Origin of the sequence: Nitratireductor aestuarii (assembly GCF_014641695.1) — a bacterium.
Classification (GTDB): domain Bacteria; phylum Pseudomonadota; class Alphaproteobacteria; order Rhizobiales; family Rhizobiaceae; genus Chelativorans; species Chelativorans aestuarii.
The window spans coordinates 1-115,343 of the sequence record NZ_BMIF01000005.1 but is presented as its reverse complement, the minus strand read 5'-3'; the positions used below and the strand labels follow the sequence as shown (position 1 = coordinate 115,343).

Below are 115,343 nucleotides of genomic sequence, written 5' to 3'. Positions count from 1 at the left end.
CATTAACGCGCGCGAAGACGAGAACGGCCTGGTGCTCTGGACGGCCCGCGTCGGCGGTCCGATCGCCATGGAGGCACGGGCATCGTGGTAGCGATTGAAACCCTGCGCACCCTTCTGTTCGTTCCGGCCAACCGTCCGGAGCGTTTTGCCAAGGCTGCCGCTTCCGGAGCTGATGCGGTGATCCTTGATCTCGAGGATGCCGTTCCTGTCGAGGCCAAGAATGATGCGCGCGAGGCTCTGGCGACGGACTTTACCGATCGCCTGGTGCTCCTGCGCGTCAATGCCGACAAGACGCCCTGGCACGACGCGGATATCGAATATGCGCGGTCGCTGCCCTTCGCCGCAATCATTCTGCCCAAGGCAGAGGATGCGCTGGCGGTCGAGCGTTTCGCCGGCGAAGTGCAGAAGCCGGTCATCGCGCTCATCGAAAGCGCCCGGGGGCTCGCCAATGCGCGCCAGATTGCCGACGCGGAAGGCGTGGTGCAACTTGCCTTTGGCTCGGTCGATTTCTGTGCGGATCTCGGCTGCGCCCACAAGCGTGACATCCTCCTGCCGGCGCGCTTTGAACTGGTGGTGGCGTCGCGCCTCGCCGGCATCGCAGCACCCATTGATGGGGTGACGGTGGAGGTCAAATCCCCGGAGAAGGCTCGCGACGATGCGCTTCACGCCCGAGATCTTGGCATGGGTGGGAAGCTCTGCATCCATCCGACCCAGATCGAGCCGGTTGTGACAGCCTTCCGTCCGTCGGAAGACGAGCTTGTCTGGGCGAGGAAGGTCCTTGCCTCAGGTGACGGCGCTGTCAGCGTCGATGGCGCGATGGTGGACGAACCGGTGCGCATCCGCGCCCGAGCCATTCTCGAACAGGCGGGTTGAGCGGACGATAACAACCTCGAAGGGCGCACGGGAGGGAACAATTTCCCATTACATCCGGGCTTGATACGCGTAAATAATTCGCTCCATGAGTCGTAGCGCCCTTCGCATCCTGATCATCGACGAGAACCGTATTCGCGCTGCGGTGATCGAGGAGGGCTTGCGCGAAGCTGGTCACGGCGAGGTCGCCACCATCCACGACATGACGGGGATTGCCCGGCCCATCGCCGAAATTGAACCAGACGTCATCGTCATTGACCTAGAAAATCCCAACCGCGACATGCTGGAAAGCATGTTCCAGCTCACTCGCGCCGTCAAAAGGCCGATCGCCATGTTCGTCGACCGCACGGATAGTGCGTCCACCGAGGCTGCTATCGAGGCGGGGGTGTCGGCATACGTGGTCGACGGACTGCGCAAGGAGCGCATCAAGCCTATCCTCGACATGGCTATCAGCCGCTTCAACGCCTTCTCGCGCATGGCGCGCGAGCTTGAGGAAGCGCGCAGCGAGCTCGAAAATCGCAAGCTGATCGACCGCGCCAAGGGGCTGCTCATGAAGTCGCGCGGCCTTTCCGAGCAGGAGGCCTATGCGCTCCTGCGCCGTACCGCGATGAACCAGAACCGTAAGATTGCCGAGATCGCGCAGAGCCTGATCACCGCCGCCGATCTGCTCGGGCCCGGAGGTGACACATGAGTGCCGAGGTGAGCGTCGTACCCGTAGGCTTCCTGCCGCTCCTCGACAGCGCGCTCCTTGTCGCCGCCCGCGAAGTGGGCTTCGCGGCGGAGGAGGGGATCGAGCTGGTGCTCGTGCGCGAAAACTCCTGGGCGAGCATCCGCGACCGTCTGGCCGTTGGTCACTTTGCTGCCGCCCATATGCTCGCGCCGATGCCGATTGCCTTCAACCTTGGCCTCGCCCCGCTCGCCGTGCGCACCATTGCGCCGATGGCGCTGGGGCTCGGCGGCAATGCGGTAACTGTCTCGAAGTCGCTTTGGGCAGAGATGAGCGAGGAGGGGGCCAGGCCCGACCTCGACCCGGCTTCGGCGGGGACGGCGCTGCGCAAAGTGCTGGATCGCAGGAACGACGAGACGAAGCTGCGCTTCGCCGTGGTTCACCCCCATTCCAGCCATAACTACGAGCTGCGCTACTGGCTCACCGCCTGCGGCATCGATCCGGACCGGGAAGTGGAGCTGGTCGTGATCCCGCCGCCCTTGATGCGCGATGCGCTCGCAGCGGGGAGGATCGACGGCTATTGCGTCGGCGAGCCATGGAATTCGAGCGCGGCGATCCTTGGCATCGGCCACATCGTGACGACCAAATCGCGGATCTGGCAGTCGAGCCCGGAAAAGGTGCTGGGCGTGTCTGAAGCCTGGGCCATGGCCAATCCCGACACGCTCGACCGGCTGCTGCGCGCGCTCTACCGCGCGGCGAAATGGTGCGGCGATGCCGCCAATCACGCTGAACTCGCGGCCCTGCTTGCACGGGCCGAATATGTCAACTGCCCGTCGGAATGGCTGATGCCGGCGCTCACCGGGCAGATCCAGCAGGGGGACGGCTCTATCATTGCGGTCGCAGACTTCTTCGTGCCGCACGACAAGGGCGCAACCTTCCCATGGCAGAGCCACGCCCTCTGGTTCTACAGCCAGATGGTGCGGTGGGGACAGGTTGGAGCAAGCCCCAAACACGAGCTGATCGCCCGCGACAGCTACCGCCCGGATCTCTACCGCCGCGGTCTGCGATCTCTGGGCGTTGCACTGCCGGGCGCCAATGCGAAGGTGGAAGGTGCATTGACGACCGCCATGCCTGTTGGTGCCGCTGGAGCAAGCCTTGTCCTTGGCCCGGATGGCTTCTTCGATGGCAAGGTGTTCGATCCCGATCACATTGTTGATTATCTGGCATCCTGAAGCCTCCCAGCATCTGCTACTTTTTGATGCGCTGCACAAAATCTGATCAGCACTCTGCGCAGCCTCTGTTCAGGCGGGCAGGAGACAAAAATCGCGCGACGCTGTTAAGCGCCTGAATCACCGTCAGAAAAATCTCTGACCAAAAACTGGCACGTTTCGTGCATGTGATATCGGTAGGCCCGACGCAGGGCCCACCCATTCAGCGTCCAATGACGGGCGCTCCCAGGCAAAGCCGCCGATCAGTCTCATGCATGGTCCAGTTCCGGATCGCGCAAGGGCTGGCCGGCGACTTTTTTGTTTTTCACTCCAGGCTGATGATGGAGTCAGAAATGACCGAAACTGCCCTTAACCCTCAGGCAAACGACGGCTCGGCCAGCCGGGCGCTCTCCATGTCCACCATCGCATTTACCGTCTGCTTTGCGGTCTGGACGATCTTCTCGATCATCGGCGTGCGCATCAAGCAAGAGCTTGGCCTTACTGAAACGCAGTTCGGACTTCTGGTGGGCATGCCGATCCTGACGGGTTCGCTCGTCCGCATGCTGCTAGGCATCTGGACCGACAGGCTGGGCGGACGGCTGGTCTATACGCTGACCATGCTGGCAGCCTCGCTTGCAACCTTCCTGCTCGCTTTCGCTGAAACCTACACGCAGATGCTGGTGGCAGCGCTCGGGCTCGGGCTTGCGGGCGGTTCCTTCGCCGTCGGCGTCGCCTATGTCTCGCGCTTCTACGCGGCCTCCAGGCAGGGCATGGCGCTCGGCATCTTCGGCGTCGGCAATGTGGGTGCCGCTATCACCAAGTTCGCCGCCCCCTTTGTGCTGATGGCATGGGGCTGGGAAGCCGTCGCGCTTGTCTGGGCGGCCGCCCTTGCACTGACGGCCATTGTGTTCTGGCTGACAACGGAAGATGACCCGGTCATCGTTGAGCGCAGGCGCACCGGTGCTGGCCAACCCCGCAGCTTCCTCGCCGAATTCGCGCCGCTGCGTGACCTGCGCGTCTGGCGCTTCGCGCTCTACTACTTCTTCGCCTTCGGCGCCTTCGTGGCGCTTGCGCTCTGGCTGCCACGCTACCTGATCGGCGTCTACGGCTTCGACATTGCCACGGCAGGCATGATCGGTGCGGCCTATTCCATCCCGGCATCGATCTTCCGCGCCTATGGCGGTGTGCTCTCGGACCGGGTCGGCGCCCGCACGATCCTCTACTGGACCTTCATCGTCACCGCCATCTGCTGCGCCGTCCTGTCGATCCCGCCGACCGACTATTCCGTGCGCGGGATTGACGGAACGATCGGCTTCCACATGGAAATCGGGCCTGTCGCCTTCATCGCCGTCGCATTCGTGCTCGGGTTCTTCATGAGCCTCGGCAAGGCCGCCGTCTTCAAGCACATCCCTGTCTACTATCCGGGCAGCGTCGGCGCGGTCGGCGGTCTGGTCGGCATGATCGGCGGGCTTGGCGGCTTCATCCTCCCCATCGTGTTCGGCGCGCTGAACGACCTCACCGGCATCTGGTCGAGCTGCTTCATGATCCTCTTCGCGCTGGTGGCGATCTGCCTCGCGTGGATGCACCTCGCAATCCGCCGCATGGAGCGCACCGGCACCCGCGCGTCACGGCTGGCTGCCGCAGAATGAATTCCCAGGAGACTTTGGAAATGACCGAGAGACTCGTCATCATCGGCAATGGCATGGCCCCCGGCAGGATGCTTGAGCATCTGCTGGAGATCGCCCCAAACCGCTATCAGATCAGTATCTTCAACGCAGAACCTCGCGTGAACTACGACCGCATCATGCTGTCGCCGGTCCTGTCGGGCGAGAAGAGCTACGAGGAAATCGTGATCCACGGCGACGGTTGGTACGTCGCCAATGGCATCACGCTCTACAAGGGCCACAAGGTTGTCGAGATCGACCGCGAGGCGAAGACCGTCACGTCCGAGCATGGCGCTGTTGAGCCCTATGACAAGCTGGTGATCGCCACCGGTTCCGTGCCCTTCATCATTCCCGTGCCCGGCAAGGATCTGCCCGGCGTACTGAGCTATCGCGACCTCGACGACGTCAACGCGATGCTGATCGCCGCACAGTCGCGCCAGAAGGCCATCGTCATTGGCGGCGGTCTGCTCGGCCTCGAAGCCGCCGCCGGCCTCAAGGAGCGCGGCATGGACGTGACCGTGCTCCACGTCATGCCGACGCTGATGGAACGTCAGCTTGACCCGGCTGCGGGCTATCTCCTGCAGAAGGCGATCGAGGCCCGGGGCATCAAGGTTGTGACCAGGGCGAATACGAAGCGCATCGTCGGCGAGACGCGTGTTGAGGGCGTAGAGCTCGATGACGGCACCTTCATTCCGGCAACGCTGGTGGTGATGGCCGTGGGCATCCGCCCGAACGCTGGATTGGCGCAGCAGGCTGGGCTCGCCGTCAACCGCGGCATCGTCACCGACGACCAGATGCGCACGTCCGATCCGGACATTCTGTCTCTGGGCGAATGCGCCGAAGTGGGTGGTCGCGTCTACGGCCTTGTCGCGCCGCTCTACCAGATGGCGAAGGTTGCGGCCGCCACGCTTGCTGGCTCGGACGGGGAGCAATTCGTCCATGTCGAGACGCCGACCAAGCTCAAGGTCACCGGCATTGATCTCTATTCTGTCGGCGACTTTGCCGATGGCGATGACCGCGAAGAGATCGTGCTGCGCGACGCAAGTGCCGGCGTCTACAAGCGCGTCATCCTGAAGGAGGATCGCGTCATCGGCACCGTGCTCTTTGGCGAGACGGCCGATGGCCCGTGGTTTGCCGATCTGCAGAAGAAGCAGACCGATATTTCCGAGATGCGCGACACGCTCATCTTCGGCCAGTCGTTCCAGGGGGGCGCCTCCGCGGACCCTTTGGCAGCCGTTGCAGCCTTGGCGGATGATGCGGAAATCTGCGGCTGCAACGGCGTCTGCAAGGGCAAGATCGTCTCCACCATCACGTCCAAGGGCCTGACCTCGCTTGATGACGTGCGGGCCCATACCAAGGCTTCCGCCTCCTGCGGCACCTGCACCGGCCTCGTCGAGAAGCTGATGACGCTGACCCTCGGCGACAGCTACAACCCCGCCGCCGTTCAGCCTATCTGCGGCTGCACGGATCTCGGACACGACGACGTGCGCCGCCTCATCAAGGCGAAGCGGCTGAAGACTATTCCCGCCGTCATGCAGGAACTGGAGTGGAAGACCTCCTGCGGCTGCGCCAAGTGCCGCCCGGCGCTCAATTACTATCTCGTTTGCGACTGGCCGGATGAATATGCCGACGACTACCAGTCCCGCTTCATCAACGAGCGTGTGCACGCCAATATCCAGAAGGACGGGACCTATTCCGTCGTGCCGCGCATGTGGGGCGGCATGACCTCGTCGCAAGAACTTCGGGCGATCGCTGACGTGGTCGACAAGTTCCAGATCCCGGCGGTCAAGGTCACCGGCGGCCAGCGCATAGACATGCTGGGCATCCGCAAGGAAGATCTGCCGGCCGTCTGGGCCGACCTCGGCAAGGCGGGCTTCGTCTCCGGCCAGGCCTATGCCAAGGGCCTGCGCACGGTGAAGACCTGCGTCGGCTCCGACTGGTGCCGCTTCGGGACGCAGGATTCGACCGGCCTCGGTATTCGCATCGAAAAGTTCATGTGGGGCTCGTGGACGCCTGCCAAGCTCAAGCTGGCCGTATCGGGCTGTCCGCGCAATTGCGCCGAGGCCACCTGCAAGGACATTGGGGTCATCTGCGTCGACTCCGGCTTTGAGATCCATTTTGCGGGAGCCGCCGGCCTCGACATCAAGGGCACCGATGTTCTGGGTCTCGTGAAGACCGAGGATGAGGCGCTGGAGGTGATCGTCGCGCTCACGCAGATGTACCGCGAACAGGCCCGCTATCTCGAGCGTATCTACAAGTGGGCGAAGCGCATCGGCCATGACGAGATCCGCCGCCAGGTGCTCGATGATGTGGAGCGCCGCAAGGCCTACTTCGACCGCTTCGTCTTCAGCCAGAAATTCGCCCAGGTCGATCCATGGTCGGAGCGCGTGTCCGGCAAGGACAAGCACGAGTTCCGGCCCATGGCCAACCTGTCCTTCCAGCCTGCTGCGGAGTGAAATGATGAACTGGTTTGAAATCGGCACCGTAGAAGACATTCCCGCACGCGGCGCGCGCTGTGTATCAACTCCGCAAGGCAAGATCGGCGTGTTCCGCACGGCAGATAACCGGATCTTCGCCATCGACGATCACTGCCCGCACAAGGGCGGGCCCTTGAGCCAGGGCATCGTGCACGGCGCTTCCGTGACATGCCCGCTGCACAACTGGGTGTTCTCGCTCGAGACCGGCGAGGCGCAGGGCGCGGACGAGGGTTCGGTCAGGACCATTCCGGTGAGGGTGGTCGACGGGCGCATCTCCATCGGCCTCGAACCTGCACTGATGGCGGCGGAGTAGGGCTCATGCAGGCTGGGCCCAGAAGTGAGGTGAAGACGACCTGTCCCTATTGCGGCGTTGGCTGCGGCGTGCTCGCAAGCGTGGCGCCCTCCGGCGAGGTGACCGTGCGCGGCGACGCGGACCATCCGGCGAACTTCGGCAAGCTCTGCTCCAAGGGCTCGGCGCTGGGTCTCACCACCGGGCTTGAAGGCCGGGTGCTGACGCCGGAAATGGGTGGCAAGCCAGCCTCGTGGGATGCCGCACTCGATCTCGTGGCCGAGCGCTTCTCCGAGACGATCGCCAGACACGGTCCGGATTCCGTCGCCTTCTATGTCTCCGGCCAGCTGCTGACGGAGGACTATTACGTCGCCAACAAGCTGATGAAGGGGTTCATCGGCTCCGGCAACATTGACACCAATTCGCGGCTCTGCATGGCCTCCTCGGTGGCAGGGCACCGGAGGGCGTTCGGTGAGGACATCGTGCCGGGCCTCTACGAGGATTTCGAGGATGCCGACCTTGTGGTGCTGACCGGCTCCAACCTGGCCTGGTGCCATCCGATCCTCTATCAGCGCCTGCTTGCCGCGCGGGAGAAGCGGGGCACGAAGATCGTCGTGATCGATCCGCGCCGGACGGCAACTGCAGACGAGTGCGACCTTCATCTCGCCATCGATCCCGGTATGGACGTGCTGCTCTTCAATGGTCTGCTGGCGCATCTGGAAAGGGCGGGAATTGTCGACCGAAGCTTTGTTGACGCGTCCACCACCGGGTTTGCCGAAGCGCTTGCTATTGCTTCCGCAGATGGTTCCTCGATAGCAGATGTAGCGCAGCGCTGCGGACTCGCTGAAGCGGACGTTCGCCTGTTCTACGAACTCTTCGCCGCGACGGATCACACGGTCACGGTCTACAGCCAGGGCGTCAACCAGTCCGCCCACGGCACCGACAAGGTGAACGCCATCATCAACTGCCATCTGGCGACAGGACGGATCGGCAGGCCCGGCATGGGTCCGTTCTCCGTCACCGGCCAGCCGAACGCCATGGGCGGACGCGAGGTGGGCGGGCTTGCGAACCAGCTCGCCGCTCACATGGGCTTCGAAAATCCCGTCGAGATCGACCGTGTCGCCCGCTTCTGGAATGCGCCGGACATCGCCCGCAAGCCAGGCCTCAAGGCAGTCGACATGTTCCGCGCAGTTGGCGAAGGGCGGATCAAGGCGCTCTGGATCATGGGCACCAACCCCGCCGTCTCCATGCCGGATGCCCGCCGGGTGCGCGCTGCACTGGAAGCATGCGATTTCGTCGCTGTCTCAGACGTTACCCGCAACGACACCACGCGCTACGCCGATGTATTCCTGCCTGCGGCCACCTGGGGCGAAAAGAGCGGCACGGTCACGAATTCAGAACGGCGCATGTCGCGCCAGCGCTCCTTCCTGCCGCTGCCGGGCGAAGCGCGACCCGACTGGCGCATCATCTGCGATGTGGCAAGGCGCATGGGCTTTGACGCAGCTTTCGATTTCGAGGGTCCAGCCGCCATCTTCCGCGAGCATGCGGCACTCTCGGCCTACGAGAACCATGGCGAACGGCTGTTCGATATCGGCGCTTTGGAAGCGATCAGCGACGCGGACTATGAGACTTTCGCGCCCCGGCTCTGGCCGCAGCCACGTGCGGGCGAGCCTTCCAGGCGGCTGCTCGGGTCCCGTTTCCCGACGCAGGACGGCCGCGCCCGCTTCGTGCCCGTGCGGCAGGAGGGCGTTGCGCTCAATGTCGATGCGAGCCGCCCGATCGCTCTCAACACGGGTCGTCTGCGCGACCAGTGGCACACGATGACCCGCACCGGCCGCGTACCGCGCCTCATGTCAAATGCGCCGGAACCGGCCCTTGAAATCGCGCCGGAAGATGCCCGCAGTCTGGGACTGAAGGACGGCGACCTTGCTCGTGTTTCAAGCCAATATGGCTTTGCCCGCGCGCGGGTCAGCGTCTCGGAGGCGCAGAAGCCGGGTAATGCCTTCCTGCCCATGCACTGGAACGGCCAGTTTTCCGCCAATGGCGGGGTAGGACCGCTCGCGACGCCGATCACCGATCCGTTCTCCGGGCAGCCCGAACTGAAGCACGTGCCGGTCGAAATCAGCCGCGAGGCTGTCGCCTGGGCTGGCATCCTGATCACACGCCGGGAGCTTCGGCCTACCGGCTTTGTTCACTGGACGCGCAGACCGGCCGACGGCGGCTGGGTCTATACGCTGAGCGGCACGGAGACGCCGGACGAGGGCATCCTTCTCTGCCGCCTGCTCTTCGATGCCTCGCCGCGCTCGCAGCTCGTCGAATACACGGACCGGCGCGGGCTGACTTACCGTGCCGCTGCACTCGACGCCGATGGGGCATTGGCCGAAGCGCTGCTTGTCGCCCAGCCCGGGCAACTGCCGCCGGGCGACTGGCTGGAAACGTTGCTCGCTAGCGGGGAACCGCTTTCGTCCACTGAGCGCATGGCGCTGCTTTCGGGCCGCTCGCCTGTGCCGGTCGCTTCGGTCGGACGCATCGTCTGCTCCTGCTTCAACGTGGACGTCAACCGTATCGCCGCCTCCGTTGCGGGCGGCTGCCGCACCATTGCGGCCATCGGGCAGGCCACGAGTGCGGGTACCAACTGCGGCTCCTGCCGCTCAGAAATCAGGAAGATCATCGATGAGATCCCTCTCCATGCTGCAGAATGAAACCGCCACCCCGCGCATAGGTGCGCTCAGCATTCTTCCGCTGTTCTTCCGGCTGACGGACAAGCGCGCGGTGGTCGCAGGCGCCACTGCGGCGGCAACCTGGAAGGCTGAACTTCTCTGCGCTGCGGGCGCAAAGGTGGAGGTGTTTGCAGAGCCGGAGGACGTGAGCACTGAAATGGCCGCGCTTGCGGAAAGCACGCCGTCGCTCAAGCTCACGCCGCGCCGCTGGCAGCCTGCCGATCTCAAGGACGCTGCAATCGCCATTGCTGACGCCGAGGAGGAGGAAGAGGCGGCTGCCTTCACCGCGGCTGCGGCAGCAGTTGGGGCGCCCTGCAACGTCATCGACAAGCCGGACTATTGTCAGTTCCAGTTCGGGACCATCGTCAACCGCTCGCCGGTTGTGGTGGGTGTCTCCACCTCTGGCGCGTCACCGGTTCTGGGGCAGGCGATCCGTCGCAAGATCGAAACGCTTCTGCCCGCCCAGATAGCCGAGTGGGCTGATCTCGCCCATAGCTGGCGGAAGTCGCTTGCCGAGAAGGTCCCCTTTGCCTCCGGTCAGCGCACCTTCTGGGAGCAATTCGTCAATCGCGCCTTCATCTCTCGCCCCGGCAAGGATGCGCTGGAAGAGCTTCATGCTGCCGCATCGGCGGTTGAGAACAAGGGGCATGTTACTTTCGTCGGCGCAGGCCCGGGCGATGCCGAGCTGCTGACCCTGAAGGCAGTGCGCGCGCTGCAGGCCGCCGAAGTGATCCTCTTTGACGACCTCGTTTCTGACGAAGTGCTGGAACTCGCCCGCCGGGAGGCAAAGCGGATTCTTGTTGGCAAGCGCGCGGGGAGACCCAGCTGCAAGCAGCATGAGATCAACGAGATGATGGTGAAGCTCGCCAAGGCTGGCCTCCGCGTGGTGCGGCTGAAGTCCGGTGATCCGATGATCTTCGGTCGCGCGGGCGAGGAAATTGAGGCGCTGGAAGAGGCCGGCATCGGCTACGACGTTGTGCCGGGCGTGACGGCGGGGCTGGCAATGGCCTCAAGGCTTGGCGTGTCGCTGACGCATCGGGACTGCGCAAAGTCGGTGCGCTTTGTCACCGGCCACTCGCGCCACGGCGGCCTGCCGAAGGACGTGGACTGGAAGGCGATCGCCGACCGTTCCGCGACCACGGTCTTTTACATGGGCGGCCGTACCGCCGGGGCGATCTCCGCGACCCTGATCGAGCATGGAATGTCTGCCGACACTCCTGTTGCCGTTGGCGCAGACATCGGCCGTTCCACCGAGATCATCCGCCGCACGAACCTTGCGGGCCTGGAAGCCTGCTGCAACGAGATCGGCCAGGGACAGCCGGTGCTGATCGCGGTTGGCGAGGTGTTCCGGCAGCGGGCCGTCGTTGGACAATTCAACCTTGAACGACAGCAGGCGAGAGCAACTGCGTAGTTCCCCAGCCCTCATGGTATCCCCCCTGACCCAGCCATGAGGGTATCTGGATCGTTTCCGGTTTTCCGAAGATCGGAAACGATCCAGTTTTTCTTGCCAGTACGGCAGCACGTTCGTAGCGGCGCTTGATGGCTCTGACCCGGCTATGAGGTTGCTCTTCGTTTACCTCGCCCCGCGCGCGATAAGTGACTCCAGCGCCTGGACGGCGATTGGATAGCCCTGCGCACCGAGTCCCGCCATGACGGTGGTGGCCGTCATGGAGACGTAGGAGCGATGGTAGATCTGTTCACGGCGGTGGATGTTGCTGATGTGGAACTCGATGATAGGGCCCGGGAACATCTTCAGCGCATCCAGCAGCGCCAGTGACGTGAAGGTGAAGGCCGCAGGGTTGATGATGATGCCGTCACCCTCGTCAATCGCTTCGTGCACCCATTCGATCAGCTGCTGCTCGCTGTTGGTCTGGCGGAACTCGACCGGCCGCTCGCCCGCAGCTTCCCGGCACCACGCTTCCACTTCGGCCAGCGTCGTGGTGCCGTAGATCTCCGGTTCGCGCTTGCCAAGACGGTTCAGGTTCGGGCCATTGAGGATGTAGATCGGTTTCATGGGGAAATTCCTTACCCTTGGTACCCGAGCAGACGCGGCAGCCACAGCACGGTTTCAGGAATGAAGGTGATGATGAGGAGGCTGACCACCATCCAGAAGATGAAGGGCAGGGCGTCGCGAATGATATCGCGGACAGGAGCGCCCGAGATGTTGGTCATGATGAAGAGCAACAGGCCGTAAGGCGGCGTCACCAGTCCCAGCATGATGTTGACCACCACGACAACGCCGAAGTGGACGAGGTCGATGCCGAGCGCCTGCGCGGTGGGGATGAAGACCGGCACGATGATGAGCAGGATCGCGGTGCCTTCGAGCACGCAGCCAAGCAGCAGCAGGATCACGTTGACGAGGATCAGGAAACCGGTTGGCGTCAGGTCCATGCCCGTCAGCAGCACGCGGATTTCGTCCGGAATATTCTCGATCGTCACCACATAGTTGAAGACCAGCGCACCTGCGATCAGCATGCCGATGGACGTCGATGACTTCGCGCTTGTGTAGAGCGACTGGTAGAAAGCCTTGAGGCTGATGCTGCGGTAGAGCACCACCGAGATGACGAGTGCATAGGCTGCGGCGAGGGCGGCTGCCTCGGTCGGCGTCGTGATACCCGTATAGATGCAGCCGAGCAGCACCACCGGCATCATCAGGGCAGGGAAGGCGCGGATGGTGATGCCCGGGATCTCGCGCAGCGGGACAGGATCCTCGACCGGAAAATTCTTGCGGCGCGCCGTGATCGCCACCTGCATCATCTGGAGGCCGGACATCAGCAGGCCCGGAACCATTCCGGCGATGAAGAGGTAACCGATCGATGCGTCCGAGACGAGCGCGTAGAGGATCATCGGGATCGACGGCGGGATGATTGGGCCGACAACGGCGGTGACGGCTGTTAACGCAGCCGCATAGCTGGGCGTATAGCGCCCGCCTGCCGTCATCATGTTCTGCATCATGCGGCCACTGCCAGCGGCATCCGCAATCGCGGAGCCGGACATGCCAGCGAAGATGATGCTCTGCAGGATGTTGATCTGGGCAAGACCACCACGGAAGCGTCCGACCAGCACGTTGCAGAAGTTGAGCAACCGCTCGGTCATCGAGCCGACGTTCATGAACTCCGCCGCCAGTATGAAGAGCGGCACGGCCAGCATAACGTAGTTGGAGTACATGCCGTTCAGGAACTGCTCGGCAACGATGCCCATGTCAGCGCCCGTGAGGAACAGGTAGAGCGTCGAACCCACGAGCATGGCAAGGCCGATCGGCAGGCCCAGGAAAGCGAGGATCGTGATGATGACGATCGAAAGGGAAAAGGGGCTTGCGAAGTTCATACGCCAGAACCAGCCTTGGTAGGATCGAATGCTTCAGGCGTCTTGCCGCGGATGGCCTGGATGCCGAGCCAGATGTAGCGGATGATCATGGCCACCACGAACACCACATAGATCGAATAGAGATAGTCGAAGCGGATCTTCAGATAGGCCGTCTTCTCGACCCTCATGAAGGTCACGTAGTCGTAGATCGCGGGGAGCGAGATACCAAACAGGAAGATGAGCGCGGCGGCGCAGAGGATCTGCATCACGCGGCGGGTATTGTTGCCGGCACTGCCCCAGATGAGGTCGAAACGGATCTCGTCCTGCTCGCGGATCACGAAGGCCGAGCCAAAGAGCACGATCCAGATCCACAGGGCGACGCTGATCTCGTGCGTCCAGCCGATGGACAGATTGAGGAGGTAGCGGAAGACGATCTGCAGGATGAAGACGACGAACATCGCAAAGAGCATCAGGCAGAGAATATTCTCCGCTCGTCGCCTCAGCCATTCGCCGGCCGCAGTCAGTTTCTGGATCATCACCTGTACCTCCCCCAGGAAGGCGCGCCTTTCAGTCAGCGCGCCTCGATAGTCTTTTGTTGTTCGTCAAAAGGCGGGAATTACATGCCTGCGACTTTATTGAGGATACCTTCAGGCCAGGACTTGGCGAGTTCCGAGTTCAGGTACTTTTCCTGGGCGAACTTGCGGAAAGCCTCCTGATCCGGCTCGTAGATCTCGAGACCGGCCTTCTTGAACTCGTCGAGCAGGGTCTGCTCCTGGGCAATGTGCTGGTCTTCGCTCCACTTCATCGCTTCGTCGGCGGCTGCCTGGAAGGACTGCTGCTGCTCCGGGGTCATCTTGTCCCAGACATCCTTGGAGACGACGAGCAGGTCATAGCCGATGAGGTGCGAGGTGAGCACGATCTGCGACATCACTTCGTAGAACTTCATGTTCTGGACGTTCGGCAGCGGGTTGTCCTGGCCGTCGATGGCGCCGGTCTGGAGCGCGGTGTAGACTTCGGCGTAAGCAACCGGGACCGGGTTCGCGCCAATGGCCTCGCCCAGGAACTGCCAAGCGTCGCCGCCCGGCATGCGCAGCTTGATGCCGGCCATGTCGGCAGGCGTGTTGATCTTCTTGTTCGGCTTCAGGCCGACCTGGCGGGCGCCGAAGTAGGTCGGGCCCAGGATCTTGATGCCGAGCTGGTCCTCGGCCATCTTCTTGAACTCTTCGCCCGTCTCGCTCTTGAAGAAGTTGGTCACGTGCGCGGCGTCACGGAAGAGATAGGCGGAGGTCAGCACCGACCATTCCGGGATCTGCTTCGAGATATCCTGCGGAGCGATGTTGCCCATCTGCAGGTTGCCGCGCTGGATCGCGACGAGCTCGGTGCCCTGCTTGAACAGGTTGCCGCCGTAGTAGGGCTCCAGCTTGAAGTCGCCGCTGATGGCTTCGCCCAGCTTCTTCGTCATTTCGGCGCGGATGTCCTGCTCCGAGAATACGGCCGAGAATTTCAGGACGGGCTTGTCCTGAGCGAGCGCCGGCACGGCGAAGGCTGCTGCTGCAACCATCGCTGCGCCGAGCATATACCGGCGAGTGATCTTCATCATGATGTGTCTCCTCCTTGGACTGTAGTTCACACGACTTGCTGTTGGCTCCTCCGGACGATCGCCCCTGCCTGTCGAGCTGCAGTTACGATGTACGGAACAGTTCGTTTGGTCAACGACTGCGCGCGCGTTGACGCGAATTCTGTCAGTTCACTTCTCATACGGTCGGCATCCCCTCAGGCCTGATCTGTTTCTTAAGCGCCGAGATCCGGAAGATCGCGTTGGCCGCGCCATACCCCCTGTAGCCCTTGCGCTGCACGATTTCGAAGAAGAATCCTTCGGCGAAGGTCCCGCTGTAGAGCTGGAAGTATTCGCCGTCCTCATCCCGGTCGTAAAGGATGTTTTCTGAGCGCAGCCGCTCGGTCAGCTCGGGATCAAGGCCGAAACGGGCTTCCACGTCGCCATAGTAGTTGGGCGAAATCGGCAGCGCCTTGAAGCCGTTTGCCCGCAGTGCCGCTGCTGTGGCGAAGATGTCGTCCGTGTTGAATGCGATATGCTGGATGCCGGAGCCAAACTTTTCGGCAATGAAATGGCCCGCCAGGGTCCGCCGGTTTTCCGCGCCGTTCATCGTGATGCGCAGGCTTCCTGCAGCATTCTCGATGACCTGGCTGCGCACGACGCCTGCCGGATCGATGATGTCGACCATCGGCGACTTTCGCGTGTCGAAGATCGAGGTGTAGAAGAGAAGCCATGTGAGCATCTCCTCGTAAGCCACTGTCTGTGCAACGTGATCGATGGTTGTCAGATGTGCGGGTTCAGGGTCTTCTCCGGCTTCGACCGGCTGGAAGTCCACTTCCCACAGCCGCCCGAGCTGCGTTTTCGTATCGATGAGATAGACGAGCCCGCCGCCGACGCCGCGGATCGCCGGGATCTCCAGTTCACCGGGATTGACCGGCTGGCTGAAGGGTTCGGCGCCGAGAGCCAGTGCCCGCCGGTATGCTTCATCCGCGTCTTCTACTTCAAGCGCCATTGCGTAGGCCGACGGGCCATGAACTGCATAGGCGGAGCTTGCGAAGCCGACAGATTCTGTGTTGACCAGAATGCGGATCTCGCCCTGTTGGTAGACGTCGACCTTCTTGGTCCTATGGGCCTGGGTGCGGCGGAAGCCCAGCGTCTTCAGCATGGCGGTTAGCTGATCCGCATCGGCCTCATCGACGGCGAATTCGACGAAGGCCACGTTCTTGACCGCGGCACGCTCGGGCATCGCAGGTACGGAAAGGCTGGTAACACCCGGCCGGCGGCGCACCTGGTCACCCAGGTAGATCAGCGAGCGGTGACCGTCGGCAGCGATCGCCTTTGGCGAGCCGCCACGGAACTGGTCATTGAAGATTTCAAGCGAGAAGTAGCCATCATAGCCGGTCTCGGCAATTGCCGCGACGAAGTCGGTGACGGGCAGATCGCCTTCGCCCGGCATGTTGCGGAAGTGCCTGCTCCAGTAGAGCAGATCCATGTCGATCAGCGGCGCGTCGGCCAGCTGGACGATGAAGATCTTTTCCTTCGGGATCGACCGAATGGAGCCGATGTCGATCTTGCGCGCCAGCGAGTGAAAGCTGTCGAGGATCAGCCCGACGTTGGGATGATCGGCGCGGCGCACAATTTTCCAGGCATCACGGTGGTCGGAGATGTGGCGGCCCCAGGCGAGCGCCTCGTAGCCGACGCGAAGGCCGCGCTTGGCTGCCCGTTCACCCAGTTCATGGAAGTCAGCGGCCGCGCGGTCGATCCCGCCAAGCGAGATGGGCGAGACGTTGGAGCAGACGAGAACAAGATCGGTGCCGAGCTCCTGCATGACATCGAACTTGCGTTCGGCGCGGTCGAAGGTGCGCGTGCGGTGCGGCTCCGGCATGCCTTCAAAATCGCGGAAGGGCTGGAACAAGGTGATTTCCAGGCCAAAATCGCGGACCATCCGGCCGACGTCGCGCGGGCTTTCGTCATAGGCGAGGAAGTCGTTTTCGAAGATCTCTACGCCGTCGAAGCCCGCCTTGGCGATGGCTTGCAGCTTCTCGGGAAACTCGCCGCTGATCGAAACGGTGGCGATGGAGGTCTTCATGATGCGATCCCTCCTGCGGCAGCAGGCTGCTGCGCTCCTTGCGTCAGTTCAGCAAAGTGACGCTGCACGCGTCCGGCATCCGGCACGATGCCGGTGAAGAGCTCGAAGGCTTTCACCGCCTGGAAGACGGCCATGCCGCCTCCATCAAGCGTGCGGCAGCCGCGATGGCGCGCCGTTACCAGCAATTCCGTGTTGAGCGGAAAATAGACGATCTCCGCCACCCAGAGGTGAGGGTGGAGGAACTCGGCCGGCAGCGGCAGGCCGGGATATTTTTCCATGCCCGTGGGTGTAGCGTGGATGAGGCCGGTTGCGCCGGCGATCGTCTGCTCCAGATTTTCGCCAGCTTCCACAGTCGCATCGGGAAAATGCCTGCCCATGGTTTCCGCGAGATTTGCCGCGCGGTTCTGGTCCGGGTCGAAAATGGTCAGGCTGCGGGCGCCGGAACGTAAAATTGCAAAGGCCGTAGCGGCGCCCGCGCCTCCCGCCCCCAACTGAACAACTGACGTGAGATCGGCATCCGGCAGGCCACGGCGGAAGCTTTCGGCAAAGCCCCACCAGTCCGTGTTGTTGCCATGCCGCTTGCCGTCCTGCAGGACGACCGTGTTCACCGCACCGAGCGCTTCCGCTTCGGGCGAAAGCGAATCCAGATGCTGGATCACTTCCTGTTTGCAGGGGTGCGTGATGTTGAGGCCGCCGAAACCACGCGCTTCCGCATCGGCAATGAGGTCTGCCAACGGAACGCCCTTGTGATGATCGAGGTCAAGGAGGTCATAGGTGTAGGCAAGGCCGTTGGCGCGGCCTTCGGCGACATGCATCGCCGGTGTCAGCGAAGCCTGAATTCCCCTGCCAATCAAGCCAGCGCGAAAAGTCTGCATCCTCACCACACGCCGGCTGGAATGGTGTTGACCTCCGCCGGCAGCGCTCCTCCAAAACGCATTATTGACTTCAGCGATAATGTACGAACTAGTTCGTGTCAATCGAGCTTGGCATTGAAAGCTTGGGCAAACCCCAATATGACCTGTGTGCGAGCGGCGATCATTCGCCGAGGGAGGTTGTAAGATCGTGGGAATGGCAAGCGAACGAGAGACCCGGAGGAATGACCCGGAGCGCACGAAGGAGGACATTCTGCGCGTTGCGACGGAAGAGTTTTCCGCATTCGGGCTTTCCGGCGGACGGGTAGACGCGATCGCGGAGAAAACGCGCACGTCCAAGCGGATGATCTACTACTACTTCGGCAGCAAGGAAGGGCTCTACCTTGCCGTGCTGGAAAAGGCCTATCGCAAGATTCGCACGCTGGAAGCTGACCTTGAGCTCGCTGGCATGGAGCCGGTGGAGGCGCTGCGAACGCTCGTTGCCAATACCTTCGACCATGACGAGAGCAACCCGGAGTTTGTCCGCCTCGTCAGCATCGAGAATATCCACTACGCCGAACACATGAAGCGCTCAACCGCGATCGGCAACCTCAACATTTCCATCGTGCGCACCATCGCAGACATTCTCGAGCGCGGCCGCAGGGAAGGGGTGTTCCGCCGGGACGTGGACGCGATCGACCTGCACATGCTGATCAGCGCCTTCTGCTTCTTTCGGGTATCCAACCGCTACACGTTCGGAACGATCTTCCATCGCGATCTTTCGGAACCCGAAACTTACGGCCGCCACAAGCAGATGATCGCCGACGCCGTCATCGCCTATGTGACGAACGGTTAGCTCCTTGGGGGGCCGAGAATTCTGACCTGGTTGAGAGACTATGATCCGCACGCGCATAACGGAACTACTTGAGATCGAGCGCCCGATTGTCCAGGGCGGCATGCAGAACGTGGGCGTTGCGGAACTTGCTTCCGCCGTGTCCAACGCCGGTGGGCTCGGCATCCTGACGGCGCTGACCCAGCCTTCGCCCGAGGCGCTACGAGCCGAAATCGAGCGCTGCCGGTCGATGACAGACAAGCCGTTTGGCGTAAACCTCACCGTTTTCCCGACTATCAACTCGCCCGATTACCGCGCCTATGCTGAGGCGATTGTCGACAGCGGCATGAAGATCGTCGAGACTGCTGGCACATCGGCTGTTGCGGAAATCTGGGAGATCTTCAAGGCAGCGGGTATCCGGATCATCCACAAGTGCACGTCGGTGCGCCACGCTCTTTCGGCGGAGCGCAAGGGCGTCGACGCCATTTCGATCGATGGTTTTGAATGCGCGGGTCATCCGGGTGAGGACGACATTGGTGGCCTCGTGCTCATTCCGGCGGCTGCCAACAAGGTGAAGATCCCGATCATCGCCTCGGGTGGCATCGCCGATGGCCGTGGGCTCGTGGCGGCCCTTGCACTCGGCGCTCATGGCATCAACATGGGAACGCGTTTCTGCGCGACTGTCGAAGCGCCGATCCATGAGAATGTGAAGCGGGCCTACCTTGCTAACGACGAGCGCGGCACGCACCTCATCTTCCGGCAGTTCAGGAACACCGCTCGCGTCGGCAAGAGTGCTGTCTCCGACGAGGTCGCCATCCGCCTGAAGAGCCCGGACGTGCAATTCGGCGATGTGGCGGACCTTGTGAAGGGCGCCAAGGGACGCGAGTTGCTGAGGTCCGGCGATCTCAGCCAGGGCATCTTCTGGGCTAGCCAGGCACAGGGCCTGATCGATGATATCCCGACCGTGAGAGAACTTCTCGACCGCATCGAGAGCGAGGCGGTCGAGCTCATGCGTAACACCCTGCCTGGGCTAGTGGTCTAGGTTTTCAGGGTTGTCGTTTCCACGCCGCCCTTGAACCAGGCCTCGAACTTGCGGTGCTTGTAGCGCCACTTGCCGTCGTCATCGCGCACGCAATGGTCAGAGGCGAGTGCGATCAGGATCGGCGGCGCAGAAGGCAGCACCGGTTCGCCGTCATGGGCGTAGAGCAACAGGTACCAGGTGGTCTTTGCTTCGGTCGCGGAGATCACCTCTGCGCGGAAATTGGAGAACGTGTGCGCGGCGATGCGCGGGCCACGGCCGATGCGGTAGGCATAGAACTCACGGATCTTCTCGCGGCCGCGATAGGTCGCGCCGCTCGCCTCGAACACCCCATCCTCCGTGTAGAAATCGGCGGCGGTACGCCCCCAGTTCGTGTCCACGTCGTGCCAGAAGTCGGCCAGCTGAAGCTCCAGCTCGCGGGCAATGTTCAGGCGGTCGTCTTGATCTGTCTTGGTCAACAATTGCCACTCCTGGAATGGTTGGATGTGAGATCGTCTGTCACGTTCTTTCCTTGCGTCTTAGGGCAGCCCGCGCTGATGCGCCTGCGCCACGGAGAGGAATTTCTCACGGCGAAAAGCCCTTTGCGGTGTCTGAAGGAAGCGAGAATTCGGTTGCCGCGATATGGCGAACGCCGCCATTCGCCTGCACCGGATCGTCCGCGCGGTTCATGTAGTAGACGGCCAGAAGCCGGTTGGGCTCGAGCTCGAGAACGCGCGGATAGCCGAGGTCCCAGCTGCCGCCATCGTCGCGCAGGATGAACTCGTCGTCCCACGTGCGGCCTCCGTCGCTGCTCACGCGACCGCGGATACCATAGGGCTTCAGGCGATAGCCGTAGACGCAGACGATCCTGCCGTCGGCAAGCTCAAGAAGGTCCCCGGGCGCGCCCCAGTCATTGACGCGGGAGAGAAAATGAAAGGTGCGTCCGTGATCCTGGCTCTCAAAGATTTCCGTCCACAATGCCCCGGTCGGGTCGCGCTGGGAGCGCACACTGACCAGGATGCGGCCGTCGCGCAGACAGATGGGGCGCGGGTAGAAGTAGCGGTGCGCCCAGAAGCGCGGCGTGCCCGTGTGCGGCGCGTCCATCTCATCATCGAAGACAGGCGGCGTGATCCACGAGAGAAAATTCCAGTCCGCTCCGTCCCGGCTCCCGTAGAGCAGGGCCCGGCGACGCCAACCGTCGCTTGACGCCGCACTGAGTGCGGCAAGCCACATGCCGTCCTGCCGTCTGACGAAGGAGCCATGGCCGGAGAGCGAGGCAAAGTGGTTCATCGGGAGCTTGAAAGGCCTGCGCCAGGAGCGCCCGCCATCGGTCGAAATGCGCATCCACGGTTTGGCGTCTGCCACCAGCAGGGCAGGGGAGGAACCCATGGCGACGATCGTGTCGGCGCTATCCATGTCGAAGGGCTCTTCCGGATCGAGGGGAGCTTCTGCAGCGATAGCAGGCTCCGGCGTCTCGAAGATCGGGACCAGGTTTTCGCTATCCCACGTCGCGCCATTGTCACCCGAGCGGATCGCGCACATCTGCCGGCGTGACATGGTGATCTTGTCGTGGTTGACGTCGCCGCCGGAGACATAGGTGCAGTCCGCCTTCATGAAGGCGAGCACCAGATCGCCATTCACAACGCGCCACAGGCCGCCAAGGAAAGGATGGCTGCTGAAGGCTTCTTCGTTGCGGTAGACGACGCGGTGCACCGCATCCTTCACCTGGTCCTGCTTTCCCGTCATGGGCACCTCGCCATTCAAACTTCACCCGGTTCTAGGGTTGTGGCGGGCGGCTGCGTAGCTGGATCAGATGCAATTTCGCGACCCGAAATGGCGCGGGAAAATGGTCACGGCGGCACCCCTTCTGGTGCAATCACAGGAGCATGCGACGCATGGGGCGGACAGAGGCTTTCATGGAATTCGACTACATCATCGTCGGTGCCGGCACGGCTGGATCGGTGCTTGCCGCCCGTCTCACGGAAGATCCGAACACGAGCGTTCTGGTGCTGGAGGCAGGTAAGGCTGACCGCAGCATCCTCATTCATGTGCCGCTCGGTTTCGGTCGCATAAACCAGAAGCGCTATTTCGACTGGGGCTACAACTCCGAGCCTGAGCCAAATCTCGGTGGCCGTGTGGTCGCGCTGCCGCGCGGCAAGGTGCTGGGGGGCACATCCTCCATAAACGGCATGGTCTTCGTGCGCGGGCACCGCGAGGATTTCGACCGTTGGGCCCGTAATGGCGCGACCGGTTGGAGCTATGAGGACGTGCTTCCCTATTTCCGCAAGCTCGAAAACTGGGCAGGTGAGCGCGCGGAATGCCGGGGGGCGGATGGGCCACTAGACGTGCGCGAGAACGCCTATCAGGATCCGCTCAACGCTGCCTTCGCCGAGGCGCTGCCTGCCTACGGCCTGCCGCGCAATCCGGACTACAATCGCGGGGATATGAGAGGCTTCGCGCCGCTCCAGCAGACGTTGCGCGGCGGACGCCGTGCAAGTGCGGCTGTCGCCTATCTGAAACCCTCGCTCAAGCGTCCGAACCTGAAGCTCGAATCCGGCGCGCTGGTTGAAAGGCTGACGATCGAGGAAGGCCGGGCGACGGGACTGATCTACCGCAGGGGCGGAAATCTGCACACCGTCCGCGCGCGCCGCGAGGTGATCCTTGCCGGCGGAGCTTACAATTCTCCGCAGCTCCTGATGCTTAACGGCATCGGCCCGGCGGTTGAACTTGCGGCACACGGGATCGCGCCGCTGCTTGATCTGCCCGCTGTTGGCCGCAACCTGCAGGACCATCCGGTGGTGCTGCTCGAATATGACCGGCTGGACGAGGGCCCCTTCATGCGCGCCTCCCGCTGGGATCGGGCGATCCTCAATGGCCTTGCCGCCTATCTCGCGGGAAAGGGCTCGGCGACCAACGTGCCTTCAAGCGGGCTCGGCTTCGTGCATCTCGATCCGGAAAGCCCCGTGCCGGAAGTGCAGTATCTCTTCCGGCCGATCTCGCGGCTGGCGCGCCCGTGGTTCCCGCTGATTGCGGCCCAGGGCCCCAACCGCTTCGGCTGCAGCATCATTCTCCTGCATCCGCAAAGCCGTGGGTCGGTGACGCTCAAGTCGCCCGATCCGGCGGCTTCCGTGCGGATCGTGCCAAACTTTCTAGGCAGTGAGAACGACCGCCGCCTGCTGCGTGGCGCCATCCGTCTCGGCCGCAGGATCCTGGCGGACAAGGCCTTCGAAAAATCACGCGGTGCGGAGATCCTGCCGGGTGACAGCGCCGTTACAGACGAGGCGCTTGACCGCTACCTGGAGCAATATGTCAGCACCGCGCATCATCCCGTCGGCACGTGCAGGATGGGCAGTGACGCAGATTCGGTGGTCGATGCCAGCTTGCGTGTGCGCGGTGTCGATCGGCTACGCGTCGTTGATGCGTCCGTCATGCCGGACCTTACCAGCGGCAACACGAATGCGCCGACGCTGATGATCGCGGAAAAGGCTGCGGACATGATCCGGTCCGGGAAATAACTTTTGCAGCCGCTTGAAATGAAAAGCTTTTAGGGCGGCGCTGACCGCCCTTTTCTACAGTCCCATGATAACTGACTTGTGCTCGGTGAAGAGCTCGATCCCCTCACGCCCACTTTCGCGTCCCCAGCCGGATTGCTTGTAGCCGCCGAACGGCATCACGTTGAAATGCGAACCGCCGTTCACCCGGACAAAGCCTGCCTTGAGCCTGCTCGCGGTGGTGTGGGCGAAGCGAAGGTTCGTCGTCCACACATAGGCGCCAAGCCCGTAGGTGCTGTTGTTGGCGTCGGCGATAACGGCGTCGAGCTCGTCTTCCTGAAAACTGCGCGCGCAGAGTACCGGTCCGAAGATCTCCTCGCGCCAGACAGCCATGTCGGGCGAAGTCCCCGTCAGCACGGTCGGTTCAACGAAATAGCCTTCGCTGTCGATCTGCCGACCGCCTGTCTGCACACGGGCACCGGCGGATGAGGCGCCGTCGATATAGCCCATGACGCGCTGCAGCTGCCTTTGCGAGATGATGGGGCCGAGGTCCGTTCTCGCGTCGAGGCCAGAGCCAACCACCAGCTTCTCCGCAATCGCGCAGACACCGGCCAGCACCTGGTCATAGACGCGGTGGTCGACATAGAGCCGGGTTCCGGCCCCGCAGTTCTGGCCTGTATTGCCGAAGACAAACTGGGCGATGCCTGTGATCGCCTGCTTCAGGTCCGCATCGGCAAAGACGATGACCGGCGACTTACCGCCGAGCTCCAGCGAAACGCGCTTGAGGTTGCCGGTCGAGGCCTGCACGATCGCCTTGCCGACAACGGTCGACCCGGTGAAGGAGAGCTTGTCGACATCCGGGTGATTGGCAAGAGCGGCGCCTGCCTCCGCACCATAACCGGTGACGATGTTGACGACACCGGCAGGAACGCCCGCTTCCAGCAGCAGTTCGCCAAGCCGAAGGGCGGTGAGCGGCGTCTGTTCCGCAGGCTTCAGCACCATCGTGCAGCCTGCGGCGAGTGCCGGCGCCACCTTGTTCACCGCCATCGAGATCGGGAAGTTCCACGGCACGATGAGGCCGGCCACGCCCACCGGCTCGCGCACGGAATAACCGTGCCAGCCCGCCGGCAGAACCGCGTCGAAGCTCTTGCCTTCAAGCTTGGTGATCCAGCCCGCGCAATAGCGGAATTTCTCTGCACAGCGCAGGACGTCGTCCTTGGCGGCCTTCAACGGCTTGCCGTTGTCGAGCGTCTCGATCACGGCAAGCTCGTCGGCATTGGTTTCAAGAAGGACGGCCACCCGGTCCATGATTGCAGCCCGCTTCGTGGGCGCAATGCTCATCCAGCGGTTCTCGTCGAAAGCGGTGCGGGCAGCAGCGACCGCGCGGTCGATGTCCTCGGAACTTCCTTCCGCCACTTCCGCGATCGTCCGGCCGGTGGCGGGGTCATGCGTGGGGAAGGTCTTCCCCGACGTTGCCCCGACCCACTCGCCTCCGATCAGGAGGCGGTGCCGGCGCGTGAGGAATTCATCCGCGATCTTCCTGGCGCTTTGCAGTTGGTTATCCACGAAGTCTGCTCCAACTCTTGATCCGCGCGACGGATCAGTCCGAATAGTCGCTGAAAGCGGCTGCCGCCGCAGAGCGCATGAAGCCGTGGTCGCTGGAAACCAGCATGGCGGTCGCGCCCAGCTCCTTCGAGAAGGCTAGGTCTGCCTTGCTGGTCGGCAGCATGAGGAGCGGCACGTTGGCCTCCCGCGCAGCGTCGGCGATCCGGCGGCTGATCTTCTCGACCTGTTCTTTCGCATTCGGATCATCGCCGAAGGATGCGGTGAGGTCCCCTCGGCCAATGAAGAGCGCATCGATGCCTTCGACACGTGCGATGTTGCCTGCGAGCTCCACCGCGTCCTGATCCTCGATCATCGCGATGCAGGTGACCTGTTCATCCTGGCGGGCCATATGTTGAGATGCGCCCAGCGCACCCCAGCCCGAGGCACGGCTGAAGCCAGCAAAACCCCGGCTGCCGTTGCGATAGCGGCAGGCACGCGCAATCGCTTCGGCTTTTTCGACCGAGGTCACATGCGGAACCATGACGCCCATCGCGCCACTGTCGAGCGCAGAAAGAATGGTCGCATCCGTGAACTCGTTCACGCGGACGATTGGTGCGATGTTCACCGCACGGGCGGCAAGAATCATCAGGTCGGTGATGCCACGGTCGAGGGCTGCATGCTCCTGGTCGATGACGACGAAGTCATAGCCGATGGTGCCGAGTATCTCGATCACCTGCGTCGTCGGGAATTTCAGGAACGTGCCGAGCATCCGCTCACGGGCGTTGAGACGCTCCTTGAACGATGCAAAGCTCGGGCGGACTTCGTTGGTCATGGGCTGCCTCGCTGGGCCTGAACTGCGGGAAAAAACAAAGGTTCAACCCTGTTTATCGGAACAGGCGTGAGGCCGCTAAGTGCTTCGGCGCGCTATTTCTCAGAACGAAACGGGGCAAGGGCGGGGCTATTTCTTAGCGCGAAACGGTCGGCCAAAGCGTTTGCGGCAGCGGGGGCTGTGCGCCCAGATAGGCTCATTCAAGAGGGGCACAGGAGCCATCATTGCCGAATCCGACCATCATCACCTGCGCGGTGACAGGCAACATCACGACGCCCGAGCAGACGCCGTATCTGCCGATCACGCCGGAGGAGATAACCAACGCCTGCCTTGAAGCGGTGCGTGCCGGAGCGGCGATCGTGCATATCCACGTCCGTCATTCGGATGGCCGTCCGAGCATGGAGCTCAAGCACTATCGTGAGGTGGTTGAGCGCCTGCGTGCCGCCGACGAAGATGTCATCATCAACCTCACCACCGGTCCCGGCCAGCGCTTCATACCCAGCGAGGATGAGCCGAGCGTGGCCGCCCCCGGCACGACGCTCATGCGACCGGAACTTCGGGTCGAGCATATCCGCGAGTTGCGACCGGAGATCTGCAGCCTCGACTTCAACACCATGTATTCGGGCTCGTCGGTCGTCATTAACACGCCGCGCAACCTTGCCATCATGGCCGAGATCATCCGCGATTCCGGCGTGCTGCCGGAGCTGGAGGTTTTTGACTCAGGCGACATCCAGCTCGCCAACCATTTCATCCAGGACGGGCGGATCGACATGCCGGCCCTGTTCCAGATCGTGCTTGGCGTGCGCTATGGCGCGATCGCGACGCCCGAGACCCTGCTCTACATGAAATCGCTGCTGCCGGCCGAGGCCAACTGGGCGGCCTTCGGCGTCGGGCGCTTCAACTTTCCCATGCTGGCGCAGGCATGGCTGCTCGGCGGCCACGTTCGCGTCGGACTTGAGGACAACATCTACCTGGAGAAGGGCGTGCTCGCCCAGAGCAACGCCGTCCTGGTCGAAAAGGCCGTACGCATTGTCCGCGAACTCGGCGGCAAGATCGCCACGGCCGGCGAGGCCAGGGAAATCTTGGGTCTGAAGAAGCAGCCGCCTCGGGCGGGCTGAAAGTATCAATCAGGAGGAATAGCTCACATGTATGACAAGAGCGACCCGCGCTCCAGCCTTCAGGGACAGCCGAAGGAAGCGCCGACCTGGGTTCACAAGTCATTTTTCCCTGCCCAGCTCGGGCTCTTCTACAAGGACGAGCCGCAGATCTCGGATGCTTCCGGCAAGACCTGGATCACCCGCGGGGCGAATTTCGTCGTCGTCTATACGGAAGGCGAGAGCGGCGGCACCTTCGCCCGTGACGCCCAGATCGATGAATATGCCATCATCATTCCGGATGCGGAGACGTCGCTGGAGATCACCACAGAAGAGGGCAGCACGGTCGTGCCCGGCTATTCGGTGGCCTTCGTGCCGCCCGGTAAGAGCTCGATCCGCATGCTGACGCCCGGCCGCATGATCCGCTTCTTCACGCCGAAGTCCGAGGATCTCGCAAGCAAGGCTTCCAACGCTGCCGAATATAGCGGGCCGCACCCAAATGTGCCGCCCTTTGAGCCATGGCCGGAGCCGGAAGGCGGACTGAAGCTCAAGTGGTACACGCTCGACGTGCCGCAGGAGCCGGGCCGCTTCGGGCGCATCTATCGCTGCACGACCTTCATGATCAACTATCTCGACGAACGTGTGGGACCGCGCGAGCGCGACAAGCTCTCGCCGCACCACCATGACGACTTCGAGCAATGTTCGCTGGCCTTGAGCGGCACCTTCACGCACCACCTGCGCTGGCCGTGGACGACGAACATGGACATGTGGCGTGAGGACGAGCACATCTTCTGCGAGTCCCCGTCCGTCTGCATCATCCCGCCGCCGGCGATCCATACGACAAGGGCGGAAGGCGAGGGCGTCAATCAGCTGGTCGACATTTTCTCGCCGCCGCGTCTGGACTTTTCCCAGAAACAGGGATGGATTCTCAACGCAGACGACTATCCCATGCCATCAAAGTAAGGATTCTTTCATGGACATGACCACGCTCGGCAGAACCGGCCTCAACGTCAGCGTCGCGGTGCTCGGCGCAGGGGGTAACAGCCGGCTCGGCATGAAGAATGGCGCCAGCCAGTCTCAGGCCGCCGAGCTGGTGCGCATGGCGATCGATCATGGCATCAACATGATCGATACGGCCTCCGTCTACGGCACTGAAGGTGCCGTGGGCGAAGGCGTCGAAGGCCGGCGCGACCAGGTGGTGATTTCCACCAAGGCGCGCTGCACCAGGGAGGGGGCTCCCTTTGACAGTCTCGAATTCGCGAGCGCGGAAGAATTGCGCAGGAGCGTCGAGCAGAGCCTGAAAAACCTCAGGACTGACTATGTCGACATCCTTCACATGCACGGGGTGCGGCCGAACCAGTATGACCATTGCCTGAATGAGCTGGTGCCTGAGCTGCAGCGGCTACAGCAGCAGGGCAAGATCCGCTATCTCGGCATCACCGAAGGTTTTGGCGTCGACCTCGAACACGAGACGATGAAGCGCGCCATCGCCGATGGCGTGTGGGACGTGCTGATGCTGGGCTTCAACTTCGTCAATCAGTCGAACGCCCGTGAGGTGCTGCCGGCCGCGCAGGAAAAGAACCTAGGCGTGATGGCGATGTATGCCGTGCGCGGCGCGCTTGCGCGAAAGGAAACACTGAACAACCTGGTGCAAGAACTCATTGAAAAGGGCGAGATCCCGGCTGAGGCTGCCGCCGAAGTGGGGGACCTGTCCTCACTGCTCATCCGTGGCGGCGTTGCGGGAAGCCTGACGGAAGCCGCCTATCGCTTCTGCCGCCATACGCCCGGCATCAGCGTGGTGATGACGGGCACCGGCAAGTTCCAGCATCTGGAACAGAACATCGCCGCCATCAAGGGCAGCCCGCTCCCGCCCGACGTGATCGAGAAACTGCAGACGATGTTCGGGAACGTGATTACGGCGACGGGTGATCTGTAGAGCCTTTCGCTATCCGTACGCTCTGGAACCCTCGTGCTTCGACAAGCTCTGCATGAGGGGCTTGGCGCGGAACCTCATCTCCCCGCCACTGCCTTTCCGACCTTGGATGTCCGCTTCAACACTGCCTCTTCATTGATATCCGTTCCCCAGCCGGGGCGGTTGGGTACGATCATGCAGCCGTTCTCGAACTCGGGCGCGTGGGTATAGAATTCGTGGCGCCAGGCGGCGCTGTCGATGTCCGTTTCCATTACCCGCAGGTTGGGCACGACGGCAGCGAGATTAGCGCTGATGAAATCCGAAAGATAACCGTAGTAGTTGTGTGGCGCGACGTTGAGCTCATAGACGTCAGCGAAGTTAGCGATGCGGACGGACTCCGAGAACCCGTTCCAGATCGGGTCGATGATGGCGACGTCTACGGCCTTCCTGTCGAGAAAGGGCTTGTACTCGCGCCGTCCGTAGAGGTGCTCCAGCGAAGCGATCGGAACCCGTGTCGACTCGCGGATGAAGGCAAGTGCTTCGGGATCGTGGTTGTCGATCTCCAGCCAGAAGAGCCCGATCGGCTCCAGCGCATAGGCGAGCTGGCGGAATCCTTCCGGCTTGAAGAAGAGGTTGCAGTCGAGCGCCACGCCCACGTCGGGCCCCGCGCCGTCCTTCAGCGCCTGCATGACCTGAACGATGCTGCGCACGTGGCGCGGCTCGAGGTTAAGGGCGGGGAAGCCGCTGCTTTCGCCGGTCGTCGGCCGGTAGTTGGTAAACCCGCCGTCCGTTGGCAGCAGCGCCGTGGTCTTGACCGCGACGAAGCCTCGGGCAGCGGCTTCTTCGGCGAGCCTCGAAAGATCATCGAGCGTCTTCGGTGCTTCCTCGCCCACGAACTGCGGATAGCGCACCCGGTAGCTCGCAAAATGCGACCAGTAGCAGGGGATGCGGTCGCGAATGGCGCCGCCAAAGAGCGCATGGACCGGCAGATCCATCGACTTCGCCTTGATGTCGAGCAGGGCATTGTTGATCGCTCCGATCGCCTGCTGGTTGATGCCGCCCGGCGCCTGCAGCGTCTTGCTCTGGAGCCTGATCAGGATAATCTCGACCTGCGTCGGGTCAGAGCCGACGAGCGCTTCCATATGGGCGGCGACAAGCGCATTGAGCCCGATGTTGCCGGCACCCTCATAGTACTCGGTCCAGCCGACCAGGCCCTCGTCAGTCTCCACCTTGAGGAACGAGACCGTCCGCCAGCCAAAATCCGCGTGCAGCTGTTTGAAACCGGTGATCTTCACGGCAATATTCCTCGCGCTGTAAGCCCCTCAGCCACACTGGTAGCACCGCCGGCAGGGCGCCTTCTTGTGTGACGCGGGTGCGTTTCAGCATCCGAAATGAGCATGCTCGACGGTGAATTGCCGCCCCCAATGTTTTCGCCCAGTGAAACAGATGAGACGCGGCATTGCCCCCAAAGCTCTCCAGCGCGCATCCTCGGGGCGCGTCAAGACTTTGCAAAGGTTGATGCTGTGGACGGTGGAGGACCGTCCGGACGGGTGTCTTGGGAAGAGAGACTGTCGCGACCTGGCGGGTTTGCACAAGCACCGCACGGAGGCCGCGCGGGAGGATCGTCATGGATATGAATTCGTATGGAACGGACACTGTTGCCGACGAAGATGCGTACGCGGGCGAAACCAACCAGACCAGCCATCGCTATTCGCCCGGTCAGGATGAAGGAGGGAGCTGTAGAGCCAATTCGCGCCGCGGCATGACAGACTCCATCAAGGCTTCCTATCCGCCGGTGGAATCGGTGCGCCGGGCGCTGGAAATCCTGCGAACCCTGAACCGCCTGCGCATCGGCACTGTCGGCGACCTCCATGCAGTCACCGGACTGCCGAAACCGACGATCGTGCGCATGCTCGATACGCTGATCGCCGATGGCTACGTGGCGCGCGACAACATGTGCGGCGGCTATCGGGTCACCCATCGCGTGAAGGATCTTCACGCGGGCTATGAAGGCATTGCCGAGGTGATCGAGGCCTCGCGTCCCTTCGCCATCGAACTGACCAACAGCATCAAGTGGCCGGTGGGCATCGGCATGCTCGACGGCGATGCCATCGCCGTGCATTTCTGGACGGGCACGATCAGCCCCTGGGTGCACGCCAACACGTTGCTGCACAACCGGCCGAACCTGATCACCTCCGCCATGGGGCGGGCCTACATGGCGTTTTGCCCCGAGGAAGAGCGCGAGCTTCTGTTCCAGCGCATCCGCGAGAAGAACAGTGCCTTTGGTTCCGACCAGGAAGCGCAGCACCGTGCACTGCTCGCCAATGTTCGCAAGAAGGGCTACGCGTTGCGCTCGCCGCGTACGGAGCCGAAGCGCAACATTACCGTGGCCGTGCCTATCCGCCATGGCGACATGGTGCTCGCCTCGATGACTGTAAGCTTTTTCATCACCGCCGTCGCGCCGGCCGATGTCGACGAGCGCGTGATCCAACCGCTCAAGGAAACCGTGGCGAAGATCGAGTCCGTCATCCGCTTCATGCGCGACGGTGGATCGGGAATGCTTCCGACGAGCCGCGATGTCTCACGCATGGCGCTCGCCGTCTGAGACAAGGCTGCTGAACATGGGTGGCGGGCTTGCGCTTGCCCCATTCCTTGTGGTGAGCTTGCCACGGGGAGGTGGGGGCCTGCGCATGCGGAGCCGCGTGCTTCGATAAGCTCAGGGCCGCCAGGAGATGCGACATCAATTTCAAGGGGGAGAGACCTGGATGACATCAGTCGACCGTTGCTACAACATTGAAGACCTTCGGCTGGAGGCAAAGCGCCGGCTCCCCAAATGGATCTTCGAATTTGTCGACCGGGGAGCGGAGGATGAGGTGGGGCTTGCCCACAACATCGAGGCCTTCCGCCGCATCAAGCTTCGGCAAAAGGCACTGGTGGATGTCTCGGGCCGCGATCTCGGCGCGGATCTCCTGGGAAGCCGGGCGACGCTGCCAATGGCCATTGCGCCGACCGGTGCGGCCGGTCTCTGCTGGTACGAAGGCGAGCTGGAGCTGGCGAAGGCTGCAGCAAAGTTCGGCATTCCGTTCACACTGGCCATCAGCTCCACCACGGGGCTGGAAAAGATCGCTGATGAAGCGGGCGGGCGACTCTGGTTCCAGATCTACGTCTGGGAAGATCGCCAGCTCACCTATGATCTCGTCGAACGTGCCGCTCAGGCTGGCTCCGAGGCGCTGGTGGTCACGGTGGACGTGAACCTTGGCGTCAACCGCGAGTTCAACCTGCGCAACGGCTACGGCAACCCCTTCAAGCCGAGCTATCCGACCGTGCGTGACATCCTGCTGAAGCCGGGCTGGTTCATGAACGTTCTCATGCGCTACTACACAAGCTCCGGCATGCCGCGGCAGGCCAACATGCCGCCGATCGCGCGAAATGTGCATGGCGCAGTGCTGCGCGGCACGGACAGCAAGATCACCTGGGATGATATCGCGAAACTGCGCGACCGCTGGAAGGGCAAGCTCATCGTCAAGGGCCTCATGCGGCCGGACGATGCACGCCGCGCCGCCTCCGTCGGCGCGGACGCGGTGGTGATCTCGAACCACGGCGCGCGCAATGTCGACATGGCTCCGGCTCCGATCGACGTTCTGCCCTCCGTCGTCAGCGAAGTCGGCGGCAAGGTCGCCGTCGTCCTCGATAGCGGCATCCGCCGTGGCAGTGACATAATCAAGGCTTACGCGCTGGGCGCGGATGCCGTGCTGGTCGGCCGTGCCGCGCTGTTTGGCTGTGCCGCCGGCGGACAGGCTGGTGCGGAACGGGCGCTCAACCTCCTGAAGCGCGAATATGAGCTTACGCTCGCGCATCTGGGCTGCCGCAACCACCAGGAACTTTCACCTGATGTGCTGGCAAACGACCTGCCGTTCATGGGCCAGTCGATCGACACGCTGCCCCGCCGCCGCAACTCGCCCGTGCAGGAAGTGCTCACTGCCTGAAGCAGAACTTCAACTAAAATATAAACCCCGGCCATCCTGCGATGACCGGGTTTTTTTGTATCCAATGAACTGGTTAGCCTCTTTGGCTAATCCTCGGAATCCGCGAAAGCGACTTCTCGCGTCTTGCGCACGGAAGGCATCGCCACCAACAGGATCACCAGTGCGGCGACCGCCAGAATACCCGCGCTGATCGGGTGCGTGATGAAGGTGTCGAGGTTGCCGCTGGAGAAGGAGAGGGCGCGGCGGAAGTGCGTCTCCAGCAATCCGCTCAGCACGAAGCCGATCAGGAAGGGCGCGACCTCGCAGTCGAACCGGCGGAAGAGGTAGCCTGCCAAGCCGAAGAACAGCAGCGTATAGAGGTCGAAGCCGCTGTTGTTGACGGTGTAGACGCCAAGTGTGGAGAACACCACAATGGCGGGCAGCATGATGCTGTAGGGGATCTTCAGGAGGCTCACCCAGAGGCCCACAAGCGGCAGGTTGAGGATCACCAGCATGGCATTGCCGATCCACATGGAGGCGATGAGGCCCCAGAAGAGCTCCGGCTGCTGGTAGACGACATTGGGTCCGGGCGTGATCCCCTGGATCATCAGCGCGCCGGCCATCAGCGCCATCAGCGCGTTTGGCGGGATGCCGAGCGTCAGCATCGGGATGAACGAGGTCTGTGCTCCCGCATTGTTGGCCGATTCCGGTGCTGCCACACCCTCGATCGCGCCATGGCCGAATTGCTCCGGATGGCGCGACAGTTTTTTCTCCAGCGCATAGGAGGAGAAGGCGGAGAGGATCGAGCCGCCGCCCGGCAGCACGCCCATGACGGCACCCAGCACGGAGCCGCGCATGATCGGTCCTGCCGATTTCTTCAGGTCCTCGCGGCTGGGCATGAGGCTGGTGATCTTGGCGGTGGTGATCGCGCCGGTGCTTGCGTTCTGCTCGAGGTTTCGCAGGATCTCCGAAAGTCCGAAGATGCCCAACGCCACGGCGACGGTCTCGACGCCATCCGAAAGCTCGATCATGCCGAAGGTGAAGCGGAACATGCCCGTTTCAGGATCGGTGCCGACCAGGCCGAAGAGCATGCCGGTGAGGATCATCGCCATGCCGCGCACCATCGAGCCATGCGCGAGCGTGGTGGAAATGACGATGCCGAGCAGGATCAGCGAGAAATATTCGGCCGATCCGAAGCTTAGTGCGATGTCGGAGAGCGGCATTGCGGCGAGCGCGATGACGAAGGTGGCAAAGGTTCCGGCGATGAATGAGCCGATCGCTGCGATGGCCAGGGCGGTGCCGGCCTTGCCCTTGCGGGCGAGCTGGTAGCCGTCAATGGCCGTCACCGAGGACGACACCTCGCCCGGCAGGTTCATCAGGATCGCCGTGGTCGAGCCGCCATATTGCGAACCGTAGTAGATGCCCGCCAGCATGATGAGCGAGGCCGTCGGCGACAGGTAATAGGTGATGGGGAGCAGCATGGCGATCGTGGCTGTCGGCCCGAGGCCAGGCAGGACACCGATGAAGGTCCCGAGCAGCACGCCGGCAAAGCAGTAGAACAGGTTTTCCGGTGTAAGCGCGGTGCTGAAACCGAGGATCAGATTGTGCAGGATATCCATAAATCGGTGCTCCTCAGGTAAGCCGCAGCCACGGGCCGATGACCGGATAGGGCAGGCCGAGCGCATAGATGAAGACGCCGATGCAGAAGGCGGTCAGCGCTACCGTGACAATGACCGCCGTCTTCCAGTTGGAATCGCTGGGCGCGATGGCGGCAAGGAATGTCGAGGCAAGAAGCGCCGGCAGGACACCGAGCCGCTCGATGAAGAGGGCGAAAACCAGCACCGAAAGGACGATCAGCGTGAGGCCCCGCCAGGAGATTGGGGTCAGTCCCTCGGGTGCGGTCCGCATCGCCTTGATGATGAGGCCAACGCCAAAGCCGGTGACGATGAGGCTGATGCCCAGCGGGAACGACCCGGGGCCGATGGCTCCATCGGTGGTGAGTGGCAGGTGCCGCCAGGTGTTCCAGGTGAAGGCGAGGCCGATCACCAGGAACATCACGCCCGACCCCATGTCCTTGATATTGGTATTCATCACTCTCCTCATCTTGGCAGAAGGGGAGAGCGGCAGCGTTCCAGTCGTCTGCCGCTCCCAACGCTATACATTCGTGCATTCCCGCCCAAGCGGGTTTCAGCTGACCGGAACTAACCGCCCTGCTTGGGCTGGAAGCCGGTGAGCTTCACGAATTCCTGCACGATCTCGGCTTCGTCCTTGATCGCCTTCACGAAATCGGCGGGGCTGCCCTTGACCGGCACAGCACCGGCATTGGTGAGCACGGTCACCATGGCCGGATCATCAAGCGCTTTGTTGATCGCGGCGTTCATCTGGTCGGTGATGTCCTGCGGCATACCCTTGGGTCCGAAGACGCCCCACCAGACCTGCGACCCTTCCATGCCTTCCACACCCTGCTCGGCCATTGTCGGGGCAGGGGGCGAGCCCGGTGCATAGCTGTCGTTGGTATAGGCCAGCACCTTCAGCTTGCCCGCCTGGATCTGGCCCAGCACGCCGGCAATGGTGGAGAACAGAACCTGCAGACGTCCGGCCACCAGGTCCGTCTGGCCTTCCGCAGCGCTCTGGTAGTTGATGCTCTTCAGCTTCACGCCGGTCAGTGTCTTGAACTTCTCGGCCATCTGGTGCTGGGTCGCGCCGACACCAACGTAGCCGACAAACGTATCCTCCGAACGGTTGTTGGCATACTCGATGAACTCCTTGACCGAGTTGACCGGCAGGTCCGCCGGCACCACCATTGCGCCCGGCGAGGTGGCGAGAATGGCAATCGGCGTCAGGTCTGTCAGCGGGTCCAGTTGCACGCCCATGATCGGTCCGAAGGCGACGACGCTGTTCGGCAACTCAAGGAAGCGATAGCCGTCAGGCGTGGCCTGGGACACGGCAAGACTTCCGGTAAAACCGCCAGCGCCCGGCTTGTTCTCCACCACGAATGGCTGGCCAAGGTCGCGGCTCAGCACCTCGGAGAGCTGCCGGGTGAAGATGTCGTTGCTGGCGCCGGGACCGAAGGGCACCACCATGGTGACGGGACGGCTTGGCCAGTCGGCCGCGTGACCCAGGGAAACCGGAAGAAGCGTTGCTGCGGAAGCGAGCGCTGTAGCCGCCAGAAATACCCGGCGTGACATCTTATGATCGAATTTCATCATGTGTTCCTCCACCATCAGATGGCGGAACGATAATACCGCTCAGCCCCGCCCAAAGGCTGGAGGTAGGTGAATTTCACTGATCGAAATTGTCGCCAGACCAGCTCTCCAACGTCCTTTGGCAAGCGACGAAAAAGGGGCGTTTCGGCCCGTGAAATCGGCCAAGGAAAACGCCTGTGCCGTGCAGAGGGCGGCTAATATTTGCGAAGCTTTGCAATTCACCCGCACTCGGCAAAGCGCCTTTGGGAGGAGGCACCGATGCTCAATCTGAAGAGACTTGCTTTCCTGAATATTGCCACTGCTGCCGGCCTGTTCGCAGGGCACGGCTTCGCACAGGACAAGACGCTGGTGGTGGTGCTGCCGGAAGCGCCCGTTACCATGGAAGCCTGCATGGGCAACAACACGGTCAACGGGCGCGTCATTCGCATCAATATCTATGAGCCGCTGACGGTGGTCAGCGATACGACGGGCCAGGTCGAGCCGCGGCTTGCTACCTCATGGGAGCGGCTGGACGATCTCACCTGGCGCTTCCACCTGCGCGAAGGCGTGAAGTTCCACGATGACGCCCCGTTCAACGCGGAGGCTGTCGTCACGGAGATGAAGCGCACGTTGAACCGCGATCGCAACTGCCATACCGAGCAGCAATATTTCCGCGGCTTCAACATGACGCCCACAGTGGTGGATGACCTGACGCTGGACATCAAGACCGATGTGCCGGTGCCGATCCTGCCCACGTTTCTCAGCACGCTGTTGATCTCGTCGCCCAATTCGCCGCTCGAAGAATTCACGCTGAAGCCGATCGGAACCGGACCCTACAAGTATGACGGCGAGAATCCCGGCACGGAAATCCGCACGGTCAAGAATCCGGACTGGTGGGGCGAACACTCCAACGTCGACGCGGTCAAATACATCTGGCGCGGTGAATCCGTTGTCCGGGCATCGATGATCAGTGTTGGTGAAGCCGACCTTACGCCTGAGCTTGCCGTTCAGGACGCGACCGACCCGGCACTGGACAAGCCCTATGTGGATGCCGAAACGCTGTGGCTGCGCATCGACACCGAAGTTCCGCCGCTCAACGATATTCGCGTTCGGCAGGCTCTGAACTACGCCGTCAACCGCGAGGCGATGCTCGGTACCCTTGTCTCGAAGGATGCAGTGCCCAGCACGCAGATCACGGTGAAGGGCGTTCTCGGACACTCCGAGGATATTGACGACGAGGTTTATCCTTACGATCCGGAAAAAGCGAAAAGCCTGCTTGCCGAAGCAAAGGCTGATGGTGTTCCGGTGGAAACCCCGATCCTGCTTGTCGGTCGCACCAATATCCTGTCGAATTCGACAGAGGTGATGGAAGCGATCATGGCCATGTTCCAGGAAGTGGGCCTCAACGTCACGCTGCGTATGACCGAAATCGGAGAATGGCGCGAATACCACAACCGCCCCTATCCCGAGGGTCGCCAGCCGGTGATCGTGCAGACCAAGCACGACAACAACCGTGGTGACGCGGCCTTCTCGCTGCAGCCCAAATACGCCTGCGACGGCACGAACGCCGCCATGTGCGATCCGGAGATCGATGCCATGATTGCCAAGGCGACAGCTGAAAGCGGTCCGGACCGTGGCAAGCTGATGGAAGAGGTCTTCGCCAAGCTCTACCGCGAATGGGTGCCGGACATTCACCTGTTCCACATGGTCAGCTACGCCCGCGTTGGCAACCGGATCGACTATGTGCCCAACCTTCTGACCGGCATCGAGGTCAGGATCGAAGACGTAAACTTCAAGTAAGCACGGCCGGGAGTGTTCTCCCGGCAGCTCACCTGGGCGAAGGACTGATCGATGCTGCGATATATCGGCAAGCGCGCTCTGCAAAGCGCGGTCGGGTTGTCCGTCCTCATCATTGCCGTGTTCTTCCTGGCACGGCTGACGGGCGACCCCGCCAAGCTCCTGCTGCCGATCAATGCCGACCAGGCATTGATCGACGAGTTCCGCGCCCGCGAAGGGCTCGACCGCCCGGTGATCGAGCAGTTCGGCGTTTATGTCTGGAACGTGATGCATGGCGATTTCGGCACCTCGCTGCGTCGCCACCGGCCCGCGCTGGACATGGTGCTGGAGGCTTACCCCGTCACGCTGCAGCTTGCCTTCACGGCGATGGCGCTGGTTCTGGTCAGCGCCTCGCTTGTGGGCTCCGTTGCCGCCTACCGACCGGGAAGTGCGGTGGACCGGACGGTGACGGTCAGTTCGCTGATCAGCGCCAGCGTGCCGGACTTCTGGGTGGCGATCAGCGCCATCCTGCTTTTCGCAGTGACGCTGCAATGGTTGCCGACCTCAGGCTACGGTTCGGATATCCGCTTCTGGCTCTTGCCGCTTGGGGTATTGGTGCTCAGACCCTTCGGGATGCTGGTGCAGGTGGTGCGGGCCTCGATGATCGCCACGCTTTCCTCAGCCTTCGTGCGCACCGCCCGCATCAAGGGCATGTCGGAAGGCCGTATCATCTACGTCCATGCGCTCAGGAACGCACTCCTGCCGATCATCACCGTCGCCGCTGATCAGACCGTCGGCATGATCAACGGCCTGGTGATCATCGAGACGATCTTCGGTTTTCCGGGCATCGGCAAGCTGATGATCGACGCGGTGATGGCGCGCGACTTCCCCGTCGTGCAGGCCTCCATTCTGGTGACTGCGATCGCAATCTTCACTCTCTTCATTCTGGTTGATCTGGCCTATGTCGCACTTGATCCCCGTATCAGACACCGCTGAGGTCCAGCCCGCAGGGGCCGTGGCTGCGGCGGAGCTGCAGGAGAGCGTCCGCGTACGCCGGCACTTGCCCTGGTGGCGGCTCCTGCTGCGCGACAAGTTCGCGACGGCTTCCGTGGTCTGGTTCGTCATCCTGCTTGCCTTCGTGTTCCTCGGGCCGCTTTTCCTGAGCGACAAGGCGACAGCGGTGAATCTTGCAGCGCGCAACGCGCCGCCGGGCTTCTCGCATGGCTTCCTCAACATCCTGGGCGCTGATCCGCTCGGACGGCCGCTGCTGCCGCGCCTCATGGTGGGCGCGCGCAACACGCTGGCGATCGCCTTCTCGTCGGTGATCTGCGCGCTCGTGCTCGGCTCGTTTCTTGGAATGATCGCCGGCTACGTGGGCGGGATCATCGGCAACCTCATCATGCGGCTGGCCGACGTGATTTCGAGTTTCCCTTCGCTGCTGCTTGCGCTGATCGTGCTCTACATCCTCGAGCCGCACGTGATGAACCTCGTGCTGGTGCTCGCCATCACGCGCACCTCGATCTACCTGCGCGTGACGAGGGCTGAAGTGCTAGAGATCCGCGAACGGGCCTTCGTGGATGCCTCGCGAGCGCTTGGCGGCGGTGCGCCGCACATCCTGCGCCGCCATATCGCGCCGCTGGTGGCGCCGACGCTCGGCACCATCGTCACCGTCGATTTTGCCGCCGTCATGCTGGCGGAGTCGGCGCTGAGCTTCCTCGGCATCGGCATCCAGCCGCCGGAGATCACCTGGGGACTGATGGTGGCGCAGGGCCGCAACTACCTCACGCAGGCGTGGTGGCTGGCTTTTGTTCCCGGGGCTGCGATCATGCTGACGACGCTTTCGGCAAACCTCATTTCGAGCTGGCTGCGCATCATCAACGATCCCGCCCAGCGCTGGCGGCTGGAGATCTCGCGCAAGGAGGCGAAGCCATGACTGAGCCGCTGCTGACTGTCCGCGACTTGAAAGTCGAGTTTCAGACCGGACTTGAAACTGTCCACGCGGTGAACGGTGCGAGCCTCACCGTCGAGGCGGGCGAGATCGTCGCCGTGCTGGGCGAAAGCGGCTCGGGCAAGAGCGTGACGGCGGCGGCCATCATGCGCATCCTGCCGATACCGCCTGCGCGCATTGCTGGTGGCGAGATCATCTTCCAGGGACGCAACATCCTCACCCTTTCGCCTTCTGAGTGGAAGCAGATGCTCGCGCGTGACGTGGCGCTTGTATTGCAGGATGCGCTTTCAGCCCTGAACCCGGTCTATCCCGTGGGGTGGCAGATCGCGGAAGTCTTTCGCGTCCATGGCGAGAGATCGCGAAAGGTGGCGAATGCCAAGGCGGTCGAGCTTCTGAAGCGCGTCGGCATCCCTGATCCCGAGCGGAGAGCCAAGGAATATCCGCACCAGTTTTCCGGCGGCATGCGCCAGCGCGTCATGATCGCCATGGCGGTGGCGCTTCGTCCGCGCCTGCTGATTGCGGACGAGCCAACCACGGCGCTCGACGTAACGGTGCAGGCGGACATCATGGACATGATCACGCAGATCAGCTGGGAGGAGGGTATGTCCGTGCTCCTCGTGACCCATGATCTGGGCGTGGCGCTCCGCTATGCGCAGCGCGTCTGCGTGATGTATGCGGGCCGCGTGGTGGAAGCGGGGCCGGTGCGCGAGGTGCTCAGCCGTCCCGCCCATCCCTATACGCTGGCGCTTCTGCAATCCGCTCCGCAGGCGCGAGCCGAGGGCGAAAGGCTGAACCCGATCAGCGGTTCGCCGCCCGACCTGGCGCATCTGCCGCCCGGCTGCCCGTTCCATCCGCGCTGCCGTTATGCCGCCGACGTCTGCCGTGCATCGCGTCCTGCCGAGACAAATATCCTGCCGGGTCGGCGCGTCGAGTGCCATCGGGCGATGGAGGTGCTCGATGTTGTTGCAGCCTGAAATGCCGATCCTGCAGGTCCGCAATCTCACCAAGCACTATCTGCCTCAGTCAGGCTTCAGCTTCAGTGGCGGCAAGTCCGTCATCAAGGCCGTGGATGGCGTGGATTTCGACCTCTATCCCGGTGAGACGCTTGGATTGGTTGGTGAATCGGGCTGCGGCAAGTCGACCGTGGCGCGGACGATCCTTCGTCTCGAAGAGCCGACCGCGGGCGAGGTGCTCTATCGCGGGCAGGACATTTTTTCCATGAACCGCACGGAGCTGAAGACGCTCCGGCGCAACGTTCAGGTAGTGTTCCAGAACCCCTATGCCGCCCTTAATCCGCGCATGAGTGTCGAGGATATCCTGTCCGAGCCCTGGGTGATCCATCCCGATGTGCTGCCCCGAGAGCAATGGGCAGACCGTGTCCGCGAACTTCTGGTGCAGGTGGGTCTGCGTCCGGAACATGCCGAACGCTATCCACACCAGTTTTCCGGCGGGCAGCTGCAGCGCATCGGCATTGCGCGGGCTCTCGCACTCTCGCCGGAAGTGCTGATCTGCGACGAGCCTGTTTCAGCGCTCGACCTCTCGGTGCAGGCGCAGGTCATCAATCTGCTGGAAGAAATTCAGGCGGAAACCAACATCGCTTATCTCTTCATCGCCCACGATCTCTCCGTCGTGCGCCACATCTCGAACCGCGTGGCCGTCATGTATCTCGGGCGGATGGCCGAGATCGGTCCCGCGAGCGAAGTCTTCAACGAGCCAGCGCATCCCTATAGCGCCGCGCTGCTTTCTGCAGAGCCGACGCTGAAGCCCGACGAGATTGGTCGGGAGCGCATTCCGCTGAAGGGAGAAATCCCGAGCCCCGCCAATCCGCCGTCCGGCTGTCGCTTCCGCACCCGCTGCTGGAAAGCGCAGGCCGTCTGCGCTGAGCAGGTGCCGCAGCTTGAGCCGAGGCCTCCCGGCAGCAATCGGCTCGCCGCCTGTCATTTTCCCATGGACGCTCCGGACGCGGAGATCCCGCATCACCTTCAATCAACCTGAGAAGTTTTCCCGATGCCACAGCCAGCCGCTTTCCCGCACGAAAACATCAAGATCACTGACGTGTCGCTCACCATCTTCCGCTGGACCGGCCTGCCGAAGGTGACCTACACGCGCAACTCGACTGCCGATGACGGTGACGTTCATCTGGGCCTTTTGACGATATCCACCGACGCCGGCATCGATGGCCACGCGTTCCTTGGCTCGTCCTTTCGACCGGTCGATATCGACGCGCGCGGGCTGATCGACAACCTGAAGCCGCTCGTCATGGGCGAGAACCCGCTCGACCGTGACCGGCTCTACCAGCTCCTGATGACGCAGAACCGCTCCGTAATGTTCCGGCCGATCGGCGCCATGGACATCGCGCTCTGGGACATCGCGGGCAAGGTCGCGGGCCTGCCGATTCACCGGCTGCTCGGCACCCGCCGCAACAGTCTGCCCGCCTACGCGAGCTCGTCCACGCTGCATTCCATCGACGACTACGTACAGCAGGCGCTGGAGAGCAAGGCGGCTGGCTATCGCGCCTACAAGATGCATCCACCGAAGGATCGCGCGCTCCACATCCCGATGCTGCGGCAGGTGCGCGAAGCGGTAGGCGACGACTTCCCGCTCATGTACGACCCGGCGGCGATCTATTCCTATGCGGATGCGCTCAAGATCGGCCGGATCCTCGAGGAGCTGAACTATGTCTGGTACGAGGACCCGATGCCCGTCGACGACATGTACAACTACACGAAGCTCTGCGCCGACCTCGACATCATGGTTATGACGACGGAATATTCCTGGGGCGGGTTTCTGGGCTATCCGGCCTGGATTTCAGCGCGGGCGACCGATGCGCTGCGGGGTGACGTAGCGCTCAAGGGCGGCATCACCGGCGTGGTGAAGTCGATCCATCTCGCCGAAGCCTTCAACATGAAATACGAGCTGCACCACGGCGGCAACTCGCTCAACAACATCGCCAATGCGCATGTCGCTTTGGCCACCGCCAACTGCGATTACTTCGAGGTGATCCTGCCGGACATTGTGCAGAAATACGCCGTGATCAACGAACTGGCGCTGGACGAGAACGGCCACATCAGCCCGCCCGATGGACCCGGGCTCGGGGCTCAGATCGACTTCGAGCTGATCGAGCGGATGAAGGTCACGGTGATGCAGTAGGGGATGGCAGCCATCTAGCCATCAGCTGCCATCTTGATGGCATGTCAGCTTTGAACTATATTGGCTGGCGAGGTGACTAAGATGGCTGAACCACAACTTTCTGTACGCAGTGCGAAGGCAAGAGACATTGCCCACCGGCTTGCCCGCCGCGAAAATCGAACTGTCGCCGACATTGTGGAGCGCGCGCTGGAAGCTTACGAGACCAAAGAAGCGGGCCGAGAGCCCGCCGCCGCATTCTACCGTCGCATCGTTGCCGAGTACGGCAGCGACCTCGACCTCGAGGCGGTCATCCGTGAAGATCGACGCAAGCATAAGGGCATCGAGCTTTGATATTGCTCGATACCAACGTCGTTTCGGAGACGTTCAGGAAAATACCAGATAAAGCGGTGATGGCCTGGCTTGCCAGGTATGATGCTGAACTTGCGCTTCCGACGATAACTATCGCTGAGATTGCTTATGGTATCGGGAAGCTGGGGCCCGATCCACGGGCGGAAAGGTTCTCTCATAGCTTGGGAGAATGGCGACGTCGCTTTGCTGGACGAATTTTCGGGTTCACGGAGGAGGCTGCTATTGCCTATGGCGACATCATGGGCAACGCATCCCGCTCCGGCCATCCCATGTCCGCTCCGGACGGGATGATTGCAGCAATAGCGAGGGTCAATCGAGCGCGCTTGGCGACGCGTAACCTGAGTGATTTCAGCACTGCAGGACTTCAACTCATTTCCCCATGGGACTTCTAGCGTAAATGGATCATGTGGAAAACCTTTCTATATGCGAGGTTTATTCGCGGGTGTTCGTGATAAAAAATTGCGCTTAGATGGTAACTGATAGAACTCCATGCTGCAGTAGCGTCCTCTCGGAAAACAGCCCTATCGTTCTGCTCTCGGACGGTGAAATGGCATTGCTATTTTGATGCATCAGATTGCGCAACTGATGCATCAGTTCTAGTTTGCTTCTGTCACGAAGGTGATGTTTCGAGCTGTGCGGGCCTCTTTTCCGTGAGCCAGAACAGCGAGAAAAAAGAACTTAGATCATTCCGGTTGTCCAACGGCTGAGAATGATCTGGCCATCAGTTTGACAGCGGTCGTTCCGCCCGGCTGTCCGCAGGAGTTGCGTTCATGCTTTCTCTAACTCGTCGAGTTTTTCTTGCTTCCGCGGCCGCTGCTGCTGCGGCCTTCACGTTGAGCGGACCGGTTCAGGCTGAGGACAAGCCGCAGATCGAGTTCCTCTATTCGCCGTTCGCCGATTACGCGCCGTTCTTCATCGCAAAGGACCTCGGCTATTTCGACGAGTTCGGCCTTGATGTTTCGCTGGCGCCGAAGAGCGGTACGGCCGAGACGATCCAGATGCTCGCTTCCGGCAATTCGCTTGCCGGAGCCGCAACCTGGGGCGCGGGCCTGTTCAACTCCATTCATCAGGGCGCAACCGTGACGATCGTCGCCACACTCGCGCGCATGCCCGACACCGTTCCGTCGCCGTCGCCTTTCATGGTCTCCGAGAAGGCCTGGCAGGATGGCATCCGCAAGGTTGAAGACCTCAAGGGCAAGCGCGTCGGCATCCCCGGACCGGGCGGGTTCGGCCTCTACTCCGTTGCCAAGGCGCTGGAAAAGGGCGGCCTGACGCTCGATGACGTCGAGGCGATCTACCTGCCGCCGCCAGCAACCGCCGCCGCCTTCGCCAATGGCGGTCTTGAAGCTGGCTGGAGCATCGAACCCTTTGCGCTGCAGCTCGAGAAGGAAGGTCTTGGACGCCGTCTGGTTGAAGACCATACCTTTGGCACCGAACTCGGCTTCCTCGCCTTCAACAACGAGTTCGCTCAGGAGAATGAAGACGTTGTCGTTCGTTTCATCGCGGCCTTCCTGAAGGGTGCACGCCTGCTCGACAACGGCGGCTGGAACGACGAGAAGATCCTCGACATCGTTGCCCAGTACACCGGCACGCCGAAGGACACGCTGAAGGGAATCTCCTACACCATCCGCTCCGAGGACGGCTCCATCGATCTCGACTCCGTGCGTGAGCAGGAAGAGTTCTTCCGCGCGCAGGGATCGCTCGAATACGAAGGACCGATCGACATCGACACCGTCTACCGCACGGACCTGCTGGAGAAGGCAAACGCCCTCCTCGCAAAGCAATGATCGTGCATTCGGATGAAATCAGCCGGGACGTCAGCGTCCCGGCAGAAGCCGCCCCTGCCATCGAGGTGCGGGACCTGGTGAAGGCGTTCTACGACGTCTCCGGGGACCGCATCACGCTGGCGGCGGCCAATGTCAATTTTACGGTGAAGCGCGGCGAGTTCGTCTGCATCGTCGGCCCCAGCGGCTGCGGCAAGACGACGGTTCTGCGCATTCTGGCCGGGCTTGAGCAGCCGTTCTCCGGCGAGTTCCGTCTCCACACCAGCGCCCAGCCTGCCATGGTGTTTCAGGAAGCCTCGGTGCTGCCGTGGCTGACCGTGGCGCAGAACGTTGCGTTTCCGCTGAAGCTGAAGGGCGTTGCGGCAAAAGAGCAGCGCGCCCGCGTAGCAGAGCTTCTGGAGTTGACGGGCTTGACTGACTTCGCAGACGCCCGGCCTCACCAGCTTTCAGGCGGCATGAAACAGCGCGTCTCCGTTGCCCGCGCCCTTGTGGACGACCGCGATATCCTGCTGATGGATGAACCCTTTGGCGCGCTCGACGAGCAGACCCGCCTCGTGCTGCAACAGGAGCTGCTGCGCATCTGGGAGCGCACCGGCAAGACGGTGGTCTTCATCACCCACAGCGTTGACGAGGCACTGACGCTTGCAGACCGTGTGCTGGTGATGTCGCCGCGTCCGGGCACCATTGTTGCCGATCTCCCCGTACCCTTCGAACGCCCCCGCGACGTTGTCGAAATGCGTCGCGACAAGCGGTTCTGGGACCTGACCTACGAAGTCTGGCGTCTTCTGGCCGTCTCACCGGAGCACTAACTTGTCGAAGCCCTATACCCTTTCGCCAGAACAGATCGCACGGCTGAAGAGTCACTCGCGCCGCGAGAAGCTCCACCGCACCATTTCCTATTTCAGCCCGCTTCTGCTGCTGCTCCTGTGGGAGATCTGCTCGCAGACAGGCCTGATCGACCGTCGCTTCTTCCCGGCGCCAAGCTCAATCGCCGGCACGGCCTGGCAGATGACGGCGAGCCTCGAGATCTTCGATCACATCTGGGCGACGCTGCGGCGCGTTGCGGTCGGCTATGTGCTGGGCGCTGTACCCGGCATTCTGCTGGGCCTCATCCTTGGCCTTTCCGCGCCTATCCGGCGTGTGCTCGGACCGATTTTCTCGGCGCTCTATCCGGTGCCAAAGATCGCCATCCTGCCGCTGATCCTGCTGATTTTCGGCGTTGGCGACGCGTCCAAATACGTGGTCATCGCCATCGGCGTGTTCTTCCTGATGTTCTACAACACGCTCGGCGGCGTGATGCAGATCCCGCAGATCTATCTGGATGTGGCGAGGAATGCCGGTGGCTCGAGGTTCCAGACGTTCCGCTACATCGCGCTGCCGTCGGCCATGCCCAACATCTTCACGGGCCTGAAGCTTGCGGCCGGATCGTCCTACATCATCATTGCGGCGGCGGAGTTTCTTGGTGCGCGCAGCGGCGTGGGCTTCATGATCTGGGCGTCCTGGCAGACCTTCGCGGTGTCGCGCATGTTCGTCGGCATCGTGGTGATCTCGGCCATGGGTTACTTCACGATCCTGCTGCTTGAAGCGCTGGAACGCAAGTTCGTGCCCTGGGCGAAGCACTGAGGCAGTGGCAGGCAGACCATGATCAGCACACAAACGCATCCCCCCGCCGTGACGGCTTCGGAGCGGATCTATACGGCGCTCCGCCAGCGGATCATGCGCTGCGAGATCACGCCGGGGGCGACGCTGGATGCCGCAGAGATCGCCCAGGAGTACGAGGTCTCTAAGACGCCGGTGCGCGATGCGATGCAGCGGCTTGCAGCAGATGGGCTGGTGACGATCCTGCCACGCAGCGGCTATCGCGTGGCACCCATAACCTTCCAGGCGGTGCACGAGATCCTCGACATGCGCGCTGCGATCGGACCGCACGCGGCCCGGCAGGCAGCACGCTATGCTACTCCGGAAGACGTCGCGGAACTGCGCCGGATCGTTCGCGAATATGATGCGCCTCTCGACGTGGGCGCCATGCAGCAGGTGGCCCGCCGCTTTCACGTGGCAATCGCCAGCTGCAGCCGAAACCGGAGGCTGGTGGCGCTCTCGGAAAGCCTGTTCGACGAGCTTGAGCGGCTGCTGCGCTTTGCCATCGACTTCACCGTCAAGGCGGGCGAGCACTCAGACGAACATACTGCGCTGGTGGATGCCATCGAAGCGGGCGACGGCGAGCGGGCAGCCTCGATCGAGGCCGAACACATAAAGCACAGCCGCGAATTCCTGATCGAGCGGCTGATGACCCTCGGCTACCTGTCGCAGGGTGAAGCCCGGAGTGCGGAACGATGATTTCTGTAAGCGAAGCAACCGAAACACTGGCGGCAGCACTTGGCGGCGGCGAGGCTGCGCGCCTTGCAGCCGAAGCGCTCGTTGAGGCCGAGGCTCTTGGCCTGCCGCGTTTTGGCTTCGACATGCTGGACGAGTGGCAGCCGGGGCTGGTGGTGCCGAAGGCAGGTAGCACGACCGCCATGGAATGGCGCGACTGCGCGCAGAATTTTTCGCCCCTTGGAGTCGCCGCCGCAACACTCGACCTTAAGCAGGCGGCGCGTGCGTTCGGCATTGCGGCAGTGTTCCTCAGGGGGGTGAAAGGCTTTGGTCGGCTTGCACCCTTCGCTCGCTATCTGGCCGACGAAGGATTACTCGCTATTGCCGGTGCGGAGGGTCCGCCATTCGTTGCACCCTATGGTGGCAATCGTTCGGTCATCGGTACAAACCCGATCGCCCTCGGCTTCGGCAGGGGTGAGGGCCGTCTCGTCGTCGATACGGCGACCAGCACGGCGACCATGGCGGATGTGAAGAACGCCCGCATGAAGGGCAAGCCGCTCAAGGATGGTGTCGCCATCGACGCAGACGGCAGGCCGACGACCGTTGCCGCTGATGTGGCTGCCCTGCTGCCACGTGGCGGGCAGATCGGCTCGCTTGTTGGCCTGATCGTGGAGGTTCTGGCAGGCGTCGCAAGCGAGGGCAGGGGCGACCCGAACGGGCGCGGCGTCTTCTTCATCGCCATCGATGCAGGCAGGATAGGTGATCCCGAGAGCCTGCTGGGAGAACTGCGCCGCGACTGGACCGACGCCGGCGGCTACTGGCCGCGTGGTGGGGACGTCTCACCCGATACTGAACTGGATGACGGCGTCATAGAGCGTCTTGAAACGCAGCTCGCTCGCATGGCCGCATCAACACAAGGGGAAGACAAATGACCCTGAAGCTCACCGTTGAACCGGCAGACGGGCTGGTCGATGAACCCCGCCGCATCACGCTGACGGGTCTCGCGCCTGACCAGCTTGTGGCTATTTCCGCGCGGACGATCCGCGGCGGCGACGCAAGCTGGATGAGCCAGGCCACCTTCATGGCCGACGAAAACGGCACTGTGGACCTGACGCGTGATGCTCCCGTGGGCGGCGACTATGCCGAAGTGGCTCCGATGGGGCTCATCTGGAGCCAGCTGCCGGACGACGGCAAAAGTGCGGACATGTTCCCGGATGATGTGATGGCGCCGCTGCGGACGGTCCTCACTGCCGAGACAGACGAAGGCGAGACAACCGAGGCTGAGCTCCTCCAGCGCTTTGCGGCGTCGGGTGTGGAGCGGCGCGAAATCCGCGACGAGGGGCTTGTTGGTACGCTGTTCACGCCGGCAGGCGAGGGGCCGCATCCGGTGGTCACCGTGCTCTACGGTTCTGGAGGCGGCATCAACGAGCCGCGCGCAGCCATGCTTGCGTCGCGTGGCTATCAGGCATTCGCGCTCGCCTACTTCAAGGCGCCGGGACTCTCGCCCTACATCACCGAGACGCCGCTTGAATATCTGGAGACCGGCCTGCGCTGGGCGCACCGCGAGCTTTCTCCGAAGAATGGCTTTGTGGCCGTCAGCGGTCAGTCGCGCGGCGGCGAGCTTTCGCTGCTCCTGGGTGCGACCTATCCGGAGCTCGTCTCAGCCGTCATAGCCTATGTGCCGGGTGCGATGGTGCACGGCGCTCAGGGTGCTGGCGATCCTGCGCGTGGCGGATGGCAGGGCGTCACCTGGACCATGGGCGGTGTTCCGCTCGAACACCTCTGGAACAACAACAAGGCCGTGCACTGGCACCCGTGGGGAGGCGATGCCCCGCCCACCCGACACCATTCTGTGTTCTTCGAGGGGCTGAAGGATCGCGAGCTCGCCGCCAGGGCGCGTATTCCGGTGGAGAAGATCGATGGCCCGGTGCTGCTGATCTCGGGTCGCGACGATAGGGCATGGCCGTCGAGCCTCTATTCAAAGATGGTTGTCTCGACGCTGCGCCGGCACAACCATCCGCATCCCGTCCGCCATCTCGATTTCGACGACGCAGGTCATGCGATCAATCTGCCGATTGTACCTTCGACGCAGATCACGCGGATCCATCCGGTATCGAAGGTGCCCTACACCAATGGCGGCACGCCTTCGGGCAATGCGCGCGCCAATGACGGTTCGTGGGAGGGCATGCTCGCCTTCCTCGATGAAGTGACGGGCACCTCGCGCGCGGGCCGCTGAGACAGGAATTCTATTCAAGGAGCAAAGTAAAATGCCGACGACAGAACATCTGGCAGGCCAGTGGCGGGAGTGGCGCTACGCCCATGTGGCAACGATGTTCCGCCCCTATGGCTGGACATCGCTGGTTGCCCAGTACTGGCTGGAGCCGACCGACAAGGCTGTGACCTTCGACCTGCTTCCCGGCACCTGGGGTGTCGAGGACGGCAAGGTCATGTACACGCCACCCGCGTCTGGCCCGAACCTTTCGGTGAATGGGGAATATCCGACAGGCCCGGTGGAGATCATTCCCGGACGTAACCAGACTTACGGCCATGGCAAGAGCGTACCCGTCTATTACGGCGCGTGCGAGGTCGAGACCATCGTGCGCAGCACCCAGGACGGGCAACAGCTCTATGGCGTGCGCGTGCGCGATCCGCATCAGGCAACACCGCTCGCTGAAGCGGGCGTGTCGGAATATGACTACGACCCCGCCTGGCGCATTCCCGGCGTCTATACGCCAACGCCAATCACAGAGTTCGAGGCCGAAACAGTCGAGACGGGCGTGCGGGAATCCACGCCGCGCATCGGCACCTTCACCTTCGAGCACAACGGCCGCAGCTACACGCTGGTCCTGATCGGTAAGGCAACTTCGACGGGCGGCATCCAGCCGGTGGCGCACTTCCGTGACCTGACGAACGGCAAGACCACCTATGGTGCGGGCCGCGTGCTTGAGCTGGAGTTTACCGACGAGACGAACACACGCATCGACTGGATCGACTTCAACTATGCGGTCGCTCTGCCTTGCGCCTTCACGAACTTCGTGACCTGCCCGGTCGCGCCGCCCGAGAACCACCTCGATTTCGAGGTCACCGCCGGCGAGAAGAAGCCGGAGCGCCAAATCGAGCGCACGCTGACCTACAAGAAGGCTTGATCGACATTGTGGATGAGCGGAGCGGGCCGGTACGCCCGCTCTAGACCCTGAGATTGCGCAGGCGCGGCATCCAGATCCAGAGAACGAGGGCGAAGACCAGAACCACCGATGACATCAGACCAAGGGCGAGGCGTGGGCCAACAGCGGCGGCGAGAAGCGCCATGGTCGCGGTGCCGACGGGCATCAGCCCGCGCGTCATGAACAGTGAGGCAAGCACGCGGCCGCGATAGGCGTCATCCACCATCAGCTGCAGGATGGTGTCATTCGATGAATTGTAGGCGATGTGCATCGCACCGGCCGCAAAAAGGATCGGTATGGCGACATAGATGTTGGGCGCGGCCGAGAACAGCACCAGCGCGATCGCGAAGCAGCTCATGAAGATCAGCATGATCGACCCGCGACGCGCCTCGCGCTGCACACGGCTTGCCAGCAATCCGCCGCAGATCGAGCCGGCTGCGGCGATCGCCGTCATGATGCCGAAGCCGGATGCGCCAGCGTCGAAGACCTGGGCGGAGAAAACCGACAGGAACTGCATGTAGGGCTGGCAGAAAAAGGTGGGCACCAGCGCCACCGCCACCAGCATCAGCAGGACCGGTTCCGTCTTCATGTAGGCAAAGCCGCCGACGAGGCTCTGGACGAGCGATTCCTCCCTGCGCTCCACCTTCTGGGCAGGCAGATCGATCAGCATCAGCATGGCCATCACGAAGGTGAAGCTCACCGCATTGGCGATGAAGCAGGCCGTGACGCCCAGGCTCGCGATAATGGCGGCCGAGGCCAGCGGGCCGATGATCTTCGCCATGTTCATGGTGACGGAGTTGAGCGACACGGCACTCGCCACCGCATTGCGCGGTACGAGTTGATAGATCAGCGAGTTGCGCGCCGGCATGTTGAAGGCCACGATCAGCCCCCGGCAGGTGGCGAGCAGCAGTATCAGCCAGATCGAGGCGTCGAAGAAGGCAACGGTACAGGCAAGCCCGATGGCCACCGTCATGGCCAGGAACTGGGTGCAGATCAGCATCGTGCGCCGGTCCACACGGTCGGCTATGACTCCGCCGAACATGGCGAAAAGCATAATCGGCAGGCCGCGCCCCAGGTTGACGAGGCCCAGCATGATCGGGTCGCCGGTGGTGGAGATCACCAGCCAGTTGAGCGCGATCTGGTCGAGCCAGTCACCGATGAAGGAAACGACGTTGCCCAGCCAGTAGAGCCGATAGTTGCGGTGACGGAGCGCCTCGAACGTGCCGGCACGGGGCGAGGGGGATGCGATGGTGTCGCCGGTTTCCGTCATCTTGTCCTGTCGCCGAATCATCTCAGCTCATCAACAGCTGACCTGATTCCAATTGTTGCCGCTGCAATTCCGGAAAGAAGCTGTGTCACGTGTTCGCCAGGAAGAGGCGTGCATACAACTTCATACACCCGCTGACGTCTCGCGCAAGCTGAAGCGTTTCCTCGCGGACAAACATAAGATCAGATTGTTATAACTTAAACTGCGGATGGCAGAACGAATGGGGTGCGACATCTGTTCATGGTGCGTGCAACTTTTTGTTCAGCGATCCTGAGCAAGTTCACCACCATTGTCTTAACCCGGCGGGGGTTTATATGCTGGGCCTGTTTCGGCGGCTGTCTGCCTTCTGCAGATGCCAATTCATTGCGAAGTCTGAGAGTTGATGACCCACCTCATTAGTGCAAGAGATCTGCGTGCCAGCTACAGTGGGAAGGTTGCACTTGATGGTGTGAGCTTCGATATCGAGGAAGGCGCGAGCTTTGCTCTCCTGGGCCCGAACGGAGCCGGCAAGACCACCCTCATCAACATCCTCTGCACCCTCCACCGACCGGATTCCGGGAGCGTTTCCGTCGCCGGTCACGATGCGCTGCGCTATCCGCGCCGGGCTCGGCGCAACATTGGCGTTGTGTTCCAGACGTCGAGCCTTGATGACCGGCTGACCGCCCGCGAGAACCTTGAGTTTCACGGCCTCGTCCATGGGCTGCCGGGCCGCAGGCGAGAGACGCGCATTCGCCAGGTGCTGGAACTGGTTGGGCTAGAGGAGTGGGAGGACGACGTCGTGCGCACCTTCTCTGGCGGCATGCGGCGCCGGCTGGAGATTGCCCGTGCGCTGATGCACGAGCCGAAGATCCTGTTCCTGGACGAGCCGACCGTCGGGCTCGACGCGCAGACGCGCCAGCAGATCTGGCAATATCTCGATCGGCTGCGCCGCGAATGGTCGCTGACGGTGCTCACCACCACCCACTACATCGAGGAGGTCGAGGACGCGGACGTGGTCTGCATCATCGACCATGGAAAAATCATCGCGCAGGGTTCGCCTGAGCGTTTAAAGGGCGAGTACGGTCGCCGCTGGCTGCAGGTGGACACGATCGACGCCGCGACCCTTGAGGATGTGCAGGCGCGTTTCCCTGAAGCGCAGGTCATCGGTGTCCGCAGCATCGTCGTTCCCGCCGAGAGTGCCGATCCGGAGATGTTCAGGAAGGGCACGTTCGAAGGAAAGATCATGGAAGTGCGCCACCGCGAACCGACGCTTGAAAGCGTGTTCCTCTCGCTTACCGGACGCGAGCTTCGCGATCGTGCCGACCCCGGCAAGGTGGCCAACGGACGGGGAGAACGTCGATGAGCGAGTTCGCCGTTCTCTTGAGGGGCGTCTATGGCGTCTGGCTGCGCGAGATCATGCGCGCCACACGCGACCGCGGCCAGCTGATCGGCGGCGTCAGCCGCCCGCTGATCTGGCTGCTGATCCTTGGCGTCGGGCTCAACCCCTATTTCCGGGGCGAGGTCTATGGCCAGGTGAACTACGTCATCCCATACACCTACCTGCAGTTCCTGTTCCCCGCCGTCATTGTGCTCAACATCATGTACACGTCGATCCAGTTTGCCGTCTCGGTGATCTGGGACCGCGAGTTCGGCTTCCTGCGCGAAGTGCTGGTCTCGCCAATGCCGCGCTCGATGATCCTGCTCGGAAAGGTGCTGGGCGGCGCGACGGTTGCGACGCTGCACGGCTGCCTCGTGCTGCTCCTTGCGCGCTTTGCCGACGTAACCATGGGCGTCGACCAGATCGCAATGGCGATCGGGCTGATGTTCATGCTGTCCTTCGGGCTCACGTCCTTCGGCATCCTGCTGGCTGCCCGCGTGCGCAGCTTTGAGGGTTTTGGTGTCTTCTCGAACACGCTGATCCTGCCGCTTTACTTCACGTCGTCATCAGTTTTCCCGCTCGATCCGTCGCTGTCGCGGACGCAGGCGGTCACGAGCTATCCGGAGTGGCTGGTCTTCCTCGTGCGCGCCAACCCTATCACCTATGCGGTGGACGCGCTGCGCGGCGTGCTGATCAATTTCCACCAGTTTCCGCCCACGGCGGGGCTCGCCGTCATCGCCGGCATGTGCGTCCTGTTCTTCGCGGCCGCCCTCTGGGACTTCAACCGCTCATGATCGGGGCCAGGCGCAAACGCTGGCTGCAGGTAGCAGCCAACCTGGCGCTGGTCGCGGCGGGTCTCTTTGCCGTCAGCTTCCTGCCGCCTGACAATTCGCTTGCGGACGTAAGGCGGACGGGCGTGCTGAAGCTCTGCGTTCCGAAGGAATTTCCGCCGCTGGTGCAGGACGATCCGCAGGCTCCCGGCTTCGACATCGAGTTGATGCAGAAGGTGGCGGAAGACATCGGCGTGCGACTCACCGTCAACGTAATGCTTTCCATGGGAAAGGATTTTAACCCCCGAAACTGGCAGCTGACCCGAGGTCAATGCAACGTGATCGCGGGTGGTGTGGCCGACACGGTGCAGACGCGAAACTTCCTGCAGACGATTCCCACAGGCGCGGAAACCGGGTGGGTCGCGATCTCATTAACGGGTGAACAACCTGAGTCCGGATCGACCTGGGCAGTCTGGCCGGGATCGGCCGGATTGGATCGTGTGAGTCTCTCTTCCTGGGTTCGGGAACAGGGAATCAGGCCTGTGTTGATGCGCTCACCGACAGAATTATCGCAGCTTTTACAAAGCGGTAGGGTGGATGGAGCGATCGTGGAACGTTTTGTCGCATCCTCAGCCGGCCTGCCGCGGGATTACCGTGTGACGTGGCTGCAACCGGAGCAATTCGGCCGCTACCAGATGGCCCTCGGTCTCTGGAAGGGAGATCAGACTCTCTTCCGGGCGTTAGGGCGGTCTGTTCAAAAAGTCAAAGGTTCCAACTGGTTCGGGGGGAAAAATGTTCAGTATGGACTCGGCACCTTAAACGCGTTACCCGATTAAACGTTTTGCTGATTGAATTATTCGTCAGCGGACTGTTCAAGCACCATTGCCATGGCGATATTATTTCTATGTTTATCAGTGGTGCTGGTAGTGTTTTAGCAGGAGGGTCAGGTGCCTCTAGGGATGAAACGACTCATTTTTTTGACAGTTGCGGGGCTCGCCGCGGCCTACACAGGTAGCGCCTCGGCGGATGGATTCACGGCGGAGCAGGCAGAAGCAGGCAAGTCCGCCTACAACAGCAATTGCGCCCGTTGTCACGGGTTCCAGCTGGAAGGGCCTGACGCGCCCGGTCTTGCTGGCCGTGACGTGATGATGAACTGGGACACCGCAGGTGGTCTCTACGACTTCATTTCGGTGGCCATGCCTCCGGAAGCGCCCGGTGAACTGGGCGAGGAAACCTACGTCAACATCATTGCCTACATCATGAGCTTCAACGGCGCCCAGCCGGGTGAGAAGCCCCTGGCCGTGGGCGATGAGATGTATGAGGTCTCGCTTGCAGCGGAAACCGCGGCGGGAGCATCGGCTGCCTCGGCAGCAGCTCCGGCTGAAGAAAGCTCTCCGGCGACTGCAGTTCCGCAGGCTTTCACATGGGGCAAGCAGCTTCCAGGTGGTCCTGCTCCAGCCGCACCGGCTGAAGCAGCCAAGCCAAGCGTCCCGCAGGCCTTTACCTGGGGCAAGAAGCTGCCTTCGGCCAACGGTCAATAATTCTCATTGCGTCTTCAGGGAGAAACCCCGTGAAATTCTCAATCAAATCACTTCTCGCGGCAACAACGGTTCTCGTTGCGGTCAGCAGCCCGCTTTATGCACAGGATGCAAAGCGCGAGTACACGCCCGTCACGGATGAAATGCATGCGAACCCGCCTGCAGAGGACTGGCTGTCCTTCCGCGGCGCCTACAACAACCAGGGCTTCAGCAAGCTCGACCTGATCAACAAGGATACGGTTGGCAAGCTGCAGCTGGCATGGGCCTGGCCGATGGCTGAGGCCGGCATCCAGGAAACGGCTCCGCTGGTTCATGACGGCGTCATGTTCCTGCAGACCAACAACAACATCGTCGAGGCGCTCGACGCCAAGACCGGTGATCGCCTCTGGACCTATCGCCACGAGCTGGCACAGCTGCCCGCAAGCTGGAGCTACCAGCTGAACCAGGCTCGCCGCCAGAAGAACTCGATCGCCCTCTACCAGGACAAGGTCGTCCTCACGACCGCTGACGCCAAGATCGTCGTGCTCAACGCAGCAGACGGCAAGGTTGTCTGGGAGAAGCAGGTTCTCGACTACAACCTCGGTTACAGCTACACGGTTGGACCGATCGTTGTAGACAACAAGATCATCAGCGCGATCTCCGGCTGCTCGATCGCCGGTACCGCTGGCGGCTGCTACATCCTGGCTCATGACTTCGAGACCGGTGAAGAACTGTGGCGCTTCAACACGATCGATGATCCGGATAACGAAGAGCAGCAGAAGAGCTGGGGCGACGTTCCGCCGGAAAACCGCTGGGGTGGTACGCCCTGGACGACGGGCGCCTACGATCCGGAAACGCGCACCACGGTTTGGGGCATCGGCATGCCTGGACCTTACTCCGAGCTGATCCGCGGTTCGGGTGATGGCAACGTGCTCTACACCAACTCCACGCTCGCCCTCGACATCGATACCGGCAAGCTGAAGTGGTACTACCAGCACCTGCCCCGCGACAACTGGGACCTGGACAGCCCGTTCGAGCGCATGATCGTCGAGCAGGACGGCAAGAAGATGGTCGTGACCGTCCCGGGCAAGAACGGCATTGCCTTCGGTCTTGACTTCGATACCGGCAAGTACCTGTGGCACAAGGAAACCGTGTACCAGAACGTCGTCTCCAAGATCGATCCGGATGGCACGGTTCACATCAACGAGGACCTGGTTCCGCAGGCCGTTGGTGAAGAGCACCTCGTCTGCACCTCCGTTTCCGGTGGCAAGCTCTGGCAGGCTGGCGCTTACAGCCCGCTGACCCAGGCCTACTACGTGCCGCTGACGGAAGCCTGCAACACGGTTGCTCCGACCCAGACCGAGTTCACCGCCGGTAACGCCGTTGGTGCAACGAAGTTCGGTCCGCGCGTTCTGCCGGAAGGCCAGACCATGGCCGGTCTCGTACAGGCCATCCAGGTTGGCGCAACGGAAGGCACCACCAAGTGGGACTACCGTTCGCGTCCGGCTCCGACCAGCTCGGTTCTGGCAACCGCAGGTGGCCTGGTGTTCGGTGGTGACGCAGCGCGCGAGATCAAGGCTTGGGATCAGGAGACCGGTGAGGTTGTCTGGTCGCAGCGCCTGAACGCTCCGATCGGCGGTTACCCGTCGACCTATGCGATCGACGGCGAGCAGTACCTTGTTGTTCCGACCGGCTACTCGAACTCCGCAAGCTCGATCTCCTCGGCCTTCCCGGAGATCCCGCTGCCGACCGGTTCGGGTAACTCGATCTTCGTCTTCAAGCTGCCGAAGCAGTAATCGACAGAGATATCAGGATGGAGGGGGCCTAAAGGCCCCTTCCTTTTTTGGAAAAGGATTCAAGACCATGCGCAAGTTTCTTACCGCAGCGATGCTTGTCCTTTCCTCGATGGCAGCTCAGGCCCAGCTCTCCGAAGTTCCGCCTGAAGAGATCGACAACAGCGTCCGTCTCAGCGGCGATACACTTCGCGTCTGCTTTGACCGGACCAGCGTCATCCGCGCCTTCGATGGGGATGTGGCCAATGCAATCGGCGAGGCTCTCTTCCTCACCGTTGAGGTGCAGGAGGGCTTTGGCGGCTTTCCGCTGAACGGCGCCGGCCTCCTGACGGAGGTCACGCTCGCGATGACCAACAGCTGCGACCTGTTCATGGGCGTCTCGGTTTCGCCGAACGCGCCGGTGTCGGAAGCCTTCACGCTGACCCGCCCCTACGCAACGATCCCCTTTGTCACCGTCGTGGCGAACAAGGACTGGCAGAAGCTCGGTGATATCCCGAAGACGGATCGCATCGGCACGGCGATGGCCAGCATGGGTGAGATGAACTACATCACCTGGGCGCGCCAGCGGCCGAAGCCTGAGACCTGGGTTCGCCTGCCTTATGCCGACTTCGACCTGATGACGCGGCGCGTGCTGGATGGCACGATCTCCGGCATGATCCTCTGGCAACCGGCGCTGAGCAAGATCCTCAAGGACCGCGAGGATGCCAAGGACCTTCGCGTGGTCGCCAACGACCCGATCCCGCCATCCGAAACGCATGTTGGTGCAGTCGTGACGACGCGCAACAGCTTCCTGCGCAGTGAGGTGGACAAGGCAATCGACGCCCTCGTTGCTGACGGGACGATCGAGAAGCTCATCGAGAAGCACGGCTACCAGGGCCGGGCAGGGGATTAACACCCGCTTTGGTGCTGACTCAGTTTCAGGCCCTCTCACGGTGATGCCGTGAGGGGGCTTTTTCTATGCCAGTCCGGAGAAATAGGGCAGGAGCTTTGCTGCCGGATTTGCAACGAAACCCGCCACGATCGCGGCTGCGAGTATGCCGAGCAGGATGGGCTCCTGGCGCAGGATGCGTTTTTCACGATCAGGCCGGAAGGCCGGCCAGATGGCTCCGCAGACGAGCCCCGGAAGCGGCAACAGGTTCAGCACGGCCGAGGCGACCGTCACCTGCTGATACTGGATCAGCGTGGAGACCACCGCATAGGCGCCGGTCGGCGGAAGCACATCGACGGCGATCCTGCGCAGCACGTCGACAAGCGGAACCGTAGCGAGCGTGAGCACGAGGCCTGCAAGCGCCACTACGAGGACGCCAGCCTTGCCCCAACGGTTCTGCGCCGGATCGAAACGCATGGTGCGGATCCAGCCCATTCCGAAGATGGCGGCGAGCAGTGCCCCCGGCACGGCCACATGCGCAAAAGGATTGGCGGTCAGCCGTCCCGTATATTCCGGACGCCGGTCGCCCAGCAGGCGCGCGACCACGGCGAGCAGGCCGCCAAGAACGCCGCTGAACATCAACATGGCAATCAGTCTCGACACGAAGGTGCCGATAGTCAGGTCCTGAAGGAGGTTCATTGTACCTATGATCCCGTCGAGACGGACTGTACCTCGTCGCGACCGTAGAAGTCGGACTGTGGGTCGGCGAGCACAAGCGCACGGATGCGCTCCCAAAGGTATTGGCGCAGTTCGGCGAACCGGGGCTCGGCCCGCACGTCATAGCTCCAGCGCGGGCGGGTGAGGTTCACGTCGATGACCTCCAGAATGCGGCCGGGGCGCGGGCCCATCAACACGATCTGGTCGGCGAGAAAGATGGCTTCGTCAACGCTATGCGTGACGAAGACGGCGAGCGATTTGCGCTCCGACCAGAGCCGCATCAGCTCCACCTGCATCAGTTCGCGTGTCTGCGCGTCAAGGCTGGCGAAGGGCTCGTCAAGCAGCAGGATTTCCGGCTCGCAGGCAAGCGCCCGGGCGAGTGCCGCGCGCTGCTTCATGCCGCCTGAAAGCTGGCGCGGATAGGCATCCGCAAAGCGGCTCAGTCCGACGCGTTCGATATAGCGATCGGCGCGACGGCGGCGCTCCGCTGGATCGGCGATCGCCTCCACCAGCGCGAATTCGACATTGCCGCGCACCGTGCGCCAGGGGATCAGCCGGAAGGACTGGAAGACAAAGCCCATTTCAGGGCCAGGACGGGGCGGATGCCCGGCGACACGCACTGTGCCAGCGTCGGGCTGCACCAGCCCGTCGATCAGCCGCAAAAGGGTGGTCTTGCCACAGCCCGAGGGACCGAGGATCGCCGTGAAGGTACCCTCGGTCAGTTCGAGATTGATGTCCTGCAAGGCGGCAACGCGCTCACCCGAACCGCCGCCGAATCCCTTGGAAACGCCTTTCATCTCGATGATTGGAGATGTCGGGATCGGGGATTTCGGCGCGCTCCCGCCTGCAGCATCGCTTCTCATCGCGTCACGGCATCCAGCGATTCGTTGGCGCCGAGCTCGGCCAGAACCTCGTCGATGACCGAGAAGTCAGCCCACTCGGAAAGCTCGACCTTGCGTACATTGGCGAAGTCACCGCCTTCATAGAGCGCCGTGGTGGTGTATTCGAGCTCGTCCTTGCTCAGTCCGCCGTTGACGCTCCAGCTCTGCTGGAATGCTTCGCCGAGGCTTTCGAGCGTTGCTTTCTCGACATCCGGGCGGGCCTTGACCATTGCTTCCACCCAGACGTTCGGGTCGGAGGCGAAGTCGCGCGAAGCCTTGATGAGAGCGGCAATGACCTTCTTCACGTCATCACGGCGCTCTTCCAGAGCCTTGGCGGTGACGATGTTGACCTTGCTCACCACCGGAGCGGCCTTGTAATAGTCGTCCTGGCTGATGAGCACATGCAGGCCGGTCGTGTCAGGCATGGCTGCCCAGGTTCCGATGGACATGGTCGTGGCGTCGATCTGGCCGGCGACGAGCGCCTGCGCGCGCTGGTTGGGCTGACCAAGCGCTACCATGTCGATCTTGGAGACATCCACGTCATATTTCTGCAGCACGCGGGTGCTCAGCGAATGGTCGATGCTGCCCGGGCGACCGATGCCGAAGCTCTTGCCGGCAAGATCAGCGGGAGATGCAATCTCTTCCTTGCCGGCGATCAGGAACGGCAGGGACTTGTTCGGCGAAACGACAGCCTTGAGGTCGTCGGCGCCATTGGCGACGAGCAGCAGCAGCGCGTCGGTGCCGATATTGGCCATATCGCCTTCGTTCGCCTGAATGGCGGCCAGCGCAGACGGCGTCTGTTGGACACGGACCAGCTCTACTTCAACGCCCTCGCGCTCGAAATAGCCTTCCTGCAGCGCCAAATCCATGACGGAGTTTGGCACCAGCGGCGTTTCGAGGTCAGTGACGATAAGCCGGAAGGGCTCGGCTGCCACCACCGAGGTGGACAGGATCAGTGCGGCAAACGCACTCGAAAGGAATTTCATGACAACCTCTCCTAGATAGATTTTTTCAATGTTATGCCCCGTTTCCGCGCCAGCGTTCAAGGCGCATCTCCAGCAACCGAAGGGCAGTCGTCACCAGAACGCCAATGAACGCCAGCGTGAAGACGATGACGAAGTATTCGGCCATGCGGAACGTATTACCATATATGGCGAGCAGGCCGCCAAGTCCCCTTACGGCTGTGTAAAGTTCTGCCACCACAGTATTGATCAGGCCGATCGTCGCGCCGATGCGCAGCCCCGTGATGGCGAAGGGCAGGGCGCCGGGCAGCACGATCTCGCGGAAGATGCGCGATTTGCTGGCGCCGACGGAGCGCGCCATTTCCACCAGATCCTCATCAGAGTTCAGCGCGCCCGCATAGGCGTTGATGAGAATCGGCATGACTGCTCCCAGAAACACGATGAAGGTCTTTGCCGAAGCGCCAAGGCCCAGGAAGACGATGATCAGCGGAATGAAGGCCACGCGCGGTGTCGCTGACAGCGCATAGATGAAGATGTCGAGCGTCTTGCCCAGCGTGCGCGCCGTTCCCATCAGCAGGCCGAGCGGAATGCCGATCAGGATCGCCGCACCATAGCCGCCTATATATATGGTGAGCGTATCGAGCAGGGCGGTCGAAAGCCGTCCCTCGGCGATCAGGCGCTCAGCGGCGTGGAACGTGGCAAGCGGCGAGGGGATCAGCTGACGCTCGACGATGGTTGAAAAGAACCACCAGATCAGAACCAGGGCAACCAGTACGCCAATACGATAGAGAATGATCTTCAAATGCGGGGGCCTCTGTCGAACCGAATAACCTGTTACTTTATGTCAATGCGCCCAACAGACTCGACCTGGTTAGATGACGCTATGGCACGGCCTAAAGCAAGTGTCGTTGCAATCTTGTTCCAGTCGACCAAGTGTTGTGAAGCTGCATAAAAAAGCAAGGGCGGAAACGGTCGCGGAGGTTGTGTCATGCCACGAAGAAGCGCGGGCATCCTGCCCTTCAGGCGCGCGGCGGACGGTGTGGAAATTCTCCTCGTCCACCCGGGCGGGCCGTTCTGGCAAAAACGCGACAGCGGCGCGTGGTCCATCGCCAAGGGCGAATATGATGAGGACGAACAGCCGGAAGACGCCGCCCGCCGCGAGTTTCTGGAAGAAACGGGCTGGACCGTTTCGGCCAAGCTGATTCCGCTCGGTGAAATTCGTCAGTCGAGCGGCAAGCTTGTGACCGCCTTTGCGCTAGAAGCCGATTTCGACCCGGCAACCCTGCAGAGCAACACGTTCGAGATGGAGTGGCCCCCACGCAGCGGAAGGATGAGCGCATTTCCTGAGGTGGACCGCGCTGCCTGGTTCAGCCTCGAGGAAGCACGCGACAAGCTCATCACTGGCCAACGCCTGTTTGTGGAGAGATTACAGCGCATTCTGTGAAGGTGCCGTGCTGAATCAGGCCGCAGCTGCCGCATTACGGCAGAGGTGAGCCCTGGCGCCGCTCCGTCGCAAAATGCCGCCGCTACTCCGGCATTGTCGGAGTTATTTTAGGTAATACCGATATAGCCAAGTGGATATGGACGCATGCGCACAAAACCTCTAAGCAATGCTGCCCGGAGGAGAATGAGCGGGCTGATACGTGAGAGGGCCAGGTGGCAAGTCTGGAAAGAACGTACACAACAGCAGGATCATTTGCCAGGACGGCTATCAGACATTATCAAAGCGCCCCGAAGCCGCCGAGGAACAGCGCGGGGGCTTGAGGCTCGCAGAGATTCCAACTGCATGATGAAGTGGATCGCAATGTGAAGATAGGCATATTGGGGGAAGTTTTCCCTGGGGAGAACCGTGTGGCGTTAACGCCAGACAGCGCACGTCAACTCGGGAAACTAGGTCACACCTGTTCCGTAGTGAGCGGCGCAGGTTTGAAAGCGGGGATTTCGGACGCGGCATATGCTGAAGCTGGCGTAACCGTGTACCCCGACGCACAGTCACTCTGCGCGGAAGTCGATGTGATCGCCAAGGTGCGGCCGCCGACCTCCGACGAAGTGAAGCTGTTCCGCAATGGACAGACTTTGATTTCGTTCATTTATCCAGCACAGAACAGCGAGCTGCTGGAAGAGCTGAAGGCACGCGGCGTCACCACCATCGCCATGGACATGGTGCCGCGCATCTCGCGCGCTCAGAAGATGGACGCTCTCTCGTCGATGGCCAACATCGCCGGCTATCGCGCGGTCATCGAGGCCGGTAACAACTTCGGCCGCTTCTTCACCGGCCAGGTTACGGCTGCAGGCAAGATCCCGCCAGCCAAGGTTCTGGTCGTCGGCGCCGGCGTTGCCGGTCTTGCCGCCATCGGCACCTCGGTCAGCCTCGGCGCGATCACCTACGCCTTCGACGTTCGCCCGGAAGTGGCCGAGCAGATCGAATCGATGGGCGCTGAGTTCGTCTTCCTCGAGTTCGAGCAGGCCCAGGACGGTGCGGCGACCGGCGGCTATGCGGCCCCCTCGAGCCCCGAATTCCGTGAGAAGCAGCTGGCCAAGTTCCGCGAGCTCGCTCCGGACATGGACATCGTCATCACCACGGCGCTGATCCCGGGCCGCCCGGCACCGGTGCTGTGGACGACCGACATGGTCGAGGCGATGAAGCCGGGTTCGGTGATCGTTGACCTTGCTGCCGAGCGTGGCGGCAACTGCGAGCTCACCAGGCCTGACGAGAAGATCGTCACCGACAATGGCGTGACCATCGTTGGCTACACGGACTTCCCGAGCCGCATGGCGGCCCAGTCGTCGATGCTTTATGCCAATAACGTGCGTCACTTCATTTTCGACCTGACGCCCGGCAAGGACGGCGTGATCGTCCAGAACATGGAAGACGACGTCATCCGTGGCTCGACCGTGACGCATGCGGGCGACATCACCTTCCCGCCGCCGCCGCCGAAGGTCAAGGCGATTGCTGCCGCCAAGCCGAAGGAGAAGCCGAAAGAGCTTACTCTGGAGGAAAAGCGCGCGAAGGAAGCGGCTGACTTCCGTCAGGCAACCAGGATGCAGGTGAGCCTTCTGGGCATCGGTACCGTGCTGATGCTGCTTGCCGGCTACTACGCACCGCCGAGCTTCATGGCGCATTTCGTCGTGTTCATGCTGGCGTGCTTCGTCGGCTTCCAGGTTATCTGGAACGTTTCTCACTCGCTGCACACGCCTCTGATGGCCGTGACCAACGCGGTTTCCGGCATCATCATTCTCGGCGCTGTGGCCCAGATCGGCTCGTCCTCGTGGCTGGTTGCCATCCTTGGCGCAATCTCGGTGCTGATCGCAGCGATCAACATTGGTGGCGGCTTCCTCGTGACGAGGCGCATGCTTGCCATGTTCCAGAAGTCTTAAAGGGCGGGGATGGAATCTAGAATGGCTAATCTGGAACAGATGGTCTCGCATATCAGCGAGCCTGGAATTGTCATCGCCGCCTACATCGTTGCGGCTGTCTTGTTCATCCTCTGCCTTGGCGGTCTGTCGGGGCAGGAAAGCGCCAAGCGCGCGGTGTGGTATGGTATCGCCGGTATGGCGATCGCCGTCGCTGCTGCCGTGTTCACGCCGGGCGTCGGCAATCTCTGGCTGATCGCCGCGATGCTCGTCATCGGCCTCATCCTCGGCTACATCGTGGCCGTACGGGTGCAGATGACGGAGATGCCGCAGCTGGTCGCTGCCCTCCACAGCTTCGTGGGTCTGGCAGCCGTCTTCATCGGCTTCAACACGCATTTCGAGCTCGCACGCCTGTCGGATTTCTTCGCACTGATGCACAATCCGGCTGCTGCAATGGGTAACCCGGACCTGCTCTTGCAGTTGAACCAGCAGATGGAAGGCCTGACCGGCTTTGCCGTGAAGCTGCTGTCCAAGTCGCCGGCTGAAATCAGCATCCTGATGGTCGAGACCTTCCTCGGTGTCTTCATCGGTGCGGTGACCTTCACCGGCTCCGTGGTCGCCTTTGGCAAGCTCGCCGGTAAGGTTGACGGCAAGGCGAAGAAGCTGCCCGGCGGTCACTTCCTCAATGCCGCTGCGGCCATCCTCTCGGTGGTCCTTCTGGTCGTCTATCTGCAGACCGGTGCATTCTGGGCCCTTGCCGTCATGACGGTTCTGGCGTTCTTCATCGGCTACCACCTGATCATGGGCATCGGCGGCGCCGACATGCCGGTGGTTGTGTCGATGCTGAACAGCTACTCGGGCTGGGCGGCTGCGGCCATCGGCTTCTCGCTCGGCAACGATCTCCTGATCGTCACCGGCGCGCTGGTCGGCTCCTCGGGTGCGATCCTGTCGTACATCATGTGCAAGGCGATGAACCGCTCGTTCATCTCGGTTATCCTCGGCGGCTTCGGTGGCACCACCGGTCCGGCCATGGAGATCGAAGGCGAGCAGATCGCGATCGATGCCGAAGGTGTTGCGGCTGCACTGAACGACGCAAGCTCGGTCATCATCGTTCCGGGCTACGGCATGGCCGTTGCGCAGGCACAGGGTGCGGTGAGCGAGCTCACCCGCAGGCTGCGGTCGCGCGGCAAGGAAGTGCGCTTCGCGATCCATCCGGTCGCCGGCCGTCTTCCCGGCCACATGAACGTGCTCCTGGCCGAAGCCAAGGTGCCGTACGACATCGTGCTCGAAATGGACGAGATCAACGAGGACTTCCCGGAGACCGACGTTGTGATCGTCATCGGCTCGAACGACATCGTCAATCCGGCTGCGCAGGAAGATCCGAACAGCCCGATCGCCGGCATGCCGGTTCTGGAAGTGTGGAAGGCGAAGCAGGTCTTCGTTTCCAAGCGCGGCCAGGGGACGGGCTACTCCGGCATCGAGAACCCGCTGTTCTACAAGGAGAACACGCGCATGTTCTACGGCGACGCCAAGGACAGCATCAACGCTCTCCTGCCTATGATCGAGTAGTTCGACCACGCATCGCTACGAGAATGACGAAGCCTCTCCGGAGAAATCCGGGGAGGCTTTTTATTTGTGCGGGCCGGAAGCAGGTCGTGCACATCATAAATATTCTGTGAGATTGTTACGGCGCATATTGCAGTGCAGCATGAAAAGTATTAGGTACGCACCATATAAGAAGGTAGCTTATTATATCGTGCCTAATAAAGATCTCTTTCAGCTGCGTGCCGAGTTCCTCGAGCATGTTTCCATCCTGAGCCGCAAACTCCGGACGCTCTTTGACGCGCGGGTAAAGGAGAAGGGCCTGACGCTCGCCCGTGCCCGCACGCTGATCCATCTGCGGAGACGGGATGGCATGACGCAGATTGAGCTTGCCGAGGTGCTCGAGGTCGAGCCACCGACCATCGGACGGCTCCTTGATCCGCTGGAAGCGCAGGGTCTTATCGAGCGCCGCGCCGTGGAGAACGACCGCCGCGCCAAGCAGATCGTCCTGACGGACGCGGGGCGGAGCCTTGCTGCCGAACTCCAGAAGATTACGGACGAGCTCAGGGAAGCCATCATTCCGGATGTTTCGGAAGAGGAACTGCGGATTGCCATGAAGGTGCTGAACGAGGCGTCGCAGAGGGTGCCGACCGTCATGGAGTCGGACCCGGAATGAGCGCCGTCCAGTCCACTGCGGAAGCAGAACCCAAGGAAGCTGCGCCAGCAGGGCAGGCGGCGCCGGCCGATTCCGGCCGTGTCATGCCGCCGCCGATGCCTCTCTGGAAGACGGCCTGTTATATGCTAGCTGCCCTGCTGCTGGCCCTCACGCAGGGCCTCGGCATGAACCTCATTTCCGCCAACATCCCCCAGATCCAGGGCGAACTTGGCGTAACGACCAACGAGGCGATGTGGCTGCTGGCTGCCTATATGGCTCCCTATGCCAGCATGTCGCTGATCCTGATCAAGGCGCGCACGCAATTCGGTCTGCGCAACTTCGCGGAAGTGGGCATCCTGGCGTTCGTGGTTGTCGCCGTGCTTAACCTTTACGCAGAGGATTTCGAGTCGGCGCTTGTCGTGCGGTTTTTCAGCGGCATGGCGGCTGCACCGCTCGGGTCATTGAGCTTCCTTTACATGCTGGAAGGCGTGCCGCCCGCCAAGAAGCTCAACGTCGGCCTGTCGCTTGCCCTCACGAACCTCACGTTGAGCCCGATCATTGCGCGACTGATATCGCCCACGATCCTGGACATGTGGCAGTGGCACGGCTTGCACGTGACGGAAATTGCTCTCGCGATGATGGCCTTTGCGGCCGTCTACCTCATGCCGCTGACCCCACAGCCCCGCGCCAAGGTGATCCAGACGCTGGATGTGGTGAGCTATCTCTTCATCGCAGTCGGTTTCGGGCTGATCGCCATGGTAGCGACGCTTGGGCGCTTCTACTGGTGGTTCGAGGCCCCGTGGCTCGGGTGGATGCTCGCCGTGGCAATCGTCGCGGTGATCTGCGCCGCCGTGATCGAGCTCAATCGCAAAGCGCCGCTTCTCGATATACGCTGGCTCACCAGCAAGGAGGTCCTGCACTTCACCGGAGCCTTGCTGGTCTTCCGCATCGTGCTTTCCGAGCAGACGAGTGGCGCCTATGGCCTCTTCCAGGCGCTGGGGCTGCAGAACAACCAGATGGCTTCACTCTACTGGATCATCCTGGCTGCGACGGTGGCTGGAGGTCTTGCCTGCGTCGCCTTCCTCAAGCCCGGGCGGGAACATGCCATCCATCTTGTCGCTCTTCTGCTGTTGGCTCTGGGCGCATTCATGGACAGCCGCGCAACCAACCTGACGCGACCAGCCGAGATGTATCTGAGCCAGTCGATGATCGCTTTCGCGGGCGCACTCTTCCTGCCGCCAGCCATGGCCGCCGGGCTCATGAATGCCTTGAAGAAGGGGCCGCAATACATCCTGAGCTTCGTGATCGTCTTTCTCACGACGCAGAGTATCGGCGGTGCGTTCGGCGCCGCCGCGGTGGGGACGCTCGTCACCTGGCGCACCAAGTTTCACTACGCGGCACTGATCGAGAACATCAAGATGACCGATCCGACGGTCGTGCAGAGGCTGACGCAGTTCTCTGGCGCCTACGGAAAGGTCACCACCGATCCGAACCTGATGAACCAGCAGGGACTGACGCTTCTCAACCAGCAGATCACACGGGAAGCGACGGTCCTTGCCTATAACGACGCGTTTTTAAGCCTCTCCGTCGTTGCCCTCTGCGCCCTTGCGGGTCTCGCGATCCACATGGGTATCCTCGCTTATCGCAAACACATGATTGCCGCTGTTGCAGAGCCTGCAGCAGCCTAGCCTCGAAGTATTGATCGACCATGCATAAGTTACTCAGATCCACCGCTACCATTGTTGCCGTTGTCGTCGGCCTTATCGGGCTGACGCTTGTTCTTTACACGTGGCAGCTGCCGCCCTTTACCAGCGCCATCCAGACCACGAACAATGCTTATGTTCGCGGGCAGGTGACCGTCGTCAGCCCTCAGCTTGGGGGTTACGTCGCCGAAGTTGCCGTGCAGGACTACGAGGTCGTCAAGGCGGGTCAGCTTCTCGTCAAGATCGACGACCGGATCTACGTCCAGAAGCTGGAGCAGGCGAAGGCGACCCTTGCTGCCCAGAAGGCCGCACTTGCCAATTCAGAACAGCAGCGCCTGTCGAACGAGGCGAAGATCCGGCTTGCCGAAGCCCAGATCGAGAAGGCCGAAGCTGTGCTGAAGGCCGCAGAAGCCAACTGGCATCGTATCGAGCCGTTGGTGTCCAAGGGCATTTCCACCCAAAAGGATTCGGATCAGGCCCGAAGCACGCTTGATGAGGCGCGCGCTGGTTTGGCACAGGTTCAGGCTTCGCTTGAAGTTGCCCGCCAGGATCTCGCCGCGACGGTGGTGAGCCGGCAGTCGCTGGAGGCTGCCGTTCAGGGGGCGGAAGCTGCCGTCCGGCTGGCCGAGATCGATTTGCAGAACACCGAGATCAAGGCTCCGCAGGACGGCCGCCTTGGCGAAGTTGGCGCTCGTGTCGGCCAGTATGTCTCGGTCGGAACGCAGCTGACTGCACTGGTGCCCGAGAAGATCTGGGTCGTCGCCAATTTCAAGGAAACGCAGCTCTCTCACATGCAGGTGGGCCAGCCGGTAACCTTCACGGTCGATGCCTTCGAACACGGCGCGTTGACCGGCAGGATCGAGCGCTTCGCCCCGGCGGCTTCCTCGGAGTTTAGCGTACTGAAGACCGACAATGCCACGGGCAACTTCACCAAGGTGGTGCAGCGCGTTCCTGTTCGCATCGCAATTGACCCCGACCAGGAGCTCGCAAGCCATCTGGCTCCCGGCATGTCGGTGGTCGTGACGGTGGACACGGATGCCCCCGGTGCAGAAGCGCATGCCGGCGCAAAGGCGAACACTGCCGGAAGCTGATCACACGTTAAACGACGCGAGTATGGGGCAGTGGCCGCCATGCTCGCTGGCGCAGTCATGCTCCAGCTTGATGAGCGCGTCGCGGGCGCGCTGAAGCTCCGCGATCTTCTCGTTGAGGGCGTCAATGCGGTGCCGCGCCAGTTCGCGGGCGCGCGGCCGGTTGTTGCTGGCGTTCAGTTCGAGAAGCTCGCGGATCTCTTCCAGCGTGAAGCCCGCCGCCTGCGCCTGCCGGATGAACCGTAGACGCCGCACGTCTTCGTTCCCATATGTACGGAAACCACCGCCACGCGTAGGGGTCGCTAGCAGGCCCTTGCGCTGGTAGAAGCGGATGGTTTCCACGCCGACACCACCTGCCGCAGCCAGTTTGCCGATCGTAAGCTGATTTAGGTCTTGACTCTGTACCATGGTACAGACCCTATATGAGTGTCGGTCCAAGATCAACAACGAGAAAGCAGCCGAAATGCTGGACAAGACACAAGCCGCATCCCTCGAAAAGAAGGCCGTTCTCTATCGCATGGTGATGCCGAAGCACACCTGCCCGTATGGTCTGAAGGCGAAGTATCTGCTGGAGCGTGAGGGTTACGAGGTTGAAGATCATCACCTGAAGACGCGCGAGGAGACGGACGCGTTCAAGGCGGAGCATGGCGTGAAGACCACGCCGCAGGTGTTCATCCAGGGCAAGCGCGTCGGCGGCTATGACGACACGCGCCGCTTCTTCGGCAAGTCGGTCTATAATCCGAACGCGCTGAGCTACCGTCCGGTGGCGGTGCTTTTCACCATGACCGCGCTGATGGCGATGGCGGCAAGCTATGCCGTGAGCGGCGACCCGTTCACCGTGCGCGCGGCCGAATGGTTCATCAGTTTCTCGATGGTGGTGCTGTCGCTCCTGAAGCTGCAGAGCGTCGAAACCTTTGCCACCATGTTCCTGAACTACGACCTTTTGGCCAAGCGTTGGGTGCCCTACAGCTATGTCTATCCCTATGCGGAAGGGGTTGCCGGCCTTCTGATGGTGGCGGGCTTCGCCACGTGGTTCTCAGCACCGCTGGCGCTCTTCATCGGAACCGTGGGCGCAGTCTCGGTCTTCAAGGCCGTCTATATCGAGAAGCGTGAGCTGAAGTGCGCCTGCGTCGGTGGCTCCAGCAAGGTTCCGCTGGGCTTCATCTCCTTGACCGAAAACCTCATGATGATGGCCATGGCCATCTGGATGGGCCTCTCCTGGCTCGGATATTTCGGCGCGATGTAATCCGAACAACGGACTGCAATCACGGTTAGGGTTGCAGTCCGTCCCTATGTGCCATATATTTTGCCTATGAAAGGTAGCGATTGATATGGCAAGTCACGCATTCGCACTCAAAGTCTATCCGGTGGGCAGGGAGCCCCTGGTGCTTTCCTTCATGGACGCGCAGGGCAGGATCGCGATTGATCGCCTCGCCCTCGGCTTCGGCATGTCCAAGACCCAGCTTGCGGAGACGGCGGGGCTGTCGCGCGAAACCTTCTACCGCGCCGAGCGCAGCAAGGCCTCCAAGACGCAAGGCAGCCGTTCGCGACTATCTCGATCACATGGCGCTCGGCGGCTTCGCGTGAAATTTGCCGGAACTGCCTACCGGGCGCATGACCCGCGCTGGTCGTTCAAGCCGATATCCGGCGATGGCGCCGCTATCCGGGGCGCGCGGTTCAATCCCAAGGGTGTTCCGGCGCTCTATCTTGCCCTCAGCATCATGACGGCGGTGAAGGAAGCCAACCAAGGCTTTGCTCATCGCATCGATCCCTGCGTGCTCTGCTCCTACGACATCGACTGCGAAGACATTGCGGACCTTACCTCCGAGGATGGCAGGGAAGAGCACGGCGTCCTCTTCGAAGACATGGCCTGCGCCTGGGCCTTCGAGTTGAGTGAAGGCCGCCGCCCGCGCTCGTGGAATATTCACGACCGGCTGCGCCAACAGGGTGTCGCTGGCATCCTCGTACCAAGCTTTGCGCCAGGCGCGGGGCCAGACGACATCAATCTTGTTCTCTGGGACTGGGGTCCGGACCTGCCGCACAAGGTGATGGTGTATGACCCGAGCAATCGCCTGCCGAAGGATCAGCTGTCCTGGTCGTAAGATGCGGCTAGCCCAACTTTTCTAGGCTTCGCCGCCATCCTCTTCCTTGCCGTCCAGCTCGATCGCTGGCAGCCCGCGCAGCATCCGCACCCTGTTGAGGCAGGCAAGCGTCAGGTCGCTCCAAAGGCTCTCGATCGAGAAGGCCGCTTCAAGCAACTCCTCATCGATGCCTTCGTCGGCCTCGATCTCCACCAGCACTTCATCGAACTCTTCGGAAAGCTGGTTGACAGCGGAAAGCAGTCGGACTGCATGCTCAACCGAGAGCGTGTCGCTGGCAAGAAGCTTTTCGACGTCGGCCTCCGTCTTCTTGGCCAGGACTCCGGCTTCCTTCAGTGTTGCCATCCAATCGGTTGCCACGCCCCCTCCTTGCCTCAAGCGGTGCCTCGACACACCTTGCAACTTTACAAGTCGGCATGGCAACCCACGAAACGATACGGCATCGCGCAATCGATCAAAACGCCGCCATTTCCCGTCACGGATGTGATGCTTGTGTAACTGCCGCTTTTGCCATGCATTTGTTTCAAGGAACAACAGCCGCATCGAGTTCATTCCGTATCATCAGCCCCGACTCAAGGTGGGGTTGTACCGCGACGAACCCTCACCCATGTTGGTGTGGTCCCGTCAGCTGTCAGTGATCAGGAAGCAGGGGTAAATTCGTGACAGATGCGCCATATCAGAGCTCTTCCGGGAGCCAGCCACGCATCGTGATCGTGGGCGCGGGGTTTGCGGGTCTCGAAGTGGCGAAGACCCTTGGCAAGGCCGGGATAGCGGCTACGGTCATTGACCGGCGCAACCATCATCTCTTCCAGCCGCTCCTCTATCAGGTGGCTACGGCGGATATTTCCGCCACCGACATTGCCGAACCGATCCGCAAGATCCTGAAGCGCCAGAAATCGATCCAGGTGATCTTTGGCGAGGTGACGTCCATCGACCCGCAGCGCAAGCTCGTGCATCTGTCGGAAGGCAGTGACTTTCCTTACGACATTCTCGTGCTGGCGCCCGGTTCCCGCGCTTCCTATTTTGGCCATGACGAATGGGCAACGGTCGCACCGGGCCTGAAGACGCTTGAGGATGCCCGCACGATCCGCTCCCGGCTGCTCTGGGCCTTCGAGCAGGCGGAGCGCTCAACCGATCCTGAAGAACAAAGGCGGCTGATGACCTTCATTGTCATCGGCGGCGGCCCGACCGGCGTGGAGCTTGCGGGCTCCATAGCCGAGCTTGCGCTCCACACGCTCGCGCAGGAGTTCCGCAACATCGAGCCGAAGAAGACACGGATCATGCTGGTGGAAGCCGGACCGCGGCTGCTGGCTGGCTTCTCGCCCAAAGTGTCAGACTACGCGAAGCGAGCGCTTGAGCGGCTTGGCGTCGAGGTCTCGCTGGGCAAGGCCGTCGAGAAGATCATGGCCGACCATGTCGTGATCGCCGGCGAAAGCATCCCGGCAGGCCTGACCGTCTGGGCAGCCGGTGTCTCCGCATCACCGCTGACGGCAAATCTCGGGGTCGGGCGGGACCGCATGGGCCGTGTGGAGGTCGCACCGACCCTGCAGGTAATCGGCTGTCCGGATGTCTACGCGCTTGGCGACATTGCGCGCTTCACTGACGACAAGGGAAATCTTCTGCCCGGTCTCGCGCAGGTAGCCAAGCAGCAGGGTCAGCACTTCGGCGAGGCTTTGGTGAAAAAGCTGCAAACGGGTACCGAGTTGCCGCCCTTCGTCTACCGCAGCCGCGGCAACACCGCGATCATCGGACGGCACGCCGGTGTGTTCGAAGCGGGGGAGACAACGCTCAAGGGCTGGTTTGCCTGGGTCGCGTGGGCCTTCATCCATGTTTATCTGCTGGTAGGCTTCCAGCACCGCGTGCAGGTGTCGCTGCAGTGGTTGTGGCGATATCTGACCTATGATCGCGGTGCGCGCCTCATCTCCAGCGAACAGCTGCCCCAGTTGCCACACGGGCGCGCGGATCGGGCCGATCTTTCGAGGCCTGAATAGACTAGGCGGTGCATTCCGCATGGGTACCGCCGTGCCTCAGATGATACACACACGCTTCTATTTGCGTATTATTAAATCCGGTATTTATTTTGTGATCTGACTGGAGTAGCAGATGCCATCCAATTGGGATGGCGGGGGACAAGTCATCAGACTGCTGATCCACATTGGCTCGCTGGAGCGGCGGGCCGATCAGCGCCACTCGCCTGCAGACGCACGAAGGACGTGGCGGGGGACGCGATGGATACCGGGACCATCTTTGTAACAGTATCGTTCATAATGCTGGCGAACGGAATTGTCCTGCTGGCTCTTGCCCCAGATCTTCCGCGATCGTTGCAGCCGGCTGCGCGCTATTGGCAGGGAGGCACTGTCCTTGGCGCAATTGGTTGCGCCGTGCTCGTCCTCGGTGGTGGTCTGCCTCGCCCGCTCATGCTGCTTCTGGCGAATGGATGCATGATCTTCTGCCTGACAGCCTATTATGCGGCAGTACAAAGCTTCGATGGCCGTCGCCCCCGCTGGTGGCAGGCTCTGCCCGCAGTTTCCGTGCTTGGCGTCATTGCCTGGTTCTCGATGGTCACGGAGAGCTTTGCCGTGCGACTTGTCTATTGCGCGGTGATCTGGGGTGGATTGATGGTGGCAACCATCCATTCGCTCTGCCGTGGTGCGACCGCGAAAATGCCGGCAAGCCGCAGGATCCTCATTGGCATCTTCGCCGTCGTGCTGATCTACCACCTGGTCCGCGTCATCATCTATCTGCGGGCTGATCTGGATGACGCCTTTGCGATCGAGAGCGGTGACCATTGGCTGAATGTGGTGAGCCCGATTTTCATGACGTTGCTCGCCATCGTCGGCACCACGGCCTTCCTGCTCATGTGCTCGGACCACCTGCGCCAGCAGCTCGAGGTGGCGGCCTCAACGGACTACCTGACCGGCCTCGTCAACCGCCGCACGCTCGCCCTGCGTGGCGCCACGCGCTTCGAGGCTGCACAGGACCGGGGGCAAGCATTCGCCGTGGCCGTGCTCGACCTCGACAATTTCAAGTCGATCAACGACACCTACGGTCATGACGTAGGCGACCTCGTGCTGATCGACATCGCCAATTGCCTCAAACTCAACGCGGGGCCGGAGAGCGTCGTCGCGCGGGCAGGCGGGGAGGAATTCACCGTGCTTCTGCGCGATCGCGACATTGCATCCGCAGCAGCTGCCACCGAGCGCTTGCGCCAGGCCGTGGAGCAGACGGAATTCCACATGGGTATGACGACAATTCCGGTCACGCTTTCGGCGGGCGTCGCCGTCTACCGGGCTGGTGATCGCAAGTTCGAGGACGTTCTGCGCCGCGCCGATCAGGCGCTCTACCGCGCCAAGGCGGGCGGGCGCAACCGCGTGGAAGTCGCGCGTCTTGCAGCCGTTCCGGCCTGAAAGCCGGCAAACGAGCTCGCCTTGCGGGCTCGAAAATAACTTCATCAGGGTACCTGCAGCACGGAACGATGCCTCACCGACGCAGTTGGTGAGGATATCGTTCAGCGAGGTGCAAGATGATGCCGGACCCCAAGTTTGACCAGGAACCCGAAGACGTTTCGGAAGGCCTGCCCGAAGTTGAAGATGAGGACTTGCCGGGATTCCAGCAGGCTGACTGGGACGAAATCCAGAGCGGCGTTCTGACCCGTGAAGATCTCACCATCGAGGAGCTGGAAAACCCCGAAGAGGAAGGCGAGCTTCCGGGTGAAGACGACGACAATCCCTACATGGACAGCGACGAAGCCCTGCCCGACGACGAGGAGGAGCGGGCCATCAGGCGCGATCTTTCCAAGGAAGGCGGATCGTTCGATGAGATCTGAGGATCAGGCGCGTGTCGGAACATATTAGACAGGTTTCAGGCAGAGCCCGGACCATGCGCTTCAGCGGTCACGGAGCGATGCTTGGCGGTCCAGGAAAGCCGACGAGTGGCGAAGGCGTGCAGGATCCGGAAGCCCGCACGCCCGACCACCTCAGCTATGTGAACGACGACGAGCCGGGCATCACCCGCCGTCGCGCCGGCAAGGGCTTCTCCTATCGTTATCCAGACGGCGCGAAGGTCGAAGATCCTGATACGCTGAAGCGGATCCGGATGCTCGGCATCCCGCCTGCCTGGACGAATGTCTGGATATGCATCGATCCGAACGGCCACATCCAGGCGACGGGACGCGACCTTCGGGGGCGCAAACAATATCGCTACCACGCAGGCTGGACAGCATTCCGTGACGAAGCCAAGTTCGGCAGCCTGATCGACTTTGCCTATTCGCTGCCCAAGCTTCGCGAACGTGTGGATGCGGATCTGAGACGGCGCGGCCTGCCACGCGAGCGGGTGATCGCTTCGGTGATCTGGCTGCTCGACAACACGCTCATCCGCATCGGCAACGAAACCTACATGCGCGAGAATAAGAGCTACGGGCTGACGACGTTGCGCTCCAAGCACGTGGAGATCCAGGGGTCTAGCCTGCGCTTCTCGTTCCGGGGCAAGTCGGGCAAGGAGTGGCGGCTGAAACTCAGCGACCGGCGCATCGCCAAGATCGTGCGCGCGATTCAGGAACTGCCCGGCCAGCACCTGTTCCAGTATCTCGATGAGGAGGGGGTGCGCCGCGAGATCACATCCCAGAACGTCAACGAGTATATTCGCGAGGCAATTGGCCCGAACTTCACCTCGAAGCATTTCCGCACCTGGAACGCTACCGTCTATGCTGCACTAGAACTGTCCGAGCGTCCGTTGCCGCCGACGAAACGGGCGCAGACGCTGACGCTGAATGAGGTGCTCGATCGGGTCTCCGCACGGCTCAACAACACACGTGCCGTCTGCCGCAGCTGCTACGTGCACCCGGCAATCTTCGATACGTGGCTGGAGGGTGAGTTTGAAAAGCAGATGCGTATGATCCGCTCGCGCATCCGCAAGCCGCTCGAAAACCTTGAGCCGGAAGAATATGCGGTGCTGCGATGGCTGGAGCGATTGGCGGCTGAGCGCGCTTCCCGGCCCACGCTCAAGGAGGCCTTGCAGGCGAGCGTTCAGGAACAATGATGATGTGACTGCGTTCCCGCTTCAGATTGGAGCGTGAACGTGGATCAACCCATACAGGTCTTTGACTGGGCCCGCATATTCTTTGGCGACGAGCCTCCGCTTTTCTTCCTCGAAATCGCCTTTCGTACCCTGGTCATCTATGTCTACACGCTTGGCCTTTTACGCTGGCTTGGCAGCCGCGCCATCGGTCAGCTTTCTACGGTGGAATTCCTGCTCGTCATCGCCCTCGGTTCGGCCGTGGGCGATGCGATGTTTTACCCGGATGTCCCGCTGCTCCATGCGCTGGCGGTTATCACCATCGTTGTTCTTGTGAACAAGGCGCTCGACATTCTGATCAGTAGGTCCGAGGTGGCGGAGCGGGTGATCGATGGCAAGCCGTCAGAGGCGATCCGTGACGGTGTCATCGTCAAGAATTTCGCTGTTGGCGGGCCACTCAGCCAGGGCGAGCTTTTCCAGCAATTGCGTGAGAAGGGCATTGGGCATCTGGGGCAGGTGGCCCACGCCTATGTCGAGACCGATGGCGTGTTGACGGTGTTCAAGGCTGCCGACGAGAAGACCGGTCTGCCGATAGTGCCACCGTGGGAACTTGACCCACCCAGAGAGGTGAGGCACGGCGGCTCAAAGAGCACCATCGCCTGCCGGCGCTGCGGATGGCTGGAAGAGGGTAGCACCACGCCGGACCATTGCCCGAACTGCGATCACCATATCTGGGTGGAGGCGCACGTTCCCCGGCACATCGATCTTGATCGTTAGGGGAACCCGCTCCCGCCTCCAGCATTCCTAACCATTGGCGAACACGGAAGGAGCTTCAAGATGGCGGCGCGCGGCCTGGTGCACGGACCTATCGGCGAGCATACGCTCCACATCTGCGTCGACATGCAGAGGCTGTTTGGGCCGGAAGGGCCCTGGGCTGTTCCATGGGCTGAAAAGGTTCTGCCGCTGATCGAGGAACTTGCCGCAAGGCATTCATCGCGCACGCTTTTTACCCGCTTTGTTCCAGCACAACGTGAAGGCGAGGCCCCAGGCATGTGGGCGAAATACTACAAGCGCTGGGCCAACGTGACGCTTGAGAACATGGACCCAGGCTTTGTCGACCTTCTGCCCACACTGGCGCGCCTTGCGCCGCCTGCGAAGGTGCTCGACAAGAAGGTCTATTCGCCCTGGACTGACGGCCAGCTTGACGCGATGCTGCGCGGCTCCGACATCAACACGCTGGTGATCACCGGCGGCGAGACGGACGTCTGCGTGCTGGCGACGGTGCTGGGTGCGGTCGATCGGGGATACCGCGTGGTGCTGGTGGCGGACGCCATCTGCAGTTCCGCCGACAATACGCATGACGCGCTGATGGAACTCTACACCAACCGCTTCAGCGAGCAGGTGGAAGCCGTCTCCATGGAAGAAGTGCTGGCCAACTGGCCGGAGTAGCATCCGGCCAATTGCAGCTTACCCGATCTTCCGGCCGGTCGCCTGGAGCAGCTCGAAGGCCTCGAAGCGGCGGTCGTGCCATTCCTTGGTTGCCGGGTTGGGCTGGTGGACTTCGCCGAGGGCAGACATGGCGCTCATGGCTTCGCCCAGATCCTTGAAGGCCCCCGCAGCGGCGGCACCAAGCATCGCTGAGCCCAGCAGAACCGGTTCAGGCGAGACGGAAGCGGCTACGGTGAGACCCGTCGCATCCGCCAGCATCTGGCGCACCAGGGAAGAGCGCGTTGCACCACCGCTGACGACGATCGTATCCGTCTTGATGCCCTTCGCGGCCTGTGCGTTGACGATCTGTCGCGCGCCGTAGCCAAGGCCGCAGAGGCCGGCGAGGTAGAGCGCGACGAGGCTGTCCGCACTGTCATCAAGATCAAGACCGGCGACGATGGCGCGGGCCTCCGGATCAGCGAACGGCGCGCGGTTGCCCAGAAATTCGGGCACCACATGGATGCGACCGACAATGTCGGCAACAGCGGCGGAGCCGCCCTTTTCCTCGACCTTTGCGGCAAGTGCATCGGCGAGGCCCTTGCCATTGGCCTCAGCCTCGACTTCGCTTGCACGCGGATGCATGCGGATCAGCCGCTCGATCGCCGCACCGGCAGCGGACTGGCCACCTTCGTTGAGCCATAGGCCCGGAACCATCGCGTTGTAGTAGGGTCCCCAGACGCCGTTGACGAAGACCGGTGCCTCGGTGGTGGTCATCGTGCAGGCGGAGGTGCCGAACACGTAAGCCATGCGGGAGAGCACATCGCCCGCATCGCCCGCAGCACCCACGGTGCCGATGCCACCCGCATGCGCGTCGATGAGACCAACAGCAACTGCAGTGCCGGGAACGAGGCCCAGATCGGCAGCCGCATAGGCGGTCAGGCCACCGATGGAGGTGCCGCCAGCGCGGATTTCCGTGCCGATACGTTCAAAACCTTCGTCGGCCAGTTCTTCGAGGCCGATCAGACGGAAGTAGGACTCATCCCAGCGGTTCTCGTGGCTGAGATAAGTCCACTTGCAGGTGACGGTGCAGGCGGAGCGCACGAGGCTGCCGGACGACTTCCAGGTGAGGAAGTCGGTAAGGTCGAGGAACTGCCAGGCGCCATTGAAGGTCTCCGGCTTGTTTTCCTTGAGCCACAATAGCTTTGGCGTTTCCATCTCAGGCGAGATGGTGCCGCCTACGTAGCTCAGCACATCCGCCTTGGTGGCGTTGATGCGGCTTGCCTGCTCGGTCGCGCGGTGGTCCATCCAGACGATGACATTTCGCTCCGGATCGTTGGAGGGGCCAACCGCAAGCGGCTTGCCGCCCTCACCAAGCACGACCAGCGAGCAGGTTGCATCATAGCCGATGCCTGCAATGTCTTCCGCAGCCACGCCAGCCTTGGCGACGGCCTCGCGAACGCTTTCGCAGACAGCCTTCCAGATGTCGTTGCTCGACTGCTCGACGATGCCATGGGCCTCGCGCCACATGGCGATGTCGCGCTTGCCGGTACCGAGCATGGTACCCTTCGCATCGAAGAGACCGGCGCGCGCGCTCCCGGTTCCAACATCAACACCCAGAAAATACTTCGACATGGCAGGCTATCCGGCTGAGTAGGGGAGTTAGAGATCGAGGCTCTGCGGCAGGATCACGAGGTCACGGATGGTGACATTGCGCGGGCGCGTGAGCATGAACATGACAGCCTCGGCCACTTCCTTGGCTTCCATGATGCTGCCCTGCTCCTTGGCTTCCTCGAGCTTGGCCTTCGGCCAGTCGTCGATGAGCGCGGTGATGACCGGGCCCGGAAGCACGCCGCCGACGCGGATGCCGAACGGAGCCACCTGACGGCGAACCGTGTGCATGAAGGCCTGAACCGCGTGCTTGGAGGCCGTGTAGATCGGCTCCCAGATGACCGGGATCACGCCCGCAACCGAGCTCGTCATGATAATGTCGCCTGTCTTGCGTTCGATCATGTGCGGCAGTACCGCCTGAACCGTGCGGAAAGCGGCGTTGATGTTGAGGTTCAGCATCCGATCCCAAGCATTTGGATCGCCTTCCCAAACCTTCCCGCCGATGTAGGAGCCCGCATTGGCGTGGAACACGTCAAGCTGACCGGCCTGTTCCAGAATGCGCGGCATCATGGTGTCGACGCTCTCCGGGTTGAGCAGGTCAACCACCAGCGGCTTGGCGCGCTCACCGAGCTCAGCGCAGACCTTGTTCAGGGCGTCTTCCGCGCGGTCTACCAGGAAAACCGTCATGCCGGCGTCCAGCATGTGCTTCGCGCATTCCAGTCCAATGCCGGAAGCTGCTCCGGTTACGGCTGCGACTTGTCCGCTGAGATCCTGAGCCATTGTGAAATTCCTTCCTGTGTGCCGCCGATTAATGGCGGGGAGATTGTTCTTGGTTTACCGCCGGGAAGAGTTTTACGTCGGCGGCCCTGAAGCCGAACTGCATCGAATGATCGAGCTCGAACGGACGGTCCCCGGAGAATACTGCCGTCAACGGTGCGCTGTCCTCGAGGTTGAAGCTGATCACCGTCTCAGCGCCCATGCGCTCGACGATGCGTACGCGGCCATTGAAGGTGCCTGCAGCTTCCGCAGAGTCTCCCGCGAGAACCGCCTGCGGGCGCAGGCCCATGGTTGCCTTGCCGGGCTCCGTCACGCGGCCCTTTGGCACCGCCACGCGGCCAAAGGAAGGTGCGGAAATCATCGCCTCGTCGCCCTGGATTGCTTCCACTGTCACGGGAAGGAAATTCATCTTCGGCGAGCCGATGAAGCCAGCGACGAAGGCGTTGGCCGGGTTGTTATAAAGCTCGATCGGTGCGCCCACCTGCTGCACGACGCCGCCGTTCAGCACCACGATCCGGTCGGCCAGCGTCATGGCTTCCACCTGGTCGTGGGTCACGTAGATCATGGTTGCGCCCAGGTCGCGGTGAAGCTTGGCGAGCTCCATGCGCATGTCCATGCGCAGAGCTGCGTCGAGGTTGGAGAGCGGCTCGTCGAACAGGAACACGGAGGGCTTGCGTACGATGGCGCGGCCAATGGCGACGCGCTGGCGCTGCCCGCCGGAAAGCTGGCTCGGCTTGCGGTCGAGCAGGTGCTCGATCTGGAGGATGCGCGCAGCCTCGCGGACCTGAGCGTTGATCTCTTCCTTCGGGCGCTTGCGCAGCTGCAGGCTGAAGCCCATGTTCTCCGCCACCGTCAGGTGCGGATAGAGCGCGTAGGACTGAAACACCATGGCGATGCCGCGGTCACGCGAGGGCACGTCGTTCATTGCCTTGCCGTCGATTTCCAGCGTACCGCCGGAGATCTCCTCAAGACCGGCGACCATGCGCAGAAGCGTGGACTTGCCGCATCCCGACGGACCGACGAACACGACGAACTCGCCATCATTGATGTGGAGGTCCACACCCTTGATGACATGCGTGCTTCCATAACTCTTCTTTACATCGACCAGGCGAAGTTCAGCCATTGTGCGTCTCGTCCATGCTTGGGGGTGAGGTGAGCTGACCTCACCTGCATTACCGAAAACTCAGTTTTTGGAACGGCCTAGCCGTTCGGGGCATCCGCCGCCGGAGGGGCGGCGGACGCGAAGTGATCAGGCCGATCAGGCGGCCTCGGATACCGCTTCTGCCGTCAGGCGATCGCCATTCTGGCCGCGCAGGTATGCACCCTTCTCGACCAGTTCGCGGCGCAGCGCCTGCACGTCGATGTCCTTCGGCGCAACGCCGGAGCGGACGGCGATCTTGGCGGCGCGGCCTGCGGCTTCACCCAGCGCCATGCAGGTTGCCATGACGCGGGTAGCACCCATGGCTTCATGCGTCGTGGAGATCGGACGGCCTGCAACGAGCAGGTTCTCGATCTTCTGCGGCACCAGCGAGCGATAGGGGATATCGTAGCAGTCACCGCACCAGATCAGCGTGCAGCCTGCGTCGCCCGGACGGTGGATGTCGATCGGGTAGGAGGCGACGGCAATCGCGTCGTCGAAGTGCGCGCAGCCCAGAACGTCATCCTGGTTCATCACGTACTGGCCGATGACGCGGCGCGATTCACGGATGCCGAGGAACGGCGCGGTCTTGGCGAAGTGCGCGTTCTCAAAGCCCGGCACGTAGTTGATCAGGTAGTCGGAGATGTCCTTGATCTGATCGCGTGCTTCGATCTCGCCCTTGGTGAGCGAGCGGACGTCCGTCGAGTCGGTGCCCACTACGCGGGTCATGTTGATCCAGGCATCGCCCGGCTTCAGGCCGGTGATGATGATCGTGCGCTCGTTCGGGATGTAGTAGTTCCGCTCGCGGCGCGCCTTGTCCATGATCTCGCGCAGACCGACCACGATGAACTGGTGGTTCTGGCCAAAATATTCAGCCGGAATGAAGTCGGTGAGATAGGTGCGCGACTGCTCGGCTATGGATGTGCGGAGCTTGTCGGTGTCGACGTTGGACATGCAGAACATCAGCGTCGGAGGCTGCATGCCGCCCTGCTCATTGCCCTTTTCTGTCGGAGCGCCGGCACGGAAGGAAACGTCCGCGTCGCCGGTGCAGTCGATGACCATCTTGGCCATGATCGCCTCACGGCCGGACTTGCTCTCGGTGATGACGCCACGGATCTGCGTGCCATCCTCATTCAGAACGACGTCGGAAACGAAGGTGTAGAGCTGTACGTCGACCTTGGCTTCGAGCAGCATCTCGAGCGCGACGGTCTTCACGGCTTCCGGCTCAACCAGCGTGATGCCCATGTGCAGCGGGCAGGGGCGGTGCTCGGAAGCGGCGTTCACAGCGCGCAGGCGGTCGATCAGCTTCTGCGGCAGGCCGTCGATGATCTGGTTGCCCTTCTGGCCAAGGAAGCCCAGGACCGGCAGGCCGATTGTCATGTTGCCGCCGACGAAGCTGCGGCTTTCGAGCAGGCCGACCTTCAGGCCGTCTTCGGCTGCGCCGATAGCGGCAGTGATTCCGGCGGGTCCACCGCCGACGACGAGCACGTCATACTCGGCGCTAACTGGAATCTCGCGCGCCGGTTCGAGAATGGTAGACTGCGACATGACCGAATGGCCTCTCAATGCAAGCGGTTAGGGTGGTGAGGAGGGGCCTCTCGGCCCCCGCCTCCTGTTAGATAGTTATGAATTATGACGGAAGCAGCGGAGCAACGCGGCTTTCGATGGCTGCCACGGCTTCAGCCGGGGTCTTGCGGCCGAGAACGGCGAGCTGCACTTCCTCAAGGAACAGCGCCTGAGCGCGTGCGGCCTCGGGGAAGGGCGGGAATGCGCCGCGAGCCTGAGCCAGAACCTCTGCCTCGACAGCTGCAAGCGGGTTCTTCGCGGTGAGCTCTGCTTCGCCGAAGGTGGAGACGCGAGCCGGGCCGTTGCCGTTCAGAGCCATGACAAGGGTGTTCTTCTTGGAGGACACTTCCTTGATGAAGCTCCAGGCCAGTTCCTTGTCCTTGGCGTTTGCCGGGATGACCATTGCCCAAGCCTCGACGACGGACGCCATCGGGACGGTGCTGTCCTTCGAGCCCGGGAAGCCGATCGCCTTGATCTTGCCCGGGTACTTGGACTGCTCGGCGTTGTTGAGCTGAGCGGCGCGGGCGAAAGGCAGCACGGTGAAGGCTGCGCGGCCCTGCTGCATCCAGGTCACCTGGTCGTCGTTCTTGGTGGTTGCGTAGCTCTTCGGCAGAGAACCGTCCTTGAACATATCGGCCAGGGTGGTCAGGCCCTTCTCCATGGCTTCCTTGTTCGGCAGAAGCTCGAAGTCCTTGTTGATGAAGTCGCCGCCGTAAGCGCGGGCGAACATCACCGGGAACACAGCGAGGTCGGAGGCCAGGATCATGCCCGTTGCCTTGCCGCTCTCGGTGACCTTCCTGGCCTGCTCGACCAGCTCTTCGATGGTGGTGGGCGGAGCAGAGATGCCAACTTCCTCAAGCCGCGCCTCATTGTAGAAGAGCGCCTGCGTCGCGGTGCGGACCGGGATACCGATCAGGTTGCCGTCGACGGTCATGCCCTGGACGAGGCCCGGAGCGATGTCGTCGAACTCTTCGATACCGTCCTTCTCAAGCCAGGGGCCGAGCGGCTCGAACAGCTTGGCGATCTCGCTGGTCGGACGGTTGTCGACCATGTAGCCAACCGAGAAGTCGGTGCTGGACAGCGAAGCTTCGCGGAAGAGGCGATCCATCAGCGGGTTGGAGTCGAACGTCGTCCAGTTCAGCTCGGCATCATTGGCCGCCTTCCAATCCTTCATCGCGTCGGCATCGCCTTCGCCAAGCGACGTCTGGTGGACGCGGTGGCTCAGGATGTTGAGCGTCTTGGAGGCCGCGAAGGACGGGCCAGCGAGGCTGAGTGCGCCCACGGCTGCCGTTCCGGCCAGGAACCCGCGGCGGGTCAGTTTCAATTGAGATGTCATGTCATTTTCCTCCGGTACTGGTTTCTGGTTGCTATTGACTTACCCCTTGGTGGCGCCTGCGGTCAGGCCAGCCACCAGATAGCGGTTCATGAAGACGACGAAGAGAAGGACCGGCAGCAGCTGCACCGTGGAGGCCGCAAAGAGCACGCCCCAGTCCACACCATCGATGGAGCCGATCATTTCCGATACGACCAGCGGCGCGGTCTTGGCGTTGGTCGAGGTGAAGATGAAGGCGAACAGGAACTCGTTCCACGCAAAGACGATCACAAAGACCGCAACCGCGATGATGCCCGGCGTCGCCAGCGGCACGATTACCTTGCGCAGGATCGTCATGCGCGATGCGCCGTCAATCGCTGCTGCCTCGTCCAGTTCGCGCGGGATCTGGTCGATGAAGGTGCGCATCAGCACCGTGCCGAGCGACACGAAGAAGGTCGCATAGAGCACGATCAGCACGAAATGCGTGTCGTTGATGCCGAGCCAGTTGACGATCGGGAACAGCGGCAGCGTTACGACGATCGGCGGGATGAGGCGCACGCCAATGAGATAGACGATCGATGCGTTCAGCAGCCGGCTGTTGTAGCGCGAGTAGACATAGCCCGCAGTCGTCGAGGCGATGACGGCAAGAGCAGTCGCGCCTGCAGTGATGACGGTCGAGTTCCACAGGCTGGAGAAGAACACCGGCCAGGCCGAGACGAGCTTCTGGTAGTGCTGCACCGTCGGCTCGAAGAACCACTTGGTCGGTACGGCGAAGATGTCGTGGCCAGCCTTGAATGACGAGACGACGATGAAGAAGATCGGGAACAGCGACCAGACGACGATCGCCAGCACCGCAATGGTCTTCAGAAGGTTGAGGAGCCGTTTATTTCGCATTGGCGTTCACCTGACGGCGCAGCAGATAGATGTAACCGGAAGCGAGCAGCAGCGACACGATCACCATGATCCAGGCGGTCGCGGCGGCGGTTCCGAAGGCGTTGTAGCTGAAGGCTTCCTGATAGAGGTAGACGGCGACGACTTCCGTGGAACGGGCAGGGCCGCCCTGGGTCATCAGCCAGACTTCCGAGAACAGACGGAAGGCGAAGATATAGCGGAAGAGCAGCGCCACGAGGATCGCCGGTCCCATGAGCGGGATGGTGATGCGGCGGAAGCTCTGCCATGCCGTGGCGCCGTCGATGCGCGCAGCCTCATAGAGATCGGACGGCAGCGCCAGACGAGCGGCATAGAGAATGATGAAGGTGAATGGCAGGTGCATCCAGATCGTCAGCAGTGCGATCATGATCATCGCGTGCATGGGATCGTAGCCCCACTCGAGGATAGGCAGGCCGAGCGCCTGAAGCGCCTGCGTGACCGGGCCGACATCCATGTCGAAGAGGAAACGCCACATGGCAACCGCGATCACTTCGGAAACAGCATAAGGCGCCAGAACCGCGACCAGCAGCAGACGGCGGAATTTTAGGCCGCTGTTGAACAGGAGTGCTACGCCGAGCGCCACCAGCAGTTCCAGGTGGACGGCGACCACGACGATGATCACCGTGTTGATCAGCGCGCTGTGGAAGGCCGGATCGGTGATCACGCGGATATAGTTGTCCCAGCCGACGAAGGTGGCCGACTGCCCGAAGCTGGAGACATGGAAGCTCAGCCAGATGACATAGATCGAGGGAATGATGATCACGCTCAGCAGAAGCAGCTGAACCGGTGCCAAAAGAGGAATGACACCCCAAAGAGTTCTTGCTTTCATCGTGTCTCCAAGTTCCGCCATCGGGTCTGCTGTCCTTTCAGGCAGATGTTGAGGATCGCACCGAGCGGCGCACCTGCAGACTTCCGGGCAGGACGATATGGCGCGTCGGCACATCGCCGCCGGCCATGCGATCGCTCAGGCAGTTCCAGATGGCCTGACCCATTTCCTCGACGGGCTGACGCACGGCGGAGAGGGGAACCTTCCTCGCCGTCATCCAGGTGTAATCGTCGAAGCCGATGAGCGAGACGTCTTCCGGAATGTCGATGTTGAGGGCGGCAAAGGCCTGCAATGCCGCCAGTGTCGTGACGTTGGTGAGGCAGATGACGCCCTCGGGACGCGCCTCACGCGAGAGCCAGTCGCAGAAGATCTCCGCACCGGCGTTGATGTTCGATGTGAGCTCCACGATCCGGGGACGTACGCCATAGTGCGTCTCCACAACCGAGGAGATGCCTGCGATACGATCTGCGATCGGGCGGATCGCCGTGTTCGATGCGGCAATGAGAATATCGCGGTGCGACGGGATCAGAAGTTCGGCAGCCGCCTGGCCCGCCGCGACATTGTCCATCGTCACGGTGTCGATCGGCAGATTGTCCTCGCCGATACGGTCGGCCAGCACCATCGGCAGGCGACCGATTTCGCTGCGGATCGGCTGCGGAATGGCATTGCTGCAGGGAACCGCGATGAGGCCCGAGGGACGCCAGCCGAGCAGCGCGTTCAACCGTGAAATCTCAAGCTGCGGATTGTCGCGCGAGCTCGCGACGAGCACTTCGTAGCCGTCATCATGGGCGAGACGCTCGACCCGCTCCACCAGCGAGGTGAAGAAGGTATCGTCAAGGTTCGGCACCAGCATGCCGACAACCTGCACGCGGCCGGAACGGAGCTGCGAGGCATTGCGGTCAAGCCGATAGGAGAGCGCTGCGGCTGCCTCCTCGACCTTCTTCGCAAGATCAGGATTGACGGCTTTCTTACCGCTAAAGACGTTGGAAACGGTGGCGATGGATACACCAGCCCGCGCAGCAACATCCTTGATGGTTGCCCGTTTCACCACGTTACGTCGTTTCCTGATCGTTTTTGTATTCGTTGAGTTAAACGTTTAACTCAGAGTCGGCGACTTTGCAATGCACCTGTGCAAAAAGCGCATGATTCAGAATCCCGAGGTGTGGAAAATCAGTGAAAGAGCGCTGAGGACAAGAGAAAGACGCCGGGATATCGGTCCGGAGCCGAGAATACCGAGCTTAGAAACCTGCCTCCTCATGGTTGCGCATGAGGAGTTCCGACAGGTCGAAATCAGGCGGCGCGGGCGACGTGCTCAACGACGCAGTTGCGTCCGGATTGCTTGGCCCTGAGAAGGGCGGCGTCGGCCGCGTTGATGAAATACTCGTAGTCCGGATGGCCTTCATACGTGGCGACACCGGCCGAAATGGTAACCTTCAGGTCCGTCTCATCGGGCAGGGTGATGCGCCGAATCTCAAAATGCCTGCGCAGGCGCTCGGCAACCTGGAATGCTTCCGGTGCATCGGTCTCGACCAGAACGATCAGGAATTCTTCGCCGCCATAGCGGAAGACAAAGTCGCTGGCGCGGGCGAGGTCCATCAGGCCTTCGGCCACCTGCCGCAGGACCGCATCGCCGGCGGTGTGTCCGTAACGGTCGTTGACCGCCTTGAAGTGATCGACATCGAGCATGAGGAGCGACAGCGGCAAGCCATTCTTCTTGGCAAGCGTGATTTCGCGGCCGAGCACCGAGGGCAGGAACTTTCGGTTCAGCACGCGCGTCAGCGGATCGCGGCCGCTTTCGAGTTCTGTCGCGGACTGGAAGAGGTCCGAAAGGAGGTACTTGATCTCATCGATCGCGCCTTGAAGATGACCGATGTACTTGACGGTCTCGGCAGAACCCGTCCGCTTGGCGTGCTCGATCGCCGGCAGGATCTCCTCGTCAACCCGCTCCATGATTGCCTGTATGCTCTGCAGGATGTTGGACCTGCGGAACATCAGCACGGCGCGGTGGCGCAACCACAGGCCGAAGGGAGATTGGGCAAGCGGCTCCAGCGCTGCGACATCCCGACCGGTGGCCAGGTCAAAGAGCACCGACTGGCACCATTCCATCAAGGCGGCGCGCTGGCTCTCGCGCTCAGTGGTGATGTCCTGCCCAAGGGCAAACAGCCGGAACGCCTCGTCTTCATGGGCGCGGTTCCTGGTGTCGGAGACGTAGGAAGCGCTCATCAGTCTCATGGAATAGTCGATGACCTCATCGAGCACGGTGAGTGCGGCCATCTTGTCGCTGGCATCCACATCGGGAAGGCTGGACAGGATTTTGGCGATCTCGACCTTGAGCAGGCTGCCGCCTTCCAGCATGAGGTGGACCGGCAGGCCAATGCGAGCATGAACCGCACCGATCTGCAGCTGAGCCTGCTGAAAGGCGTCGGTCTCGACTTCATCGAGGTTGAGCAGGTTCAGCAGCCAGTTGCGTAGCGAAAGGCTCAGACGACCATGTACAACCGAATGGTTGAGGAACATGGAGCCTTCCTGGTGCTTCAGGAACGTGCCGTAGAACACCGACACGAGCTTGTCGACATTTGCGGTAATCACCGAGGTCAGGATACGCGTCGCGGTTGTCCGGTCCTCAGCTGTCGTCATTCTCCAAAATCGAAGCTTCGTATCCAGAACAGTCATGCCGCACCTCTAAAGTCGCCCCTCAAGTATGGTGGGGGTGGCGCGTTGTCAAACCGTACAAAGCCGCTCCCAATGTCGCAGCTCCCCGGTTAGTGAATGCGGCAATCCTTGCCGTTGATGCACCGGCGGATGGTCAACAACTGCATTGTCTCTTTTCCTCGTTGGTCAGGCCGTGTGAGCGGATGGCATCACGGCGTAGCGTTCCACAGATGTCTACAATAGACAAACTTGCGGTGTGATAAAAGGGAGGCAAATAGTTTGTATCAAGTAATTTTGCATTAATAATATGATGCCAGCCTCTACCCTACATTTAGTTATTTAAGTTTTAAAGAATACTATTATAAACACATAACAATTACTCACTATTACACAAAGAGATAAGAAATGGATTAAGGCTGCGGCTTCCAAGGTCACCGCAGCAACATGATACTTAATCAATTTAATAGCGAGGTACTCTATGGTTGAAACCCTTTTCGACAAGACGAACAGCGCCTCCCGAACGGCACCGGAAAGTTCCGTAGTGCTCGATCCACCACGCGTTTTCGTGGTTTTGCCGTATGCACAAAGTGAAGTGGCCGGCTTCATGCGTAAGGGCCGCGACCTCATCATTCAACTGCGCAACGGCCGGAACCTCCGCATGGCAAACTACTATGAGACAACGGAACACCCCCGCAGTGAGATGGTGTTTCAGGAATCGGACGGGACGCTATGGGTGGCTCGTCCGAACAAGGATCTGACCGACTTTGAGTTTACCCAGATCGAGTCCGTGGACCACCTGCTCGGTACAACTGGCCAGCGCTTCAGTTGGAATTCTTTCCTGGGCTTCAACACTGGCACAGGCGGCGCTGCCAAGGCCGACCATGCCGGGGGCAAGAACGCGGAAAGCGCCGCCGCCGCCCCCAACCCTCTCAAGAGCTCAAACGAGGAAAGTGGTCATCTGGAAACAGGCGCCACCCCGGCTGCCGAGAAGAATAAGGGCGAGTCCGGCATGGGAGCAGATGCTGGCGCTGATCCTCGCCCGCAGGCCGCCGCTCTTTCTGAACCGCCATCCGACGCTCTCGGGCACGCAAGTTCCGAAATTGATGCAGTCGATGATCTCGTCGGCGCTGAAGTTTCCATTGTCCCTGTCACCACAGTCCGCAAGGACCACGATGCGAAGACTTTTCTGTTCAACCTGAAGGGCTTCAAAAGAACTTATGAATTCGAGGTTCCCGAGGAGAGCAGGACTCACGCCCTCTTCACCATCTCTTCCGACAGCGTGTTGGGCTTGGGCAACACCATGCAAGGCCTTTACCGATACGTCGAGGCGCGTGTTGGCGGCAGATGGATCCCTCTCGAGGACACTTCCTTCGGCGGGGTAACCGAATTCGGCCAACGCTCAAAGGGTATCCTAATGTCGGTCCGAGGGCTCGATGCTGGCATGTACAGGCTTGTCTACGGCACGAAATTAACCCTCAGCGTCATGAGCAAGATCCAGCTTGATGTCCGGTTCAAGGACACGAGCCTTGTTCATCTCGCGGCTAAAGCCGGGCCGGCATTCAGCGGCCATCTGCTTGATGGAAGCGGCAGCGAAGAGGGTATCGCCGACAAATACCCGGACGATGGCAAGACTGTTCTCAATATCGACAGTGGCAAGGGTACGTTCGATCCGGTCACCGATGGGATGACCGTAGCGGGAAAATACGGCACGCTGACCGTCAACCGCGACGGTACTTACAGCTATCAGGTCAATGCAGACGTGAGTGCGATCGGCAAGGTGGACGTCTTCTCCTACAAGCTCGTTCATCCGACCGAGGGCGAAGATGAGGCGAAGCTGTTCGTGCAGATCGGCAGCCAGCAGGCCGAACTCACATGGGATGAAAGCGATCTTTCCGCCGACGGCTGGACGATGGTCGTGACGGACAATACCGGACATGTCGAGATCGCCCCTGCGCGAAAGGCGTCTGCCGGAACGAAGTCGCGTGAGAGTCGCGATATAGAGGTTCCGGTGGCCGCCACCGAAGCTTCGGGCAACGTCATGTCCGACGATGTCAGGGGATCTCCCTTTACGGTGCTCAAGGTCAGCCAGGACGGGACAAACTACAAGGTGCCGGGCTTCGTAGGAACTGAACTGACTGGCGCTCATGGTGTGCTGACGATCCATGCCAACGGTGACTATGTCTACCGTCCGCACCCGGATCCTGCAGGTATCGGCCAGTCCGACACGTTCACCTACCGCTTGGTGCATCCGAATGGCTCTGCGGCGGAAGCGAAGCTGACGATCGACATCGGCGCTGCGGCTCCTGCCGACCACACGCTCGAAGGTGGCGCGGCGGTTGACAGTGTCCCGCTTGGCATTGTGGGCGATGAGGGAGCGAAGATTGAAGACGCGCCCCACGTGAAGCCTGAGGGTAGGGGGGCAGATGCTGATCAGCCGATTGCTTCTGCCGACACTCCTAAGCCCATGCTGGAAGGCCTGCTGTCGGGCGGATCAGATGCTTCGGACAAAATCTCCCTGCCAAAGGGTCCGGGATCGGTCGAAAATCCCGTCATACCTACTGCTGCGGAAAATGCGCCTGCGACAGTCGCTCCTCAAGAGGTCACGGATCCTTTCGCCCATCTCACCAACACTCCGGAGGAGGAACACCAGTTAGCGGTTGCGGTTTGATGTGCCGCCGCCAAAGTCGGCGTACGTGAGGGAAGGGCGTTCGGCGGCCTCAACCGGCAACAGAGTTTCGTCGCCGGGAGAAGCGCCGCCGTTCGTCTGCCTATTTTTTTAATACGTACCTTAGCGTAACCCATATCATTTGGGCTGCGCCGTATGTCAAAATCATATAGATGTACTTTATAACGCCTGAAAAGCTGGTGAGTTGTTCGAAGACAGCAATAATGATCCCGATCGACAAGCCGACAAATCTGATGTCCATCTTGTCACTTTTCAGCGAAAAAAGATATCTAGGCAAGTATTTTGCAAATTTTCTCATTCCGTCTGCGGCACTAATACCGCCCAAAGCCGCCGAATTGTTGATTTGCAACAGCGTTGTTAGCATTGTGGAGTGCGTTATCAATCGCCTTGTTGGCACCGGCAACGAAGCCTTTTTCAATGGTATTTCCTGCACGACCGCCGACATAGCCGCCCGCGTAGCCACCTGCTACACCGCCGGCAAAATTGCCTCTCTCGCCACCAACTACGGCACCAACAGTGCCGCCGAAGTAACCACCAAAAGCATTACCTATCGCGGACCCGATCGCTGCGCCCCATCCAGTGTTCTGAGGTCGATTTCCACTGGAACCACCTGAACCACCGCCTACAACAAGGCCCATATCTTCCAGACGCAAATTCTGCATGTTTAAAATCTCCATAAAAATATACAAAATGTGATTACCAAAACGAAAAAACAAGGAAAATAGAATGAAGAAAAAATTTAAATAAAACAATTAATATAAATACTACTCCTATTCTAAAATAAATTATCTGATATTTATTGATCGACTCGCTTGTGAAATGGTATTTTCTCGATGAGCGATAATTACTCGACTAATTTTTAGCTGCGAGATGGCTTGGTTGATGCACTGCTCGTTTGCTTCGTCCAGTGCGCTTGTCGCCTCATCGAGGAACAAGATGGAAGGGCGCCTGTAAAGGGCGCGTGCCAGGAACAGTCTTTGCTTCTGTCCCCCGGACAGCGTGCTTCCCATGTCTCCCACGAGGGAATCAAACCGCATCGGCATCGCCAGGATCTCGTCACGGATTGCAGCCATTCTGGCGCACTCTTCGACCCACGCCTCATCCGGATCCGGATCGAAGCCAGCAATGTTTTCGCTAATGGTGCCTGCAAAAAGCTGGTCCTCCTGTAATACGGTCGCGATTGAACGGCGATAGTTCGTAAGCCCCAGATGCCTGATATCGCGCCCGCCGAGAAGAATTTCGCCTTCGGTTGGTGCGATCAGGCCCGCCATCACCTTGAGCAACGTGGTCTTTCCGCATCCGGATGGCCCCTTAATCGCAAGGCATTCGCCAGGAGCTACATCCAGGCTAACCCCTTCCAGCACCTTGGGAAGCCGATTACCGTAGCTTAGATGCACATTTCGAACGCTCAATGCGGGAGAATGCGCGAGCTGCTGTCTGACGAAGGGAGATTCCAGAGCGGCCAGTCCTTCTTCAGGCGACGTCAAGGCGATGTCAGCTATACGCTCGGAATGCAGGCCAAGCATTTTCAGATTGATTACGACTTCAATCAGCGCTTGGCCGCGGCTGACAAACTGCTCCTTGTAGGCGAGAAACGCTATCAGCATCCCCACCGTCATCGAACCGCCAATGACGAGGTGCCCCCCAATCACAAGCGTGGCGATTCCATCGGCCGCAGCCAGAAATGTCCCCGCTGTACCAAACAGGAGGTTCAACTTCTGGATCCTGAGGTTGGCATTCATGGAGTTCACGAACAGATTGAGCCAGGCGTTCCTCCGCCTTTCACGAAGGTCGAGCGTCTTGATCGTGGCCATCCCGCGAATGGTCTCGATGAAATGGGTGTCCTCCTTGGCCTCTTGATTGATTGCGCTTTCATTCGCCGCACGATACGGGCCGTAGGCGATCATACGCATAAACAAATGTATCGTGAGTGCGCCGCAGGCTACCAGCGCCATCCATCCCCCATAGAGGATCATCATGACCAGCGTGCCGATGATCATGATGCCATCCATGAGGATGGAAATCACATCAGTTGTCAGTGCGCTCTGGATGTTTCCCAGCGAGCCAAATCGCGACACAACATCACCGACATGCCGCTTCTCAAAATATGCGAGCGGCAGGTTCAGCATGTGATCGAACAACGCTGCCGTCCATTGCACGCTGAGACTTGTTCCCATCACCAATGCGGCCCAGGAACGAGCAAGGCCAAAGACGACTTGCAACACCACCAGGCAAGCCATCCCGATTGCAACAAGAGTTAGAAGTTCGTGGTCGGAGGCTACCACCACTTCATCAAAGATGATCTGCGAGCCAATTGGCGAAAGCAGCGCGATCGCCTCGAGACACAGGGATAACAGGAAAATCTGCAGCAGTGCACGGTTCAATCCGCCTGTTCGCCGGAACAGATCTGCGGGGCGAATACTCTTTCGCTCGGTCTTTCTCTCGAAGCCGACTGACGGCCACAGTTCGAGGGCTACACCCGTGAAGCTTTCAGAAACCTCCTGCCAGGAGGCCCAGCGGCGTCCTTCTGCCGGGTCACAGATGTAGACGCCCTTGGAGCCTATCCTTTCCAGAACCACATAGTGAGTGAGCTTCCAGTGCAGGATGCATGGCGTTCTCAGCTTGGCCAGCTCGTCCAGTTCCGCGCGAACCGCTCTTGTTGAGAGCGAGAGGCCGCTGGCAAAATGCGAGAGGTCCAGAAGTGACAATCCGGTCATTGCAACAGCGAACCTCCGTCTCAATGTCCCGAGATCGATGTTGTGGCCGTGGTAACCTGCCACCATGGCCAGACATGCCAGCCCGCATTCAGCGACTTCTGTCTGTTTAACAACAGGCACGCGTCTGCGTGAGAAGAGAGAGAGATTCAACTGCGCGCTCACCGAAATGTCCTGCCCAGGATCACGTTGCGCGGCCGCGCAAACTGTAGAAGGGTTCCAACACCCATTGGTAAAGTGCCCTCGTGTCTAGAAAGATATCCGCTTCAACCCTCATCCCTGCCCGCAGAGTTTCGACCTTCCCATAGGCGTTAATTGTGGGATGGTTTGGCACAACTGTAATCCGGTAAAGCGCGGCACCCGGTTTCGGCTGAGCTGCCAGAGCGTCAAGTTCGGCCTCTTCCTGGCGCAAGGTTACACGCGAGACGTTGGTCACCACACCGGGGTATTGGCCGAATTTCTGGTATGGGTAGCCTGCGTAGCGCAGCATCACGGATTGACCTTCACGGACAAACCCGATGGAACGGCTTTCAGCAAGAAGGTGAACCTCCATATTCTTGCCCTCTGGCAAGATGGACAGAAGTGGCGAACCTGCTGCCACGATTTGACCCACATGCGAGAAAACAGCAGCAACCGTACCGCCCACCGGAGCTGTGACAACAATTGATCGCCGGGCCTCGCTCTGGGCCAGCTGTTCTTTCATGGTGGCTATACGTTGGCGGAGCTCGCCCGATGCGAGATCAGCAGAAGCATCGAAGCCGGCGAGCTTCGTGCTGATCTCAGCCAGTCGGCCCTCCAGCTGAGTCCGCTGCCGCTGGAGACTTGTGGCCTCCTGGCGAACCTGCATGAAGCTTTCCTGCGCCGTCTCGAACGTACGCTCAACGGCTATGCCCTGACTGATCAGTTTGCGATATTTGTCGGATCGCGATTTCAGAACGGAGAGGTATTCCTCTGTCTGCTCCAGCTGCGGTTTGATGTGGAGGAGCTCCTGCGCAACCGCACGGTGCTGATCTTCCAACCCCTGTTTCTCCACCTGATTCAGATGGCGACGACGCACGATCGCCTTCTCAAGCTCGGCGATCTGCTGCAGAAGCTGATCCTTCACGACAAGCTCGGTTTCCCCCGAAGCTGACGTCGTGTCCGTTCCAATCGTGGCGAGCCTATCCCCGATCTTGATAGGCACATTCTCGTCCATGCTGCTGAGGATGCGCCCCGTTCTTGGTGCAAATATATGGATGGCTCCTCCGCTAGGAACTACAGCTCCATGCACACGCACGCGTCTTGTATATGTGCCGAAAACCATAATGCTCGTGATCACAGCGACCATGAGTACGGCCATACCCGTCGCCATGACCACCGATACTGGTTGCGACAGTTGCGGCTTACCCAGCCATGAGATCCGCAATGCGGTCACGACCTCCGATCGGAACAGCTGTGAACAATTTGGCTTCAAACGCATCAATATTAATCGATCAATGTCGAAATAGAATTAATGGATATAAATATAATAATAGTAGAAAAATGAATATACAGATGTTGGGCGCGAGTTATCTAGACTGCGACCTGAAACAGGTCAAATGATATATCTTGGATAGCCTCAAATTAGTTCAGGAAGTGGTTCATGAAACTTAGTTGTATGTAAGTTTACGGCTATGATGAGCCGGCGGGGCGCATCACCGCTTCATACGCTGCTTACCCAGGTGACGTGCCGTTCTACCGAGCGGCGCAGGGATTCTTCGCCATCTTCTGGGATCACGCGGTCCCAGAAAGCGCCGTAAATAGCATCGAAGCGATAAGGGGAGAGCTTGTCCGCTATGTCACGGACTGCGTTAGCGCTCAGCGGAATGAGGTTCGGATAGCTCCGCATGAATCCCAGGTGCCTGCGGTCCGGGACAACCTGCAATGTATCGCCGGTCAGCAACGCTCCCTTGCCGTCCGCCCCGGAGCGATGGTGAAGGACAGCACTGCCTTCAAAATGCCCGCCGACGCGAAGCAGCGTGAGGCCGTCTCCCATGTCGAGGACATCACCCTCCCAGAATTTGAGGTTCGGGTCAGCCCGCGGCGCCCATTGGCGATCGTTCGCATGGATGTAGACCGGAATGCCACCGAAGGCGCGGCTCCATTCCACCATGGTCGTGTAGTAATGTGGGTGTGAAATGGCGATTGCCCTGAGGCCGCCGATCCCATCGATGAGCTCCACCAGCTCGTCGCTGATCAGGCTGATGCAATCCCACAGGACGTTTCCGGCCGGCGTGCGGACCAGAAGGGCGCGCTGTCCAATCGCAAAATTGGGCGACATGCCGACCCCGAGCAGGCCATGGTCGTTGCGGAAGGTCGCCATGTGGCTGCGCTGGAGTTTTGGCAATGTCGTCCAGTTCTGCCCGGAGACGGGGATATATTGCCGTTCTTCCGAACAGATGATGCAATGGTCAGGATGCCGGGCGGATGGCTCGTACTGGATGCCGCAGGCGGTACAGATGAAGGCCTGTTCTTCAACGCCGGTGCTGCTGACCATCGCTTCCTCCTCTGTTCGTCAAAGTACGCTCGGCAGATAGGTTACCAGCTGCGGGAAGAGCCAGAATACCACCAGACTTGCCAGCAGGATCAACATGAAGGGCAGGGCGGCAAGCGCAATTTCCGGCAGATCGCGTCCCGACACTTTTTGGAGAACAAAGAGGTTGAAGCCGATCGGCGGCGTGATCAAGCCTATCTCGACAAGAATTACCATGAAGACGCCGAACCAGAGCGGGTTGATCCCGGCTCCCGCGATCACCGGTTGCAGCACCGCGCTCGTCAGCACGATCATGGAGAGCCCGTCGATGAAGCAACCGAGCACCAGCAGGATCAAGGCGATCAGGACGAGCAGTCCTGCCTGCGAGAGTTCATAGGCCTGGATGAGCGAGACGATTGTGCGCGGAATGCCGGTGTAGGCCATCGTCACCTGAAGGGCGGCGGAGGCAGCGAGCACAAAACCGAGCGTAGCGCAGAAAAGAATGGTGTCCTTGAAACTCTCCACGAGAACCCCGAAGCGCATGCCGCCTTCGACCACATAGGCAATGATGATTGCACCGACGACCCCGATGACAGCCGCCTCTGTCGGTGTCGCGAAGCCGCCGTAGATCGAACCGAAGACGGCTGCGATCAGCAGCAGGATCGGCACAAGCTGCCCGCAGGCGCGCAACTTCTCGGCCCGGGTGGCGGCTGCTTCACGCATGGTACCGCGGCCTTTCCAGGCCACGTAGGTGGCAAAGAAGATGGCCACGAGAATGCCAGGGACTACGCCCGCCAGAAAGAGATCTGCGATCGAGACGTCAAAGGTGAAGCCGTAGAGGATCAGCGCTACCGAGGGTGGGATCAGGATGCCAAGCGTGCCAGCGCCAGCGAGCGAACCGAGCGACAGGGCGCGCGAACTGCCGCGCTCCTCCAGGCGGTGGAAGCTGAGCTTGCCGATGGTTGCGACCGTGGCCGTGGAAGACCCGCTAAGTGCCGCAAACATGGTCGCCGCCACCACATTGACCTGTACGAGGCCGCCGGGAACCCTGCCCAACAGAACCGCGAAGGCATCGAACAGCCTCTTGGCGGTGCCGCTGCGTCCCAGGATTTCCCCCATCAGAACGAAGAGCGGCAGGGGCGTCAGGCCCCAGGAGGTCATCTGCGCGAAATATGCGGTTGCGAGCGCCTGTCCCGGATCCACGTTGGAAACAAGCAGGATCCCGGCTGCGGCGAGGATCAGGATGACCACACCAATCGGGATGCCGAGGGCGAGAAGAAAGAGCAGAGAGACGACGAAGCCGATCGAAAGAACCTGGCTATCCATTGATGTTTGCCGCCCCCGCTTCAGGTTCATCCGCCTGCCTGCCCGTCACGAAACGGAAAAGTTTCAGCAGCAGGGCGGCTTCGAAAAGGATCAGACCCGTGAGCACGACGCTGAGCGGTATGGCTCTCGGGATCGGCAGGGTTCCGAGCATCATCGCCCCGCGCCGGAAGGCATCGAGCCAAAGGCGTCCGATGCCCCAGGAGAGCACCAGAACCATCACGATGGAAAGAAGGATGGCGAGCAGCCCGAGCACGAACTGGAGGGGTCGCGGCATCAGGTTGACCATGAGACGGATTTCGATGTGCTCGTTCCTGGCAACTGCATAGGCGAGGCCCAGTGTGAAGGTTCCAGCCAGGGCAATGCTGGCGAATTCATCCGCCGAGGGAACGATGATGCCGAACTGTCTCAGAACGATGACCGCAGCGACGAGAATGACAAGCAGTGCGAGCGAGACGATCGCGAAGAGGGATGAGATCGAGCCTACCCAATGCATGGCCCGATCGATGGTATTGGGTTCGTTCATGGCTTTCCCGCCGCAAGGAGGAAGGCGCGGCGAGGGTCGCCGCGCCACACACCATTATTTCGAGGCGCGCTTGCTGTTATAGGCCTCGATTACTGGAGCAGCGTTTTCGCCGGCAACGGCGAGCCATTCCTCAAGCAGCTTCTGGCCGACCTCGTTGAGCTCCTTGGCAAGCTGCTCTCCGGGAGGGGCGACAATCATGCCGCGCTCCGCAAGGGTCTTCTCGCCGGCAGCGACCGCAGCCTCGCTCTCGCCCCATGACCATTCTTCAAGTTCCTTGCCCAGCTGCAGTGCCTGTTCCTGCACGTCGGCCGGAAGCTGCTGGAAAGCTTCTTCGCGGATGAAGAAGGCATGGTAGGGGATCCACGCATCCGTCTTGTAATAATTGGTCGTGTACTGGTTCAGCTCATAGAGCGCGCCGGAATTCGGGGCCGTGTGCACAGCCTGGATCATGCCGGTCGCAAGCGCCTGTGCGGTTTCGGTCATCTGAACCGTTGCCGGGGTTGCGCCCATCAACTCGGCCAGCCGCGTCGTCATCGGATTGTAGGCCCGCATCGCGAGGCCCTTCACGTCGCTAAGCGAATTGATCTCCTTCTTGAAGAAGAAGCCCTGTGAAGGCCAGGGTGCGAGGTAGACCAGACGCAGCCCGCTTTCCAGCAGAGCGTCGCCGATCGGTCCACGCGCCTCTTCCCACAAGAGCTTGGCATCCGCATAGCTGTTGACCAGGAAGGGGATGGAGTCGATCTCGTAGATGCGATTTTCGCGGCTGAGATTGCCGATCAGCTGCGAGCCCATCTCGACAAGACCGGTACGGGTGGCTTGCACGATTTCGGTGTTGGGGAAGAGCGAGCCGGAATGGTGCACGGTGATATCGAGCGCACCGTTGGTCTTGGCCTTCATATCCTCGGCAAACTTTGTCATCGCGCGGCTGTGGAATTCAGACGGCGGATAGGCGTTCGCGAAGTTCCATTTGAACTCCTGGGCGCCTGCGGAAACGGTCGCCGCTGCCCAGCCAAGTACGGCTGCAGTAACAAGGCCAATTGACCGGTAGTTCATGATTGTCCTCCTCTTTTTTAATTCGATCGCGGCATCAATGCCTGCAGCACTGCGGGATGAGTGAACACGACGCGACTATGTTTTGAATGCTTCGAGACGCGCTCCGAGCCTCCCTCAAGGCCCAGCTGTCTCCCTCCTCCCGTTCGGCTATTCAGAACTACTACCAATTAGCAAATGGCTTGATCTCCGTCAAACGCTGCTGCTCGGGATGGTTGTCAATTGGACAGCGGATCTCATGCCTGGCCGGTGCAGCCTGGCATCATTGACCGTGAAGAGGAGGTCTGATATTTGGCATTATATCCATTTTATAGAATGATCGGTAGTTGAACGTGAGGAGAACGGGTCGGGCAGTCCGTTCGTTCAGCTGGTCAGGACCGGGAGGGAAACGTGTTGGACAAGCGATCGCCCGAGGCCGCTCAATTGGCGCGCCGCTGGATTTCATCCTTTGCCGCCGCGCTCGAGCGAGGGGATGAAGCACTGTTGGCCCGCTTGTTCGACAGGGAAAGCTACTGGCGGAACCTGAGCGGCATCTCCTGGCCGATCAGGACCTTTTCGGGGCCGGAAGCAATCGCGCGGGAGCTGCGCACCCGTTCCGGCATTTCGCAACCATCAGCCTTCGACCTCGATATTGACCGCTTCACCCCTCGTGAAAATGTGATCGCGGAGCGCAGGGTCATCGAGGCCCTTTTCCGGTTCTCGACGGTCAACGGTCCGGGCGAGGGAGTGGTGCGGCTTCTTTGGTCCCCGGTCTCGGATGCCGAGCCGCGTGCCTGGATGATGTCCACCGTGCTCGACATCGACGGCATCTGCCGCCAGCGGGGCGGTCAGGAAACGCTTTCCAACATGCGTGATTTCGGCGAACCGAGCTGGGAGGAGAAGCGCAAGGCGCAGCTCGCCTATACCGATCGGGAGCCGGACGTGCTGATCGTCGGTGGAGGCCATGGCGGCGTCAGCGCTGCAGCCGAGCTGAAGCGGCTGGGCTACGATGCGCTGGTCATCGACCGACTGCCACGCGTGGGTGACAACTGGCGTCTTCGCTACGATGGTTTGAAGCTGCACAACACCTGGCACGTGAACCACTTCCGCTACCTCCCGTTCCCGGTGACGATGCCGGGTTACCTTCCGAAGGATAAGATCGCCAATTGGATCGAGTTCTATGTAGACGCGCTGGACCTCAACTTCTGGACCGGCACGGCCTTTGAACACGCCCGCTACGACGAGGCCACAAAGAGCTGGATTGCAAGTGTCAGGCGAAGCGACGGGTCAATACGCGAGCTGATGCCGAAGCACATCGTCATGGCGTCTAGCGTCAGCGGCACGCCCAATATTCCAACTATACCTACGATCGAGAATTTCGGCGGCAGCGTTGTCCATTCCAGCTCGTTCCGTAACGGAGTGGAATGGTCTGGGCGCCCGGTGCTTGTCATTGGCAGCGCCACCAGCGGACATGACATTGCCCAGGAACTGCATGCACAAGGCGCGAAAGTGACTATGGTGCAGCGCAGTTCGACGCTGGTCATGAGCATGGAGGCGAGCGCGCTCTACGACTCCATCTATCTGGGCGACGGTCCGCCTCTGGAGGTCCGCGATCTTTTGAATTCGGCAACTCCATATCCGGTGGCGAAACAGGTGCACCGAGCCATTACCCAGAAGGTCAAGGAAGTTGACGCGGAGCTTCACGAAAGGCTGCGCGCCGTCGGCTTCAAGCTGGATTTTGGCATCGATGAAACGGGCTGGCCGCTCAAGTTCCGCACGCGCGGCGGCGGCTATTACTTCAACATTGGCGCCTCTGACCTGATCGCCAACCGCGAAGTAGGCCTGATTCAGGCGTCCGATATCAGGCAGTTCGTGCAAGATGGCGTCGAAATGAATGACGGCGCGGTCATTCCGGCCGAGGCAATCGTTCTTGCGACAGGGTTCAAGGGACACGACCACATGGTGCTGACACACTTCGGTCCTGAGGTCGCGAAGAAGGTCGGCCCGGTCTGGGGCCTTGATCCCGATTATCACGAGCTGCGCAACATGTGGACGAAGACGGGGCAGCCGGGGCTCTGGTTCACCGGCGGGGCCTTCTCGATGTCGCGGATCTATTCGCGCAATCTCGCCCTGCAGATCGATGCGATCGAGACCGGGCGCCTGGAGAAGTAGGGCAGCACAAGCAAAGGGTGAGGCGCATGGCCCGGAAGATCATAGATCTCTCAGTACCGATTGAAAACGATGTCCGGTCCGATCCGCCGGGTCTGGAGCCGAAGATCAGCTATCTTTCGCACAAGGATACGGCACCTCTGGTTGCCGCCCGCTATGACAACCTGCGGCCGGAGGAGCTCGTGGATGGCGAGGGCTACGCCATCGAGTATCTGGAGGTGAACACCCACAACGGCACCCATGTCGACGCGCCCTGGCACTACGCTTCGACGATGGACCACGGAAAGCCTGCCGCCCGTATCGATGAACTGCCGCTCGATTGGTTCTTCGGGCCGGGGGTAAAGCTCGACTTCCGCCATTTCCCGGATGGCTACGTTGTGGCCGCCGAGGACGTGGAGCAGGAGCTCATGCGTATCGGCCATACGCTCAAGGCCGGCGATATCGTCGTGGTCAACACGTCGGCTGGAAAACGGTTCGGCCAGGAAGACTACGTGAAGGCAGGTTGTGGGATGGGCCGCGATGCCACGCTCTATCTCACCTCGCGTGGTGTCCGCGTGACCGGCACGGATTGCTGGTCGTGGGATGCGCATTTCTCCCACATGGCGCGGAAATTCGCCGAGACGCGTGATGTTTCGGTCATCTGGGAAGGGCACAAGGCCGGTCGCGAGATAGGCTATTGCCATATCGAGAAGCTGCACAACCTTGAGGTCCTGCCGTCGACCGGCTTCGAGATCAGCTGTTTTCCTGTCAAGGTTAAGGCTGCATCAGGCGGGTGGACGCGCGCGGTTGCCTTCGTGGAGGAATGAGATGAAGCTTGCAACATTCTCAACGCGCGACGGGCCGAAGATTGGCGTCGTTGATCTCGACCGCAACGCCATTCTCGACCTGGCGGCAGCGGGCCTCAAGGTGGACGGACGCTCGGACGCTGATTTTGTCTCCATGGAGGCACTGATCGGAGCCGGAGCCGACGGTCTCGCGAAAGCGGCAGCCCTGGCGGGCGCATGGCCTGCGGACTGTGCAGTGCCGCTGAAGTCAGCGCGGCTCATGTCGCCTTTTCCGGTCCCGCCGCAGATGCGCGATTGCCTCGTCTTCGAACAGCATCTGGTGAACGCTCAGAAGCAGTGGGAGAAGATGACGGGCAAGCCTGCCGCAGGCGTGCCGGAGGTCTGGTACCAACGCCCGACCTGGTACAAGTGCAATCGCTTCAGCTTCGTGGGTCACGAGACCGATGTGCAGTGGCCGCCCTATGCGGAGCTCATGGATTTCGAATGCGAACTCGCCTGCGTGATCGGCAGGAAGGGCGCCAACATTTCGGCAGCCGATGCCAGTGACTACATCTTTGGCTATACGATCTTCAATGACTTCTCGGCGCGCGACGTGCAGGTGGTGGAACGTCCGCTCGGCATGGGCCCGATGAAGGGCAAGGATTTCGACACCGGCAATGTGCTTGGGCCGTGGATCGTCACGGCCGACGAGATCGGCGATCCGCAAGCGCTCTGGATGGAAGCGCGCGTCAACGGTGAGCGTTGGGGCGGCGGCATTTCAAGCGAGATGCACCACAGTTTCGCGGAGATCCTCGCCTTCATCTCGCAATCGGAAACGCTTTATCCGGGTGAACTGATTGCTTCCGGAACGGTGCCCACCGGGTGCGGGCTGGAACTGGGCCGCTTCCTGCAGCCGGGCGATGTGGTCGAGCTCGAGATCGAGAAGATCGGCGTCCTGCGCAACCGCATAGTGCGCGCGGAAAGTTAGCGCGCGCTGGCCGAAGGCAGGAGGATGCTCGACGGCGACAAGTGGTCGTAGGAGTTGCGGAACTTGTCGGAAGTGGCGGAGCAGAGAGCGGAGAGTTCCGCAATGCTGGCCCTCAGCGGCTCGATTTCCTCCGCCGTTGCGATACTGCTGAGCGCCCCTCCCTCGATGCAAACGGTGCCGAACAGCAGGCCCGTGGGCGACGCAATTGCAAAGGCCGGCGATAGTCTGTCGGGGTGTGTGGGGCTTGGCTCCGTTGCGATCTCGTCCGCTTGAATCTGGTCGAGTTGCTGCACGAGACGCTTCCGTTCGACGGACGGCATTTCCGGCTTGAACTCGCTGAAGTAGCGGTCGCGCAGGTCCTGCGGCAGGTTGGCCAGCATGATCCGACCCGCGACACCGTCATCGAGGTCGCGCACTTCTCCTAGCGGGCGGGTCTGGATGATTTCGTTCGTGCCATGGATGTGGGCAATTCGCACATAGTACCAGCCGATCCGCACGAAGAGCGCCGTTGTGTCGCCGGTGACGGTCGTCAGCTGCCGCAAGAACGGTGCCGCCACGTCACGGAGGGCAAAGCGCGACAGGTAACGCTGGACGAGCGGCGCTCCCATTCGCCCGATCGTGAAGAGGTTGGAGCCGGGCTGCCGCTCGGCATAGCCGGCAGCCTCCAGCGTGGTGATACCGCGATAGATGGTCGAAAGCGGCATCTTCAGGCGGCGGCTGATTTCACTTGGACCCAACGGCGTTTCAGCCGTCGCCAGCATGCGCAGGATGTCGAAAATGAAGCTTGCTGAGATCATCTAGGCTAACGGAACACGATCTGCCCTGGCGCCGGAAAACGCTGGCTATGGGTGTTCATCTCGCGGATGACCGCAAGCATGGAGGGAAGCAGTTCCTCGATCCGTTCGAGGGTGAAACGGTTGGGCGGCCCGCCAATCGTGATCGCCGCATGTGGACGCCCAGTGCTGTCGAGCACCGGAAAGGAGATGTAGTTGCCATGCTGGTAGTGGTCTCCATAGCCGCGCGCAAAGCCTTGTTCGCGTACCAGTGCCACCTCCCGGCGTAGCTTGTCGGGATCGGTGATCGTCGTGGGGGTAAAACGCTTCAGCGGCGAGGCGGCTGCGATATAGTCCTCGATCTGCGTGTCGGAGAGATGGGCGAGCAGAACGCGCGAGGCCGGGCTTGCGTGAAGCGGCACCAGTAGACCACGCGGTTGATGGCTGACACGAACGCCATGGGCCTCGACGCCGTCGATCGTGAGATGATTCCGTCCGACGATGATCGACAGGAAGATGCTTTCGCCGGTGAGCTCATGCAGCTGGCGTAGATACGGGCTTGAGAACTTGATGATATCGAAGTCTTCGCTCAAGCCCTCGCGCGCGAGCCAAAGGATCTGTGGGCCGAGATCGTACTTCTGTGTCTCCGAGTCCCGCACGAGATAGCCATGTTCCGCAAGGGTCTGCAGGATGCGGAAGGCCATGTTCTTGGTGATGCCGTCGGTGCGGCTCAGGTCGCTAACCCCAAAGGGGAGTTCACGTGTCTCGCAGCTCGAGAGAACCTCGAGTGTGCGAAGCGTGGCCTTGTTTATCCCCGGATTGCTCATGAACCGCATCTCTATCTGGCGGATTTCCACATAGCAGAACGGTTGTGGACTTGGCAAGGTGAGCATTGGCAGCCGTGATCGAACCGAGCCGAATTTCATGATGGAAACGAGCAGACATTTCCATTGATCAATACGTAGAACAGCGTATTTTGGTCAGCAAGACTGACCCTTTTGTGCAGTATCAGCTCGTCAGTAGCAGAACTGGAGTTGGAGGAAATGTGCCCGTCACGCCACCAAGTGGACCCGCGCAGCATGCCGGGGTCCTGCTCCAGTCCGTTATTCCGCGCTGGCGGCCAGAAGCGTTCTGCAATAATGCAGGCGAGGAGCTTTTCTCCATGGTCAACCAACGCAGCTGATTGTGGCCTGAATACTGGAATGACAGATGACCGATAGTTTGGACAATTACCCTCTTTCGCGCCGCGGGGCTAAAATGCGCGCGTCCGAGATCCGCGAGTTGCTGAAGCTCCTCGACCGTCCCGGAATGATCTCCTTTGCCGGCGGCATTCCCGACCCGGCACTGTTCAATCTCCAGGCCTACCGCGAAGCCTACGCCGAAGTGCTGGCTGAGAACGGCAATGCGTTGCAGTACTCGACCTCGGAGGGCTATCCGCCGCTCCGCCGCTGGATCGCCGAGTACATGCGCTCTCGCGGTGTTGAGTGCACCGAGGATCACATCCTCATCACCCACGGTTCGCAGCAGGGCCTTGACCTGATCGGCAAACTCTTTGTTGATCCGGAGAGCGAGCTGGTGACGCTTGCGCCGACCTATCTTGGCGCGCTGCAGTCCTTCTCGGCCTATGAGCCGGACTATCGCGCCGTACGTTTCCACAATGGCGTGGCTGAGACCAATGTCACGGCCGCAAAGCTTCTCTATCTCGTGCCGGACTTTGCCAACCCGACAGGCGAGACCCTAACGGTCGCTGAGCGCAAGGCCGCGATCGATCTTGCCCGCCGCACCGGCGCCGTTATCGTCGAGGATGCGGCCTATACGGAACTGCGCTTCGAAGGCGAGCGCGTCCCGCTGATCGCTGCTCTCGACATCGAGGAATCGGGCTCCATCGACGAATCACGCACGCTCTTCTGCGGCACGTTCTCGAAGACGCTGGCTCCCGGTCTGCGCGTCGGCTGGATCTGCGGCCCGACCGCTCTCCTCCAGAAACTGACGCTCATCAAGCAGGCTTCCGACCTGCACACGGCGACGGTCAACCAGCAGGTGACCTACCGCGTTGCGGCTGCCTGTTTCGACAAGGCGGTTGAGGAAGCCCGGAAGGTCTACAAGGTCCGCCGCGACGCGATGCTGCGGGCTCTGGACGCCTATGCACCGGCAGGTGTTGAGTGGACGAAACCTTCGGGCGGTCTCTTCATCTGGGTCACGCTGCCGTCGCAGCTTGACGGGGCCAAGCTTTTGGAGAAGGCTGTCGAGCGGAATTTCGCGTTTGTTCCAGGTGGAGCGTTCTACCCGGATGGATCCGGAAACAACCATCTGCGCCTGAGCTTCTCTCTGTTGCCTGAGGAGACAATCGAGAAGGGGATCAGGAGCCTTTGCGAACTGATCGCGGAGGAACTGGCGTGAGATCTTCGGGCATCTGAGGTCGGGCAGGGCGTTGCGTCCTCTCCCGGGCCTCACCACAACGTGAGCCATGCAGGGAGGGGACCACGCATGCCATTTACGCAGATTCATATTCGCAAGGGTCGTACGCGCGAGCAGAAGCAGGCCATCATGGATGGCCTCTACACTGCAATGCGGGAGACCTTGGCCGTTCCGGAAGACGACCGGTTCATGACCATCACCGAATATGATCCCGAGAATTTCAGCTTCAGCTACAACTACCCGAATGTGAACCGGACGGATGATCTCATCCTGATCCAGCTGACCATCAGCAACACCCGCTCGCGGGCGCAGAAGCTGGACTTCTACCGCGCCGTGAACCGCGAGCTGACGGAGCGTCTGGGCTGCAGTCCGGACGATATCTTCATCAACGTGGTTGGCGTGTTGCCGGAAAACTGGTCCTTCGGGCAGGGCCGCGCCCAGAACATCGAGTAGCTTCTAAAAACCACCACGCCCATGTGCCGGAGCCTGGCTTACCACACGCTCCGGCCACGGGTTCGTGCCGTCATCCAGCCATTGCAGCGTGCGGGCCCAGAAATCCTGCGTGTGATTGGCATGGAAGAGGGCGAAATGTCCGCGCGGTCCGTCCGGCAGATCATCGCTGCCCAGCCGGACCAGCGTTCGGTTTGATGACGTGTAGTATCTCAAGCCGCGCGAAACTGCGGGCACGGTGGCGTATTCGTCCACGTCGGTGGTGATCGACAGGATGTCAGCCTCAACGGCGGCGAAATGCGCGAGGACTTCGGAGCGTTCATTCGCCGGATAGTTCATCTCCATCCGCGCCTTTCGGAAACTCCACTCATTGGCGACACCGGCCGGAAGATCTTCCAGCCAGCCCAGTCGGCGCCCGGGAAAATAGCCGCAGATGGCCGTCAGCGCCGGCATCAAGATGTGCCAGCGGAAGAACATGCCGAGCCGTTTGTCGGGCGCATAGTCCGGCCAGTAGGCGTACTGCGCGCCGACAGCCAGGATGCGATGAAGCGTGGCGGCCTCTGCTGCAAAGCCCGGCAGGAACCCACCAATGCTGTGGCCCACCACCTGCAGCTTGGCATCGGGGCTCCGCGCTTTCATCCATTTCACGGCGGCGTTGAAATCCAGCATGCCCCAGTCGCGCCAGCGATAGCCGCAGCCGCGCAGCGAAGCCGGGCGCGATGCGCCGATGCCGCGATAATCGTAAGTGAGCACGTCGTAGCCATGCTCGGTCAGGTATCGCGCATAACGATGATAGTAGCGCGCGAGAACGCCGGTGGCCGGGTTCACGATCACGCTGCCCTTGGGATTCCCCTGCGCCGGCCAGAAGTCACCGCCAAGCCGAACACCATCTGCGCAGACGATTTCGACCGCCTGCGATGTGCCTGGCTGCGTTTGTGTCACCTGCGTTCCCGCCAGCACGATACCCTGTTCATCTCGTTTATCAGGCGCATGCTACACGATAGGAAGCCTATGGCCAGAGGGTGAACGGTTGACGAGATGCCGAGTGTAGAATTATACGGAATCCAGACTGCAGAAGGAGATTGATGCGCAGAGGCTTCAGTTGAACCGCGTCAGGCGGTGTTGAACGGCACAAAGTTGCCGAACCTTTACGCATACCTTTTTGCAGGTTTCTCATGAAAATCGAAAACATCACTATCCGGCCATTCGATGCGGCTGGAGATACCGCAATTCTCGTTGGCATCTGGTTTGAAGCTTCGCTCAAGGCGCACGCCTTCATCGGTCAAGAACGGCTGCTGGAGCAGAAAGAACTGATCGAGCACAAATACCTTCCCATGGCGGAGACCTGGGTGGCGTGTCGCGGGGATCAGCCGGTTGGCTTCATCAGCCTCCTCGATTCCTTCGTAGGTGGCATCTTCGTTTCGCCGGAGTGTCAGGGGCAGGGGGTGGGCCGCAAGCTCATAGCCTTCGCGCTGGAGCGGAAGGGTGAGCTGGCACTCGACGTCTACTCCGAAAATGAGCAGGCGTTCCGATTCTATCTGTCGCTCGGCTTCGAGGAAGTGTCGCGTCGCCCGTTTGATGACGAAGGGCTGCCCTTCGAACTCACGCATCTGCGGCTGACTGAGGCGCAGTACAAGCGGTAGACCACGTAAAGCTGCGGAGGTCGGATCAGCGCGGATTGATCCGGCCTTCCAGCGCACCAATTTCGGCTTCGATGGCTTCCGCAGCGCGTTTCTCAGCTTTCCGGTAGGCGCGGACGATTGCTTCCCGGAGGTCCGACAGCTTCGCGCCGCCGCCTTCCTTGCCACCCTGCTGCTTTTCCACAGTGGGCTGTCCGAAGATCGCGTCCGTCTCGGCCACCAGCAGCCAGGCGCGTTTGTAGGACATGCCGAGCGAGCGACCGGCTGCTGCGATCGACCCATGTTCTGCGATTCGTTCGAGCAACAGCACCTTGCCGGGGCCGAGGCGCTTGTCGCCGAAGTCGATTCTGAGGCTGATCGTTGCCATACGCCCTCCTTCGCTCACCTGTTGGCGAGCAGCGACACACTCTTGATCTGCGCGATCACCTCGTCGCCCTCTTGCAGATTGAGTTTCGCGTTGGAGCGACGGCTGATGCGGGCCCTGAACTGGCCAGCGCCATCAGGCAGGCCGAGCAGAAGCCCGGTCTCGCTCAAGCCCATGGGTTCGATACTGAGAATGTGGACGGGGACGGCATTGAGAATGCTCGAATCCTGCGCCCGCTGGCGAGCAATGGAAACGTCACCAGCCGCGATCCGCACGCGCACGGAATCGCCGGGAGAAAGGCTGTCTGCCAGCAGGTAGATCTCCGTCTCGCCTACCTTCACGACAGCGATGCCGTCCGGATCAATGCGGTCGACAAGGCCCGGAAGCACGGCAGCGAAATCGCTTCGCGCGGCGAGTGGCGAATCGGGGGCGGTCAGCACATCGCTCAATCGTCCGGATGCCTGCACGCGGCCAGATTTCAGCAGCACCAGATGATCGGCCAGCCGCTCGACCTCCGAAATATCGTGCGTGACGAGCAGCATCGGGATCTTCAGGCTGGAATGAAGCGCTTCGAAATAGGGTAGAATCTCGTCCTTCGCCATGCGGTCGAGCGCGGAGAGCGGTTCGTCCATGAGGAGCAGCCGCGGCTGCGAGAGCAGCGCGCGGCCGATGGAAACGCGCTGGCGCTCGCCGCCCGAAAGGTGCGTCGGCCAGCGGTCGATGAGGTGGGCGAGCCCCAGCAGCTCGACTACGTCATCGAAGCGGATCGCATGTTCGGCTTTGGTGCGCCGTGCGCCATAGGTGAGGTTCTGGCGAACCGACAGGTGCGGAAAGAGGCTCGGCTCCTGAAAAACATAGCCGATCGGGCGCTTGTGCGTCGGCAGGAACAGCCGCTCGTTCTGCCATGTCTCACCTCCCACGCGGATCTCGCCGGGGATGCGGTTCAGCCCCGCGACTGAGCGCAGGATGGTTGTTTTTCCGCAGCCGGACGGACCGAAAAGCGCGGTGATGCCATGCATCGGCGCGGCAAAATCCACGTTGAGGTCGAACTGCCCAAGCTGGCCGGCAAGGCGGATGGAAATCTGGTCGCTCATGCCGGAACCCTGTTGCGGGCTCGACGCGCAAGCAATGACACCGACAGGATAACGGCGAAGGAGAAGACGAGCATTCCGGCCGACAGGATGTGGGCCTCGCGCCAGCGCAACGTCTCTACGAAATCATAGATCGCGATGGAAAGCACCTTGGTCTCGCCGGGGATATTGCCGCCGATCATCAGGATCACGCCGAACTCACCGACGGTATGGGCGAAGCCCAGCACTGCGCCAGTCAGAAGACCGGGGAGGGCGAGCGGCACCGCCACGGAAACGAACCGATCCCATGGCGAGGCGCGGAGAGTCGCCGCCACTTCCAGCGGACGCTTTCCCATGGCTTCAAACGAATTGCGGATCGGCTGCACCGCGAAGGGCAGGGAATAGATCACCGACCCAAAGACGAGACCCTCAAAAGTGAAGGCGAAGGTGCGCACTCCGGCAAGGTCGCCGAACCAGCCGCCTAGACCATTGGGCCCGAGCGCGATCAGCAGATAGAAGCCGAGCACCGTCGGCGGCAGCACGAGTGGAAGCGCGATGATGGTGGCAACGATCTCCTTGCCGCGCCAGCTGGACCACGCAAGCCACCAGGCGATCGGTGTGCCGACGATCATCAGCAGCACTGTCGTGATGGACGCCAGTTCCAATGTGAGCCGAATCGGCGACCAGAGCTCCCCCACCTGCGTCTATCCTCCCTCAGCGCTCGACCGCGTAGCCGAACTTCTCGATGATGCTAGCTGCCTCATCACCCTTGAGAAATTCAAGGAACGCGATCGCGGCAGGGTTGTCCTTCCCGTCTACGAGCAGAACAGCGTCCTGACGGATCGGAGAATAGAGTTCCTGCGGTACGATCCAGCGCGAGCCGCCCTCCGTCTGCGAAACCTGTCCAAGGGCGACGAAGCCAAGTTCGGCATTGCCGGTCTGCACGAATTGGTAGGTCTGCGCGATGCTCTGTCCCTGCACGATCCTGGGCTGAAGCGAAGCGTAGACCTCGAGCGCCTTCATTGCCTCGACAGCTGCTGAGCCATAGGGCGCGGTATCCGGATTGGCGATTGCGATGCGCTTGAACTCACCCTTTTCCAGCGTTTCCGCGCCGGTTACCCGGCCTCCTTCTGCGGAGTAGAGCACCAGCTGGCCAATGGCATAGGTGAAGACACTGCCGTCCACGCCATAGCCCTCCTTCACAGCCAGGGCAGGCCGCTTGTCATCAGCTGAAAGGAACACTTCAAACGGCGCACCCTGTGTAATCTGCGTGTAGAACTGACCGGAAGCGCCGAAGGAGAGCACCGCCGCGTGATCGGTCGCCTTGGCAAACGCGTCGGCAATCTCCTGCGCCGCATCGGTGAAGTTCGCGGCGACAGCCACGCTCACCTTTCCCGCTTGCGCGGAAGAGGCCAGCAGCAAGGAAGCAAGGGCTGCAAGAATGAAGCGGGGCATCTGCCTGACCGTTATAGCCGAGTGGATATATTGCGGTTCTAGATGCACGCCGCTCGGTACGCAAGCGGCCAAAAAAGAACGCGCCTCCCGAAAGGAAGGCGCGTTCCAGATTGCTTGGGTCGCAGGTACTACTGGAGGTCCGCGAAGGCAGCCTTCAGCCTGCTGACGGCTTCCTCGATCATTGCGCGCGGCATTGCCAGATTGAAGCGCAGGAAGGTCTCGCCACCCGAGCCGAAAGCCTGGCCATAGTTGGTGGCGATGCGCGCAGTCTTCTCCACCCGGCGCAGCACCTCCTGCTGGTCCATGCCTGTGCCGGAATAGTCCACCCACGCGAGATAGGTGGCTTCAAGCGGCATGGATTTCAGCCCCGGGATGCTGGCAATGCCTGCATCGAAGACCTTCCGGTTGCCGTCGAGATAGGCCATCAGCTGGTCCACCCACTCAGCTCCCTCCGGCGAATAGGCTGCGGTTGCCATCTGCATGCCAAAGGCATTCGGCGAAATACCGAGCGCCATTGCCCGCTGCGCGAAAGCCTTGCGGAGCTTCTCATCGGGAATGATGACGTTGCCCACATGGGCGCCGGCAATATTGAAGGTTTTCGTTACCGCGCTCATCATCACCAGACGGTCGAGGATCTGCGACGCGGCAACGGCCATGGGCGTATGCTTCTGGCCGGGGAACACCAGATCATGGTGGATCTCGTCGGAAACCACGATCAGGTTATGCCGCTCGGCGAACGCCGCCACCTTCTGCAGCTCGTCCGCTGTCCAGACACGCCCGCCGGGGTTATGCGGCGAACAGAGAATAAGCATCTTCTCCCGCCCGGTCATCAGCTTGTCCCAGGCGTCGAAATCCATCTCGTAGCGATTGTTGTCGAGCTTGAGCGGTAGCTCACGCGCCTCTCGCCCGCTCGCGCGGATCACGCGGAAGAAGGCGTGATAGACTGGAGTCATGAGCGCCACGGCGTCGCCCGGTTCGCTCCAGGTGTCGACGCAGAGCGCCGTGCCGTTCACCAGACCGTTGGCCGTGAAGATCCAGTCCGGCTGAACAGTCCAGCCGTGGCGATTGGCCATCCACCAGCAGATCGCCTGCCGATAGGCCCGCTCGTCGCCGAAATAACCATAGACGCCGTGCTCAACCATCCGCTCCAGCGCCTGCTGGACGCAGGCGGGAGGACGGAAATCCATGTCGGCGACCCACATGGCGAGCGCGTCGTCCGGCGAAAGACCGTAGAGCGCTTCGATCGTATCCCACTTGGAGCAATGCGTTCCGCGGCGGTCGATCTTCTCGTCGAAATTCATAAAAGTCTCCGGGAAGCCAAATCAGGCAAAGAGCGAATTGAACTGCTGGCGCAGCAGGTTCTTCTGCACCTTGCCCATGGTGTTGCGCGGCAGGTCATCGATCACCGCGATGTGCTTTGGCTGCTTGAACTTCGCCAGCTGCTGCTCCATCGAAGCCTTGATGGCGGCCTGATCGATGGTTTCGCCCGGCTTGGCGATGAGCACGGCAACGACCGCCTCGCCGAAATCCGGATGCGGAACACCGACGACGGCGCTTTCCAGAACGCCCGGCTGTTCGTCCAGAATGAGCTCGATCTCCTTCGGATAGACATTGTATCCGCCGGTGATGATCAGGTCCTTCTGGCGGCCGACGATGGAGACATAGCCGTCCTGATCGATGACGCCGATGTCGCCCGTGATGAAGAAGCCGTTCTCGCGCAGCTCTTCCTTGGTTTTCTCCGGCATCTGCCAGTAGCCCTTGAAGACGTTTGGGCCGCGCACCTCGATCATGCCGGGCTCGCCCACGGGGAGCTGCTCACCGGTTTGCGGATCGGTGATCACCACCTCAACGCCCGGGAGGGGCATGCCCACCGTTCCGGCGCGACGATCCCCGTCATAGGGGTTCGAGGTGTTCATGTTGGTCTCGGTCATGCCGTAGCGCTCAAGGATACGGTGTCCGGTGCGCTCTTCGAATTGCTTGTGCGTTTCGGCCAGCAGCGGCGCGGAACCGGACGTGAAGAGCCGCATGTGGCTCACCAGTTCCCGGGTGAAGGCCGGCGTGTCGAGAAGGCGCGTGTAAAAGGTCGGCACACCCATCATCGTGGTTGCCTTCGGCAGCCACTTGATCGCCTCATCGGTCTTGAAGCCCGGCAGGAAGATCATCGAGCCTCCGGACAGCATCACCACGTTGGAGGCCACGAACAGGCCATGTGTGTGGAAGATCGGCAGCGCGTGCAGCAGCACGTCGCTTGAATCGAACCGCCACTCCTGCACCAGCACCTCGGCGTTGGAGAGCAGGTTGTTCTGGCTCAGCATTGCCCCCTTTGAACGACCGGTCGTGCCGGACGTGTAGAGAATCGCAGCCATATCATCGCCGGAACGCTCGATCGGGGTAAAATCCGATCCCGCAGCATCCGCCTTGTCGCGAAGGCTTCCCCGGCCCTTGCTATCGAGCGTCTCGAACTTCGCTCCATTGGTTTCGGCGATGGGAGTGAGCTTCTCGGCCTTGGCGGGGTCGCCCACCAGCAGCGACGCACCCGCATCGGAAACGAAATAGGCCACTTCATCCGCCGTATAGGCGGTATTCAGCGGCAGGAAGACCACGCCGGTCGCGACGGCTGCACAGTAGAGTGCTAGCGCCTCGGGGCTCTTTTCCACCTGAACGGCCATGCGGTCGCCTGGTTTCAGGCCAAGCCCTTTGAGTGCGGAAGCCAGTGACATCGCAGTGGCATAGAAACTTTTGCCCGAAATTTCGGTGCCGGCTGCATCGGTCAGGAACATGCCTTCCCTGTTGGCAAGCGGGGCAACCAATTTATCAAAGAGCGGATTTGTCACGTAGTCCTTCCTGTCCTATACCCGTGGAAGAAGCTGCCTGACCTGTTTCGAGGTCAGCACTTCCCCATTACTCATGAAACGCTCACTGTTACGGCTAACCTGTTTGAGGTCGTAAAGATAGTTCACCATCACTGTCGAAGACTGATCCCAGCCGTTGGCTGATTTATCCGCCAGAGCGTGGATGTCATGCAAGAGGGCGCCATTGCCGAGGTGGAATCGGGCGACAGGATCGATGGGCCGTCCATAATTGCCCTTGGCCTCAATAAGATATTGTGCGCAGAGCCCGCGCAGAACGGCGCCATGTTCGCTGACGGCCTCCGGCTCACGCGATTGAAGCTGTTCAATCAGCGTTTCGATCTCCGGCCTCTCTTCTGCTTGCGCCCTCAGCCAACGGTTGAAACCGGGCACGGGTGAGAGCGTGACGAAGGTCTTGAGGCTCGGCACTTCAGCGGCCAGTTCTTCCACAACCTGTTTGATCAAAAGATTGCCAAAGGAGATTCCCTTCAATCCCTCCTGACAATTCGAGATGGAATAGAACACGGCCGTGTCGGCCTCATGCTCGGGCAGGGTCTGGTGTCCATCATCGAGCAGGTCCTGGATCGAGTTCGGGATCCCCCGGCAAAGCGCGACTTCCACGAAGATCAGGGGCTCTTCAGGCATGGCCGGATGGAAGAAGGCAAAGCAGCGCCGGTCGCTCGGCAGCACGCGGCGGCGCAGATCCTGCCAATCATTGATCGCGTGTACCGCCTCATACTCGATGATCTTCTCAAGAATGTTCGCCGGCGTGTGCCAGTCGATTCGGCGCAGCACCAGGAAGCCGCGGTTGAACCAGCTGGCGAACAGATGCTGGAAGTCGGCATCCACCACGTCGAGCTCCGGCGATTCCGGAAGCAGGCGCAAGAGCTCCTCGCGCATACGCACCAGCCAGTCGGTAGCGCCCGGTGCCTGATTGAGTCGGCGCAGCAGTTCCTGGCGACGGGGTTCTGCGGCCCGCGTCAGCCGGTGCAAGGTTTTGGCGCTCCGATCCGAACGGTAGGCGTCCGCCGCTTTGATTACCTCATCCGCATCGAGGTCCAGCCTCGACGCAAGGTGCTCGAAGAAAGCCCTTTTCGCGGCCTCGTCCATGGCCTGGTACTGGGAGAGGATGTCGCGCGCCAGGCGCACGCCGGACACTTCGCCTACGCCGGAAAGCAGCTCGTCGATCTCCGGCCCGATCGATTCCATGTCAAAAGCCTTCCTGCTCGGGCGAAACGGTCCCCGCTCGAACAGTGTGCTCATCAGATCGGCGAAAAATGTCATCGTGGCCAATGCGGACCCTCCTTTGGCGAACCGCGCCCAGCTTCGCGCGAGCGCGTGACATCTCTATGTCATGGTGCGTGCCTGGACCTGCAAGGGGAGGGCCAAACCAGGGGAGTAGAAGCTTGTCCACAGCCGGTCACATAAAACGCTCCGGTTCGAAGAAATTTTGCGAGGGTCGCTAAAAAGGCCGTTGACTACCCCGAATGTGGGGCCTATAAGCAGCCCATCAACGACGGCGGCGGCGCTGCTGACGGCGGAGACGCTTCGTCTCCGAGATATGGTTTTCTGAAAGACGCTGTGGCGGCTTTCGGGGTTCGGTGGTAAAAGACTTGAGCCCTACGGCGATTAGCTTCGCCTGTTCTTTGACAATTGAATATAGAAGAAAGAGAAACGTGGTCGGCAGAGGACGCGTGGATCTGGAAGCGTCAGGCAACTGATGCTGCGCTGGAGGCGGCGACGCTTTCGGGGTCAACCAGG

General features: G+C 61.3%; 107 protein-coding genes (1 of these 107 running past the window's edge). 59 read left to right on the top strand and 48 right to left on the bottom strand.

Annotated elements, in window-relative coordinates; all coding sequences use genetic code 11:
* The 9 genes from IEX27_RS09890 to cysG all read left to right on the top strand — a co-directional run.
* On the top strand, positions 1-91 hold the end of the coding sequence (locus IEX27_RS09890) for an HTD2 family dehydratase (RefSeq protein WP_188720884.1). Its footprint begins 755 nt before the window's first position; the window shows 91 of its 846 coding nt (coding positions 756-846); its start codon lies beyond the left edge, outside the window; its stop codon occupies positions 89-91.
* Entirely contained in the window at positions 85-873 is a 789-nt protein-coding gene (locus IEX27_RS09885; RefSeq protein WP_188720883.1) for an HpcH/HpaI aldolase/citrate lyase family protein, read from the top strand. Before IEX27_RS09890 ends, IEX27_RS09885 begins: the two co-directional genes overlap by 7 nt.
* Positions 874-958: 85 nt before the next feature.
* Positions 959-1,561, top strand: coding sequence for an ANTAR domain-containing response regulator (locus IEX27_RS09880; protein WP_188720882.1), 603 nt, complete (start codon positions 959-961; stop codon positions 1,559-1,561).
* Positions 1,558-2,769 carry a CmpA/NrtA family ABC transporter substrate-binding protein gene (locus IEX27_RS09875; protein ID WP_188720881.1) on the top strand — a complete coding sequence of 404 codons (1,212 nt, stop codon included), beginning with the start codon at positions 1,558-1,560 and terminating at the stop codon, positions 2,767-2,769. The genes IEX27_RS09880 and IEX27_RS09875 overlap by 4 nt, the downstream gene beginning before the upstream one ends.
* A 329-nt stretch (positions 2,770-3,098) precedes the next feature.
* On the top strand, positions 3,099-4,394 hold the full coding sequence (locus IEX27_RS09870) for an MFS transporter (protein ID WP_244630317.1): 1,296 nt from the start codon (positions 3,099-3,101) through the stop codon (positions 4,392-4,394).
* A 20-nt stretch (positions 4,395-4,414) separates the two neighbouring features.
* A complete protein-coding gene (gene nirB / locus IEX27_RS09865) occupies positions 4,415-6,865 on the top strand; it encodes a nitrite reductase large subunit NirB (protein ID WP_188720880.1) in 2,451 nt (816 codons plus the stop codon).
* A 4-nt stretch (positions 6,866-6,869) separates the two neighbouring features.
* Positions 6,870-7,199, top strand: a complete 330-nt coding sequence (gene nirD, locus IEX27_RS09860) for a nitrite reductase small subunit NirD (protein WP_188720879.1) — start codon at positions 6,870-6,872, stop codon at positions 7,197-7,199.
* Positions 7,200-7,204: 5 nt separating this feature from the next.
* The gene (locus IEX27_RS09855; protein ID WP_188720878.1) at positions 7,205-9,877 is read left to right on the top strand and encodes a nitrate reductase; all 2,673 of its coding nucleotides are present in this window, start codon (positions 7,205-7,207) and stop codon (positions 9,875-9,877) included.
* Positions 9,849-11,306 carry a siroheme synthase CysG gene (gene cysG, locus IEX27_RS09850; RefSeq protein ID WP_188720877.1) on the top strand — a complete coding sequence of 486 codons (1,458 nt, stop codon included), beginning with the start codon at positions 9,849-9,851 and terminating at the stop codon, positions 11,304-11,306. The genes IEX27_RS09855 and cysG overlap by 29 nt, the downstream gene beginning before the upstream one ends.
* Before the next feature lie 162 nt (positions 11,307-11,468).
* On the opposite strand, the gene IEX27_RS09845 is transcribed toward cysG, so the two are convergent.
* The 6 genes from IEX27_RS09845 to IEX27_RS09820 form a co-directional block, all read right to left on the bottom strand.
* The gene (locus IEX27_RS09845) at positions 11,469-11,909 is read right to left on the bottom strand and encodes a type II 3-dehydroquinate dehydratase (RefSeq protein ID WP_188720876.1); all 441 of its coding nucleotides are present in this window, start codon (positions 11,907-11,909) and stop codon (positions 11,469-11,471) included.
* Between the two features lie 11 nt (positions 11,910-11,920).
* Positions 11,921-13,222 (bottom strand): TRAP transporter large permease, encoded by a 1,302-nt coding sequence (locus tag IEX27_RS09840; RefSeq protein ID WP_188720875.1) that lies wholly within the window; start codon positions 13,220-13,222, stop codon positions 11,921-11,923.
* On the bottom strand, positions 13,219-13,737 hold the full coding sequence (locus IEX27_RS09835) for a TRAP transporter small permease (RefSeq protein WP_188720874.1): 519 nt from the start codon (positions 13,735-13,737) through the stop codon (positions 13,219-13,221). The genes IEX27_RS09840 and IEX27_RS09835 overlap by 4 nt, the downstream gene beginning before the upstream one ends.
* An 80-nt stretch (positions 13,738-13,817) precedes the next feature.
* The gene (gene dctP / locus IEX27_RS09830; RefSeq protein WP_373869874.1) at positions 13,818-14,801 is read right to left on the bottom strand and encodes a TRAP transporter substrate-binding protein DctP; all 984 of its coding nucleotides are present in this window, start codon (positions 14,799-14,801) and stop codon (positions 13,818-13,820) included.
* Between the two features lie 154 nt (positions 14,802-14,955).
* Entirely contained in the window at positions 14,956-16,845 is a 1,890-nt protein-coding gene (locus tag IEX27_RS09825) for a bifunctional sugar phosphate isomerase/epimerase/4-hydroxyphenylpyruvate dioxygenase family protein (protein WP_188720873.1), read from the bottom strand.
* Entirely contained in the window at positions 16,842-17,720 is an 879-nt protein-coding gene (locus IEX27_RS09820; RefSeq protein WP_188720872.1) for a shikimate dehydrogenase, read from the bottom strand. The genes IEX27_RS09825 and IEX27_RS09820 overlap by 4 nt, the downstream gene beginning before the upstream one ends.
* Before the next feature lie 193 nt (positions 17,721-17,913).
* Here IEX27_RS09820 and IEX27_RS09815 point away from each other — a divergent pair, with 193 nt between their 5' ends.
* Together IEX27_RS09815 and IEX27_RS09810 are read left to right on the top strand one after the other, a co-directional pair.
* Positions 17,914-18,552 (top strand): TetR/AcrR family transcriptional regulator, encoded by a 639-nt coding sequence (locus IEX27_RS09815; RefSeq protein WP_188720871.1) that lies wholly within the window; start codon positions 17,914-17,916, stop codon positions 18,550-18,552.
* Between the two features lie 40 nt (positions 18,553-18,592).
* Positions 18,593-19,570, top strand: a complete 978-nt coding sequence (locus IEX27_RS09810; RefSeq protein WP_188720870.1) for an NAD(P)H-dependent flavin oxidoreductase — start codon at positions 18,593-18,595, stop codon at positions 19,568-19,570.
* On the opposite strand, the gene IEX27_RS09805 is transcribed toward IEX27_RS09810, so the two are convergent.
* Together IEX27_RS09805 and IEX27_RS09800 are read right to left on the bottom strand one after the other, a co-directional pair.
* Positions 19,567-20,025 (bottom strand): nuclear transport factor 2 family protein, encoded by a 459-nt coding sequence (locus IEX27_RS09805; protein ID WP_188720869.1) that lies wholly within the window; start codon positions 20,023-20,025, stop codon positions 19,567-19,569. The genes IEX27_RS09810 and IEX27_RS09805 overlap by 4 nt on opposite strands.
* Before the next feature lie 106 nt (positions 20,026-20,131).
* Positions 20,132-21,292: a sialidase family protein gene (locus IEX27_RS09800; protein ID WP_188720868.1), complete on the bottom strand. Its 1,161-nt coding sequence runs from the start codon at positions 21,290-21,292 to the stop codon at positions 20,132-20,134.
* Positions 21,293-21,441: 149 nt separating this feature from the next.
* On the opposite strand from IEX27_RS09800, the gene IEX27_RS09795 reads away from it, so the two are divergent.
* Complete coding sequence (locus tag IEX27_RS09795; RefSeq protein ID WP_244630316.1) at positions 21,442-23,061, top strand: GMC family oxidoreductase; 1,620 nt, start codon at positions 21,442-21,444, stop codon at positions 23,059-23,061.
* Positions 23,062-23,115: 54 nt separating this feature from the next.
* Here IEX27_RS09795 and IEX27_RS09790 read toward each other — a convergent pair whose 3' ends face one another.
* Together IEX27_RS09790 and IEX27_RS09785 are read right to left on the bottom strand one after the other, a co-directional pair.
* Positions 23,116-24,603: an aldehyde dehydrogenase family protein gene (locus IEX27_RS09790; RefSeq protein ID WP_188720867.1), complete on the bottom strand. Its 1,488-nt coding sequence runs from the start codon at positions 24,601-24,603 to the stop codon at positions 23,116-23,118.
* Positions 24,604-24,637: 34 nt separating this feature from the next.
* Complete coding sequence (locus IEX27_RS09785) at positions 24,638-25,414, bottom strand: HpcH/HpaI aldolase family protein (protein ID WP_188720866.1); 777 nt, start codon at positions 25,412-25,414, stop codon at positions 24,638-24,640.
* A gap of 221 nt (positions 25,415-25,635) precedes the next feature.
* On the opposite strand from IEX27_RS09785, the gene IEX27_RS09780 reads away from it, so the two are divergent.
* The 3 genes from IEX27_RS09780 to IEX27_RS09770 are packed head-to-tail and all read left to right on the top strand — an operon-like array spanning position 25,636 to position 28,441.
* Complete coding sequence (locus IEX27_RS09780; RefSeq protein WP_188720865.1) at positions 25,636-26,529, top strand: beta-keto acid cleavage family enzyme; 894 nt, start codon at positions 25,636-25,638, stop codon at positions 26,527-26,529.
* Positions 26,530-26,556: 27 nt separating this feature from the next.
* Complete coding sequence (locus IEX27_RS09775; RefSeq protein WP_188720864.1) at positions 26,557-27,468, top strand: cupin domain-containing protein; 912 nt, start codon at positions 26,557-26,559, stop codon at positions 27,466-27,468.
* A 10-nt stretch (positions 27,469-27,478) separates the two neighbouring features.
* Positions 27,479-28,441, top strand: coding sequence for an aldo/keto reductase (locus IEX27_RS09770; RefSeq protein WP_188720863.1), 963 nt, complete (start codon positions 27,479-27,481; stop codon positions 28,439-28,441).
* Between the two features lie 74 nt (positions 28,442-28,515).
* On the opposite strand, the gene IEX27_RS09765 is transcribed toward IEX27_RS09770, so the two are convergent.
* Positions 28,516-29,712: a mandelate racemase/muconate lactonizing enzyme family protein gene (locus IEX27_RS09765; protein WP_188720862.1), complete on the bottom strand. Its 1,197-nt coding sequence runs from the start codon at positions 29,710-29,712 to the stop codon at positions 28,516-28,518.
* Between the two features lie 332 nt (positions 29,713-30,044).
* Here IEX27_RS09765 and IEX27_RS09760 point away from each other — a divergent pair, with 332 nt between their 5' ends.
* A complete protein-coding gene (locus IEX27_RS09760; protein WP_188720861.1) occupies positions 30,045-31,022 on the top strand; it encodes a helix-turn-helix domain-containing protein in 978 nt (325 codons plus the stop codon).
* Between the two features lie 160 nt (positions 31,023-31,182).
* The gene (locus IEX27_RS09755; RefSeq protein ID WP_188720860.1) at positions 31,183-32,403 is read left to right on the top strand and encodes an alpha-hydroxy acid oxidase; all 1,221 of its coding nucleotides are present in this window, start codon (positions 31,183-31,185) and stop codon (positions 32,401-32,403) included.
* A gap of 86 nt (positions 32,404-32,489) precedes the next feature.
* Here the strand turns inward: IEX27_RS09755 and IEX27_RS09750 are convergent, their stop codons facing one another.
* From IEX27_RS09750 to IEX27_RS09740, 3 genes are all read right to left on the bottom strand, one after another.
* Positions 32,490-34,001: a tripartite tricarboxylate transporter permease gene (locus tag IEX27_RS09750; protein WP_188720859.1), complete on the bottom strand. Its 1,512-nt coding sequence runs from the start codon at positions 33,999-34,001 to the stop codon at positions 32,490-32,492.
* 13 nt (positions 34,002-34,014) lie between these two features.
* Positions 34,015-34,473, bottom strand: a complete 459-nt coding sequence (locus IEX27_RS09745) for a tripartite tricarboxylate transporter TctB family protein (RefSeq protein ID WP_188720858.1) — start codon at positions 34,471-34,473, stop codon at positions 34,015-34,017.
* Positions 34,474-34,583: 110 nt separating this feature from the next.
* Positions 34,584-35,588 (bottom strand): Bug family tripartite tricarboxylate transporter substrate binding protein, encoded by a 1,005-nt coding sequence (locus tag IEX27_RS09740; RefSeq protein WP_188720857.1) that lies wholly within the window; start codon positions 35,586-35,588, stop codon positions 34,584-34,586.
* A gap of 258 nt (positions 35,589-35,846) precedes the next feature.
* Here IEX27_RS09740 and IEX27_RS09735 point away from each other — a divergent pair, with 258 nt between their 5' ends.
* The 15 genes from IEX27_RS09735 to IEX27_RS09665 all read left to right on the top strand — a co-directional run bounded on the left by IEX27_RS09735 (position 35,847) and on the right by IEX27_RS09665 (position 50,032).
* Positions 35,847-37,367, top strand: a complete 1,521-nt coding sequence (locus tag IEX27_RS09735) for an ABC transporter substrate-binding protein (protein WP_188720856.1) — start codon at positions 35,847-35,849, stop codon at positions 37,365-37,367.
* A 51-nt stretch (positions 37,368-37,418) separates the two neighbouring features.
* On the top strand, positions 37,419-38,339 hold the full coding sequence (locus IEX27_RS09730; RefSeq protein ID WP_188720855.1) for an ABC transporter permease: 921 nt from the start codon (positions 37,419-37,421) through the stop codon (positions 38,337-38,339).
* Positions 38,305-39,276 (top strand): ABC transporter permease, encoded by a 972-nt coding sequence (locus tag IEX27_RS09725; RefSeq protein WP_188720854.1) that lies wholly within the window; start codon positions 38,305-38,307, stop codon positions 39,274-39,276. Before IEX27_RS09730 ends, IEX27_RS09725 begins: the two co-directional genes overlap by 35 nt.
* Positions 39,273-40,265 carry an ABC transporter ATP-binding protein gene (locus IEX27_RS09720; RefSeq protein WP_188720853.1) on the top strand — a complete coding sequence of 331 codons (993 nt, stop codon included), beginning with the start codon at positions 39,273-39,275 and terminating at the stop codon, positions 40,263-40,265. Before IEX27_RS09725 ends, IEX27_RS09720 begins: the two co-directional genes overlap by 4 nt.
* On the top strand, positions 40,249-41,286 hold the full coding sequence (locus tag IEX27_RS09715; RefSeq protein WP_188720852.1) for an ABC transporter ATP-binding protein: 1,038 nt from the start codon (positions 40,249-40,251) through the stop codon (positions 41,284-41,286). Before IEX27_RS09720 ends, IEX27_RS09715 begins: the two co-directional genes overlap by 17 nt.
* Before the next feature lie 12 nt (positions 41,287-41,298).
* The gene (locus IEX27_RS09710) at positions 41,299-42,441 is read left to right on the top strand and encodes an enolase C-terminal domain-like protein (RefSeq protein WP_244630315.1); all 1,143 of its coding nucleotides are present in this window, start codon (positions 41,299-41,301) and stop codon (positions 42,439-42,441) included.
* Positions 42,442-42,522: 81 nt separating this feature from the next.
* The gene (locus IEX27_RS09705) at positions 42,523-42,771 is read left to right on the top strand and encodes a plasmid stabilization protein (protein WP_188720851.1); all 249 of its coding nucleotides are present in this window, start codon (positions 42,523-42,525) and stop codon (positions 42,769-42,771) included.
* Positions 42,768-43,181, top strand: coding sequence for a type II toxin-antitoxin system VapC family toxin (locus IEX27_RS09700; RefSeq protein ID WP_188720850.1), 414 nt, complete (start codon positions 42,768-42,770; stop codon positions 43,179-43,181). Before IEX27_RS09705 ends, IEX27_RS09700 begins: the two co-directional genes overlap by 4 nt.
* Positions 43,182-43,559: 378 nt before the next feature.
* The gene (locus IEX27_RS09695; protein ID WP_188720849.1) at positions 43,560-44,576 is read left to right on the top strand and encodes an ABC transporter substrate-binding protein; all 1,017 of its coding nucleotides are present in this window, start codon (positions 43,560-43,562) and stop codon (positions 44,574-44,576) included.
* The gene (locus IEX27_RS09690; protein ID WP_188720848.1) at positions 44,573-45,382 is read left to right on the top strand and encodes an ABC transporter ATP-binding protein; all 810 of its coding nucleotides are present in this window, start codon (positions 44,573-44,575) and stop codon (positions 45,380-45,382) included. Before IEX27_RS09695 ends, IEX27_RS09690 begins: the two co-directional genes overlap by 4 nt.
* Before the next feature lies 1 nt (position 45,383).
* Positions 45,384-46,196 (top strand): ABC transporter permease, encoded by an 813-nt coding sequence (locus tag IEX27_RS09685; protein ID WP_188720847.1) that lies wholly within the window; start codon positions 45,384-45,386, stop codon positions 46,194-46,196.
* Between the two features lie 18 nt (positions 46,197-46,214).
* Positions 46,215-46,910 (top strand): GntR family transcriptional regulator, encoded by a 696-nt coding sequence (locus IEX27_RS09680; protein WP_188720846.1) that lies wholly within the window; start codon positions 46,215-46,217, stop codon positions 46,908-46,910.
* Complete coding sequence (locus tag IEX27_RS09675) at positions 46,907-47,818, top strand: Ldh family oxidoreductase (RefSeq protein WP_188720845.1); 912 nt, start codon at positions 46,907-46,909, stop codon at positions 47,816-47,818. Before IEX27_RS09680 ends, IEX27_RS09675 begins: the two co-directional genes overlap by 4 nt.
* Positions 47,815-49,122 carry an acyl-CoA thioesterase/bile acid-CoA:amino acid N-acyltransferase family protein gene (locus tag IEX27_RS09670; RefSeq protein WP_188720844.1) on the top strand — a complete coding sequence of 436 codons (1,308 nt, stop codon included), beginning with the start codon at positions 47,815-47,817 and terminating at the stop codon, positions 49,120-49,122. Before IEX27_RS09675 ends, IEX27_RS09670 begins: the two co-directional genes overlap by 4 nt.
* Positions 49,123-49,153: 31 nt before the next feature.
* On the top strand, positions 49,154-50,032 hold the full coding sequence (locus IEX27_RS09665) for a DUF1684 domain-containing protein (RefSeq protein WP_188720843.1): 879 nt from the start codon (positions 49,154-49,156) through the stop codon (positions 50,030-50,032).
* Positions 50,033-50,072: 40 nt separating this feature from the next.
* Here IEX27_RS09665 and IEX27_RS09660 read toward each other — a convergent pair whose 3' ends face one another.
* Positions 50,073-51,341, bottom strand: a complete 1,269-nt coding sequence (locus IEX27_RS09660) for an MFS transporter (protein ID WP_188720842.1) — start codon at positions 51,339-51,341, stop codon at positions 50,073-50,075.
* Between the two features lie 358 nt (positions 51,342-51,699).
* Between IEX27_RS09660 and IEX27_RS09655 the strand changes: the two genes are divergently transcribed.
* The 6 genes from IEX27_RS09655 (at position 51,700) to IEX27_RS09630 (ending at position 57,646) form a co-directional block, all read left to right on the top strand.
* Complete coding sequence (locus IEX27_RS09655; protein WP_188720841.1) at positions 51,700-52,659, top strand: ABC transporter ATP-binding protein; 960 nt, start codon at positions 51,700-51,702, stop codon at positions 52,657-52,659.
* Positions 52,656-53,468, top strand: coding sequence for an ABC transporter permease (locus tag IEX27_RS09650; protein ID WP_188720840.1), 813 nt, complete (start codon positions 52,656-52,658; stop codon positions 53,466-53,468). The genes IEX27_RS09655 and IEX27_RS09650 overlap by 4 nt, the downstream gene beginning before the upstream one ends.
* Complete coding sequence (locus tag IEX27_RS09645) at positions 53,465-54,280, top strand: substrate-binding periplasmic protein (protein WP_188720839.1); 816 nt, start codon at positions 53,465-53,467, stop codon at positions 54,278-54,280. Before IEX27_RS09650 ends, IEX27_RS09645 begins: the two co-directional genes overlap by 4 nt.
* Positions 54,281-54,403: 123 nt before the next feature.
* Positions 54,404-54,985: a c-type cytochrome gene (locus IEX27_RS09640; protein WP_188720838.1), complete on the top strand. Its 582-nt coding sequence runs from the start codon at positions 54,404-54,406 to the stop codon at positions 54,983-54,985.
* A gap of 29 nt (positions 54,986-55,014) precedes the next feature.
* Positions 55,015-56,757, top strand: a complete 1,743-nt coding sequence (locus IEX27_RS09635; protein WP_188720837.1) for a pyrroloquinoline quinone-dependent dehydrogenase — start codon at positions 55,015-55,017, stop codon at positions 56,755-56,757.
* A gap of 67 nt (positions 56,758-56,824) precedes the next feature.
* Complete coding sequence (locus IEX27_RS09630; RefSeq protein ID WP_188720836.1) at positions 56,825-57,646, top strand: substrate-binding periplasmic protein; 822 nt, start codon at positions 56,825-56,827, stop codon at positions 57,644-57,646.
* A gap of 63 nt (positions 57,647-57,709) precedes the next feature.
* On the opposite strand, the gene IEX27_RS09625 is transcribed toward IEX27_RS09630, so the two are convergent.
* Genes IEX27_RS09625 through IEX27_RS09610 form a run of 4 tightly spaced genes read right to left on the bottom strand, consistent with a single transcriptional unit; the run spans position 57,710 to position 60,984 of the window.
* Entirely contained in the window at positions 57,710-58,321 is a 612-nt protein-coding gene (locus IEX27_RS09625; protein WP_188720835.1) for a zinc metalloprotease, read from the bottom strand.
* 5 nt (positions 58,322-58,326) lie between these two features.
* On the bottom strand, positions 58,327-59,202 hold the full coding sequence (locus IEX27_RS09620) for an ABC transporter ATP-binding protein (protein ID WP_244630314.1): 876 nt from the start codon (positions 59,200-59,202) through the stop codon (positions 58,327-58,329).
* Positions 59,199-60,206, bottom strand: a complete 1,008-nt coding sequence (locus IEX27_RS09615; RefSeq protein WP_188720834.1) for an ABC transporter substrate-binding protein — start codon at positions 60,204-60,206, stop codon at positions 59,199-59,201. The genes IEX27_RS09620 and IEX27_RS09615 overlap by 4 nt, the downstream gene beginning before the upstream one ends.
* A 31-nt stretch (positions 60,207-60,237) precedes the next feature.
* Positions 60,238-60,984: an ABC transporter permease gene (locus IEX27_RS09610; protein WP_188720833.1), complete on the bottom strand. Its 747-nt coding sequence runs from the start codon at positions 60,982-60,984 to the stop codon at positions 60,238-60,240.
* Between the two features lie 186 nt (positions 60,985-61,170).
* Here IEX27_RS09610 and IEX27_RS09605 point away from each other — a divergent pair, with 186 nt between their 5' ends.
* From IEX27_RS09605 to IEX27_RS09580, 6 genes are all read left to right on the top strand, one after another.
* Positions 61,171-61,626, top strand: coding sequence for an NUDIX hydrolase (locus IEX27_RS09605; RefSeq protein ID WP_188720832.1), 456 nt, complete (start codon positions 61,171-61,173; stop codon positions 61,624-61,626).
* A 362-nt stretch (positions 61,627-61,988) separates the two neighbouring features.
* On the top strand, positions 61,989-63,560 hold the full coding sequence (locus IEX27_RS09600; protein ID WP_188720831.1) for a Re/Si-specific NAD(P)(+) transhydrogenase subunit alpha: 1,572 nt from the start codon (positions 61,989-61,991) through the stop codon (positions 63,558-63,560).
* Between the two features lie 21 nt (positions 63,561-63,581).
* A complete protein-coding gene (locus IEX27_RS09595; protein WP_244630313.1) occupies positions 63,582-65,105 on the top strand; it encodes an NAD(P)(+) transhydrogenase (Re/Si-specific) subunit beta in 1,524 nt (507 codons plus the stop codon).
* A 187-nt stretch (positions 65,106-65,292) separates the two neighbouring features.
* Positions 65,293-65,754 (top strand): MarR family winged helix-turn-helix transcriptional regulator, encoded by a 462-nt coding sequence (locus tag IEX27_RS09590; protein WP_244630312.1) that lies wholly within the window; start codon positions 65,293-65,295, stop codon positions 65,752-65,754.
* Between the two features lie 83 nt (positions 65,755-65,837).
* Positions 65,838-67,421: an MFS transporter gene (locus IEX27_RS09585; RefSeq protein ID WP_188721039.1), complete on the top strand. Its 1,584-nt coding sequence runs from the start codon at positions 65,838-65,840 to the stop codon at positions 67,419-67,421.
* A 20-nt stretch (positions 67,422-67,441) separates the two neighbouring features.
* On the top strand, positions 67,442-68,527 hold the full coding sequence (locus IEX27_RS09580) for an HlyD family secretion protein (protein ID WP_188720829.1): 1,086 nt from the start codon (positions 67,442-67,444) through the stop codon (positions 68,525-68,527).
* Here the strand turns inward: IEX27_RS09580 and IEX27_RS09575 are convergent, their stop codons facing one another.
* Positions 68,528-68,932, bottom strand: a complete 405-nt coding sequence (locus IEX27_RS09575; protein ID WP_188720828.1) for a MerR family transcriptional regulator — start codon at positions 68,930-68,932, stop codon at positions 68,528-68,530.
* Between the two features lie 55 nt (positions 68,933-68,987).
* Between IEX27_RS09575 and IEX27_RS09570 the strand changes: the two genes are divergently transcribed.
* Together IEX27_RS09570 and IEX27_RS09565 are read left to right on the top strand one after the other, a co-directional pair.
* Entirely contained in the window at positions 68,988-69,770 is a 783-nt protein-coding gene (locus IEX27_RS09570) for a MauE/DoxX family redox-associated membrane protein (protein ID WP_188721038.1), read from the top strand.
* A 337-nt stretch (positions 69,771-70,107) separates the two neighbouring features.
* A complete protein-coding gene (locus IEX27_RS09565) occupies positions 70,108-70,626 on the top strand; it encodes an RES family NAD+ phosphorylase (RefSeq protein ID WP_188721037.1) in 519 nt (172 codons plus the stop codon).
* Positions 70,627-70,647: 21 nt separating this feature from the next.
* Here IEX27_RS09565 and IEX27_RS09560 read toward each other — a convergent pair whose 3' ends face one another.
* On the bottom strand, positions 70,648-70,983 hold the full coding sequence (locus tag IEX27_RS09560) for a hypothetical protein (protein WP_188720827.1): 336 nt from the start codon (positions 70,981-70,983) through the stop codon (positions 70,648-70,650).
* A 299-nt stretch (positions 70,984-71,282) separates the two neighbouring features.
* Here IEX27_RS09560 and IEX27_RS09555 point away from each other — a divergent pair, with 299 nt between their 5' ends.
* The 6 genes from IEX27_RS09555 to IEX27_RS09530 all read left to right on the top strand — a co-directional run bounded on the left by IEX27_RS09555 (position 71,283) and on the right by IEX27_RS09530 (position 77,085).
* A complete protein-coding gene (locus tag IEX27_RS09555; RefSeq protein ID WP_188720826.1) occupies positions 71,283-72,614 on the top strand; it encodes an NAD(P)/FAD-dependent oxidoreductase in 1,332 nt (443 codons plus the stop codon).
* A 237-nt stretch (positions 72,615-72,851) separates the two neighbouring features.
* Entirely contained in the window at positions 72,852-74,030 is a 1,179-nt protein-coding gene (locus IEX27_RS09550) for a GGDEF domain-containing protein (protein WP_188720825.1), read from the top strand.
* A 119-nt stretch (positions 74,031-74,149) separates the two neighbouring features.
* Entirely contained in the window at positions 74,150-74,449 is a 300-nt protein-coding gene (locus IEX27_RS09545; protein ID WP_188721054.1) for a hypothetical protein, read from the top strand.
* A gap of 53 nt (positions 74,450-74,502) precedes the next feature.
* Positions 74,503-75,660 (top strand): DNA topoisomerase IB, encoded by a 1,158-nt coding sequence (locus tag IEX27_RS09540; RefSeq protein WP_244630310.1) that lies wholly within the window; start codon positions 74,503-74,505, stop codon positions 75,658-75,660.
* Positions 75,661-75,699: 39 nt separating this feature from the next.
* Positions 75,700-76,413, top strand: coding sequence for a YetF domain-containing protein (locus IEX27_RS09535; RefSeq protein ID WP_188720824.1), 714 nt, complete (start codon positions 75,700-75,702; stop codon positions 76,411-76,413).
* 60 nt (positions 76,414-76,473) lie between these two features.
* Positions 76,474-77,085, top strand: coding sequence for a cysteine hydrolase family protein (locus tag IEX27_RS09530; protein ID WP_188720823.1), 612 nt, complete (start codon positions 76,474-76,476; stop codon positions 77,083-77,085).
* An 18-nt stretch (positions 77,086-77,103) separates the two neighbouring features.
* On the opposite strand, the gene IEX27_RS09525 is transcribed toward IEX27_RS09530, so the two are convergent.
* From IEX27_RS09525 to IEX27_RS09485, 9 genes are all read right to left on the bottom strand, one after another.
* A complete protein-coding gene (locus IEX27_RS09525; protein WP_188720822.1) occupies positions 77,104-78,696 on the bottom strand; it encodes an FGGY-family carbohydrate kinase in 1,593 nt (530 codons plus the stop codon).
* 27 nt (positions 78,697-78,723) lie between these two features.
* Positions 78,724-79,452, bottom strand: coding sequence for an SDR family oxidoreductase (locus IEX27_RS09520; RefSeq protein WP_188720821.1), 729 nt, complete (start codon positions 79,450-79,452; stop codon positions 78,724-78,726).
* Between the two features lie 28 nt (positions 79,453-79,480).
* The gene (locus tag IEX27_RS09515; protein WP_188720820.1) at positions 79,481-80,572 is read right to left on the bottom strand and encodes an ABC transporter ATP-binding protein; all 1,092 of its coding nucleotides are present in this window, start codon (positions 80,570-80,572) and stop codon (positions 79,481-79,483) included.
* Between the two features lie 135 nt (positions 80,573-80,707).
* Entirely contained in the window at positions 80,708-82,135 is a 1,428-nt protein-coding gene (locus IEX27_RS09510) for an FAD-dependent oxidoreductase (RefSeq protein ID WP_188720819.1), read from the bottom strand.
* Positions 82,136-82,217: 82 nt separating this feature from the next.
* Positions 82,218-83,489: an ABC transporter substrate-binding protein gene (locus IEX27_RS09505; RefSeq protein ID WP_188720818.1), complete on the bottom strand. Its 1,272-nt coding sequence runs from the start codon at positions 83,487-83,489 to the stop codon at positions 82,218-82,220.
* A gap of 39 nt (positions 83,490-83,528) precedes the next feature.
* Positions 83,529-84,359 carry a carbohydrate ABC transporter permease gene (locus tag IEX27_RS09500; RefSeq protein WP_188720817.1) on the bottom strand — a complete coding sequence of 277 codons (831 nt, stop codon included), beginning with the start codon at positions 84,357-84,359 and terminating at the stop codon, positions 83,529-83,531.
* The gene (locus IEX27_RS09495; protein ID WP_188720816.1) at positions 84,349-85,224 is read right to left on the bottom strand and encodes a carbohydrate ABC transporter permease; all 876 of its coding nucleotides are present in this window, start codon (positions 85,222-85,224) and stop codon (positions 84,349-84,351) included. Before IEX27_RS09495 ends, IEX27_RS09500 begins: the two co-directional genes overlap by 11 nt.
* Before the next feature lie 37 nt (positions 85,225-85,261).
* Positions 85,262-86,272 (bottom strand): LacI family DNA-binding transcriptional regulator, encoded by a 1,011-nt coding sequence (locus tag IEX27_RS09490; RefSeq protein ID WP_188720815.1) that lies wholly within the window; start codon positions 86,270-86,272, stop codon positions 85,262-85,264.
* 239 nt (positions 86,273-86,511) lie between these two features.
* Positions 86,512-87,894 (bottom strand): GGDEF domain-containing protein, encoded by a 1,383-nt coding sequence (locus IEX27_RS09485; protein ID WP_373869873.1) that lies wholly within the window; start codon positions 87,892-87,894, stop codon positions 86,512-86,514.
* Between the two features lie 457 nt (positions 87,895-88,351).
* Here IEX27_RS09485 and IEX27_RS09480 point away from each other — a divergent pair, with 457 nt between their 5' ends.
* Complete coding sequence (locus IEX27_RS09480) at positions 88,352-90,541, top strand: BapA/Bap/LapF family prefix-like domain-containing protein (RefSeq protein WP_188720813.1); 2,190 nt, start codon at positions 88,352-88,354, stop codon at positions 90,539-90,541.
* Between the two features lie 329 nt (positions 90,542-90,870).
* On the opposite strand, the gene IEX27_RS09475 is transcribed toward IEX27_RS09480, so the two are convergent.
* The 7 genes from IEX27_RS09475 to IEX27_RS09445 form a co-directional block, all read right to left on the bottom strand.
* On the bottom strand, positions 90,871-91,311 hold the full coding sequence (locus IEX27_RS09475; RefSeq protein ID WP_188720812.1) for a hypothetical protein: 441 nt from the start codon (positions 91,309-91,311) through the stop codon (positions 90,871-90,873).
* 33 nt (positions 91,312-91,344) lie between these two features.
* Positions 91,345-93,438, bottom strand: coding sequence for a peptidase domain-containing ABC transporter (locus IEX27_RS09470; RefSeq protein WP_188720811.1), 2,094 nt, complete (start codon positions 93,436-93,438; stop codon positions 91,345-91,347).
* A gap of 19 nt (positions 93,439-93,457) precedes the next feature.
* Positions 93,458-94,687 (bottom strand): HlyD family secretion protein, encoded by a 1,230-nt coding sequence (locus tag IEX27_RS09465; protein ID WP_188720810.1) that lies wholly within the window; start codon positions 94,685-94,687, stop codon positions 93,458-93,460.
* A 267-nt stretch (positions 94,688-94,954) separates the two neighbouring features.
* On the bottom strand, positions 94,955-95,788 hold the full coding sequence (locus tag IEX27_RS09460) for an MBL fold metallo-hydrolase (protein WP_188720809.1): 834 nt from the start codon (positions 95,786-95,788) through the stop codon (positions 94,955-94,957).
* An 18-nt stretch (positions 95,789-95,806) separates the two neighbouring features.
* On the bottom strand, positions 95,807-97,090 hold the full coding sequence (locus IEX27_RS09455; protein WP_188720808.1) for a TRAP transporter large permease: 1,284 nt from the start codon (positions 97,088-97,090) through the stop codon (positions 95,807-95,809).
* The gene (locus IEX27_RS09450; RefSeq protein WP_188720807.1) at positions 97,083-97,613 is read right to left on the bottom strand and encodes a TRAP transporter small permease; all 531 of its coding nucleotides are present in this window, start codon (positions 97,611-97,613) and stop codon (positions 97,083-97,085) included. Before IEX27_RS09450 ends, IEX27_RS09455 begins: the two co-directional genes overlap by 8 nt.
* A gap of 54 nt (positions 97,614-97,667) precedes the next feature.
* Positions 97,668-98,666, bottom strand: a complete 999-nt coding sequence (locus IEX27_RS09445; protein WP_188720806.1) for a TRAP transporter substrate-binding protein — start codon at positions 98,664-98,666, stop codon at positions 97,668-97,670.
* A gap of 387 nt (positions 98,667-99,053) precedes the next feature.
* Between IEX27_RS09445 and IEX27_RS09440 the strand changes: the two genes are divergently transcribed.
* The 3 genes from IEX27_RS09440 to IEX27_RS09430 are packed head-to-tail and all read left to right on the top strand — an operon-like array spanning position 99,054 to position 102,563.
* Positions 99,054-100,814 carry a flavin-containing monooxygenase gene (locus tag IEX27_RS09440; RefSeq protein ID WP_188720805.1) on the top strand — a complete coding sequence of 587 codons (1,761 nt, stop codon included), beginning with the start codon at positions 99,054-99,056 and terminating at the stop codon, positions 100,812-100,814.
* Between the two features lie 26 nt (positions 100,815-100,840).
* The gene (locus IEX27_RS09435) at positions 100,841-101,617 is read left to right on the top strand and encodes a cyclase family protein (RefSeq protein ID WP_188720804.1); all 777 of its coding nucleotides are present in this window, start codon (positions 100,841-100,843) and stop codon (positions 101,615-101,617) included.
* A 1-nt stretch (position 101,618) separates the two neighbouring features.
* The gene (locus IEX27_RS09430; protein ID WP_188720803.1) at positions 101,619-102,563 is read left to right on the top strand and encodes a fumarylacetoacetate hydrolase family protein; all 945 of its coding nucleotides are present in this window, start codon (positions 101,619-101,621) and stop codon (positions 102,561-102,563) included.
* On the opposite strand, the gene IEX27_RS09425 is transcribed toward IEX27_RS09430, so the two are convergent.
* Positions 102,560-103,360 carry an IclR family transcriptional regulator gene (locus IEX27_RS09425; RefSeq protein ID WP_188720802.1) on the bottom strand — a complete coding sequence of 267 codons (801 nt, stop codon included), beginning with the start codon at positions 103,358-103,360 and terminating at the stop codon, positions 102,560-102,562. The genes IEX27_RS09430 and IEX27_RS09425 overlap by 4 nt on opposite strands.
* Positions 103,361-103,365: 5 nt before the next feature.
* Positions 103,366-104,163, bottom strand: coding sequence for an IclR family transcriptional regulator (locus tag IEX27_RS09420; RefSeq protein ID WP_188720801.1), 798 nt, complete (start codon positions 104,161-104,163; stop codon positions 103,366-103,368).
* Between the two features lie 382 nt (positions 104,164-104,545).
* Here IEX27_RS09420 and IEX27_RS09415 point away from each other — a divergent pair, with 382 nt between their 5' ends.
* A complete protein-coding gene (locus IEX27_RS09415; RefSeq protein ID WP_188720800.1) occupies positions 104,546-105,736 on the top strand; it encodes an aminotransferase-like domain-containing protein in 1,191 nt (396 codons plus the stop codon).
* A gap of 60 nt (positions 105,737-105,796) precedes the next feature.
* A complete protein-coding gene (locus IEX27_RS09410; protein ID WP_280516482.1) occupies positions 105,797-106,207 on the top strand; it encodes a tautomerase family protein in 411 nt (136 codons plus the stop codon).
* 3 nt (positions 106,208-106,210) lie between these two features.
* On the opposite strand, the gene IEX27_RS09405 is transcribed toward IEX27_RS09410, so the two are convergent.
* Positions 106,211-107,146, bottom strand: a complete 936-nt coding sequence (locus tag IEX27_RS09405; protein ID WP_188720798.1) for an alpha/beta hydrolase family protein — start codon at positions 107,144-107,146, stop codon at positions 106,211-106,213.
* 233 nt (positions 107,147-107,379) lie between these two features.
* Here IEX27_RS09405 and IEX27_RS09400 point away from each other — a divergent pair, with 233 nt between their 5' ends.
* Positions 107,380-107,847: a GNAT family N-acetyltransferase gene (locus IEX27_RS09400; protein WP_188720797.1), complete on the top strand. Its 468-nt coding sequence runs from the start codon at positions 107,380-107,382 to the stop codon at positions 107,845-107,847.
* Positions 107,848-107,872: 25 nt separating this feature from the next.
* On the opposite strand, the gene IEX27_RS09395 is transcribed toward IEX27_RS09400, so the two are convergent.
* From IEX27_RS09395 to IEX27_RS21205, 8 genes are all read right to left on the bottom strand, one after another.
* Positions 107,873-108,211 (bottom strand): winged helix-turn-helix domain-containing protein, encoded by a 339-nt coding sequence (locus IEX27_RS09395; RefSeq protein WP_188720796.1) that lies wholly within the window; start codon positions 108,209-108,211, stop codon positions 107,873-107,875.
* A 14-nt stretch (positions 108,212-108,225) separates the two neighbouring features.
* Positions 108,226-109,302 carry a molybdenum ABC transporter ATP-binding protein gene (gene modC, locus IEX27_RS09390; RefSeq protein ID WP_188720795.1) on the bottom strand — a complete coding sequence of 359 codons (1,077 nt, stop codon included), beginning with the start codon at positions 109,300-109,302 and terminating at the stop codon, positions 108,226-108,228.
* The gene (gene modB, locus IEX27_RS09385; RefSeq protein ID WP_244630309.1) at positions 109,299-109,976 is read right to left on the bottom strand and encodes a molybdate ABC transporter permease subunit; all 678 of its coding nucleotides are present in this window, start codon (positions 109,974-109,976) and stop codon (positions 109,299-109,301) included. Before modB ends, modC begins: the two co-directional genes overlap by 4 nt.
* A 16-nt stretch (positions 109,977-109,992) precedes the next feature.
* Positions 109,993-110,733 (bottom strand): molybdate ABC transporter substrate-binding protein, encoded by a 741-nt coding sequence (modA, locus tag IEX27_RS09380; RefSeq protein ID WP_188720794.1) that lies wholly within the window; start codon positions 110,731-110,733, stop codon positions 109,993-109,995.
* A 128-nt stretch (positions 110,734-110,861) separates the two neighbouring features.
* On the bottom strand, positions 110,862-112,034 hold the full coding sequence (locus tag IEX27_RS09375; protein ID WP_188720793.1) for a MalY/PatB family protein: 1,173 nt from the start codon (positions 112,032-112,034) through the stop codon (positions 110,862-110,864).
* A 21-nt stretch (positions 112,035-112,055) separates the two neighbouring features.
* The gene (locus tag IEX27_RS09370) at positions 112,056-113,567 is read right to left on the bottom strand and encodes a malonate--CoA ligase (protein WP_188720792.1); all 1,512 of its coding nucleotides are present in this window, start codon (positions 113,565-113,567) and stop codon (positions 112,056-112,058) included.
* A 15-nt stretch (positions 113,568-113,582) separates the two neighbouring features.
* Positions 113,583-114,866 carry a malonyl-CoA decarboxylase gene (locus IEX27_RS09365; RefSeq protein ID WP_188721034.1) on the bottom strand — a complete coding sequence of 428 codons (1,284 nt, stop codon included), beginning with the start codon at positions 114,864-114,866 and terminating at the stop codon, positions 113,583-113,585.
* A 226-nt stretch (positions 114,867-115,092) separates the two neighbouring features.
* The coding region (locus IEX27_RS21205) for a hypothetical protein (protein WP_210315517.1) at positions 115,093-115,343 on the bottom strand (251 nt) is incomplete at its 5' end.

Coding starts and splice junctions, on each gene's coding strand:
- IEX27_RS09880 (WP_188720882.1), top strand. CDS start 959: ATGAGTCGTAGCGCCCTTCGCATCCTGATCATCGACGAGAACCGTATT.
- IEX27_RS09875 (WP_188720881.1), top strand. CDS start 1,558: ATGAGTGCCGAGGTGAGCGTCGTACCCGTAGGCTTCCTGCCGCTCCTC.
- IEX27_RS09870 (WP_244630317.1), top strand. CDS start 3,099: ATGACCGAAACTGCCCTTAACCCTCAGGCAAACGACGGCTCGGCCAGC.
- nirB (WP_188720880.1), top strand. CDS start 4,415: ATGACCGAGAGACTCGTCATCATCGGCAATGGCATGGCCCCCGGCAGG.
- nirD (WP_188720879.1), top strand. CDS start 6,870: ATGAACTGGTTTGAAATCGGCACCGTAGAAGACATTCCCGCACGCGGC.
- IEX27_RS09855 (WP_188720878.1), top strand. CDS start 7,205: ATGCAGGCTGGGCCCAGAAGTGAGGTGAAGACGACCTGTCCCTATTGC.
- cysG (WP_188720877.1), top strand. CDS start 9,849: ATGAGATCCCTCTCCATGCTGCAGAATGAAACCGCCACCCCGCGCATA.
- IEX27_RS09845 (WP_188720876.1), bottom strand. CDS start 11,909: ATGAAACCGATCTACATCCTCAATGGCCCGAACCTGAACCGTCTTGGC.
- IEX27_RS09840 (WP_188720875.1), bottom strand. CDS start 13,222: ATGAACTTCGCAAGCCCCTTTTCCCTTTCGATCGTCATCATCACGATC.
- IEX27_RS09835 (WP_188720874.1), bottom strand. CDS start 13,737: ATGATCCAGAAACTGACTGCGGCCGGCGAATGGCTGAGGCGACGAGCG.
- dctP (WP_373869874.1), bottom strand. CDS start 14,801: ATGATGAAGATCACTCGCCGGTATATGCTCGGCGCAGCGATGGTTGCA.
- IEX27_RS09825 (WP_188720873.1), bottom strand. CDS start 16,845: ATGAAGACCTCCATCGCCACCGTTTCGATCAGCGGCGAGTTTCCCGAG.
- IEX27_RS09820 (WP_188720872.1), bottom strand. CDS start 17,720: ATGCAGACTTTTCGCGCTGGCTTGATTGGCAGGGGAATTCAGGCTTCG.
- IEX27_RS09815 (WP_188720871.1), top strand. CDS start 17,914: ATGGCAAGCGAACGAGAGACCCGGAGGAATGACCCGGAGCGCACGAAG.
- IEX27_RS09810 (WP_188720870.1), top strand. CDS start 18,593: ATGATCCGCACGCGCATAACGGAACTACTTGAGATCGAGCGCCCGATT.
- IEX27_RS09800 (WP_188720868.1), bottom strand. CDS start 21,292: ATGACGGGAAAGCAGGACCAGGTGAAGGATGCGGTGCACCGCGTCGTC.
- IEX27_RS09795 (WP_244630316.1), top strand. CDS start 21,442: ATGGGGCGGACAGAGGCTTTCATGGAATTCGACTACATCATCGTCGGT.
- IEX27_RS09785 (WP_188720866.1), bottom strand. CDS start 25,414: ATGACCAACGAAGTCCGCCCGAGCTTTGCATCGTTCAAGGAGCGTCTC.
- IEX27_RS09775 (WP_188720864.1), top strand. CDS start 26,557: ATGTATGACAAGAGCGACCCGCGCTCCAGCCTTCAGGGACAGCCGAAG.
- IEX27_RS09770 (WP_188720863.1), top strand. CDS start 27,479: ATGGACATGACCACGCTCGGCAGAACCGGCCTCAACGTCAGCGTCGCG.
- IEX27_RS09760 (WP_188720861.1), top strand. CDS start 30,045: ATGGATATGAATTCGTATGGAACGGACACTGTTGCCGACGAAGATGCG.
- IEX27_RS09755 (WP_188720860.1), top strand. CDS start 31,183: ATGACATCAGTCGACCGTTGCTACAACATTGAAGACCTTCGGCTGGAG.
- IEX27_RS09750 (WP_188720859.1), bottom strand. CDS start 34,001: ATGGATATCCTGCACAATCTGATCCTCGGTTTCAGCACCGCGCTTACA.
- IEX27_RS09745 (WP_188720858.1), bottom strand. CDS start 34,473: ATGAATACCAATATCAAGGACATGGGGTCGGGCGTGATGTTCCTGGTG.
- IEX27_RS09740 (WP_188720857.1), bottom strand. CDS start 35,588: ATGAAATTCGATCATAAGATGTCACGCCGGGTATTTCTGGCGGCTACA.
- IEX27_RS09735 (WP_188720856.1), top strand. CDS start 35,847: ATGCTCAATCTGAAGAGACTTGCTTTCCTGAATATTGCCACTGCTGCC.
- IEX27_RS09730 (WP_188720855.1), top strand. CDS start 37,419: ATGCTGCGATATATCGGCAAGCGCGCTCTGCAAAGCGCGGTCGGGTTG.
- IEX27_RS09725 (WP_188720854.1), top strand. CDS start 38,305: ATGTCGCACTTGATCCCCGTATCAGACACCGCTGAGGTCCAGCCCGCA.
- IEX27_RS09720 (WP_188720853.1), top strand. CDS start 39,273: ATGACTGAGCCGCTGCTGACTGTCCGCGACTTGAAAGTCGAGTTTCAG.
- IEX27_RS09715 (WP_188720852.1), top strand. CDS start 40,249: ATGTTGTTGCAGCCTGAAATGCCGATCCTGCAGGTCCGCAATCTCACC.
- IEX27_RS09710 (WP_244630315.1), top strand. CDS start 41,299: ATGCCACAGCCAGCCGCTTTCCCGCACGAAAACATCAAGATCACTGAC.
- IEX27_RS09705 (WP_188720851.1), top strand. CDS start 42,523: ATGGCTGAACCACAACTTTCTGTACGCAGTGCGAAGGCAAGAGACATT.
- IEX27_RS09695 (WP_188720849.1), top strand. CDS start 43,560: ATGCTTTCTCTAACTCGTCGAGTTTTTCTTGCTTCCGCGGCCGCTGCT.
- IEX27_RS09690 (WP_188720848.1), top strand. CDS start 44,573: ATGATCGTGCATTCGGATGAAATCAGCCGGGACGTCAGCGTCCCGGCA.
- IEX27_RS09680 (WP_188720846.1), top strand. CDS start 46,215: ATGATCAGCACACAAACGCATCCCCCCGCCGTGACGGCTTCGGAGCGG.
- IEX27_RS09675 (WP_188720845.1), top strand. CDS start 46,907: ATGATTTCTGTAAGCGAAGCAACCGAAACACTGGCGGCAGCACTTGGC.
- IEX27_RS09670 (WP_188720844.1), top strand. CDS start 47,815: ATGACCCTGAAGCTCACCGTTGAACCGGCAGACGGGCTGGTCGATGAA.
- IEX27_RS09665 (WP_188720843.1), top strand. CDS start 49,154: ATGCCGACGACAGAACATCTGGCAGGCCAGTGGCGGGAGTGGCGCTAC.
- IEX27_RS09660 (WP_188720842.1), bottom strand. CDS start 51,341: ATGATTCGGCGACAGGACAAGATGACGGAAACCGGCGACACCATCGCA.
- IEX27_RS09655 (WP_188720841.1), top strand. CDS start 51,700: ATGACCCACCTCATTAGTGCAAGAGATCTGCGTGCCAGCTACAGTGGG.
- IEX27_RS09650 (WP_188720840.1), top strand. CDS start 52,656: ATGAGCGAGTTCGCCGTTCTCTTGAGGGGCGTCTATGGCGTCTGGCTG.
- IEX27_RS09645 (WP_188720839.1), top strand. CDS start 53,465: ATGATCGGGGCCAGGCGCAAACGCTGGCTGCAGGTAGCAGCCAACCTG.
- IEX27_RS09640 (WP_188720838.1), top strand. CDS start 54,404: ATGAAACGACTCATTTTTTTGACAGTTGCGGGGCTCGCCGCGGCCTAC.
- IEX27_RS09630 (WP_188720836.1), top strand. CDS start 56,825: ATGCGCAAGTTTCTTACCGCAGCGATGCTTGTCCTTTCCTCGATGGCA.
- IEX27_RS09625 (WP_188720835.1), bottom strand. CDS start 58,321: ATGAACCTCCTTCAGGACCTGACTATCGGCACCTTCGTGTCGAGACTG.
- IEX27_RS09620 (WP_244630314.1), bottom strand. CDS start 59,202: ATGAGAAGCGATGCTGCAGGCGGGAGCGCGCCGAAATCCCCGATCCCG.
- IEX27_RS09615 (WP_188720834.1), bottom strand. CDS start 60,206: ATGAAATTCCTTTCGAGTGCGTTTGCCGCACTGATCCTGTCCACCTCG.
- IEX27_RS09605 (WP_188720832.1), top strand. CDS start 61,171: ATGCCACGAAGAAGCGCGGGCATCCTGCCCTTCAGGCGCGCGGCGGAC.
- IEX27_RS09595 (WP_244630313.1), top strand. CDS start 63,582: ATGGCTAATCTGGAACAGATGGTCTCGCATATCAGCGAGCCTGGAATT.
- IEX27_RS09585 (WP_188721039.1), top strand. CDS start 65,838: ATGCCGCCGCCGATGCCTCTCTGGAAGACGGCCTGTTATATGCTAGCT.
- IEX27_RS09580 (WP_188720829.1), top strand. CDS start 67,442: ATGCATAAGTTACTCAGATCCACCGCTACCATTGTTGCCGTTGTCGTC.
- IEX27_RS09575 (WP_188720828.1), bottom strand. CDS start 68,932: ATGGTACAGAGTCAAGACCTAAATCAGCTTACGATCGGCAAACTGGCT.
- IEX27_RS09570 (WP_188721038.1), top strand. CDS start 68,988: ATGCTGGACAAGACACAAGCCGCATCCCTCGAAAAGAAGGCCGTTCTC.
- IEX27_RS09550 (WP_188720825.1), top strand. CDS start 72,852: ATGGATACCGGGACCATCTTTGTAACAGTATCGTTCATAATGCTGGCG.
- IEX27_RS09545 (WP_188721054.1), top strand. CDS start 74,150: ATGCCGGACCCCAAGTTTGACCAGGAACCCGAAGACGTTTCGGAAGGC.
- IEX27_RS09540 (WP_244630310.1), top strand. CDS start 74,503: ATGCGCTTCAGCGGTCACGGAGCGATGCTTGGCGGTCCAGGAAAGCCG.
- IEX27_RS09530 (WP_188720823.1), top strand. CDS start 76,474: ATGGCGGCGCGCGGCCTGGTGCACGGACCTATCGGCGAGCATACGCTC.
- IEX27_RS09525 (WP_188720822.1), bottom strand. CDS start 78,696: ATGTCGAAGTATTTTCTGGGTGTTGATGTTGGAACCGGGAGCGCGCGC.
- IEX27_RS09520 (WP_188720821.1), bottom strand. CDS start 79,452: ATGGCTCAGGATCTCAGCGGACAAGTCGCAGCCGTAACCGGAGCAGCT.
- IEX27_RS09515 (WP_188720820.1), bottom strand. CDS start 80,572: ATGGCTGAACTTCGCCTGGTCGATGTAAAGAAGAGTTATGGAAGCACG.
- IEX27_RS09510 (WP_188720819.1), bottom strand. CDS start 82,135: ATGTCGCAGTCTACCATTCTCGAACCGGCGCGCGAGATTCCAGTTAGC.
- IEX27_RS09505 (WP_188720818.1), bottom strand. CDS start 83,489: ATGACATCTCAATTGAAACTGACCCGCCGCGGGTTCCTGGCCGGAACG.
- IEX27_RS09500 (WP_188720817.1), bottom strand. CDS start 84,359: ATGCGAAATAAACGGCTCCTCAACCTTCTGAAGACCATTGCGGTGCTG.
- IEX27_RS09495 (WP_188720816.1), bottom strand. CDS start 85,224: ATGAAAGCAAGAACTCTTTGGGGTGTCATTCCTCTTTTGGCACCGGTT.
- IEX27_RS09485 (WP_373869873.1), bottom strand. CDS start 87,894: ATGACTGTTCTGGATACGAAGCTTCGATTTTGGAGAATGACGACAGCT.
- IEX27_RS09480 (WP_188720813.1), top strand. CDS start 88,352: ATGGTTGAAACCCTTTTCGACAAGACGAACAGCGCCTCCCGAACGGCA.
- IEX27_RS09460 (WP_188720809.1), bottom strand. CDS start 95,788: ATGGTCAGCAGCACCGGCGTTGAAGAACAGGCCTTCATCTGTACCGCC.
- IEX27_RS09455 (WP_188720808.1), bottom strand. CDS start 97,090: ATGGATAGCCAGGTTCTTTCGATCGGCTTCGTCGTCTCTCTGCTCTTT.
- IEX27_RS09450 (WP_188720807.1), bottom strand. CDS start 97,613: ATGAACGAACCCAATACCATCGATCGGGCCATGCATTGGGTAGGCTCG.
- IEX27_RS09445 (WP_188720806.1), bottom strand. CDS start 98,666: ATGAACTACCGGTCAATTGGCCTTGTTACTGCAGCCGTACTTGGCTGG.
- IEX27_RS09435 (WP_188720804.1), top strand. CDS start 100,841: ATGGCCCGGAAGATCATAGATCTCTCAGTACCGATTGAAAACGATGTC.
- IEX27_RS09430 (WP_188720803.1), top strand. CDS start 101,619: ATGAAGCTTGCAACATTCTCAACGCGCGACGGGCCGAAGATTGGCGTC.
- IEX27_RS09425 (WP_188720802.1), bottom strand. CDS start 103,360: ATGATCTCAGCAAGCTTCATTTTCGACATCCTGCGCATGCTGGCGACG.
- IEX27_RS09420 (WP_188720801.1), bottom strand. CDS start 104,163: ATGAGCAATCCGGGGATAAACAAGGCCACGCTTCGCACACTCGAGGTT.
- IEX27_RS09415 (WP_188720800.1), top strand. CDS start 104,546: ATGACCGATAGTTTGGACAATTACCCTCTTTCGCGCCGCGGGGCTAAA.
- IEX27_RS09400 (WP_188720797.1), top strand. CDS start 107,380: ATGAAAATCGAAAACATCACTATCCGGCCATTCGATGCGGCTGGAGAT.
- IEX27_RS09395 (WP_188720796.1), bottom strand. CDS start 108,211: ATGGCAACGATCAGCCTCAGAATCGACTTCGGCGACAAGCGCCTCGGC.
- modC (WP_188720795.1), bottom strand. CDS start 109,302: ATGAGCGACCAGATTTCCATCCGCCTTGCCGGCCAGCTTGGGCAGTTC.
- modA (WP_188720794.1), bottom strand. CDS start 110,733: ATGCCCCGCTTCATTCTTGCAGCCCTTGCTTCCTTGCTGCTGGCCTCT.
- IEX27_RS09375 (WP_188720793.1), bottom strand. CDS start 112,034: ATGAATTTCGACGAGAAGATCGACCGCCGCGGAACGCATTGCTCCAAG.
- IEX27_RS09365 (WP_188721034.1), bottom strand. CDS start 114,866: ATGACATTTTTCGCCGATCTGATGAGCACACTGTTCGAGCGGGGACCG.